Source organism: Lentzea terrae, from assembly GCF_003265345.1.
Lineage (GTDB): Bacteria > Actinomycetota > Actinomycetes > Mycobacteriales > Pseudonocardiaceae > Lentzea > Lentzea terrae.
Map to the genome: position 1 here is coordinate 57,672 of NZ_QFWW01000023.1, position 114,029 is coordinate 171,700.

The window sequence follows — 114,029 nt, forward strand, 5'->3', positions numbered from 1 at the left end:
AGCCACCTGTCGAGGGCGACCGACCATTCCGCCGCACGTGCGATCTCGTGCACCTGATAACAGGTGCCGATCGCGGCGCAGTACATGACGCTGGTGGCCCGCGGCGAGGTCGTCCTGGTGAGAATCCGGACCATCGCCTCGTCGAGCAGCGCCAACCCGCGCTCCAACGACCCGAGCATGAGGGTCGCCCGGCCACGCATCGTCGTCGCGATGGTGACCAGGTCGGTGTCGCCACGACTCAGGCCCAGTTCGGCCGCCCGGTGCAGGAGTGCCTCGGCGGCGTCGTAATTGCCGGCTCCGATGCACCGGTAGGCCTCGGGGATCAGCAGCCAGCCGTACTCGTCCGGCTGCCGTGCCACACCGCGGGCCCGCTCGACCCATCCGGCCGCGATGGCGAACTCGGCGCGAGTGAAGACGTGCACGCTCCACAGCCAGTACGCCGTGCGGGTAGCCTCGTGGACCTCGCGTGCCTGAGCCCGCAGTTCGAAGCACCGGGACAGCACCTCGACCGCTTCGTCGACCCGCCCGATGATCTGCGCGGCCTCGGCCCAGCACTCGAGGTCCTCGATGCCCAGGGGTGCTGCCCGATCGGCCGCGGTGTACTCCGCGCAGGTCTCCACCCACCGTGCCGCGCGATGGTGCTCGCGGGCGGCCGCACCGTGGTCGGAGCGCTCGTTCATCACCACCTGCCCTGGGTAGGAATGCCCACGATCCCACTGGTCAGGTCGGCCCGCTCTGCGGAAGCGCAGCCGACCCGGTGGCGCAGATCCTGGGCGGGACAACCCACCGATCCCGGGAGCACACGATGTCCACACCGTTCATCTTCATCGGCACCCACAAGATCAAGCCCGGCAAGCGTGAGGCGTTCAAGGCGCACTTCGCGAAGTTCTGTTCCGAAGTCGTGGAGCCGCAGGAGCCCAGGCTGCACTCCTTCTACGGCTACTCGGCCCCGGACTCCGACCTGGTGACCGTCGTCCAGGTCCACCCGGACGCCGATTCGATGGCCACCCACATGAAGGTCGGGGTGGAGCACTTCAGCGAGGCCTACGCCGAATACCTCGAACCGGAAAGCACCCTGCAGATCTACGGCACCCTCACCCCGGAGCTGATTCAGACGATCTCGGCTGCCGCGCAGACCGAGGAGAACGACCGGAGCGTGACAATTCGCGAGCCCTTCACCGGATTCGATCGGCTGCCTCAGCGGTGAGGCCGCGGATACGATCTCGGGGTGCTCAGGACGCGTCTTGATCTCGACCGGATCCACGCGGCTCGCAGCGTGATCGATCCCGTGTACCTGAACACCCCGATGTACCGGTGCGACGCACTGGGACGCCAGCTCGGCTGCACCGTGAGCATCAAGCTGGAAACGGCGAACCCGGTGCGCAGCTTCAAGGCCAGGGGGACCGAACTCGTCACCAGCCTGCTGACCGAGCAGGGCCGCACGGCGGTGGTGTGCGCCAGCGCCGGCAATCTTGGGCAAGCGCTCGCCTGGTCGGGTGGCCGCCGCGGCCTCGACGTGACGGTCGTGGCGTCTGTGCGGGCCCCCGTCGCCAAGCTCGATCGGATCCGCGCGCTGGGCGCCGACCTGGAGCTGGTGGACGGCGACTTCGAAATGGCCCGCGCGCGAGCTGTGCACATCGCGCAGCAGCGCGGCATCCGGCTGCTCGAGGACAGCCTGGACATCGAGACGTGCGAGGGCGCCGCGACGATCGGCCTCGAACTGGCGGAATCCACGTTCGACGCCGTGTTGATCGCCTTGGGCGGCGGTGCGCTGGCCACCGGCGTGGGCTACGTCGTGAAGACCTCGGCCCCCGGAGCCGAGGTGATCTGCGTGCAGCCCGCGGGTGCGCCGGCGTTGACCCGCTCGTGGCGCGAACGTCGCGTCGTCACCACCGAGTCGACCGACACCATCGCCGACGGCGTCGCCGGACGCTTCCCCATCCCCGAGGTGCTGGACGACCTCCTCGTGGTGGCCGACGACGCCGTCCTCGTCCGCGAATCGTCGATCATCACGGGCATGCGGCTGCTCCTGGAGCACACGGGGCTGGTCGTCGAACCCTCTGCCGCTCTTGGCGTCGCCGCCGTGCTGGAGGATCGCGAGCGGTTCGCGGGCCGGCACGTCGTCACCGTGATCTGCGGCAGCAACGTCAACCCGGACGCCTATCAGCGTTGGGTTCATCGGTGACTGTGGCGCAGTTCTCAAGAAAAGCGAAGCGCTTGCCGAACCAGTCCTGCTAAGTTCTGGCGGATTTCTCATTCAGCAAAGAAGCGAGCGTGCATGTCTGCATTTCTTCGTCGCGCCCTGGTGCTTTCCGCCAGTCTCGTGACGCTCCTCGGTCTGGTGTCCGTTCCGGCGCAGGCCGCGGTCTCGTGTTCCGGCACGGTCACCGCCCGCAAGTACATCGGCTACGCCGAGCTGGTCATCTACTACAACTCCAGCAACGGTGGCACGAACAGCGCTTGCCTGAACCACCTCGGCGACTCCTACGGCGTGTCCCGGCCGACCTCGGTGCAGATCTTCCGGTGTGCCGAGCGGAGCGGACAGGGGCAGGATTGCACCGTCACGGCCAGTTCGCGGCGGGACTCCGACTCCTATGCCTATTACGCTGGTCCGGTCGGCGTGACCGGAACCGCGAATTACTGCGTTGCGGCGTCGGGGTCGATTCTTTGGAATGGCGACACGCAGTACATCAACACGGGCCGCCAGGGGTGCCCGAACTGATTTGCAGCCGGACCGGCCGGCGCGCGGCGATCAGGCCGGCCCCGACCGCGACGAACTGAAGAGCGGCGATCACCAGCAGCGCTGTCGCGGGTGTGCGTGACGACAGGAGCACGCCCGCGAGCAGCGAGCCGAGTGCGAACGCGCCGATCTTCAGGCTCGCGCCGGTGGTGGACACCTGGCCGAGCAGTTCGGGTGGGCTGTAGCGCTGGCGTGCGGTGATCAGCGCGGCCAGGGTCGGACCGGATGCGAAGCCGGCGAGCAGGGCCAGGAGCGTCAGCACGACCAGGTTTCCGGCCAACGTCCACAGCGCGAACGACACGCCGTAGAGGGCGACCGTCACGAACAGGACGCGTTCCGGCAGCCATCGCGAGAGGTATGGGCGCACCGCCAAGACGGCCAGCACGGCGCCCAGGTCGAACGCGGCCAACACGAGGCCGCTGAGGTCGCTGTGGGCGTGCAGCAACGGCAACAACACCGGCAGCGTCACCACCAGCATGCCGAACCCGACGAAGCTGATCACTGACGTCAGCGTCGCCGCGCGGAGAGGTGGGGTGCGCACCAGCGTGCGTGCCCCAGCCCGCAGCGCCGGGAGCAGCGACGAGTGCGGTGACGGCGGTGCGGGCGCGAGCACCAGGCGCAACGTGACGAGCCCGCCCGCGAACGCCAGCGCCGACACCACGGCCATCGCGCCCGCGGGTGACCATACGACCGCGACGATGCTCGCCAGCGCCAAGCCCGCGATCGCCGTGCCGCTGTAGAGCATCGAGTCGTACGCGGTCACCCGCGGCAGGTCCACGCCGAGGCGCGGGAGCATGCTGGTGAAGCCGCCGCTCGTCATCGGCAACGTCAGGCCGGCGACGAACGCCAGAACCGGCAGGAGAGGCGCGGGCACGACGATCAGTCCCACCGCCATCGCGGCCAACAGGAACTGGTTGCCTGCCAACGCCACCAGTGGATGGCGGGTGCGGTCCAGCCACGCGCCGAGCAGCGGTCCCGTCACCACGGCGGGCAACGCGTAGGCGGCGGTGGTCACGCCGGTCAGCAGTTCGTCGCCCGTCCGGCTCCACGCGAGCAGGGCCAGCGTGATCACGACCATCTCGTCGGCCAGCCGAGCCAGTCCGGCGGAGGTCAGGTAACGCCACATGCCGCCCTGCCTAGCAGCTGCCAGTCTGCACAGTCGATCGATTTGCGATGTCCACCGTGACCTCGGCCAGCGGCGAGCTGGTGCACGTGAGGACGTGGCCGGACGCTTTCTGTTGCGCGGTAAGGCAGTTCGGCTCCTGCTGAGAGATCTCACCGCTGCGGAGCCGCACGACGCACTCCCCGCAGCTGCCGACGGTGCAGGAGTACGGCATCGGCAGACCCGCCGAGAGCCCGGCGTCGAGCAGCGTCTGCCCCGGCTCCACCACCGCGGCACCGACCGGGAGCCCGTCGTTCTCGACGAGCATTCGCTGCGGCGCGGTGGAAGTGGCCGCGGCACGTGCGGTGGCGTAGTGCTCGGCGAGCACCTGACCGTCCGGGATGCCGAGCTCCGCCAACGCCTGCCGCGCGGTGGCCATGAGAGGTTCCGGGCCGCAGACGTAGAACCGCGCACCGGAGGACGCCCTGAGGCCGGTGACCCACCGCCGAACCCCTGGCACGTCGAGCCTGCCGGCGCGGGAAGTCAGCACGTGCGTGATCGACAGCCGATCGGGGTGTTCCCGCGCCAGCCGGCCGAGCTCGGTGGCGAAGATGGTCTCTTCCGCGCTGCGGTTGCTGTACAGCAGTGCGATCCGGGGTCCGGCAGACGCGGCCAGCAGGGTGCGGATCATGCTCATCATCGGTGTCACGCCGCTGCCCGCCGCGATCAGCACCACCTCGTGTTCGGGATCCACGTGGAAGGAACCCGACGGGCCGCGCACGAACAGCCGGTCTCCCACTGCGAGGTCGCGATGGACGTGCGTGGAGAACTGACCGCCCTCGACGTGTTTGACCGTCAGTTCCAACCGGAGTGAGCCGGGCACCGACGAAGCCGAGTAAGGCCTGCGCACGCCGAGGTCAGTCACCAACGTGAAGAACTGGCCCGGCCGGAAGGCGAACGGTTCGCCGTCCTCCAGCACCACGGTGACGGCACTGGGCGTCTCCCGCCGCACCTCGACGACGCGCACCTCGCGCAACGGGTGCTCCGGCGCGGTCTCAGCGGTGCGTTGGAAGGAAGTCGTGACCTCGTATCCCTCCTGGCGCAGGCCCAACCGGTAGGCGAGGTTCATCGCCGCCCGCAACCACCGCACCGGCACCAGCTTGAGCAGGACGGACGTTCCGCTCGCCGAGTTCGCGGCCAGGTGTGCGCTCGCCAGGCCCATCAGGTCGGGCAGGTCGGTGTGCGCGGCCGGGGTCCACAGCCTCGCCCGTGCCACCGCGTCGTTCGAGGTCAGCTCGGCGGCTTCGACGTCGACGAGCAGCGCGGCGTGCGGTGGTGTCCCGCGCAGCGACAGCGGTTCCAGCACGGCGGGGTCCACGGTGATCGTCCCCCGGCCTCGGACGTGCAGCACACCGGTGCGCCCCGGGACGAGCGCGGCGAACGAGAGCCGGTCGTCCTGGAGCAGGTTGTGGAGGGTGTCCGCGCGTCGGTTGCCCTTCCGGTCCGCGATCACGAGCGTGCGGCCGTCCAGGATCCGCGCGACCGCTTGCCGTTCCCCGCGTGGACTCGTGTCGCTGCCGCCCGCCGAGTCCCAGGTGGACAGTGCCAGGAATGGTGCGGCAGCGAGGAAGTCCGCGACACCGGGCGGGGAGAGAGGACCGTCATCGATCGGTGCAGCAGGCTCGGCCGGTGCGGGCGACTGCCAGAGACCCGACCGCAGCACGGCCTGGGCGCAGTGCACATACGCCTCCGCGACGTCGAAGACAACCTCGCCATCTCGTCCCGCGGAGGCAGAACCGTTGACTCGCAACGTCTCCCCCACCCCCGGCAGGAGGAAGACCAGCGACGCGGGACCGGCGGTGAGGCCCGAGCTCAACGGGAAGGAGATGCGGGCAGGCGAACGCACTCGCACGAAACCCGGTGTGCCGCCGACGAACGTCGTTCTGGGCAGGCCTCGCGCGTCCCGGTGGCCGAAGCCCGCGATCGGACAGCGGGCGAGCACGGTCACGCAGCCCTCGTCGAGTGTGCTGAGCTGCTTCAGCATGATCATCGGGGCGGGCCGGCCGACGACTGACTCGACCTCTTCCACCGTGTTGAGCCGATCGAGGGAGACATTGTTTTCCCAGCTCATGGCACTATTATGAGCTTTTGCTCAGCTCTTGGATACTCGCTTTCGAGCGCCTGGGGAAGGACCACCGTGCCGTCGGCCAAACGCCCCGTCGAACCACGTCGCAAGCCCCGGCAGGTCCGGGCGGAGCTCACCCGCGACCGCATCCTCACCGCGGCTGCTCACATTTTCGCCGAGCACGGGTACGCCGCCGGCACCACCAACCGCATCGCCGAACGGGCCCGCGTCTCGATCGGCTCGCTGTACCAGTACTTCCCCAACAAGGACGCGATCCTGGCCGAGCTGGTGATCCGGCACATCGACCGCGGCGTCTGGACCCAGGCCGATCGGCTCGACCTGTCACCAGGAACCCTGGAGGCGGCGGTGCGCGCGCTCGTCCGCGACGCGATCGACAACCACCGCGACGACCCCCAGCTGCTCCAGATCATGGTCCAGGAGGCGCAGTTCTCCCAGGAGCTGCTCGACACGATCGCGCGGCACGGTGAGCAGCGCATCGCCCAGGTGCGCGATCTGCTCGCCCGGCACCCCGACGTCCGCGTGCGCGACCTGGACAGCTCATCGTGTTCACCGTGGAGCTGAACACCCACCGGATCATGGCTTCCCCGCAGGCCACCGGTGTCGAGAGGTTCGAGCACGAGCTGGTGGGCATGGTGACCCGGTACCTGGCCGGCCACCAGGAGTCGCCTGAACCGCTTGCGGCTCGTCGGGAACGCCCTTCACCTCGGTGAGCCGGGCCAGCTCAGCCGGTCAGCGCGCGGACCGCCGTTTCCGCCATCGTCCGAGCCTGCTCAGCGGTCCCGTTCCTCAACTCGACCTGCGCCCCGGCCCAGAAGTCGTTGTCCCGGACCGCGCTCACGGCGGCGCGGGCACCGAACGCGTCCGAAGTCGCGCACTCGGTCGACGTACCGCCACAGAACATCTTGACGTAGTCACGGGCGTTGCGGCGCAGCTCCTGCAAGCGCGGACGCCACCGGAACGCGTCCACGGGCGGCCGGGCGAAGGTCACCTGCAGCCGGGTGTCGCCTTCGGACAGCATGCAGGTGCCAGACGCGCCGTCCTTGATCGACGGGAACGCGGACCGCACCTTCTCGCACGAGAACGGCACGTCCGAGGTGGGCAGCGGTGGCGACATCTCGGCGCTCACGAAGTACCAGGGCTCGGCGCAGGCGAGCGCGACGACCGAGCCGGAGATGCCAGGCCCCTGGTACTCCAGGGAGAACCGGCCGTCGGAGCCGGAACTGTTGCTGCCCACCCGCCAGCCTCGCGAGCTGACCAGCTGCTCGACCGAGGAGCGCAGGCCGGACAGCGACGACACCTTGCCCGCCGCCACGATCCGGTCGACATCGGGATCCGGCATGGCCAGGGTCGACTGACCGGCGGGCACCTCGACCCCGGAGGCCGCGGGCAGCACCGAACCGGAAACGCCGGTCACCTCGCCAGGCACCACGAGGTCGGCACCCAGCGAGGACACGGGCTTGCCGGAGGACGCGATCGACGAGACCTTTGCGCAGTCAGCGGAGTTCGCCGCGGAACCCGACTGTCCACAGGAGACCACGAAGAGCAGCAGCGCCACCACGGCCAGCCTCACGAGATGCTTCCCTCCGCCGTCGACGAGCAGTACCGCACGCCGTTCAGCTTGTCGAGGTTGTCGAAGGTGACCTTGTAGCCGTTCAGCGTCGCACCGGGGTAGTCCAAAGCAGGCTTGCCGCCCTCCACCGCGTGCCTGGCCACGCCGTCGGAGCCGCTGGTGGCTTGGGCGATCAGGCGGCCTTCCTCGCCACCGTTGGGTCCGGTGGCGCGGGTGTAGAACGCCACGCGGCCAGCCGAGACGGGCGAACCGTCCGACGTCAGCACGGCCTCGAAGACCAGGGGCGTGCCGGAGGCCGGGCGGGCTTCGAGAGCGGTGTCAGTGCAGAAGGCACCGCAAGCCGTCGCCACCGTGGAGGTGGCGACGGCCAGCAACACGAGCAAGAGATTCCTGATCAACACGAACCGACATTCCAGTCGCTGATACCGAGTTGGGCGTCGGCGAACGGCGATGCGAAGTGCGCCAGCAGGTCGATCAGGTAGTCCGGAGCGGCATCACCGGGGTCCAGAAACATGATCATCTGCTGTCCGTCCGCGCCGCGCACGACGATACCGTTCGCGCCGGTCGCGACCTTGCCGGGCTTCGTCGACAGCTGCAGGCAGCCGATGTCGACGCCCAGCGCCGCCAGCTGCAGCTTGGAGCTGATCGGCCGGTACTGCTGGTCGTAGCGGTGGAACTGGATCGTGGTGGTGTTGCCCAGCACCAGGCTCTCGTCGTAGGCGTCGGGCAGCCCGAGCGGCCGTTCGATGCGGAACCTCAGGTTGACGTCGGCCTTGATGTCGACGCCGCTCGTCCCCACCTCGACCCGGTCGTAGTCGCCCCGGTCGAACGCGGGCATCACGTACCCCGCGAAGGCCGGCACGCCCTCGATGTTGAACGGGATCTTGGCCGGGCGGATCGTGACCGACGCGATGTCGTGCATCGCGAACCCGATGTCGGAGATCTTCGACGGCTTTACGCCGTAGTGCCCGCGCAGGGTCCCGGTGAAGAAGTTCACCGGGTCGGAGAAGAGCTCCTTGTCCACGTTGGTGTTCGGGATCTCCGAGGCCAGGATCAGTCCGGTGTGGAACTCGATCCGCGGCGTGCGCGGTGCCGAGGTGAACGTGACCGACGAGTCCTGCCCCAGCGCCGCCTTCGTGTCGCCGCCGAGGTTGTCGAACTCGAACGACACCCCGCTGATGCCCACCTTCAGCGCGTCCGGCTCGTCGCTGGTCGCCTTGATGATCGCGGCTTCCAGCGCGAACAGGCCGTCGAGCGTGCTGGCCGGCGAGCTGTAGGTGAAGTTCGGCGCGGTGATGCCCACGGCCTTCGCGTCCGTGGTGATGCCGAACTTCGCCGGCACGTCCGTCAGCTGCGCGATGGCGCTGGCCGGGTTGCCCTCGTAGGTGCCGGACGCCTTCAGCATCAGCTTGTTGATCGCCGTCGAGTTCTCGACGTTGATGTTCGTCGCCTTGCCGAACTCGGCCTTGACGTCCACCTTGCCGGGGATGGGGTCGAGCTGGGCCAACGCCCGCGCGGTGCCGAGCTTCGGCACGTTGTAGGCCTCGGCGTGCACCTCGATCGACCCGGCGTTCACCACACCGGCGTCGTACTTGAACTCCAGCCCGTCCTTCATGGAGATCGGCCCGAGCTTGAAGTCGATCGCCGCCGGCAAGTTCGTCAGCGTCACCTTGGCCTTCGCCCCGGTCAACGGCTCCGGTGTGAACACCGAGTCCGCGACGTAGAGCTCCAGCCGGTCGACCACCGGGCGGTAGTTGCTGAACGAGAACGAGCTCGTGGCCAGGTCGGCGGTCACCTCGGTCGGCAGCCCCGAGATGTTGATGATGCCGACCACGCCGTAGCAACCGCGGTCCGTGCAGAACGGGCCGTCGTCGGTCGGGCAGCCGTCGCCCGAGCACTTGCGGTCCACCACCGCGATGCCGTTGGCGAACTTCGGCGCGCCCAGGCCGTTCAGCGCGCCCTCCTTGCCCAGCCACGCCTGCAGTTCCAGCGCGAGCTGCCGGTCGGCGCGGTAGGTCAGCACGCCCTTGTTCGAGCCGATGGTCAGCGTCGAGGGCACCGGACCGAGCCGGCCCAGAGCAGCCAGCCGCACCGCACCGGCGAGACGAACGTCGGCGTCCAGGGCGATCGTCTGCGATGCGATGTTGAACTTCGTGGTGAAGTCGCCGCCCGTGTGCGTGTACTCGGCACGCGAGAACCCGCTCAGCGCCGCGCTGGCGTCGACGTCCTCAGTGGACTGGTTGTAGTGCACCGCCAGGTGTGAACCCGTTGGCGCCTGCGCACCTCCGTGGTTGGTCACCGCGAACGCGGCCGAACCCAGCGGTGCCGACTCGGCCGCGAGCAGGTACCTGCCCTCCGCCCAGTCCGCGGTGAACTTCGACGGGATGTTCCGCAGATCCCCGTAGGCGGACCAGGTGCGGCCGTTCACCGGGATGTCGCGGACCAGCGCCGTGACCGCACCGATCGGCGCGGACATCGTGACTTCCGCGTGCTTGGCCGGTGCGTCGACCAGCACGTCGGCCGAGGCCGGCACGTCGAAGACACCCGCGCGCAGGTAGCCGGACCGGTCGCTGGTCACGGTCAACGAGATCTCGTCGACCGGCGCGGAGTTGCGCATGCTCACCGACGTCCGGTCGCCGAGCGTGCCGACCACGTGCATCGACGCGGGCAGCTTGCCGACGACCGCCTTGGCCCGCAGCACCGGGAACCGCGCGTCGGTCGTGCGGGCGTCGGCTTCCAGGGTCAGCGTGCCCAGTGGCGCGGACGCGGTGTACCCGACGTCGATCTTGCCGTCCGCCACGTCCAGCGGGCCGACGGTGAGGTCCACCGGCGACGCGAGGCCGGACAACGTGGCGAGCGCCTTGAAGTCCGGCAGGCGCTCGACCAGCCCGTGCACGCCCACGTAGGCCTGCAGCGGCGCGGTCGGCCGGTAGTCGTCCAGCACGACCTTGCGCGCGTTCAGGTCGATGGTGATCCCGGTCGGCAGGCCCGGCAGGTTCACCGTGCCGACGACACCGAAGCACCGCGGGAACACCTGGCAGAACGGGCTTTCGTCCTTCGCACAGCCCGCACCCTCCGCACAGCCGCGGGCGACAGCGGCGACACCGTTGGCGAACAACGGCGCACCCAGCCCGTTCAACGCGGAGATCTTGCCGAACGCCACGTTCAACGCCAGCCCGACGTTGCGGTCGGCCGCGTAAGTGATCTTGCCGTCACCGACGTCGACGCGGATCGTGCTCGGCAGGTTGTCGATCCTGCCCAGCACCGAGTACCTGGTGTCGTCGACGTTGTTCGCGGCGAGCACCACGTCCGCGTCCACGAACACCGGATCGCCACCCGTGTCGGTGTCCAGCCGGAACGTCTGGTTGCCGGTCGACGCGCGTGAGTACTCGATGTGCGAAAGCTTCCGCACCGAGACGCTCGCGTCGAGGTCACCCGTCGTCTGTCGATGGTGGACAGCCGCGTGCAGACCCGCAGGCGCCGAAGTGTCCCTGTGGTTGGTCACCGCCAGCTTCGCGACACCCAGTGGCGCACTCAACGCGCGGAACCGCAGGTTGCCGTCCGCCCAGTCGGCGTCGAAGTCGGCGGGAACCGCTTCGAGATGTGTCATCGCGGTCCAGTCGCGGCCGGCGACCGGGAACCGCGCCACGACGTCCACGAGGTCGAGTTGCTGGGCGAGCTTGCCCTGCATGTGCTTCGCGACGAGGTCGACCAGCACCTCGACGCTCGTCGGCACCCCCGTCGTCAACGCGGAGAGGTACTTGTCGTCCTCCGGCCGCAGCTGCTCGACGTGGTCGGGGCTCGCGAACACCTCGATCCGCGAGATCCGGCTGGACGCCGTGTACTTGACCCGCGGCTTGTCACCGAGGTCGTACTCGACGTCCACAGTGGACGGTACGTCGAGCACGGTGCCGAACAACGTGGGACCGCTCTTGGTGTTCGTGTACGCGACGTGCACCCGGTCGATGACCTCACTGGCCCGGTAGGCGATCTTGCGCGCCGCCGTGTCCGCGTCGATCGACGCGGTCTTCGGCAGGTTCGAGATCTCCATCCGCGCCTTGTGCTCGGCGTCGATGTCAGCGGCGCCGACGAACGCCTGGCCGCCCGGCGAGAACTCGGTCTTCAGCCTCGTGCGACCGTCGAAGAACGCGTCAACCAGCTTGAGACCGCTGACCTGCGCGCTGGCACCGATCGCCTGGTCCCGCGTGATCACCGTCGCGTGGTCGCCCTCGAGCGGCGCATAAGCGCCGAGGTTCTTCGAGAACGCCAGGGTGGCCGAACCCAGCGGCTGGTCCGCGGTGAAGTTCGCGTGCTTGGCACCCCGGTCGACCTCGAAGTCGACCTTCGACGGCAGCTTCCGCAGCGCACCTCGGCCGACGATCGCCGGATCGCGGTCGTAGAAGTTGACGTCCAGCGACTCCAGCGCGCCGGAAGCCGTGTAGTGCGCGGAGATCTTGTCCTGCTCGGTCTTCAGCTGCGCGTCCCACCGGGCGGGCACGGCCTTCGCACCGGCCTGGACGGCCCAGTCGAGCCGGTCCTGACCGCTGTAGACGTAGTCGGCGAACAGCACGTCGGAGATCGCCGACGAAGCCAGGTAGTTGATGGTCGTCTCGCCACCGCTCACCGGCCGTGTCATCGCCGCGGACACCTCCGACGGCAACGTGTCGATCTTCAGCTGGTCGAACCGGTTCTTCCCGCCCTGGTTGGTCAGCACCTGGGCGTCGAGGTGCGTTTCGACGTCGCTGCGCGCATCGACGGTGGCCTTCTGCGGCCGATCCTGTGCGCCCATGTCGATGAACGCGTGCGCGTTGAACAACCGCGGCACCGGCGAGAACCGAGCACTGGCAACGGTTGGGTCGTACGCGTCGCCCTTGTCGTCGTCACGCACGGACGCGATGCCCGCGGTGATCGCGAACGCGTCACCCGCGCCGAGCTGCAGCAGCGACGCCTTGACGTCGAACACACCGCGCGCGATCTCGAACGGGTTCAGCGTGAAGATGCCGATCGTCGCCGTGGAAAGACTGGCGCCGCGGCGGAATCCGTCGTAGCCGAGCGAAACCCGCTTGTGGCCGGGCAGGTCGTAGACGCCCCACACGTGCGCGGGCAGGTCGCGGCCGGCGAACTCGCTGGTGGGCAGCCGCAACGTGACCATGGCGAGGCCCACGTTGATGATCCGCAGCAGCGCCTGGAGCTTCTCCTCCAGCGTGATCCTCAGGTTGTCCAGCAACGACTCCAGCTGCAGCTTCTCGATCAGCAGCTCGGGGTGCAGGATGATGTTCAGCGGATCCTTCAGCAGCTCCAGCACCACGTTGAGGCGCTTGGTCGCGTCATCGATCTGCCGCTGCACGTTGAGCAGGTCGCGGACCGGGCCGACGATCTCGCCGACCGCGACGGCGGGCAGCACGTCCGCGAGCACGTCGGGCGTGCGGTCACCCGTGACGTCGACGATCGCGGGCACGCCCAGCGGCAGGGTGAGCGAGCACGACACCTGCTTGGTCGCGGACTCCGAGCAGACCCGGTAGGTGATCCTCGGGATGCCGTCGGGCAGCTCGTTCAGCAACGCCAGCGGGTCGACCGGTAGCGGCGGCGGGATGTTGCCCGACGCGAGGGCGTCGATCAGCTCCTGCAGCGTCGCTCGCCTGGTCGGGTCGATGAACTGCGCCGACGACACCTGCGGCTGCAGCTTCGTGGCGTCGAGGTCGGGGGTGCCCTGCGGCGTGACCCGGCCGGCGTTCTTGAGCGTGGTCAGGGCGTCCGCAGCGGTCAGGTCGACCAGCTTCTGCCCCGGCTGCTCGGGCAGCGTCAGCTGGTACGGGCGCACCTGCGGATTCGGCACGACCGGTGCCTTCTCGACCGGCACCGTGCCGGGAGCGGGATTCAACCCGGGCAGCGCCGGAATGTCCTGCAGTGCTTTGGAACGCTCTCGCGGAACCTCCACGGATCCGTTCGGCCCCGGATCAACGGGCTGGACCTCCGGAATCGCCTGCAGCTGCGGTGCCACCTGAGCGTCTTGCTGCTGCACTTTTCCGGTCGGAATGTCTTTGTTGCTCACCTGCGCCTGTTGCGCTGGTGGCGGCGGTGGAGGTGGCTCTGGGTCAGCCACCGCGACTCTCGCGCCGAGACCGACCTGAGCCAACACAATTAATGCCACAAAGGCGCGCGAAAACGACCGTCTCAGCATCAGACCCCCTAGGTCTCCCCAAACCTGAGCCGGAGTCTTACAGATCGGCGGGCAATGCACTAGCAATATCAACCAAAGTGAGTATTGCTCCTTTTAATTGTGTCAAGCATTGTCGACAGCAGCACGTAGCCGCCAGGTAGCCCAACGGTGATTCACCCGGATGTCAGAAGACCACAGAAGCTAACGGCGAGCAACGTGCGACGACTTCGTTCGTACCGCGGCGGCACGGTGCACAGAACGGAATGATCATGGCAACGAAGAAGACAACACCGGACCCGCTGCCCAAAGTCGTGTACGCACAGGCTTCACCGAAGTCCATCGGCGGATCCTCCCTGTTCGACGCGACGCGCTCGATCGACCACCGCAACGTCGAGGCGTACATGTCCGAGGAACCGGTGGCCGCGACGCGGTGGCGCGGCTGCAGGCCGCCGGTTTCCAGGTGCTGCAGGTCTCGCCCTGCCAGGTCCGATCCCGCCTGGCCCGTTGGACGGGGTGTCGATCGAGGAGGCAGCGACGCTGTCGGCCTATCTGGCCGACCACGAGTAGCAGGAGGAGCATGGGGGTGTGAAGGCGGAAGCGAACGAACCGTTGTCGGCCGAGGTGGTCCTGCGCGATGTCGCGGGCGCCTCGGCCGTGCGGCAGTGGTTCGCCGGCCGCGGCTTCACGACGAGCGCCCCCGCGGGCGTCAGCTTCAGCGTCACGGGACCGCGCTCGCTGTTCGAGAGGACGTTCCACGTCGACTTCGACGAGGACAACCGGCCGGGCCGCGACGTCCTCGAACTCCCCCCGCCCGCCACCATTCCCGACGCGGTGGACGTCGTGACGTTCTCCGCGCCGCCGGACTTCGGCTCTGCCTCCTACTGAGGGGTGCCGGCCGCGATGTCCTGCACGACCTGACAGGTGTTCTCGACCGGGTCTGCGGCGTTGGCGTGCACGGCGAGCTTGCGGAGCAACGCCTTCAGGCTCGCCTGATCTTCGCGGGACAGTCCGGCCAGCACGTGCGCCTCGGCGTGCTGGAGTCGTCGATCGAGATCCGCCAGCCGAGTGCGACCGGTGTCCGTGGCGACGACGAGACGCGTGCGGCGGTCGGTGGGTGCATGCTGCCGGGTCACCAGAGAGGCGCGTTCGAGGTCGTCGAGCAGGTAGGTCATCACCGTGCGGTCGATGCCGAGCTGCTGGCAGAGCGCGGACTGGCTTTCCGGCTGGTCACGGGTGGCAGCAGTGAGGATCTGATAGCCGCGGTGGCCGCCCGGCAGGTCGCCCACCGCCAAGTTCGTCGCCTTGACGTAGGCGCGGAACACCACGCCGAGGGTCCAGCCGAAGTCTTCGTCGAGGGCGGTCACCGACCAATAATAGCGCGAGCAGAACGTCTGTAGAACAGAACATCTGTGTGGCATACTTTCGGCATGTCAGATTACGGCCACTCGCTCGAGTTCGGTGTGTTCCTGCCGCCCGCCGCCGACCGGTTCGACGACGCGCTGCGGCTCGCGCAGGCCGCCGACGTGCTCGGACTGGAGCTCGTGAGCATCCAGGACCACCCGTACAACGCCGCGTTCCTCGACACCTGGACGTCGTTGTCGGTCATCGCCGCGGCCACGTCCAACGTCCGCGTCTTCCCCAACGTCGCCAACCTGCCGTTGCGCCCGCCCGCGATGCTCGCGCGCGCCGCCGCGAGTCTCGACGTCATCACCGGTGGCCGGGTCGAGCTCGGCCTCGGCGCCGGGGCGTTCTGGGACGCCATCGCCGCCATGGATGGGCCGCACCGGACCGCGGCCGAGTCGGTCGAGGCGCTGGAAGAAGCCATCTCGGTGATCCGGACACTGTGGAGACCGGGGAGAGGAATCCGGTTGCAGGGCAAGCACTACTCGCTCAACGGTGCACGGCCCGGCCCGTTCCCCGCGCACGACATCGGCATCTGGCTCGGCGCGTACAAGCCGCGGATGCTGAAGCTGACCGGACGCATGGCGGACGGGTGGCTGCCGTCGGCCGCGTACGCGCCGCCGAACCAGCTGGCCGGGATGAACGCGATCATCGACGAGGCCGCGGAGGAAGCCGGGCGATCGCCGAAGGACGTCCGCAGGCTCTACAACGTCGACGGCAGCTTCACCGCCGAGCAGCTCGCCGAGCTCGCGCTGAACGAGGGCGTCAGCGGGTTCATCCTCATGGTCAACGGCGACGACGAGGTGCGCCGGTTCGCGGAGGACGTCGCACCGGCCGTGCGCGAGATCGTTGCGGGAGAACGGACTTCAGGCCCAAAAGCAGGTGACCGGCTCGGGGTCGTCCCGACGCCGGACGACGGCACCCGGCTGTCCGACGAACGCCTGTGGGACGAGACGAAGCGCCCGACCGGCCCGGCGCCGAAGGCCGACGCCGTCTACACGCCGTCCGGCAAAGCGCTCGGCAGGCAGCTGATCGACGTGCACGACCACCTGCGGCAGGAACTGGCCAAGGTCCGGTCGCTGGTCAAGCAGGTCGCGGAGGGCGCGCTCGACGTGGGCGCCGCCCGGTCCGAGATCAACACGATGACCATGCGCCAGAACAACTGGACCATGGGCGCGTACTGCGAGAGCTACTGCCGGCTGGTCACGATGCACCACACGCACGAGGACCGGTCGTTGTACCCGCAACTGCGGCGCGGTGACGAGCGGCTCGGCCCGGTGCTCGACCGGCTGACCGAGGAGCACCGGGTCATCCACGACGTGCTCGAACGCGTCGACGCCGCGCTGGTGGCGGTGGTCGGCGACCAGAAGCGGATCGTGGACCTGCAGGACGCCGTGGACGTGCTGACCGACACGCTGCTCTCGCATCTGTCCTATGAGGAGCGCGAGCTGGTCGAACCGATGGCACGAATTCCGTACCACTACTGAGTGCACCTCGGCGTGTGCGGGACCGAGTTGCAACCGAACGCCCAGAGACTGGAGGCGTGAACACCAGGAAGCGAGTTGATCCAGTCCGACGTGGACGTACGATTCTGGGTGCCACCTCGGTGCTCACGGCAGTCGCCGCGGGCACACGCGCCGCCGTGGGGTTCACCCACGAGGCCGAAACCGAGCTCGCGATCCGCGCGAAGAAGGGCCTCGACATCACGGTCGCGCTCCACACCGGACTGACCTGGGGCTGGCTCGTGTTCGCGGTGCTGGCCGCCGTGGCCGCGGTTCCGTTGCTCCTCAACGGTTCGGGCCGGGTGTTCGCGGCCGGGGTCTGCTACGCGCTGGGCATGCCGTTGCTGCTGCTCGGCATCGGTGTGCCCGCACCGGTTTCGGCGGTCAGGACGTGGACGTGGGTGGCGTGCGGCGTCATCGTGCTGCTCGCCGGCCTGGTCATGCTGACGTCCGGACCCGTGCCGCAGCAACGTCGTCGATCTGTGCGAACTCGCTGAAAATCGCGGCGAGGCCTGGCATGGTGTCGGCCATGATCGAGACAGCCCGCCTGGCGGGGTTCTTCGCCGCCCACGGAGTCTGGTGCGTTTCCGAAGGAGAGACGCTGGTCCCGTTGATCGGGTACCTGCACCCCGACGGCGAGTACGGCATGGACAGGCTGATGTACGACGACTACGCCGAGGGCGCCCGCGTCGGCCGGGACGCGCTGGCGGACGGCGATCCCAGCTGGGTCGGCGCCGTGCTGGTAGCCGACGGCTACATCCACCTGGAACAAGGCAAGACCGACGCGTTGATCATCGAGGCCGTCCAGTACGGCCCGTACCGGCAGAGCATGCAGGTCGCGCTGCCGTACCGGCCTGCCGACACCCCGCACGGGTTCGCGGTGCACAGGCCCAAGTTCATGGACGCGGACTGCAACGACCCGGCGTTCGACGCGATCGGTGAGGCGTTCTTCGTCGGTGCCGCTTCCCACACGGAAGCCAACGCCGTGTGGGAAGCGCACCTCGACGAGTCCGTCTAGCGCCGCGACCGCCAGCCTTCGCCGCGTCTTCGGCGCTCAGCAGGGCGCCTCGCGGCACGGCCCCACGACCACATACAACCAGTATGAGGACGCGGGGCCGGCACCACGATGCACCCGTCTGACCACCGAACACGGGGCAAAGGCTGACGGCCACGGCACTAACGCGCGGACACGACGGTGCAGGTGGCGCTCGCCTGCTTGTTCGGGTTGCTCTCCGAAACGGCCGTCAGCGTCACCTTCGACGTCATCGAGCCGCCGTTGCGCTGAGCGTGCACCGGCACCTCCACCCTGCCACCGAACTTGGCCGTGGCGAGGGCGTTGGGCACCGAGACGGTCCACCCGTTCGCAGCCGTGGCCGAGACCCGGTACACGTCACCGTCGATGTACTGCGTGACGGGCTCCGGATGCTGGGAGGTGGGCGGCGCGGAACGGCCGGTGTTGACCACCGGGAACCGGCAGGTCGCCACGCCGTCCTGGGTGCGCGCCTGGCCCGGCAGCACCTGCACACCGCGCTGCTGCGGACCGGCGCCGTCCAACGACCGGATCGCCACGGTGTAGGACAGGATGCCGCGCCCGTCGCGGTGCACGTCCAGGATGTAGAAGTGCAGGCGGTTGGCCGTGTCGACGAACTCGTACTCGCTGCCCGAGTTGGTGCCCGCGTGGAACAGCGCGTCCGACAGCTGCCGGTAGTCGCCGACCGTGATGGGCACCTTGGTGCCGTCGGGCAGGACGTAGTCGGTCATGCCGATGTCCTGCGGGTTCGAGTCGATGACCCACGTGAACGGGGCCGTGTCCTGGTTCTTCGTCTTGGCCAGCAACACACCCGCGTCCGGCGTGAACGAGTCGGCGCCCATCCGGTCGACGACTTCGAGCGTGTAGTTGTTGTAGCCGCCGCCGTCGCAGAACGGGTTGGTGTTCACGTTGCACGACGGCGTCTTGTCGCCGGTGCCGAGTGCGAGGTTGATTCCGGTCAGGCCGTTCGCACCGGGATTGACCTCGCGGGCGGTGATCTTCGCGATGACCGTGCCGGAACCGGAGAGCGCTTCCCTGGACAGCCGCAGCACGTTGCGCTCGTCGATGATGCCGAGCTTGATCTTGTTGCGCAGCGTTTGCTGTGCGCCGAGTGACCCGCCCGCGGTCGCGGGGATGGTCCAGCGCGAGTGCGGGCCACCGGGACCGTTGAACGCGCCGCGCGACAGCATGTCCCACGGGCCGCTGTAGTCGCGGCGCGGCGGGCTGCCGTACGGGTTGTTGTAGTTGTCGCCGATGCCGAGGATGTGGCTCAGCTCGTGCGCGTACACGCCCTGGCCGGAGCTTTCCGCCTGCGTCGACGAGCCGCCGCCCGCGTTGGGCCAGATGCTCGACCCTGCTGCCCACGACGTCCAGTCGACGTACCGCGTGCGCGACCAGTTCGGCAGCGCGGGGTCCGGCGGGCCGAAGTCGTCGGTGACGTCCTCCTTGGTGCGGAACTTCATCATCCCGAACTCCTGCCAGGTGCCGGACTCGTCCTGGCCCGCGGACAGGTAGTAGATGAAGTCGTAGCCGGCCGGCACCTCGCCGCCGACGTCCGCGACCCACGCGGCTCGGCCGTCCGTGCGGATGTTGCGGTTGCACGAGTCGCCGGCCGGGCATGCGGTGCCGCCCTGGAACTCCATGGCGTACTCGTGGTCCTTGCCCGGCATCGTGTACGGGCCGAACGCCTTCAGCTCGACGCCGTAGCGCCCGCCGGAGGTCTCCATCCAGTACTCGTGCACGGTGTGGCCGCGGTTGAGGCCGTTCGGCTTGTTGAGGAAGTCCTGGTAGAACTGCGCGACCTCGTTGCGCGGCACGCCGTTGGCCTCGGCGCTCGGGTTGCCGAACACGGTCGAGTTCTTCGGTTGCGTGACGACGAACGGCTGGTTCGGGTAGTCCAGGAGGACCAGCGCGCCCTTGAAGTTGCGCACCGAACCACGCACCGACGGGTCGGCCCAGTTGGTGCCGGGGATCTTCTTGTAGTCCCGTTCCCACGTCATGTGGTCGGGGTTGACCCAGTTCTGCGGGTCGACGGGGCCGGGGAAACCGGCGAGGGAGGCCACGCGGGCGGCGTCTCTGGACTGCTGCCAGGGCTGCTGCTGGGGCCAGTGGTCGTACTGCCACGGATGCGTTGGCTGGTCAGGGGATGCGGCCGAGTTGCCGGCCGTGACCATCGCGACCGAGAGGAGCGCGGTGATCAGCAGGGCAGGGCGCCGTTTTGAGCGATCCATGCCTCCACCGTGGTGCAGACCAGCCTCGGCCAACCACGGCCGATCGTCGGTTGACCACTACGTCTCGCATGGCAGCTTGAGACGAACGGACGCACCCCGGCCGTTGGGCACGAACCTGACGGAACCTCCGTGCACCGCAACGATGTCCGCCACGATCGCCAGACCGAGGCCGGAACCGGGCAGGCCGCGGGCGGCAGGCGCGCGCCAGAACCGCTCGAACGCCGATTCCCGGTGCTCGGCGGGCAGTCCGGGGCCCTCGTCGGTGACGGTGAGCCAGCCGGGCCGGGAGCGGACCGTGATGGTGGAGCCGGCCGGGCCGAACTTCACCGCGTTGTCCAGCAGGTTCAGCACGCTGCGTTCGAGCGCGGCCGCGTCCCCGACTGTCTGCCACGGCGAGCGGTCGACGTCGAAGACGTGGTCGTGGGCACGGCTGCGGGCGCGGTTGACGGCGCGGTCGATCACCTCGGCGACCTCGACCGGTTCGCGGGCCAGCTCGCGGTCGTCGCGGGCCAGCACGACGAGCTCGGTGACCAGGTCGCTGAACTCCTGGCTCTGGGCCTGCAGCCGGTCGAGCACCTCGTCGCGCTGGGGCAACGGGCGGCCGGTGCGTTCGCTGCGCACCAGCAGATCGATGTTGGTGCGCAACGAGGTCAGCGGCGTGCGCAGCTCGTGAGCGGCATCGTTGACGAGATCCCGTTGGCGGCGGCGGGATTCCGCGAGGGCGGCGGTCATCGACGTGAAAGCGCGGCCGAGTCTGCCGACCTCGTCCTGGCCCGAGACGGTGACCGGCGTGGTCAGGTCCTCGGTGCGGGCGATGTGCTCGACGGTCTCGGTGAGGCGTTCCATCTGGGCGAGCGCGCGTCTGGTCAGCCACTGGCCGAGCCCGGCCACGAGCAACGTGCCGAAGATCGACACGCTCAGCAGGACACCGCCGAGCGCCGTCAGCGTGTCGTCGATCTCCTCGAGGCTGCGGCTGAGGATCAGGACCTCGCCGTTGTCCAGCGGTACCAGCAGAACCCGCACCGACGTGCCGGACGCGGTCAGGCCGTCGCGGAACGTCGTGGTGCTCGTCTGCTGGTCGCCGGCGACGTCGACGACCGGGTCGACGCCGGGTGGTGCGCAGGTGCTGCCGTCCAGCTTGAGCAGCTGGATGCCCTGGAGGACCTGTTGCAGCCCTTCGCCCGGCACGGCCGCGTCGCAGCGCAGCTTGAACTCCCGCCGCATCCCCGGCTCCGGCGGCCGGGTGACGGGCGGTGGCAGGCTCGCCAGCAACGACTTGTCGAGCTGGGTGCTCAGGTTGTGCTCGGTGACGAGCCAGGTGACGACGCTGATGCCCGCGATCGCGACGGCCACCACGCAGGCGGTGATCAACGCGAGTTTGCTGCGCAGCAACACCGGAGCTTTCACGGTGCCGACTCGCGCAGGATGAACCCCATGCCGCGCACGGTGTGCAGCAGGCGGGGGCGGCCGCCGATCTCGGTCTTGCGGCGCAGATAGCCGATGTACACGTCGAGGTTGTTGGTGCCGTGGTCGCGTCCCCACACGGCGTGCTTGAGGTGTTGCTTGGTCAGCAACCGTTCCGGGTCGCCGAGGAACACGGCCAGCAGGTCGAACTCGGTCGGTGTCAGGTCGAGCCGCTCGTCCCCGCGCACCACCTCGCGGGCCTGCGGATCCATGCGCAGATCGGCGAAGTGCAGCAGCCGCGGGATGGTCTTCTGCCGGTTCTGCTTCAGGAGTGCGCGGACGCGGGCCAGCAGCTCTTCCAGTGCGAACGGCTTGACCAGGTAGTCGTCGGCGCCGGCGTCCAGGCCGGTCACCCGGTCGCCCAGCGCGTCCCTGGCGGTGAGCATCAGCACGGGCAGACGCTCCCCTGCCGCACGCAACCGCCGGCACGCCTCCGAACCGTCGACGTTCGGCATCATCAGGTCGAGAATCGCCAGGTCGACGCCCCTGAGCGAGCGCAGGGCCTCGGCACCGTCCGCGGCCGTGGTGACCTCGTAGCCCTCGAACTCGAGGCTGCGCCGCAGACTGTCCCGCACGTCCGGGTCGTCGTCCACCACGAGCAGTCGCATGGGGCGACGGTAGAGCCGAAGTCTGTGAGCCAGCTGTGCATCGCCGTCCTCACGATTCTCTCAGCAAAAGCCAAGGACGTTCTCACGACCGCGTCAGCAGGCTCGGTTTCACAACGGTCACCACGGTGTCCACAGTGGAACGGAGAACCAATGGCGGTGAGCACCGCGCAGGCCACGGGGACGGTCGACATCATGATCCCCGTCTACAACGAGGAACGTGCCCTTCCCGGCTGCGTGGAGGTGCTGCACGAGTTTCTCGAGTCGCAGTTTCCGTTCGACTGGTCGATCGTCGTCGTGGACAACGCCAGCACCGACGGGACGTTGACGGTGGCTCGGCAGTTGGCCGAACGGTACGAACGGGTGCGCGTGCACCACCTCGACCGCAAGGGCCGCGGCCTGGCGTTGCGGGAGTCGTGGGGCTCGAGCGTCGCAGCCGTCGTCGTGTACATGGACGTCGATCTCTCCACCGGGCTGGACGGGCTGCTGCCGTTGGTCGCGCCGCTGCTCAACGGGCACTCGGACCTCGCGATCGGCTCGCGGCTCGCGCCGGGTTCACGAACCGTGCGCGGCCCTCGGCGCGAGCTGGTTTCGCGCGCCTACAACGCGTTGATCCGGCTGACGCACGGCGCCCGGTTCAGCGATGCCCAGTGCGGCTTCAAGGCCGCGCGGACCGACGTCATCCGGCCGTTGCTGGGCCAGGCGCGGGACGAGGCGTGGTTCTTCGACACCGAACTGCTGCTTCTGGCCGAGCACAACGGTTTGCGCGTGCACGAGGTGCCGGTCGACTGGGTCGAGGACGTGGACAGCCGGGTCGACGTCGTCGGCACCGCGATCGACGACATCAAGGGCCTGATCCGAGTGGCACGTGCGAAGGCCAACGGTACGGCGCTCGTGCGCGGACTGCCGCAACGACCGCAACCACGTGCCATCCACCCGGACGCCGTGCTGAGCCGCAGCGAGGGCGGGCTTTCCTGGCAGATGCTGTCGTTCGCGGTCATCGGAGTGATCTCCACGCTCGCGAACCTGGCTCTGTACGGCGTCTTCCGGCTGTGGTGGCCGGTGCTCGCGGCCAACCTGGCCGCGCTGGTGATCACGACCATCTTCAACACGGAGGCCAACCGCCGCTTCACCTTCACGGCCCGCAACACCACTCGCGGCAAGACGCACCTGCAAGGCTTCGTGGTGTTCGGCCTCTACTACGCCTTCACCTCGGCCGCGCTGCTGGTGTTGCACGCGGCCACTGCCAACCCGCCCCGCCTGCTGGAACTGGCGGTGCTGCTCGGCTCGTCGGCCATCGGCACGGTGGGGCGCTTCTTCCTGTTGCGGAGCTGGGTGTTCCGCCGGGACGACCGAAAGGACCCCGCATGACCGCCGCTGCCGCAGTGGCCGCTCCGGCCGACTCACCGGCCGAGGCAACCTCGTCTTCCCGTTGGCACGTTTGGGCGCTTCTTGGAATCTGTGTGGTGGCAGGGGGTTTGTACGTCTGGGCGATCGGCGCCGGCCAGATCGGCAACGCGTACTACTCGGCCGCCGCGAAGTCGATGTCCACGTCGTTCACCAACTTCCTGTTCGGCTCGTTCGACCCGGCCGGCGTGGTGACCGTCGACAAGCCGCCGATGGCGTTGTGGCCGCAGGCGATCGCTGTGTCCGTGTTCGGCTTCCACGGCTGGGCCGTGCTGCTGCCGCAGGTGATCGAAGGTGTGGCGGCGGTGTTCCTGTTGCACCGCACGGTTCGGTTGTGGGCGGACGAGAAGGTGGCGTTGCTCGCCGCGTTGATCCTCGCTTTGACGCCGATCACCGTGGCGATCAACCGGGACAACAACCCGGACACCCTGCTGGTGTTGCTGCTCGTGGCTGCTGCTTATGCGTCTACGCGGTCGGTGCAGTCGGCTGAGGGACGGGCGCGGACGCGGTGGCTGCTGTGGTGCGCGTTCTTCATCGGGTGCGGGTTCCTGACGAAGATGCTGCAGGCGTGGATCGTGGTGCCGGGGTTTGCGCTCGCCTATCTGGTCGGTTCTGGCGCGCCGGTTCGGCGGCGGGTTCTCGACCTGTTGGCGGCGGGTGGCGTGCTGGTCGCGTCGTCGTTCTGGTGGGTGGGGCTGCACGCTTTTTGGCCAGGGTCCAAGCCGTACATCGGGGGTAGCACCGACGGTGGCGCCTGGGACCTGATCATCGGCTACAACGGGTTGGGCCGGGTGTTCGGTGGCAGCGGGAACCGGGGTGGGGGTTCCTCTGGCCAGGTCATCGGCCAGATGCCTCCCGGACAGGTGCCGTCCGGTCAGGTGCCGACTGGTCAGGGGCCGATGGAGTTCGGCGGGCCCGGCGGTGGCGCGATGTTCGGCGGACAACCCGGCATCACCCGCATGTTCGACGCCTCGGTCGGCGGCCAGATCTCCTGGCTGTTGCCGTTGTGCCTGCTGATCCTGGTCGCGGTGTCCGTCGCGGGCGTGCTGCGGTGGCGCCGCAAGGTTCCGGGCAACCCGGCCGAACGCGCGGGCTGGTTCATGTGGGGAGGCTGGCTGCTGGTCACGGCGGCGGTGTTCAGCTTCGCGCAGGGCATCTTCCACCCGTACTACACGACGATGCTCGCGCCGGCCGTCGCCGCCATCAGCGCCGCCGGGCTCGTGATGTTCTGGCGTGCCAGGAGCTTCGTGCGGTTCCTGCTGCCGCTCGGGATCGCAATCACGGCGGCATGGGCGTTCGTGTTGGTGTCCCGAGACACGGCGTTCCACGGGTGGACCCGCTGGGCCGTGCTCGGACTCGCGGCGGTGGCGATCGTCGTGCTGCTGGTGGGACTGCGCCGGGCCGGGCTGGTGGCCGGTCTGGTCGCGATGCTGCTGGTGCCGGCGGTGTGGTCCACCGCCGTTGCCGCATCAGCCGGTAGCGGTGGAGTGATGCCCGCGGCCGGACCGGCGGTGCGAGGTGGTGGCGGCTTCGAGATCTTCGCGGACGGGCAGCAGCCGCCGAACGGCATGCAGCCACCCAACGGCCAAACCCCTCAACGCGGCAACCGCGGACAGATGATGGGCGGTCCCGGCGGCGGTCGTGCCGAGCTCACCGACGAGCAGAAGCGGATCCTCGCCTACGCCGAGGAACACGGGAACGGCGCCGAGATCACCCTCGCCATCGCGGGCTCGGCGCAGGCAGCCTCGCCGTACATCATGAGCACCGACGAGGTGGTGATCGGCATGGGCGGGTTCTCCGGCTCGGACAACGCGCCGTCAGTCGAGCAGCTGCAGCAGTGGGTGAGCGAGGGCAAGCTGAAGTTCGTGCTCAGCGGCGGTGACCGCGGGCCCGGTGGCGGCCGGAACGACCACGGCCGCCAGGCGTGGATCCAGCAGCATTGCTCCACAGTGGACCCGAGCGCTTACGGCGGTGGCACCCAAACCCTGATGGAGTGCCACGCGTGAGAGCGGTGCGCCCAGGCCGAACGGCCCTGGGCGCACCGGGTTCAGCAGCTCTGGTGGCGGACGTGCGCGTCCTCGATGGTGAGGATCTTCATGGCCCACCCGGCGGACAGGGTGAAGTCCTTCCACGCCCAGTAGCCCGGCGGCAGCCAGGCCGCGAGCCGGCCGGATGCGTTGCACGGCACCCAGAAGCCGTCCCAGTCCTGGTCACGCGGTGTCTCCTGACCAGGAGCCAGGTACCGCCACTCGGTGCCGGGCGCCGGGCCGTCATCGCCCCAGTCCTTGATGGCGTAGATGTAGACGCTGCTCTCGTTCATGACCGAGCCGCAGATGTTGACTTTGCAGCCGCCCTGGATCTCGACGTCGCCGGCCGGGGCGGCGTTCGCCATCCCTGCGGACGCCATGAGCGCGGCGGCACTGAGTCCAAGTGCCGCAAGAGCTCGTTTCATTGCGTTCCTCCCCTTTGTCAGGGCACGAGTGCCCACGCCTGCTGTGCACTGGCTTGGCAGAACGCGAGCCAGCGGCTCTGAGTGGTGATCACGCCGTCGGACCCGGCGCGCACGAGCGCGGCCGACGAGTCGCGCTGGGTCTGCGGCCCCCAGTCGCCGTCGATTCCCGTGCCGTAACCCCAGATGTACTGGCACGCGGCCTGGACGAAGTACGTCTGCGTGACGGAACCGGTGTGGTAGCTGGAGTCGCCGCTGCCCGAGACGGCGTTGTCGATGTGCACGTGGTTGTGGTGCTCGGCGTTGTCCAGGTACGAGATCACGTGCCGGAAGTGGTAGTGCAGCGACGCGACCGTGCCCCAGTAACGGATGCGGGCGGTGCGCAGGGCGTCACCGGTGTCGTTCTTCCACTTGTCGTAGCGGGCGTTGAAGGCCGGGAACATCGCACCGGTGTCGCGGTTGGTGATGAGCATGCGCGCGAGGTCGAACGCGCGGCCCTCGCCGTGCATGCCGGGCTTGTTCACGTAGACGCCGTAGGAGTAGATCTTGTGCGGCGCGGTCCAGTGGTAGGGCGTCCAGTTGCGCCAGTGCACGTGCCACGTCTCGAGGCGCGAGTAGAAGCCGGGGTCGTAACGGAACGACGTCGCGGCGCCGTTCACCTCGTAGAAGGTCGGCTGCGAGTTGATCTCGCTCTGGGTGACGAGGGTCGCCGCGGAGGCGCGGCCGGTGCCGAGCAGAACCGCCGCTGAGCCCGCCGCTGCCGCGGTGAGGATGCTCCGGCGGGACATCGATCCGTTCATGCCCAGCAGTCAACTGCCGGGCATGAACCGGATCCCTAGTCCTGCGACCAGTCTTCGGCCGCAGGAACCAGCACCTCTTCCTCCTCCTCGCGCTTGGGCTCGTCGAGGAGACCGAGCATCCGATGCACGTGTTCCTTGCTGGCTCCGAACATGAAGCACATGCGGTCGACGCTAGGCGCGCGCATGCTTGGACGGCTTCTCGATTCCTGCCCAGTTCGTTCGAAATTTGCACGCGCACGTGTGCTCGCACGCGTCCTCGTGCTGGGATTTGCGTCTTCGAGTAGGAGGAGGCACCCAATGACCGATCGCGGTGACCGCATTGTGAGCGTGCTCGAGGACGCCTTCACCGACCTGATGACGGCCGACCCGGCCGCGTTCCGGCACAAGTTCCGCAAGATGGCGGCCGAGCCGTTCGCGTTCTACCGAGGCAGCGCCTGCCTGTTCTACGCCGACATGGCCGAACTGCCCGACGAGTGGACCGACGAGCGCACCAGCCGCATCTGGATCCAGGGCGACCTGCACGCGCAGAACTTCGGCACCTACATGGACTCCGCGGGCACGCTCGTCTTCGACGTCAACGACTTCGACGAGGCCTACCTCGGCTCCTTCACGTGGGACCTCCGCCGCTTCGCCGCGTCGATGGCGCTGCTCGGCTGGCGCAAGGCACTGCCGGACAGCGTGATCACCGACCTGATCCGCACCTACGTCGCCGCCTACGTGGCCCAGGTCCGCTCGTTCGTCGAACACCCGAACGACGAGCTCTTCAGCCTGCGCCTGGACAGCACCGACGGCGCCCTGCACCGCGTCCTGCAACGCGCCCGGCTCTCCACCCGCATCGGTCTGCTGGAGGAGAAGACCGTCGTCGTCGACTACGACCGCGTGTTCCGCCGCGACCGCGATGGCATCCACGAGCTGTCGGCACCGGTGCGGGCCGCCGTCGAGGAGGCCTTCGCGACCTACCTGGACACCATCCCCACCGGCAAACGCGCGTCGAGCCGCACCTACACCGTCAAGGACGTCGTCGGCCGCAGCGGCTTCGGCATCGGCTCAGCAGGCCTGCACGCCTACAACATCCTGGTCGAGGGCCGCACCCAGGCCCTGGAGAACGACGTCGTGCTCTCCATGAAGCAGGCCAACGTCGCCGCGCCCAGCCGGATCGTGCCGGACTCCGCAATCCGCGAGTACTTCACCGACCACGGCCACCGCACCGCCGTCTCGCAGCGAGCCCTGCAGGCCCACGCCGACCCGTGGCTCGGCCACACCCAGATCGACGGCACCGGCTACGTCGTCGCCGAGCTCTCCCCTTACGAGGCCGACCTGGACTGGTCCGACCTGACCGAGCCGGCCGACCTGCTGCCGGTCCTCGGTTACCTGGGCCGTGCCACCGCGAAGATGCACTGCGTGGCCGACGAGGACTCGGCCCAGACGCTCGTCGCCTTCCAGTGCGAGGAGGCCATCGCCGGGGTGATCGGTGACCGCGAGGCCGCGTTCACCGAGTCGATCGTGGCGTTCGCGCTCGACTACGCGCGGCAGACCCGCGAAGACCACCGCCTGTTCGTGGACGCCTTCCGGGAGGGCCGGATCAAGGAAGTCGGCTCGACCGCCTGAGCATATTCATTAGATGCGTACTCTGATCAATATGCGCATCCTCTTCTCAAGTGTTCCGCAGCACGGCCACCTGCTGCCACTGCTCCCCCTCGCCCGCGCATTCAAGGACCGCGGGCACGAGGTGGCTGTGCTGACCGCTGCCGGGATGGCGCCGGTTGTCGCAGCTCAGGGGCTTGACCTGCGGCCCGCCGGGCCGTTGCCGGACGCGTTGTTCGCCGAGGTCGCGCGGCGGACCGGCGCCGATCCGGCGGGTGCGCCCACGCCGGACTCGGTGGCCGAGTTCTTCGCCGGCACCCGGATCGACCTGACGGCGGACGAGGCGCTCGCGGCGACGGCCGGGTTCAAGGCGGATCTCGTCGTGGCCGAGCTGTGCGACTACGTGGGGCCGTTGGTGGCGGCCGCGCAGGGCACGCCGGTCGCGACCCTGGCCTTCGGGCCCCCGTTGCCGCCGGTGTTTACTGAGGCCATGGACGGTATGGCGCGCACGCGGCACGACGCGCGCGGCCTGCCGTGGCAGCCGCGGCAGTGGTTGCTCGACACGTGGCCCGCGTCGATGCGCGCCGACGAGTGGCAGCAGCCGGAGGGGTGGTTGCCGCTGCGGCCGGAGGCGTTCCGGGTGCCGGGGCAGGAGCGGGTCGCGCTGCCGGTGTCGGGCAGGCCGCGGGTGCTGGTGACGTTCGGGACGTGGTTCAGCGACCCGGCGAAGCTCAGCCCGCTGTTGCGTGCGCTGTCCACCTTGGACGTGGATGTCGTGGTCACGTTGGGGCTCGCCGCGAAGCCGGAGGAGTTCGACGTCGACCGCGAGCGAGTCGCGTTCGTCGGGTTCACGCCGATGGAAGATCTGCTGGACGGTGTGGACGTCGTGGTGACGCACGGCGGCGCGGGCACGACGGCGGCCGCGCTCATGAAGGGCGTGCCGCTGGTGGTGTTGCCGCAGGGGGCCGACCAGTTCTTCCAGGCCGAGCGGGTGGCGGCCGCAGACGCGGGCATTGCGCTTGATCCGCCCGCGCAGACGCCCGAAAACCTGCTGACGGCGGTCCGGACGGTGCTGGAGGACGTGCGCTTCCGGGAGAACGTCACGACGATCGCCAAGGAGATCGCCGCCATGCCTGATGCGAATGAGGTGGCAGCAGTGTTGGAAGCTGCTCCATGACGAGGTCGTACCACTCTCCGCGCCGCGCCCAGGATGCCGCCAACACCCGGCGGGACATCCTGGGCGCGGCCGTGGAGTTGTTCTCCGCCAACGGGTATGCGCGCGTGACGGTCGCGGACATCGCCAAGCAGGCCGGTGTCGCGCCGCAGACCGTCTACTCCAGTGCGGGCAGCAAGTCGGAGATCCTGCACAAGATCGTCAGTGCGGCGATCGCGCGCAGTGACTCGGCTTCGACCGTAGCAGCGATCCGGCAGACCGAAGGGCTGGCCACCGCACTCACGTTGCTGGCCAAGGGAACCCGCCGGGGCAACGAAGGCGGGCAGCAGGTCATCGAGGTGCTCTACGCGGCGCTCCCCGTGCACGAGGACGGGGCCGCGCTGTGGGAGCTGAGCACGACTTCGTACCGGCAGGCGCTCCGCGAGGTCGCAGAGCACCTGCAGGACAAGGGACTCCTGAACGTGGACGTCGAGCAGGCCACGGACGCGCTGTGGTTCTGCTTCGGGTTCGGGGCGTGGCGGACGCTCGTCAAGGAGTGCGGCTGGTCCTGGGACGACGCCGAGCGGTGGCTGGCCAGGCAGGCCATCACGATCTTCAGCCACTGAAGTGAAGCAACACACAGCAGGAAAAACCTGACGGGTCAGCTACTTTGTAGTCATCGTGAACCTCGTCTACGTCTTCGACGCCTACTGCGGCTGGTCGCACGCCTTCTCCGGCACGCTGGAGGAGGTCATCGCCCGCCACCCGGACCTGCCGGTCGAGGTGGTGTCCGGCGGGCTGTTCACCGGGCAACGGCGGGTGCCGATCCGCGAGTTCGCGTTCCTCAAGGGCGCCAACGCCCAGATCACCGCGCAGACCGGGGCCCGGTTCGGCGAGGCCTTCGACGCGCTGTTCGCCGACGGGTCGTTCGTCATGGACTCCGAGGCCGCCGCGCGAGGGCTGATCGCGCTGCGCCAGTTCGCGCCGGACCGGGCCGCCGAGCTCGCGATCGCCGTGCAGAAGGCGTACTTCCACGACGGGCTGAGCCTGTCCAACGCGAAGACCTACCGGACGGTCGCCGACGCGTTCGGCCTCGACTCCGACGCGGTCGTGGGCGCCTTCAAGACCGCGGTGCCCCAAGACGACTTCCAACGCGCAGCGCGGCTCGGGGTGAGCAGCTTCCCGACGTTGATCGCCGTGCGCGGCAACGACGCGTTCGTACTCGCGCGCGGACACGCCTCAGTCGAGCAGATCGAACAGCGACTCGCCTCGCTGGGCTGAGCTCAGTGCGCGTGGTGGCGGTTCGTCCACGCGGCCACGGCGGGCAGCACGTCGGTGATCCATTCGCGAGCCGCGGTGGTGAGCTCGTAGCGCGACGCTCGGCGATGCACGAAGCCGTTGTCCTGCAGCCTCTCCAACGTACGGTGCACCTTCGGGCCGACGGCCGACACGAGTTCATCGAGCGCCTTGGCACCGTCGGACAGCGCGCACAGGACGTGCGGCAGCTGGTCGCTGCTCATCAAGTCCTGCAACGCGAGCAGGTGGTGCAGCGCCGAGACGTCGGTGTTGCGCTCGGCCGCGAACGCGCTCGGGTCGTGCACCTGGACGCGGGCCCTGCCCTTGCGCTTCGCCCGTTGCAACGCCGCGTCGGTGTCGCGCACGAGGTCGATGAGCGCGTCGTCGCTGCTCGGCACGTGCGCCGCGACGCCGATGGACGCGGTCTGGCCGTACAACGTCATGCCGTAGCCGTCGTTCGTGGTGATCTCGGTCTGCAGTGCCCGGATCCCGCGCAGCATCCGTTCCGCCACAACGGTTGCCTCACCGGGCGTGGTGCGCGGTAGCAGCACGAGGAACTCATCGCCGCCGTACCGGCACACGAGATCCGACGAGCGGGTGTGGGCCTTCAGCACGTCGGCGACATCGCTCAGCACGACGTCGCCGGCGGGGTGGCCGTAGTCGTCGTTGATCTTCTTGAAGCGGTCGAGGTCGATCATGAGCAGCGCCACCTGCTCCCACCGGCGCTGGGCGCGGCGGTACAGCGCGGGCGCCTGGTCGTCCCAGCCCCACCGTCCCAGCAGGCCGGTCAGGCGGTCTGTTGCCCACGCGCCAACCGGTTGTGCGCACGCACCGCAGCGCGAGGGAGCGCTCTCGTCGTGCAGGCGCAGAGAACCGTGGTCCACCGGAAGCCCCATCCGCGCAGTCGTCATGAGTCCCCCCAGACTTCAGCTCTGACTGGCTCCAACTGCCCCTTTCAACTCAGGTGACGTCGTTCGGATCAAACGCGACACAACAGTTGAAGCGGCGGAGTGTGATCATAGGGCTACGGACAGGTGGATTCAACCCCTGTGATGCCATATGCTCGCTGGGTTCCACAACAGTGGAATGATCGCTGGCCAGGGGTCGCTCCAGCGGAGGTGTGGCGTGAGGCCGTTCGCCGAGGTGCTCAACGAGCTGTGCAACAACCCGCCCAACGGCGAAGGCAAGGTGACCAACGTAGCCCTCGCCGCCGCGGTGAAGGCACGGGGTGGGGACATCGGGCACGGCTACATCTCGCAGCTGCGCCTGGGCGTGAAGGACAACCCGACCTGCCAGGCCATCGTCGACCTCGCCGGCGCGCTCGGCGTGCATCCCGCCGTTTTCCTGGGCGGCCGCGGTGAGCTGCACCCGCGCGAGCAGCCCGGCTGGCGCGGCACCGCGTTGAGCACGCTCTTCGGAGCCGTGCACCCGCCGGACCGCGGGCCGTGGTCGCCGGAGGAGGTCGCGGCCTCGATCAGCGCGTCCGGTCAGTTCGGCAGCATCTCCGCGAGCTACATCCGCGAACTGCTGAGCAACACCAGCGACAACCCGCGGCTCAAGCACATCCTCGGCCTGGCCGACCACTTCGGCGCCGACCCCGCGTACTTCTTCGACGACGACCTCGCGGCGCGCGTCGACTCGGAGCTGACCGACTTCCTGGCGCTGCGCGAGCTCGGCGTCGTCGAGTTCGTCACCCGTCTGGCCGAACGTACGGGCGAACTGTCCCCGCAGGCCAGGGCTGCTGCGGTAGAAGGGTTCCGGCAGGCGCTCGAAGTCGGAGAGGGCTGGTCGTTCCCGCTGAACAGCCGCCGTACATCCGAGGACCACACTTGATGACGACAACAGCGTGAAGATCTCTGCTTGGATCGCTGCAGACGACATCGAGAGGAGGCGACGGGTGAACCGCAGGAAACTGCGCAAGCTGGTCGACGAGGTCGCCCGTGACCTCGACCTGCCGCCCGACGCCACGCACCGGGACGCGAGCCGGCGGGTCTGCGAGCTGATGAGCGAACGGCTCGGGCGCCCGGTCGACGTCCGCTTCGCCGCGATCACGAACGCCGTCTGCCTGAGCGGCGCGACCGCGTTGCTCGAGAACGGCACGTACCTGGTGATCTGTGCGGACTCCCCGTCCTGGTACCACCGCCTGCACGTGCTGCTGCACGAGTTCGCGCACGTGTTGCTGGAGCACCAGCCCGTGGCGCTCAGCCGCAGCGAGGGCATGCGCAAGCTCGCGCCGCACCTGCTGCCGCGGATGGCGCAGATCATCGCGGGCCGCACGACGTTGACCGAGGACGAGGAACGTGAGGCGGAGAACCTCGCCGACCACCTGCTGGAGCGCCTGACGGAACACCGCGTGTGGGCCGACACGGCCGCCACCGAGGAGCCCGCGCACGTGCGCCGGGTGGCCGAGTCTCTCGAAGGGCGATCTCGCTGGGTGCGTCGTGGCGATCTTTAACCTGATCTACCTCTCGTGCGGCATCGTCGGTCTGCTCCTGCTCGCGTACAAGATCCGTGCACTGCGGTCGAGCTGGGGCAGCCCGCGGGTCGTGGCGTTGATCTCCACCTGCTTCTTCTCCGCGTTCGCCGTGCTGTTCGCCGCGCCCGCGAACATCACGTGGATCAACTGGTCGAGCGGCGTGCCGAACTTCGCGGCGCTGCTCGTCTACGGCCTGGTGGTCTGCTTCGCCGGTTCGGCGTTCGCGCTGGTGCTGTACTGGCGCTACCCGGCAGTCCAGGCGTGGCAACGGGTCCGGCTGATCATCGTCAGCTACACCTCGATCGTCGCGGCGATGATCGTGCTGTTCTTCAAGTCCGAGGTCGACGAAGAACGCCAGGTCGACTTCGACACGTACTACGCCACCCAGCCGACGGTGGCGGTGTTCCTGTTCATCTACTTCGTCGCCACCGGCGTCGGTTGCGGCGGTCAGGCCTACCACTGCTGGCAGGGCTCGCGGGACAAGGCGATCTCCGCCCGGCCGTGGCTCGCGCTCGGGCTGCGCTGGTACTGCGCCGCCGCGCTGTTCCCGATGGCGTTCGCGGTCATCAAGCTGTTCGTGCTGCTGATGAACTGGGCCGGTGAGCGCAGTTTCGACGTGCTGAGCACGACCGCGCCGCTGATGGCGTCGCTGTCGATGATCCCGCTGGTGATCGCGATGGCGCTGCCGGTGTTCGGCCCGCGCCGCCCGTCGCCCTCGCTGTGGCTGCGGCGCTGGCGGACGTACTTCGCGCTGCGGCCGTTGCACCGCGCGCTGGTGCACGTGAACCCCGCCATCGTGCTGGTGGCGCCGGGCAAGTTCCTCAACCCGCACCACCGCGTGCGGCGGCAGATCATCGAGCTGAACGACTGGCGCTGGGCGTTGACGCCGTACTTCGACCTGAGCGTCGGCGAGGCCGCGACAACGCTTGCCCGTGCGGCTTCACTGCCGTCCGACGAGGTCGTCGCCGTCGTGGAGGCCGCCCAGCTGCGCGCAGCTGGTTCGTCGCGGCGTTCGAGCCCCGCGAAGCGCCGTCCCGCCTCGGAGATCGTCGACGGCACGGATCTCGCCGCCGAGCACGACCGTTGGGTGCGCATCTCACGGGCGTTCCAGCATTCGCCGATAGTGGACGCCGCGGTCTCCGATGCCGCACGCGTAGGGGGAAATGAGTAGATGGCACCCACACACGCCGTTGTCCTCGGAGGAGGGCTCGCGGGCATGCTCGCGGCGTCCGTCCTCGTCAGACACTTCGACGAGGTCACCGTGGTGGAGCGGGACAAGTTGCCGGACGGGCCTGGTCCTCGTTCCGGTGTGCCCCAGGCTCGGCACGCGCACCTGCTGATGTCCGGTGGTGCTCGTGCGATCGAGTCGTTGCTGCCTGGGACTTTGGACTCGTTGTTCGCTGCGGGCGCGCACCGGATCGGGGTGCCGAACGACCTGGTGTCGTTGAGCGCTCAGGGCTGGGTGCCGCGGTTTCCGGAGATGCAGTTCATCGTGTCCTGCAGCCGCGGGCTGGTGGACTGGGTGGTCCGCAGACAGGTGTTGCGGGACAACAAGATTTCCGTGCTGACCGGTACCGAGCCGGTTGCGCTGCTCGGTGATCGTGCCGCGGTTTCCGGTGTGCTGGTGGAGGATCGGATCTCGCGGTCGCAGATCTCGCTGGAGGCTCAGCTGGTCGTGGACGCGACCGGGCGGGGCTCTCGGTTGCCTGCCTGGTTGACCGCGCTTGGGTTGCCCGCCGTGCACTCGGAGAGCGTTGACTCCGGACTTGCTTATGCCACGCGGATTTTCCGTGCTCCTGAGTCTGCTTCTGACGGTTTCCCGATCGTCAACGTGCAGGCCAATCCTCGTGATCCGCATCCCGGGTGCACGGCTACGTTGCTGCCGATCGAGGACGGCCGGTGGCTGGTGACGCTGTCCGGGACTCGGGGCGGGGAGCCTTCCACCGACGAGTCGTCGTTCGTTTCGTTTGCGCGGTCGGTGCGGAATCCGGTGGTGGGTGAGCTGATCGCGGACGCCGAGCCGTTGTCGCCCGTGTACGGGTCGCACAGCACTGCGAACCGGCGGAACTTCTTCGAGCGAATCCGGTCGTGGCCTGCCGGGTTGCTGGCGCTGGGCGACTCGGTGGCGACCTACAACCCCGTTTACGGGCACGGGATGTCCATTGCGGCGCAGAGTGCTCAGGCTCTGGACGCCGGGTTGTCGGCCGGTCGTGGTGCGCGGCAGATCCAGCGCGGCATCGGCAAGGTGGTCGACGGGGCCTGGGCGATGGCCACCAACCAGGACATTCTGTATCCGGGCGCAGTTGGGAAGCCGTTGTCGTTGGCCGGACGGGTTTTGCAGCGGTACACGGAGCGGTTGGTGCGCACGGCCACCACCGAAGCGGCGGTTACTCGGGTCTTCTTGGACGCGTTCACGTTGTCCGGGCCGATGGCGAAGCTGATGAGTCCCAAGGTGGTGTGGGCGACCATGCGCGGGCCCCGGCGATCCGTGTCCGCGGAGCCCACGCTGACCGCGGACGAGCGGGAGCGGGTCACCGGCTGATGTACCGCATGCGGTGATCGCGCCCGTCGTGGTCTGCGCGCGGTGCTCGGACCGCTGGTGCTGGAGGAAGAGGCTCGCACTACGACGAGTTCGACGCCGTCGGGCTCGGCCGGCACCGGTCCACCTCGAAGTGGGTCACCTCTGCGGAGTGAAGTCCGCGCTCTGCACGTACTCCATGGCCTTGTTGAACGCCGGGTCCTGCATCCTGGCGGTCAGCTCCTCCTCGCTCGGTTCCGCGACCCGCTGGTGCAGCCACCACAGGTTGCCGAACGGGTCGGCGAACCTGCTGACCCGGTCCCCCCAGAACAGTTCGGTCGGCTCGGTGACGACGGTGGCTCCCCTGGCTTCGGCTCGCTTGAGCGTTTCCGCGTCGTCCTCGACGTAGAGGCGGAGGAACGCCGGGGTGGGCGGCCAGTTCGGCTTGTCGAACAGCATCACCACCGAGTCGCCGATGCGGACCTCGGCGTGGCCGATGTTCGGGGCCTCGCCGACGCGGCCCAGTTCGGTCGCGTCGAACACCTCCGCGATGAAGTCGATCAGCTCGGCGGTGTGGCCTCGCGTGATGATCCACGGCGTGACGGTGTGGTAGCCCTCGGGCACGACGTTCATTCCTTGTCCCTTTCCTCGCTTGTTGGAACGACCGTATGACCCATGTAGGACGACTTCGGTCCTAGTTCTGGCATAGATTTGCCGGCATGAGTGATGCGGCTCGGTTGTTGCGTCTGCTGTCGCTGCTGCAGACCCCGCGCGAGTGGCCAGGCAGCGAGCTGGCCGACCGGTTGGGCGTCACGTCGCGGACCGTGCGGCGGGACATCGACCGGCTGCGCGACCTCGGGTATCCCGTCGAGGCGTCGATGGGTGTGCTCGGCGGGTACCGGCTGGTCGCGGGCAAGGCGATGCCGCCGTTGTTGCTCGACGACGAGGAAGCCGTTGCCATCGCGGTCGGGTTGCGGACGGCGGCTCGGCAACCGGTGGCGGGCATTGCCGATGCGTCGTTGCGGGCGCTGGCCAAGCTGCAGCAGGTTTTGCCGCCGCGGCTTGCGCGTCGGGTGTCGTCGCTGACTTCGGCCACCGCGCCGGCCGCGTCGTCGTTTGCCTCGTTGGTCGACCCTGCGCAGCTCACCGTGATCGCCGGGGCGGCGCATGCTCGTGAGCGGGTGCGGTTCGGGTACGTGGCGCACGAGAACGTGGTGTCGAAACGGCACGTCGAGCCTGTTCAGTTGGTGGCGCTGGGGCGGCGCTGGTATCTCCTCGCCTTTGACGTGGAACGGGACGACTGGCGGATCTTCCGGCTGGACCGCATCTCCGACGCTGTGGCCACCGGGGCCCGGTTCGCGGCTCGGGTGCCGCCGGGTGGGGACGCGACGGAGTACGTCACGCAGAAGATGTACGAGTCAGCGCCGACTTACCGGGCGCGGGCGACGCTGCGGCTGCCCGTGGAACTGGCGCGGGCTCGGCTGGCGGACTTCGCCGGCGACCTGGCGGCTGTCGACGACGGCACGTGCACCTGGCACAGCGTCGAGGACACGATCGACTACCTCGCGTTCCGCCTCACCTTGCTGGGGTGCGACTTCACCTTGCACGGCCCGCCCGAACTCGTGGAGCACCTGCGCGGACTCGGCGAACGCATCAACCGCTCCGTGGAACCGACCTGACATCTCCGGGCACTGACTGCGCGAGATCAACCGCTCGGTGGGCTCGCTCTGACCCCCAGCACCGGCTGTCCGCCCAGCACTCCGGCGTAGGACCGGTCCCAAGGCCACCGACCAGACTCGTCGGCGTGCACGAGCTGCAAGGCGGCGATGCCTTCCCCGTACAGGCGAGCGGACACCAGCAGGTGTGCCCACGGCCGGGCCACCCGGACCACCTCCAGCAGCGGGCCGCCGGGCAACGAGAAGCGCTGGCCCGGCGAGGGAACGCAGCTGTGCGAGAAGTGTTCGGCCGTGTCGTCGAGCAGGCGGCCGGCGGCCAGGACCGGCAGGCCCGTCACGACGAGCTCTGGCAGGCCTCGCACGGTCAGGCCGACGGTGTAGGCCCAGGGCGGGTGGGCCCTGTCCCGTTCCACCGCCTGGACGGCCCAGCCGCGGGCGTCGATGCAGCGGCGCAGGGTGGCCAGGTGTTGTTCCATGCGGCTGGCGGGGTGGTCGCAGTCCCAGCACATCGGGGGCTCCTCGGGTTGGGTGAGTGGGCGAGGTCCAGTGTGCCGAGGAGCACCGACAAGATCGTTTGGGCAGTTCGTGGACAGAAAGTGGACAAACGATCTGTCGGCCGTCTGGATCGTTAATCTGCGACGCACGGAGGATCGTCCATGCGCCAACGAACGCTTCTCATCGCGTTGGCCGCCAGCGCAATCGTTGCGGTGGCGGGCATTGTGATCGTGCTTCAACCTGGTGACAAGACTCAACGACAGCAGCAGGGTTTCACCGTCTCCTTCGCGGCGGCGGAGAACGCGCTCGGGGAAGACCGCGAGAACCAGCTCCGGGACTGGGCTCGCATCGGGCTCGCCGCGCACCTCGGCCTGGACACGCAGGCGATGCGGGATGCGTTCTACGACGCGCTTCCCATCAGGGACAACGGGTTCGCGGACCTCGCCAGGCAACCGACAGGACCGGGCCGGGCACTGAGCCACCACGACACCCTGCACCTGCTGATTCCACGCGACGACGTCAACGACAAGCGCACGGCCGGCCTGCTCCTCGACCAGCACCGCACGGACACGGGCAGCGACCCACAACAAGTACAAGTCCACCGCTACGAGATCCGCGACAGCACGATCGAGATCATCGACGAGGACCGCAAGAGCACCAACGACTTCCGCACGAGCAACGGATACGTCAGCGAACGCGTCGACGACGGGCTCGGCAAATTCCTCGCCAAGGCGAAACACCTGTCCACACTGGAGGTTCGCGGGAACGAGATCTGGGCGGGCGGCTGGAACTGGCCCGGCCCCGAGGTCACCGAAGCAGACATCTCCGTGCTGCAACGCGCGTACGCCAAGAAAGAGCAGCCGGCGTTCTCGCTGGACCCGCCGGGCGAACCCCCGACCCTGGAAGACGTCCGGGCAGTGCTCAAGAACGTCCCCCAGCAGACCATCGATCAGCTCCTCGGCGGCCAGCTCGACGAGCAACTGATCCAGGCCGGTCTGTTCGACCGAGCCACGCCAGCACAACTGCAGGCCGGCGGCCTCCCCACCGACCGCACGGACCTGTGGACCATGCTCAACGTCCTGCAGAACCGCCCGCTCTACAACGAAGCGCGCTACGAGGGCGGCATCCAGGGCACCGAAGTCGGCATGACGCTGTTCTACACCGACCTGATCGCCAAGCAGTGGGTCGACGGCGTGGGCAACGGCGTCCCGAAGATCACCGGGTTCGTGCCGGACAGCGAGGCCGAGACGCCACCAGCCCACTGCGCGACCAGTTCGAAAGCAGAAAGCGGCCGGCTCTGGTTCGGCCAGAACGACAAGGCGTTCAGCTTCACCGGCGACAAGGCCTCGCTGGGTGCGCAGTCCACCAGGCTGTTCTCCCGCTCGGACGGCGCGGTAGGCGAGGTCGAGCCCAGCTTCGCGTTCGGCAGAGGGCTGCGGTGGTGGGACGAGCACTACCAGGAGGTCGCCGACCACGAGGCCCAGTACGCGCGGCTCGACCAGATCATGCGCTGGAGCGGCGCACTGGAATGGTTGCAGAGCAAGGGAAAGCACCTCCCCGCGACCGAACCGAAGAACACCCTCAAGTTCGCGGAGTGGTACCAGAGCCGCACGGATCTCAAGGAACGCGACGACGTCCGACCGGTCCAGCCGCCGTCGGCGAAGCAGGAAGCGGTGCTGACCAAGCCGTCGAAGGCCTACCAGGACTGCGGCTTCTACGGCGTGCGCGGCGGCGTCTCGCTCGGCGACCGGATCGCGCGCATCGGCGACGGTTACCAGGCCGACCTGCCGGAACCGGTTCGGCGGGCCGGAGCGACGGAAACAAGCTCAACGCTGAACAACGGCAACGGCAAGATCACCGAGGTCACGGTCGACATCAGGGACGGCCAACCCCAAATCGTCGACCGCGTCGAGCGCACCATCACCACCGCCAACAACACCGCGAAAACCGACACGAAGGCGACCGGCCGCGAGGTCATCCCGCTGGGCGAACTGAAGGTCATGCAGCCGGCCACCAACGTGCGGCAGCTCGCCACCACGCTCAAGGCCGAGCAGGGAAAGATCGACTACCGCGTCGACTACCAGGGCAACCACCTCGGCACGCTCACCACGGACAAGACCCGAAGCTTCATCTCCCTCAGCTGGACCAAGGGCCTGGTGCACCGCATGATCCAGGCGCTGCAACCGATCCAGCGCGGCAAGAGCATCAACGACAACGTCTTCTACAGCCAGCGCGACGCGAACGGCCAGACTCAGCACCGCATCGGTGGCAAGGACGAGCCGTGGCTCACGGTCGGCCCCGATGGCCCAGCACAAGGATTCGCCCTCCGCGTCGGCGTCGAGAACCCTCAGGGCCCCACCACCCACCTGCTGGCCACGCTGAACCCGCGCGCGCCGCCCGCCGGCGACTACATGACGCTGACCACGACCCCGGACGGTCCGCCGACAGCCCAGTTCAGCAACACCCCGCCGACCGGAACCCCGATCCAGGTCCGCACCCCGGACGGCCAGTCGGCACCGCTGTACGTCGACAAGAACCAGGTGACGGTGCCGAGCGCCGATCCCCTGTTGGGCCACAACGGCGCGACCGAAGGCGCGGCCATGCTGCGCGACATCGCCGACGTGCTGGCCAGGCACGGCGAGACGGACGGACTGCTGCAGGCGGTCCGGCTCGGCGACGTAGGAGCCATGATCGGCAAGCAGGAGATCTTCCTGAGCCCACCAGGACACCAGTGGTCGACCAAGGCTCTCGAAGCGATCAACGGCACCATGCGCATCACCGACGGCAAGGCGATCCACGTCGACAAGTCACCGCTGCGCCAGGTCAGCAAGAGCAAAGCCACGCTCGCAGAGGTGCTCAACTCCCCCAACACCACGGCTTACCTGAACGAGAGCTTCCGCGCGACACTGGGCACAAAGGACGGTCCCGTGGTGGCGGACGCGTTGCAGCAGGACATGACGGTCACGGTCCGGGAAGTCACCGCAGAGCAGCACCAGCAGAGAATCCCGGCGGACGTCCTGGTCCACCGCAACGCCGAGTGGTCGCGGGCCGACACCCCGCCGAGGTTCGGCGTGTCCACCAGCCTCAACATCGTGATCACGCTGACCTCCCCCGTCCCGACCGGCGCCAGCCCCGGCCCGGCGAAGCCGGCCGGTCCGGCCGCGCGGATCCTGCTGATCTGCCCGGAGGACGACACCGCGAACGGCTGCGGGGACTGAATGGAACTCCTCGAACCCGGTACACCCCTCGCCAACGCGATCATGGCCGCGCAGGCCGCCGCCCGCCGCGGTGACGTGCACGGGGTCGACCACGCCTACGCGGAAGCCGCCAAGAGCAGGCGGATCATCGCCCACGACCACTGCGCGACCTTGCTCAACCTGGGCGCGATCGCACTGGCCGGGCAACGCTGCGACGAGTACCTCAAGACCGGAGACGAAACCGAGCTGAGAGTCCTCCGCGCCCAGATCCACAGCGCCGCGACGGATCACGCCAGGGCCGCGCAGCAGGTGCGCGACCTGCGCAAGCGAGACCTCACCGAACTGCAGCAGGCGATGCTCGCCCGCGTCGCCGCACTGGCCGCCGCCGACCGCTACGACTACCCCACCGCGGAAAGCGAGCTCGACGCCGCCGAACGCCACTTCCGTCGCGCAGAACGCCCGGAATACCTGGAGGCCATCGGCAACGACCGGCTCATCCTCGACGTGCGCCGGGGCTCCCACGTCCCCAAGATCGACGACCAGACCCCGCGCACCCCGGCCGAGTGCCTGCAACAGTCCACGATCCTCAGGCGCAACCTCAGGTACGAAGATGCCCTCGCGCTGATGACCAGGTGCGTCACCAGTTACGAGATCGATCCCGCACTGCGGTTCGCCGTCCTCTACGAGCTGACCGTGCTCCTCGTCCTGACCAGGCAGGCTGGTGCGGCCCGACGGCTCTTCCCGTTGCTGGTCGCCGCAGCAGGGCCGGAAGTGCTCGCGAAGCTCCCCGACGCCACCCAGACCCTCAGCCCGGAACGCCGCCTGGACCACGTCCGCCGCCTGATCGCGGAGGACGAGCTGGCCACGGCGGAAGAAATGCTGGGCGAAGGAACTTCGGCGCTCTGGCATCTGACCACGGCGGAACTCGCCTACGCCAAGGGGCGACTGGACCAGGCCGCCCAGCACTTCCACCAGGCCGCCACGCGCACCGAGCACGCCGAGCTCAAAGCGTTGGCACTGCGCAAACTCGGCGACACGTGCGCCGACGCCGGCGACGAGGACCAGGCGGCGAAGTGCTGGAGCGAGTCCCACCACATCGAAGAGGACATCGCCGACCACCAGAACACCCCGAGCATCAAGCTCCAGATGCTGCGCGCCGCACGGGACGAGCACGACGGCCGCGTCCTGGCCGCGGTCCGCCGTGTGCACCGGGACGGCGCGAAAGCGTTGGCAGGACTGGCTGTGGCCGTCGAGGCAGCCAGGGGCGCCACCATCCTCACCGAGCCGCGCAACCTGCCCGGGTTCACCGACCTGCGCTCAGCCAAACGCTGGCTGCACAGGACAACCAGGCATCTTCCCCGTGACCAGGTCGTGTGGATGATGCACGCGACACCGGAGCAGCTGCACCACCTGATCATCGGCCGCCGGATCACGCACCTGACCACCGACGTCCACGTCAGCGAGCTCACCGAGACGATCCGCCGGCTCAAGGCGTGGAACCCGAGCTACAACCCGGCGATCCTCGGCTCGCTGCTCACCGAGCTGACCGCGCTGATCGCCCTGGACGACGTGCTCAAGGCCCTCCCGAAGCACACCACCAGGATCGCGGTGGTGGCAGGCGACGTCCTCGCCGACATCCCGCTGGCCGGACTCCCCGTCCCCGGCACCAAGCACTACCTCGGCCTCACGCACGCCCTGTCCAGCCTGCCCTGCCTGTCCGCTCTCTCACCGCTGCACCGCCGCTCCCGCAAGCAGAGAGGCGACGAGACAGCGATCTTCAGCCCGGACCCGAAACTGCGCAGAGCCACGGCCGAAGGCAAGAAGTTCAAGGAAGCCGCGGAACTCGAACACACCCTCAAGGAACACCGCTTCCACCGCATCCGGATCGACGCGCACGGCACGCACGACCGCCAGGACCCGGACCAGTCGTGGCTGACCTTTGGCACCGAGAGGGTGTCCGCGAAAGCGTTGGGCAGCATGGACTTCAGTGCGTGCGGCACGGTCGTGCTCGGCGCCTGCGAGTCCGGTATGGCCCAGCAGCGCGGCCGCGACGAGAAGGTCGGCTTCGTCCGTTCGGCCATCACCGCGGGCGCCGGTGCCGTGGTCGCAGCGCGGTGGAAGGCCGAGGACGAGGCCGCGCAGAAGGTGCTCGACGCGTTCGACCGGAACCTGGCCAAGCTCCCTCGTGACCGCGCCCTGCAGCACGCTCTGCGGGAGGTCGCCGACCGGCACCCCGCCGACTGGGCGTGCTGGTCGCTCTACGGCGACGCGGGTGTTCAGACCAAAGCGGGCCCGCTCCGCAGAAAACTCAGGAAGAACGGAGATCCCGTGCCGCTCGAGACCCGACCCAAGGTGTTCCTGTCGTTCGCCGGCAAGGACCGTCCGCACGCCGAGCAGCTGCGCGCCGAACTGGAGGAGCGCAACGTCAACGCCTATCTCGACGAGAACGAGATAGCGCCCGGCGACAACGTGGTCAGCGCCATCAACGACGCCCTGGCCACCTCCGACTACTACGTCCTGCTGTGGTCGGCGAACACGCCGCAACGCGACTGGGTCACCAAGGAGTGGACCGCGGCGTTCAACCTCGAGATGACACGCCGCCGCGCCTTCCTGTTCATCGTGCGGCTCGACGAGGAACCACTGCCGCCGCTGCTCGCGCCCCGCAAGCACATCGACCTGGTGGAGGCAGCCGACCGCCTGGTCGCGACCTGGCGCGCGGACCGCAAGTCGGAGCTTCCCGTGTTCCCGCAACCGGTACCGCCGGCGCCGGACGGCCCGACCGTCGCGATCTCGGTGCGCAGCCACGACCTCGGCGTCACGCACGTCGTCATGACACCGCTGCACCTGACCGGCGCCGAGCTGTACCGGACGGTGTTCAAGGCGATGCAGCTGCCGACCGAGCAGGCGACGTTCGACGGCGCGATCGGGATGCGGTTCTCCTACGAGCTGTTCCAGCAGAACGAGTCGATCCCGGACGACCAGTCCACTGTGGAGCTGGTGTCCGACCTGGTCGACATCGCGGTCCGCGTCGAGTCGTTCGGTCCGCGCGGCCCCTACAGCAACAAGGAGTTCCGCCCGGACGACGAGCTCGACGAAGGACTGGACGTCGACCAGCAACGCATGCTGCTGGTCGCGGCGTTCCGGCACCTCCTTCCGTAGCAGGGCACCTGCCCCCGGAGGCGAAGTCCGGGGGCAGGTGCGCTCACATCAGGACTTGCGTCGACGTGCCATCAGCGTGACGAAGGCACCGGCGATCAGCAGGGCCAGACCGGACCCGAGCAGGCCCCAGACCGCAGCGCCCGTGGCGGCGAGCGACGGCTTGGGCAGCAGACCGGCGTCGAGCGTCAGGTCCACCCGCTTGTCCTTGCCCAGCTTGACGACGTGGGTGCACCCGGTCGCCGGGTCGGCGTCCGAGTCGTGCAGATCAGACATTGGCCCGACGTCACCGACGTGCGGCTTGGTCAACGTGCGACCAGCCACCAGACCGGTTTGCGGATCGGCGTTGAAGCAGACCTCGTACTCGCCGTCCGGCAGGTCGGTGAACAGGTACCTGCCGTCGGAGTCGGTCTTGCTCTGCGCCACCGGCTTGCCGGTGCCGTCCTGCAGGAACACCGGAAGGTCCGGCGCACCGGGTTCACCGGCGTCCTGCACGCCGTTGGAGTTGTTGTCGTACCAGACGAAGTCACCAACTCGGTTGGTCGGTGAGACGAGGCCGAGGTCGAGGGTCAGGTTCTCCCTCTTGCCCACGCCCACGGTCACCGGTGGCGTGCAACCACTGGCCGGCTCGACATCGGAGTCCTTCCCGTCGTCGCCCACGTTCGGCTTCGTCGCGAGGTATCCGGCGTAGGCACCGGGCAGAGCACCCATCTCGAAGCAGACCTTGTAGGTGCCGTCCGGGACGTTCGGGAACTCGTACTTGCCCTTGGGATCCGTCTTCACCGGCTCGCCGACCGGCTTGCCGTCCTTGTCCACCAGCTTGACGGTCACGCCGGGCACGCCGGGCTCGCCCGGATCCTGCACGCCGTTGCGGTTGGTGTCGGACCACACCAGGTCGCCGATCTTGTTCGGCGGTGCGACCAGACCCGCGTCGAGCGTGTAGTCCCGGCGCTTGCCCACGCCGACCGTGGTGGTCAACGTGCACCCGGTCGTCGGGTCGGCATCGGAGTCCTTCGTGTCGTCCCCTGCGTTGTTCTTGGTGAGCGCGTAGTCCGCCACCGCGGCAGGCAGGTTCTTGATGTCGAAGCACACCTGGTACGTGCCGTCCGGCAGACCGTCGGTGAAGTAGTACTTGCCGTCCGGACTCGTCTTCTTCGTGCCGAGTTCCTTGCCCTGAGCGTCCTTCAGCACGGCGGTGACACCCTCGACGGGCTTCTCGCCGACGTCCTGCAGGCCGTTCTTGTTGGCGTCGATCCACACGAAGTCGCCGACACCGTTGGCCGGCGGGTGGATGCCGGCGTCCAGCGTCAGGTTCTCGCGCTTGCCGACACCGAGCTCCACCTCGGGGGTGCAGCCCTTGTCCGGGTCGGCGTCCGAGTCCTCGGCATCGTCCGCGCCGGCATTCGGCGTGGTGAACTGGAAGTCCTTCACCGCATCCGGCATCGGACCGAAGCACACCGTGTACTTGCCGTCCGGCAGGTTGTCGAACGAGTACTTCCCGTCCGGCCCCGTCGTCGTGGACTGACCCGTCGACAGCTTGACCGGCACGTTCGGCACGCCGGGTTCGCCGTCGTCCTGGATGCCGTTCTTGTTGTCGTCACGCCAAACCAGGTCGCCGAGCTTGTTCGGCGGCGAGACCAGACCCATGTCGAGCGTCAGGTCAGCGCGCTTCCCCGTGCCCAGCGTGGTTTCCGCCGTGCAACCGTCGGCACCCGCGTCAGAGTCCTTCGCGTCGTCGGAGCCCGTGTCAGCCGTGGTGACCTTGTAGTCCTTCACCGCGGCAGGAAGGTTCGCCACGTCGAAGCAGACCTTGTAGGTGCCGTCGGCCAGGTTGTCGAAGAGGTACTTGCCCTCGGCGTTGGTCGTCGTGGTCGCACCGTTGCTCAACGTCGCCTTGACACCCTCGAGCGGGATGTCCGTGGCGTCCTGCAGACCGTCCTTGTTGACGTCGATCCACACGTGGTCGCCGAGACGGTTCACCGGCGGGACCAGACCGAGGTCGATGGTCAGGTCTTCCGGCTTGTCGACGTTCAGCTCGACCTCAGGCGCACAACCCGTTGCGGGGTCGGCGTCGGAGTCGCGAGCGTCGTCCGAACCAGCGTTCGGCGTCGTCGGCACGTAGTCCTTGACCGCGTCCGGCATCGGGCCGAAGCACACGACGTACTTGCCGTCCGGCAGATCCGGGAACTCGTAGCGGCCCTGCTCGTTGGTGGTCGTCGTCTTGTCGCCCACCTTCACGGTCACACCGGGCACCGGCTTCTCGCCGTCGTCCTGGAGACCGTTCTTGTTCGCGTCGATCCACACGTGGTCGCCGAGCTTGTTCGGCGGCCTGATGCCGGCGTCGAGCGTGAGGTCCTCACGCTTCTGCGGGCCGACAGTGGTGGTGTGCGAGCACTTCGACGTCGGATCGGCGTCGGAGTCCTTCAGATCGTCGCCGGCGTTCGGCTTCGTCAGCAGGTAGCCCGCGTACTCGGCCGGTGCCGTGCCGATGTCGAAGCACACCTGGTAGGTGCCGTCGGCCAGGTTGTCGAACAGGTACTTGCCGTCGGCACCGGTCGGCTTCGACTGGCCCACCGGCACGCCCGTGCCGTCCTTCAACGACACGGTGACACCGGGAACGCCCGGCTCGTCGGCGTCCTGCAGGCCGTTGCGGTTGGTGTCGACCCAGACCAGGTCGCCGAGCTTGTTGGTGACCTTGGCGTTGATGCCCGCGTCGATCGTGTGATCGGCGGTACCGGACTTGCCCGTGGTCACCTGTGCCTTGCCGTCGGAGTCCACATTGGAGTCAATGGCGCGGTCCGGCCCGGCCTCCTTGGTCGTCCACTTGAGGTTCGCCGCGGCCGGCGCGTTCGGCAGTCCGCCCGCGTTCACCGCACTGCGGTCGAACGTCAGGTTGTAGCAGGTTTCCGGCTTCAGGCCGTCGGCCGCGCCGAAGTAGTACTCGCCCTTGGCGTTCGTGACCTTGGTTCCGAGCGGCGCGCCACCGGCGCACGGCGTCGCGGTCACCTTGACACCCGGTACCGGAGGCTCGTCACCGTCCTGCACGCCGTCACCGTCGGTGTCGAACCAGACGCGGTTGCCGAGCTGGACCGGTGCCAGGTCGCACAGCGCTTCCAGGTCACCCAGGCCGTTGGCCTTGCCCCAGCCCTCGGTGTTGACGTCGCTGATCTGGTAGGCGTTCGGAAAGCCGTCGGCTGCCATGGTGCCCTTGGCCCGGTCGAACCAACCGGCACCGCCGGTGTTCAGTGCCGTGGGGTCCATGACCGTCGAAGGCATCCGGCTCTCGCCATACACGACGACGAGCGCTCCCTGCGCGGTCTCGTTGTGCGGAGCGCCATTGGCGTCCTTGTAGTACTCACCGGGGTAGTACTCGACCACGTCACCGGCCTCACCGCCGCCGTTGTTGGCTGCGGTGTTGTTGTTCGGGCAGGTGGAGGTCCCTTCCCAGACATAGCTGCCGTCCGCCTGGCGGCAGGCCCGGTTGAGGTCACCACCGCTGACGGTGTCCCACTGTCCTGCCGACCCGTCGGCAGGAGACAGGCTCTTGCCACCCTGATCGCCGAAGCGGTCGCGGAACGCCAGCACGAGGTCACCGTTCGCCTCGACACCGACGTCGGTGAGCAGCGGCTCCGGGTGCTCCACGAGGCCGCCGGTCGGGGTCGGCTGCGTGTAGGTGGTCTTCCAGGGCAGCCAGCGGTCGGTGTTGGTGCCCTGCCACAGGACGGTGCCCCGCTTGAAGTTCAGCGGCTGGCTCACCACCGGCGCGCCGAACGCGCCTGCGGTGAAAGGCCGGACCACGGCTCGCATGTCGGCGGCGTTCTGGGTCGTCTCCCCCGAGCAGACACCACCCACGTAGACCAGGCCGTCGCGGACGCCAAGGGCGCCCGGCCGCCAGTCGTTCGCGTTGGGGCACGGCGACGGGATCGCGTAGGAGGCCTTCGGCGCGCTCGCCGTCGCCGCCGTGGCGTCGTAGACGTAGAGCTTCTTGTCGCCGAGGTTCACGACGTAGAGCTCGCTGCCGTCCTCGGAGATGTCGATGTCGCCCAGCGCCTCCTTGCCGACCACGTTGGCGAAGCCGCCGTCGAAGTTGTTCGCGTGGTTGTGCTTGGTCGTGCCCGCGCCGGGCACGGTGGCGAAGAGGGTCGTCGCACCGCCGGCGGAGGGCGTGACGTAGATACCACCGGCGTTGCCGCTGCCGTAGTCGGTGAGCCGCTTCGCGAACGCGCCGGAGAAGATCCGCTTGTCCTGCTTGCGGTACGCGATGCCGTACACCGAGCCGGTGGTGCCCTGGTTCGCGATCTGCGCCGGAGCGGCGCCCGTACCACGCGCGGTGAACGGGAAGGTCACCAACGACCGCGCGGAGGCGACGACGTTGCTGCTGCCGTCCTGCTTGCGAGTCGCCCTCTGGCAGGCGGTGACGAGCGCCGGGCTCGACTGGCAGTAGTCGGCCGGGTTCCACAGACCCGTGGTGACGGTGGCGGCCTTGCCACCCGTCACGTCGACGAACGCCGTGTTGCTCTCCAGCGTGCCGCCCGCAGGTGCCGGCTGCAGCACGCTGCCCGCCGGCGGGTTCACCTGCACGCGGTACTTGCCGCCGCTCACCGGGCCGAGGCCGACGGTGACGCTGCCGGTCGCGTCGGTCGTGCCGGTCGCGGTCGCGCCCTTGGGGTCGGTGACGAGCACAGAAGCACCCTGCACGCCCACTTCGACGGCGGCGTCGTAGTTGCCGTTGCCGTTGACGTCACGGACGACCTTGACGGTCAGCGTGCCGTCACCTGGACCGGCGTGGGCCGGCGGTATCACCACGGCGAACGAGGCGGCCAGCAATGCGGCCGTCAACGCGGCGAGCGGACGTTTCACGGAATCGCTCCTAGGCAGCAGGGGTCGGGGGAACACACTGCGGAACCTGGAAAGTGCCATTGTTTGCCCAGGTCCGCGCGTTTTCTGCCACTTACACGCACTCGCTTGTCGCACTTTCTGGTGAATTTGACTCGCGAGGTTGGCCGCTTGATGTCGCTTTCGGGCTGCGTTCCGTGAAACGCCGTTCCCGCTTCAGGTGAATCAGATTCCACCTTTGATGAATCGGGTTTAGAGCCGACCATTGCAGCGGGCAACTGTCCACATGGGAGGTTCGCTCGACCGGGTCATTCGTGTGTGTGGATGTCACAGCTTGACCACACGGCCGATGAGGCTGAACGGGTGAACATGCACGTCGGACTCAGCCTTTCCTGGCTTCAGCGCCTGTAACCGGTGAAGGTCGCCTGCGGGCGGTGAACGACCCGAGTGGACGCTGAAGGGAAGGCCGTTGAGCACACCGGAGCCGGATCAGGGCTTCGCGGAGTTCTTCCGCACCTGCCTGCCCGTGGTGACCAGGACGCTGACGGCGCTGACCGGCGACACCCGCGCCGTCGAGGACATCGCGCAGGACGCGTTGGTGATCGCACGGCACCGTTGGCACGACATCCGCGCGTACGACAAGCCCGAGGCGTGGGTGCTGAAGGTCGCGATCAGGCTGATGCGGCGGTGGCAGCAGCGGAACCAGTACGAAACACCGCTGGTCGCCGTCGTGGACGTGGTCGAGCAGGTTCCCGAGGTCGAGGCGGTGCACTCGGCGTTGCGCGAGCTCTCGCCCAGGCACCGCGAGGTCGTGGCGTTGCACCACCTGCTCGGCTACCCGGTCAGCGAGATCGCCTCGGTGCTGGTGGTCAGCGAGTCGACCGTGCGGACGCATCTCACCCGCGGCAGGGCCGAGCTGCGGCGGATTCTCGGAGGTTGAAGATGACTGAGCGGCTGCTGCGCGAGTTCGAGCTGGACGAGGCGGTCGAGCGGCTCTACCGGGCGGGCGAGGCCGCGGAACGGGCCGGGAACCTGCGTGAGGCCGCCGCGCACTTCCGCGTCGCCGCCGACCAGCGGCTGGGAGACGCGGCCGTGCGGGCCGCCCAGGTGCTGTTCCTGCTCGGCGAGGACGCCGAAGCTCAGCGCTGGTACGAGGTTGCGCTGGCCGACGGGTTCGACTCGTCGCTGGTGCAGACGGATGTCGCTGCGCGGCAGGGTTTTTTGGAACACGCGGCCCGGATCTCCGTTGGTGCGCCGACGTTCGACTGGTTGCCCGGCGCGGTGCCGGTCGGCTCGCTCGACCCGGCTGACGTGCGGGCGCGGACGTCGGCGTTGCGGGCGTTGGACCGGCGGTACGGCGGAATCGTCTGCCACGCCTCGGTGTTGGCGCACCTGGAGCAGGTCGAGCCGTTCATCGTGGTCGGCGATGCGCCGATGTGGACGGCGGTCGCGGAGGTGCACGAACTGGCGGGGTGGACCGCGTTCGACAGCGGCATGCCGGGTGTTGCCCTGCCGCACTTCTCGCGCGCGCTGACGTTGGCGAGGCAGGCGGAGAACGAGGCACTGATCGCCTCGGTGCTGACCCGCGCGGGCCGGATGTTCCTGCACCACAACGCACCCGACGACGCGTTGAAGGCGTTCCAGCTCGGGTTCGTGGCGGCGCACAACTCGTGGGCCGACCGGCAAGAGCTGAGCGATCCTCGGCAAGCGATCACATCACTCACAACCAAGACATATGGCGCAGAACGCGTCCGTTCCCACGTGCTGACGTTGACGGCACTGGCCCGCAACCATCTCGCGCTCGGCGAGACGGCCACAGCCACCGAGCTCGCCTCGAAAGCCGTGGCAGCAGCGACGAACCTGCGGTCAGCGCGTGCCGACGACCAACTGCGGTGGCTGGATCGGGAAGCCAGGGCCGCCGGCGCATCCGTGCTGGTGGAGCAGATTTCGGCCCGTTTCGCACGCTGTAGTTGACGTGTTCATCCGATCCGGGCCGATACACGCGTGCGCGCAAACAGGTAGGTTCTGCGCCATGGCCGAGCCTTTCTCGTGGGTGCCCGCAGGAATCAACACGGACGTGCCCAGCGCGGCACGCGTCTACGACTTCCTGTTGGGAGGTGGCCACAACTTCGCCTCGGACCGCATGGTCGGCGAGAAGGTGCTGCAGGTGCTGCGCGACGGCCGCGCCATCGCGTCCTCGAACCGCTCGTTCATGCGCCGCGCCGTCCTGCTGATGATGGAGCAGGGCATCGACCAGTTCCTCGACCTCGGCTCCGGCATCCCGACGGTCGGCAACGTCCACGAGATCGTGCAGGCCGAAAACCCCGACGCCCGCGTGGTCTACGTGGACTACGACGAGGTCGCGGTCTCGCACAGCCAGCTCATCCTGGAGGGCAACGCCAACGCGGGCGTCGTCCAGGCGGACATGTGCAGGCCGGACGACGTCCTCTCCGACCCGGTCGTGAAGGACCTGATCGACTTCTCCAAGCCCGTCGGCCTGCTCATGGTCGCCGTGCTGCACTTCGTGTCGGACGAGAAGGGCCCCGCCGAGATCGTCGCCCGCTACCGCGACGCCATGCCGTCCGGCAGCCTGGTCGCGCTCTCACACCTGACCGCCGACTTCAAGCCGAACGAGATGGGCGCGGTCGTCGAGGCCATGAAGCACAGCCGCGACCCGATGTACTTCCGTTCCCTGTCCGCGTTCGAGCCGATGTTCGCGGGCATGGAGGTGCTCCAGCCGGGCGTCGTGCCGGCGCCGTCGTGGCACCCGGAACTCGGCCCGGCCGGAGAAGGTGGCCCGGAGGACGTCTACGTGGGCGTCGCCCGCAAGGCCTAGCGGAACTTCCACACCTGGGCTGCGGAACCGCTGCACGTCCAGATGTTCAGGCGCGTGCCGGGAGTCGTCGACGCACCGGGGTTGTCCAGGCACAGCCCCGACTGCGGGTTCTGCACCGTGCCGTCGGACCGCACGCGCCACTGCTGCGCGCCGGTGCCGTTGCACTCCCACAGCTGCACGGTGGTGCCGTTGGTGGTGCCGCTGCCGTTCACGTCGAGGCACTTGCCGGAAATCGCGATGGTGCCGTCGGCGATGACGCGCCACTTCTGGGCGTAGGAGTTGTTGCACGTCCAGATCTGCACCGGGTTGCCGTTGACGGTGCCGCCGGCGTTGTTGTCCAGGCACAGGGTCGGGGCCGCTTTGAGCTCAACGGAACCGGCGCCGGACGGGTGGCGTTCGGTCGGCAGGGCCGGGGTGTTCAGGTGGTAGAAGTCGACGGCCAGGTAGTTGGCGGTCTTGCGGGCGGCGGGCTCGCAGAAGCGGCGGGCGCGGTCTGCGGCCTTCGAGTTGTCGGTCGAGACGGTGCCCTGCACTGGGACGTCGCGGAAGTGGTTCATCACGAAGAGCGGGCGGAAGTTGGGTTCCGTCGCGGTGAGCGGCTTGCTCCAGCGGCTGTAGCAGGACCAGTCGGACGTGCCGGTGCCCGAGCCCATCGACCAGTAGTTCTCGACGGTCCAGTCGCGCTGGTAGAGGACGCCGGAGTTCTCGCGGCCGTCCGGGCTGTGGTCGGTGAAGATGAGCAAACGCTTGCCGCCGGCCCTCATCTGGGACAACGTGGGCCAGCCGTGTTCGCGTACGCCCTCGGCGCGGAACAACACGTCGTTCAGGCCGGGGACCTTCGCGAACTCGGCGCGCAGCACGTCGGCAGAGACGTAGTCCTCGAGGAACACCGTGACGATTTCGGTGGGGCGTGCCTTCAGGAAGTCGACGATGCGCTTGATGTCGACGTTCAGCGCGACCGGGTTGCTGACGAAGGTGCAGCTGTTGTGGCAGAGGATCGCGCCGTCGGAGGTCTGGTGGATGTCGAGCATGAAGCCGCGGACGCCGTCGTTGAGCTGCTGCACGATGCCGCGGGACTGGTTCGGCGCGATGTTGCCGAAGGTGAAGCCGCCGTCGACGCCGTTCGCATAGGCGTTGTGGGAGCTCAGGAACGTCATCTCGTCCAGGCGCGGGTCGCTCGGCGGCTGGTAGCGGACCGGGGTGACCGGGGTCAGGAACCACGTGTCGGTGCCGGTGCCGACGCGGATCTGGTCGGTGCCGGACGCGATCAGGTAGCGGTCGGCGCCGGGGTCCTTGAAGCGGTAGCGGTCCTGGTCGTCCAGCACCGCGGTCCACTTCGCGTCCGTGCTGGTGCAGCTGACCATCTGGGCAGTGTCGCCGGAGCGGCCGAGGCACTGGCCGCCCTCGGCGAGCGTGCTGCCGTTCCAGGTGAACTGCTGGCGGTCCTCGTTGCCCTTGGGGCGGTGCTGGACCACGGATGAGCCGGACACGGCCGCGTTCTGGCCGGTCACGGCGCTTTGCAGGTAGTACGAGCCGTTGGGTGCCGCGACAGCGTCGACGGGGACGAGCAGCAGCGACAACAGCGCGAGTGCAGGGATGATGCGCATGGGGTGCAGGCTTGTCCACGGACGTGAACGTGAAAAGACTTCACACCGAAATCCGTCCGAACCGAGACATCTGTGGTCCGGACCACAAAACGTGATGCAGCGGACGACGGCAGCTAGGGGGTTTCCCAGGCCGCAAGAGACCACCGACAACGAAGGGGGCGGCGTGGGGTTCGACCAGTTCGTCGCCGAGCGGCTGGACCGGCTGCTCGGGTATGCCACCGCGATCACCTGCGACAAACACCTGGCGCAGGACATCGTGCAGAACGTGCTCATGCGCGCGCAGAACAAGTGGGAGCGCATCGGAGCGATGGACGCCCCCTATCTCTACGTGAAGCGCATGGTGACCAACGACTACCTGTCGTGGCGGCACCGCAAGGCCGCACGGGAGATCGCGGTGGAACGCAGCGAGCTCGCCAAGCACGTGCCGTCGATGGCTGATCCGGCCGATGCGCACGCCGAACGGGAGGCCATGCGCGCGCGGATCGCCGTGTTGCCGCGCAAGCAACGTGCGGCGTTGGTGATGCGGTTCTACGAAGACTGCTCCGACGCGGAGATCGCACAGGTGCTCGGCTGCGCGGAATCCACCGTGCGCAGCCAACTCTCTCGCGCACTGCAGACGTTGCGCGCCCACGAACTCGCCCGGTCCGCCACCCTGGGGGTGCACTCATGAACGACCTGATCCGCTCGGCCATCGCCGCAGAGGCCGAGGAGCGCGTCGACTCCCGGACCGTGCTGGCGGAACTGCACAAGCGCAAGGCCCGCAAGCCGTTCGGCCTGATCATCGGCGTCGCGACGCTGACCGTGGCCGCTGCCGCCGCGGCCGTCATCATCCCGACGGCGGCCAAGAAGACCGACGCCTCGCCGGCGGAGCTGCAACCTCCCAAAGCGGAGAACGTGCTGCTCATCGGCACCGACGATGCCAACCACGCCGACGCGCTGGTGTTCGCGCGCTTCGAACCCGACGGATCGGCCTCGGTCATCTCGTTGCCGCGGGACATCTTCGCGGAGTCGAGCGCCGACAAGATCAACAGCCTGTACCTCGGGGGTCCACGCATGCTGACCAACGAGATCCAGCACCTGACCGGCGCGCCGGTCGACCACTTCGCCGCCGTCAAGATGTCCGAGTTCGGCAAGATCGCCACTGCCGTGGGCGGGGTCGAGGTGTGCCTGAACAAGGCGATGAAGGAGCCGTACAGCGGCGTCGACCTGCCAGCCGGCCGACAGACGCTCGCGGGCGACCAGGCGCTCGCGTTCCTGCGGCAGCGGCACGGCCTGCTGAACGGCGACCTGGACCGGACCAAGCGGCACCAGGCGTTCCTGGCCGGGCTCGCGGCGAAGATCACCAAGGACAACGCGCCGGCCCTCGCCCGCGTGATCGGCGGGTCGATCGAGGTCGACGAGGGCTGGGACGTGCTGGCGTTCGCCTCGCGGTTCCAGGGGCCGGTGAAGATCAAGACGGCGACGTTGCCGGTCGGCGAGATGATCACCCGCGCCAGCGTGTTCGGGTTCGCACCGGATCCGGCGCAGGCGAAGCAGTTCGTCGAGAAGCAGTTCGGCGGCGGCGAAGCGACCCAGAGCGGATGCGTGAACTGATGTTCACACCAATGGAGCATCAAGTCGCCCGGATGCGGTGTCGATGACCAGCATGTAGCCCGCCGAATGGCCGCTACGATCAATTCGTGCGCGAACCACTTGAACGAGACTCCGAGATCGCGCACATCCGTGAAGCTCTCGACGCAGCCACCCGTGGTGAGGGTCGCGTCGTCGTCATCGAGGGCCGTGCGGGCATCGGCAAGACCAGGCTCGTGCACGAGTGCCGCGAGCTGGCCAAAGAGCGCGGTTTCGGGCGACTCCAGGCTGTCGGTGACGCCCTGGAGAGCGCCATGGCGTGGGGCGTCGTCCGGCAGATGGTCGAGCGGTCGGTGTCGCGGTACTCGGGCGAGATCCGGGAGAAGATCCTGGCCGGGCCGTCCGGTGCGGCGCTGAAGGCGCTGGACGACGCGGCGCTCGACCCGAGCGAGGCCGAGCTGGCCCGCACGTTGCACTCGTTGTGGTGGGTCGCGGTCGACCTCTCGTCCACCCGCCCGCTGCTGATCACGGTCGACGACGCGCACTGGGCCGACCTGTCGTCGCTGCAGTTCCTGGTCTACCTGTCGCGCCGGATCGCGGACCTGCCGATCGCGCTGGTCGTCGCGACCAGGCCGCCCGCGGACAACTTCGGGCCGCTCGCGGCGCTCAGCGTGTCGGCGGACCGGCTGCTGCCCCGCCCGCTCACCACGAACGCCCTCGGGGAGCTGGTCGGCGGCCACGCCGAGGTGATCAAGGCACTGCACGCGGCCAGCGGCGGGAACCCGTTCCTGTCCGGGGTGCTGGTCGACGAGCTGGCCGCGCTCGGGCTGCCGCTGGACGACGCCGCCACGGCGGCGAAGATCGGCGGGCTCGGGCCGAGCACGGTCTTCCGGGCCACGCTCGGCCGGTTGCCCGCAGACGCCGTGGCGCTCGCGGGTGCCGTCGCCGTGCTCGGGTCGCACGCCGATCCGTGGCAGGCGGCGGCACTCGCGGACGTCGAGGACCTCCCCGCCGCGGTCGAGGCGCTGGTCGCCGCGAACGTGATCGTCACCGGGGAGCACCTGGAGTACGTGCATCCCGTGGTGCGCGAGGCGGTGTTGACCGGTCTCGGCCCGATCGCGCGCGCCTCACTGCACGCGCGCGCTGCGACGGCGTTGTGGGAGGCCCACGCGCCGGCGGACCGGGTCGCGGCGCACCTCATCCACGCTCCTAAAGGGACGCTCCCGAACGCAGCCGACGTGTTGCGCAAGGCCGCCTCGCAACTCATGGCCGCCGGTGATCCGCGGACTGCTGCCGCGCACCTGCACCGAGCCGTGAGCGAACGACCGAAGGACGCCGCGCTGAGAGCCGAGCTGGGCCGGGCGTTGCTGCGGACCGGCGACGCGGTGAAGGCGCACCACCACCTGAAGGCCGCGGCGGCCGGACTGCCGGACGCGGAACTGGTGGCGGCAGCGGCTTCGGCGACCGCCGTGCTGCACGGCCCGGCAGCCGCGATCGACGAGCTGACCGAGGCCATCGCGGCGCGGCCCGACGGTGAGTCGCGGTTGCACCTGGAGGCACGGCTGGCGGTGTTCCGGTCGTTCCTGCCGGACCAACGGCAGACCGCGTCGGCCCACCTCAGCGACTATGCGACCCTCGCGGGCGGCACGCCGGACGAACGCACGTTGCTCGGTCTGCTCGCGCAGATGGGGCGCTACGAGGTGTGGCCGCACGACGAGGTGGCGGCGACGGCGACGCGTGCGTTGGCCAACGGCGCGTACTTCGACGACGCGACGGGCAGCACCGACGCGATGGTGGCGTGGCTCGTGGCGTTGCTCGCGCTGATGGCCGCGGACGGCGTGGACGTCGCACGGCGCGAGATCGAGCGGGCACGGCTGAAGGTGCGGGCGCACGGGTCACCGGTCGAGTTCGCGATGGTCACCAACGCCTCGCAGTTCCTGAACTGGCGCTGCGGCAACATGCAGGTCGTCGAGGCCGAGGCGGAGGGCGCGCTCGCGGCCATCGCGCAGGAGGACCCGGTCTCCCAGGTGGTCGGGCTCAGGGCCACCTCGACGCACTTCGCGGCCTACGCGGCGCTCGAACGCGGTGACGTCGACGCGGCCCAGTCCGTGATGGACGCGTTCGACGCTTCTGGTGCACCGCCGATGATGCCCACGATCTGGCTGCACGAGGTGCGTGGCCTGATCGCACTGGCTCGCAACGACGCGGCGCGTGCCCTCGACGAGGCGTACCGGCAACGGGACGCGATGGCAGCGGTGCAGGTGGATCCGCCGACGATCCCGTGGCGCGGGGTCGCCGTGCGCGCGTTGCTGCAGCTCGGCGAACCGGCCGCGGAACTGGCCTCCGAACAGCTGGGCGTCGCGCGGAAGTGGGGTGCCGCGACCGAGGTCGGCGCGGCTCTGCGCCTGCTCGCGCACGCCGCCGCCGACTCGCGGCTGGAGCTGCTGACCGAGTCCGTGACCACGCTGGAAGCCTCACCGTCCCGGCTGGAGCTGGCCCGCTCGCTGGTCGACCTGGGCGAGACGCTGCGGGTGGCACGTCGGCGGTCGGACGCGCGGGAGCACCTGCACCGGGCGGTCGACCTGGCGAGCGAATGCGGCTCCGCGGTGCTGCGCGCACGGGCCGTCGAGGCGTTGGAAGCTCTGGGCGACCGGCCGCGCAGGCAGGTGGCGCTGGGGGCGGAAGGCCTGACGGCGTCCGAGCGGCGGGTGGCTGATCTGGCCGCCGCGGGCCGGGCGAACCGGGAGATCGCGCAGGAGTTGTTCGTGACGCCGAAGACGGTCGAGAACCACCTCGGCCGGATCTACACGAAGCTCGGAATCGCAGGTCGCAGGGACCTCGCCCGCGTTCTCGCCTGATCCGGAGCGACGTGGGGGTCCCCCTGATACACCCAACTTTCCCGCTGGAGGGTTGAGGGATCTCCCCTCATGCCTTTGGGAGTCCGCTGCGGCGAATCTTGTGTCACCACAGGGAAGCACCTCGAAGGGGACACCGAAATGATCCGCAACGCTCTGATCGCCGCAGCCGCCACCGCCACCCTCGCCACCGCGTTCGCCCCGATGGCCTCCGCCGACCTCATCGGCACCCCGGCGCCGTGCGTGACCGCCTCCGACCTCGTCGGCCCGGACTTCAGCGTCCGCAAGTGCGGCGTGAGCGATGTGGACCAGTTCCGCGTCAACCTGCAGAACAACGGCAACGCCCACTGCGGCCCGGCGTCGCTGTACAACGTCCTGCACTACTGGGGGCACGTGAAGGGCGCGCCGGTCGGCTGGGGGCCCACGCGGGTCAGTGACATCGACCCGCAGGACCAGAGCGACTACGACCTCAACACCGCCGCGATCGGGAAGATCGGCTTCGACGCCAAGTACAACGGCGGCACCAGCCTGACGAACCTGCGCACCGCGTGGGACATCGCCACGCAGCCCGCCCGTGACGCCGGCTGGCAGACCTCCCGGGGTGTCGTCAGCACGCTCGAGAACCCGGACTTCGCCGGTGAGCTCGCCCGCAAGCTGAACGAGGGTCCGCTGCAGCTCGTGTACGGCCGCTACAAGGACGCTCCCGGCGCCTACGCGTTGCAGCGCAGCGGTGGCCACATCGTCACGGTCGTGTCCGCCACCGGCTCGTTCGGCGGCAACACCATCCAGCTGAAGCTGGCCGACCCGGGCCGCGCGTGGGACCACAACAAGACCGACGACTACCTGCTCACCCAGTCCGACTACGAGGCGCTCGACGTCACGCTGACCAGGCGTGCGTTCCAGCAGTACACGCCGGTCGCGGACGACGAGAACACCGCAGAGGACGAGTCGATGGAGCCGGGCACCTACAAGTGGGTGACGCGCTGGGAGCTCACCGGCCCTCGCTACGTCAGCGACACGACCCGTCAGATGGTCGAGGGCTTCAACTGGTTCGACATGGCGAAGTAGTTCGAGTTCCGGTCAAGGGCCGCACTCTTCAAGGGTGCGGCCCTTCGCCATAGCCTGACCTTCATGGGGAACCGCGATCGGGAGCAGACCCGCCGCCGGTTGTTGGACGCCGCGTCCGTCGAGTTCGCGGCTTACGGAATCGCCGGCGCGCGGATGGAACGCATCGCCAGGATCGCCGGGTGTAGTGCCGGTCTCGCCTACACCTACTACGGCGGCAAGGACGAGCTGTTCGACGCCGTGCAGTCCGAGGTGGTGGACGCTGCGGCGGTGGAGTTCGACGCGTCCGACCTGCCGGGGTACGCGGGCCGGTTGTACGACCTGCAGCACCAGCACCCCGAGTTCGCGCGGCTCTCGATCTGGCTGTGGCTGGAGCGGCGGGGGTGCGTGGATCGGGTGGCCGACGTCGAGGCCATCAGAGAGGCGCAAGGACAAGGACTCGTCTCGGCCAGGTTCGAGGCGGAACAGGTGCTGCGGCTGGTGCTGGCGATCGCGTGGATGTGGTCGGACGCGCCGGCGCACAGCTCGGACCACGTGGGGCGGAGGCGGACCGTCGAGGACGCCGTGCGGCGGCTGATCGAGACGTAACCTGGTCTTATGCGTGTTCTCGTGGTTGCCGCACCGTTGCTGGGTCACGTCTTCCCGTTGATGCCGCTCGCGCACGCCCTGCACGACGCCGGGCACGACGTGGTGGTCGCGACCGGCGGCGAGGCGCTCCGAGTCCGCGACTCCGGACTGCACGTCGAGGACGTGGTGCCCGCGAACGTCCGGTTCGGACCGATCGCGCTGCGCATCATGCTCACGCATCCGTTGGTGGCGAAGAGGGAGATGCAGGGCAGCGGCCGGCTGGACTTCGTGTCGCGGATGTTCGGCCGGGTCGGCGACGCGATGACGGAACCCCTGCAAAGGCTTGCCAGGAACTGGCAACCGGACGTCGTGGTGCACGAACCGCTGGCCGTCGCGGGATCGGCGCTCGGCGTTCCCTCGATCGTGCACGACGTGTCGGTGTTCGACGGGCTCGAGCTGACGAGAGCGGTCGGCGCTCGGATGAAGGCCGAAGTGCGGTCTCCCGCAACGGTTCTGCGCACCGCACCGCAGAGTCTGAAAGAGCTCCCCGCCGGGCAGCCGATGAGGTTCGTCGCCTACAGCGGTGACGGCGAGGTGCCGCAGTGGCTCGCCGAACCCGCCGGCCGGCCGCGCATCCTGGTCAGCCGCAGCACCGCACCCGGTCCTGGTTCCGGCCGGATGATGGCGGCGGTCGCCAAGGCCGCCGAGCACGTCGACGCCGAGTTCGTGCTCGTGCGGCCGGAACGTGCGGAAGGCTTGCCGGACAACGTCAGGACGGTCGGCTGGGTGCCGATCCCGCGCGTGCTGCCGTTCTGCGACGGCATCGTGCACCACGGTGGCGCAGGAACCCTGCTGGGCGCGCTCGCGGCCGGTGTGCCGCAGCTGGTCGAGCCGGGACCGGGCGATCGGACGGTGCACGCGAACGCGATCACCGCACGCGGCGCCGGGCTCAGAGCAAGCCCGCGCGACGTCACCCCGCAGCTGCTCACCCAGCTCATCGAGGACGCCAGGTTGCAGCGGGCGGCCGGTGAGGTGCGGGACGAGATCGCCGCGATGCCGGCCCCGTCCGAGGTGGCGGCGAAGTGGGAAGATCTCACACCGCGGAAATAAAAGAACACCTATCGTGGGCGAGTGCGCATTCTCTTCTCGAGCTTAGGCTCGCACGGACATACGTACCCATTACTCCCGCTCGCGATCGCCGCCCGCGAGCAGGGACACGACGTCCTCTACGCCGTCGACCCAGGATTTCACCCGACCGTGGAAAAGTTGGGTTTCACCGTCGTCAACGCCGGCCTGAGCATCTGGGACGCGTTCCGCCAGGCCAACGAACTGCACGGCACACCGGCGTTCAAGCGCGAGATGCTGCGGCAGACCGCCGTGGACGCGTTCGGCTCGGTGCTGCCGAGGGCCTACCTGGCCGATCTCGAACCGGTGCTGCAGCGGGACAAGCCCGACCTGGTCGTTTTCGAGATCATCAACCCCGGTGCCGGGCTCGCCGCCATGCGCGCCGGGATCCCTGCCGTGTGCCACGGCTTCGGCAAGATGGACGGCACGCTCGTCCCGGAGGCCATGAGCGACCTCCTTCTGGAGTACATCACGGAGCTCGGCATCACATTGCCTGATGGGCAGCATTACGGACTCGGATCGCCCTATCTCGACGTCTTCCCGCCGTCAATGCAGGATTTGGCGTATCTCGCGGACGTGCAGCGGATTCCGATGCGTCCCATTCCGTTCGCCGAACCAGGTGAATTGCCCGCATGGGTGCTCGAACACGAGCGGCCGCTGATGTACCTGACGTTCGGCACCGCATTCGCCAACCCCGACCTGCTGCGGACCGCGGCCGCCGGGCTGTCCCGGCTGGACGCCGAGGTGCTGGTCGCGACCGGACCCGAGGTCGACCCGTCCGCTGTGGGCGACATGCCGGGCAACGTGCACGTGCTGCCGTGGGTGCCGCAGGCCGATCTGCTCGCGCACGCAGATCTCGTACTGCACCACGGCGGCGCGGGCACCACGGTGGCCGCGATGGGGAACGGCCTGCCGCAACTCGTGGTGCCGCAGGGCGCCGACCAGTTCCGCAACGCCGAGATCGTCGCGACCGCAGGACTCGGCGCACAGCTCGTCGGCGAGCAGTTCACCGCGGACGCCGTGCACGAGGTGGCCCGGAAGCTCTTGCAGGACAACGAGGTGCACGCCGCCGCGACCGGCGTCGCCGCGGAGATCGCCGCGATGCCGCACCCGGACGAGGTCGTGCCGGAACTGGTCGAGATCGCCGGCTGAAACCCGTGGAAAACCGGTGCCTACTCGCTGGGCACCGGTTTCAGCTCGGACAGCGCCTCGCCGACGGAGTCGTGCAACAACAGGACGTCGGCGACGCCCGTGACCTGCAACGGTCTCTTCACCGCGCGATGAGGTGCCACGACGTGGAGCTTCGTGCAGTGCTCCTCGGCGAGCTCGTGCGCCGTGATCAAGGTGGAGATGCCCGTGGAGCCGAAGAAGCTGACCTCGGTGAGATCCGCGACAACCGCGGGGCCTCCCGAGGAGAAGCCGAGCCGCAAGGCGTCCAGCACGACGTCCGCCGTGTCCACGTCGATCTCACCTTCGACCGCGACGACCATCACTCCCGCGATGTCGGTGGCACGCACCGTGAGCAGCGGTGACTCCCTGAACAAATCTTCGTTCACCAGCACTCCCCGGTGGCCGAAGCACGTAGATACCGGTCCGAGCACGCTGCTGAACCCGGCTGAGTCTCCGACGTTACGGGTGTTCCTCCCGCACCACAACCTGTTGCTCTGGGCAACCTAACGATCGCCCAACCGGCGGACCGCGGCGACCAGCTCGGTGTTGCGGACGCCTTTGGCCACGTAGTCGGTGACGCCGGCGCGGCGCATCTCGTCGACCGCGCCGGGGTCGGTGTAGGCGGAGAACGCGAGGATGCGCGTGCCGGGCGCGCGCTGCAGGATCTCCGTCGCCGCGTGCACACCACCGCCGTACGGCATCCGGACATCGAGCAGGACCACCGCCGGCAGGTGGCGTTCGGCCAGCTCCACGGCCTCACGCGCGTCGGAGGCGACCGCGACGACCTCCATGTCCGGCTCGTCGTCGAGCACGTCCCGCAGGACGTCTCTGATCAGGGGATCGTCGTCGGCGATCAGCACGCGGAGGATCACGGCCGCACGTCCGGGAGCCAGAACTCGACCACCGTGCCACCGTGTTCACCTGCGGTCACCGTGCACCAGCCGCCGGCGCCCTCCGCGCGTTCCCGCATCTCGATCAGGCCGAAGTGCCCGGAGTTCGGGTCCAGATCGGGGATTCCCACGCCGTCGTCCACCACCTGCACGCAGAACCCGCGATCCACAGTGGACAGTGTGATCGTGACGGAGGAGGCACGCGCGTGCTTGCGGACGTTGGTCAGCGCCTCCTGGCAGATGCGGAAGATGGTGATGGCCGCGTCGTCACCGGGCTCTCGTTCGAGCTCGTTGCGGATCTCCCCCACCATGGCGGTGTCGGCGAGGTACACGGCCAGCGCGTTCCGCAGGCCGTGCCGCTCGATGCCGGGCGGGCGGACGCGGTACACCAGGTTGCGCAGCCTGCTGATGGCCGAGCGGACCGCGCCGTCGAGCTGGTCGATGGTGTCGCGGTGTTCCGCCGGCAGCTTGCGGGCGAGCAGCTGCAGCCGCATGTCGACCGCGACCATGGCCTGGATCGTGTCGTCGTGGACGTCCCACGCGATGCGCTGCCGCTCCTGCTCCTGCGCCTCGACCAGGTGGGCGAGCAGCCGACGCCGCTCGGTGAGCTGCTGCTCGGCCCGCCGCCGTTCGGTCATGTCCCTGGTGACCTTGCCGAACCCGCGCAGCTCGCCGGTGTCGTCGTAGAGCGCGGTGATGATCACGTTCGCCCAGAACCGGCTGCCGTCCTTGCGCACCCGCCAACCCTCGTCCTCGAGCGCGCCCTCGGCCCGTGCGACCCGCAGCTCCCAGTCGGGCTTGCCGGAACGGATGTCCTCCGGCGGGTAGAACGTGGAGAAGTGCCGCCCGATGATCTCCTCGGCGGTGTAGCCCTTGATGCGCTCGGCACCGGCGTTCCAGCTCACGATGTGCCCACCGGGGTCGAGCATGAAGATTCCGTAGTCGCGCACACCGAGCACGAGCAGCCTGAAGAGATCGCTGTCCCGCCAATCCTCCGGTTGCACGGCCACATGATGGCCCCTACGCCGTCAGCTCACACCAGACGACCTTGTGACCAGCACGTTCTTTGACGCCCCAGCTCTCGCTGACCTGAACGACGAGCTGGAGTCCCCAGCCGCCGTCCCGCAGCTCCGGCTGGTCCCCGCTGTAGTCGACGACCTCGACCCGAAGCTGGTCCTGACCACCGTTGATCCGCACGAACGGGCGACCGCCGCCGTGGCAGACGGCGTTGGTGGCGAGCTCGTTGACGACCAGCACGACGTCGTCGTGGTTGCCGCGGAACCCGCAGTTGCGGGCGGCACGGCGAGCGAACGCGCGGGCGAGGGCCACGCCGCCGCGCTGGTCCTCCTCCGGAAGGGAGAACACCGTCTCGGTGAGCGAGCTCGTGGCCATCAGAGCACAGTGCCTCACCCGTGCCGGTGGGTGCAGACGCAGGCGAACCAGCTCGTCTGGTGCAGCTGCATCAGTCGAGCAGGCCCTCGCGGCGGGCGATGGACACCGCCTCCAGCTTCGAACTGGCCCCGAGCTTGTCGAGCACGCGCTGGACGTGGTTGCGCGCGGTGTTGCGGGCGACGCCCAGCCTGGTGGAGATCTGGTCGGTGCCCGCACCGTCCGCGAGCAGCAACAACGTCTCCTGCTCGCGTGCGGTGAGCGTGGCGCCGGCGACCTTCACCCGGCCCGTCAGCCGGTCGAGCACACCCGCGAGCAGCTTCGGGTCGAACACCACCTCGCCGTCCGCGACCTTGCGGACCGCCTCGACCAGCTCGTCGAGCCGCGCCGACTTGAGGATCAGGCCGGCACCACCGGCCTCGGCGACGCGGGCGGCCACGGACGCGGTGGCCTCCCCGGTCAGCACCAGCACCTTCGCGCCGCTCTTCACGAGCTCGGGGATCAGCGCGGTGCCGTCGCCGTCGGGCAGTCTGCGGTCGAGGAGGACGATGTCGGGCCTGCCGCGGCGGGTCTCCGCGAGCGCGGCCGCGACGGTGGTCGCGCGGGCGATCACCTCGATCCCGGCGCGTTCCAGCGCCAGTCCGATCGCCTCCGCGACCATGTCGTGGTCCTCCACGAGAACCACTTCGGTCATATCGGTCAGCCTACGGCGTACCGGAAGTTCCGCGCGCTGCCGAGCACGAACTGCCGCACCTCGTCGAACACCGCCGCGTGCTGCGCCTCGACGCCGAGCTGGGGCGAGATCAGCTTGAGCAGGTGACCAGCGTCGAGGGCACCTCCCAGCGGCATGACGCTGAGGAAGATCGGCACGTCCGAGTTGGCCGCTTTCTCGCGGACTCGGTGGAGGGCGTCCAACGGGAGGTCGCTGAGCAGGACGTTGTCGCCCTGGTAGGTGTGCGGCGGGAGTGGTTTGCCGGCGGCTTCCGCGAACGGTTTCCGGCCGAACTCCTCGGTGAGGTTCGGGGCCACGCGGAGGTGGTCGATGTCGAACGGTTTCGTGCTGGCGAACGTCACGCGCACCACGTCACCAAGAGTCGCCAGGGTCGATGTGACGTGATCCGGCAGGTCCCACTTGTGGAAAGCCTCGAACACGGTTGCCGCGTGCTGGGAGTCGAAGAACATCTCGCCTGCGTGGACCTGGTCGATGTCGAGGAGCTCGAACTCCAGCGCGGTGACGACCTCCCCGACCTTCTCGGTCTTGCGGACGCGGTCGCTCGCGAAGCCGAATTCCCTGGCCAGCACGCTGTAGCCGCCGCCGAGGGTGTAGCCGATGACGCCGACATCGCCGGCGTCACCGCTGAGCGGTGCGAGGCCGTGCGGGGCGGCCTGCTCGATGACCTGCTGCCAGATCGCGCCTGCCTCGACCTTCGCGGTTTTCGTGTTGGGATCGATCTCGACCCCGTTCATGCGCTTGGTCGAGATGAGGACGCCGCTGGTGGTCGTGGTGAGGCCGTGGCCGGTGGTTTGGACGGCATGCTCAAGGCCGTGCTCATCGGCGTACCGAACGGCTTCCTCGACGTCGCGGGCGTTCTCCACGGCGAAGATGACCTGAGGCTCGTGGCGCAGTCCGGTCTGGAATCCGCTGCGTTCGTCGTCGTAGCCGGTGTCGCCGGGACGGAAGATCTCCATATCTCCAGTGTGGTTTTGATGCAGTTATAAGTCCAAGATCTAGTCATGCTGGTCTCTATAATCAAGCGTTATGGAGCTTCGGCAGCTTGAGTACTTCGTGGCGGTCGTCGAGGAGGCCTCGTTCACGCGAGCCGCGGAACGGGTGCACGTCGCGCAGCCGGGGGTGAGCGCGCAGATCCGGCGGCTGGAGCGGGAGCTCGGGCACGACCTGCTGGACCGGTCCGGGCGCACGGTCACGTTGACCGACGTCGGCGCGGCGGTGCTGCCGTTGGCGCGGGCGGCCCTGCGGTCGGTGGAGTCGGCGCGGCGGACCGTCGAGGAGATGGCCGGGCTGGTCCGCGGGGTGGTGCGGGTCGGGATGGTCGTGTCGTGCGGGATCATGGACCTGCCGGAGCTGCTGTCGTCGTTCCACTCGTTGCACCCCGACGTCGAGATCACGTTGGTGGAGGCCAACTCCGACGCGTTGATCGAGTCGCTTTTGGACGGTCGGCTGGACTTCGCGTTGGTCGGGTACGCGGGTTCCACGCCCGAGGGCCTGTCGGTCCGGGTGCTCGCCGATGAACCGCTGGTGGCCGCTGTTGCCGCGGACGATCCTTGGTACGGCAGGGAATCCGTGTCGTTGGACGAGCTGTTGTCGCGCGGGTTGATCTGCCTGCCGCCGGGCACCGGGCTGCGCGGCGCGTTGGACGCGGCCTGCGGCGGACGGCAGCCGCGGATCGCGTTCGAGGCCTCCGCGCCGCCGATGGTGATCACGCTGGCGCAGCGCGGGCTCGGCCCGGCGATCCTGGCGTTGTCGATGACATCGGACCTGCACGCGATCCGGATCACCGATCCGTCGCCGTGGAGCCGGTTGTCGTTCGCGTGGCGGTCGTCCGGCCCGCACAGCCCTGCTGCCCGTGCGCTGATCCGGCTGGCGGAAAACCAGGTGACAGCGGATCTTTAGGGCTGTCATGATCGACGCATGTTCCTGACGGCTGAGCACAACACGTTCGCAGGTGTTCCTGCGGGCGCGCTCGCCGTTGCCTCGGCACAGCTGGCCGGCGCCCGAATCTGACCCTTCTCCAGTCCTCTCCTTCAGGACCACTGGGGGAGGGTCGTAGCGGTCCATCGGTTCTGAAAACCCAGCTACGCCTTTGAGGACAAGGGAAATGAAGCAGGAGTTCGTGCGCGCCAAGCCGCACCTCAACATCGGCACCATGGGTCACGTCGACCACGGCAAGACCACGCTGACGGCGGCCATCACCAAGGTGCTGTCCGAGCGGGACCCGTCGGGCACGACCTTCACCGCGTTCGACCGCATCGACCGCGCGCCGGAGGAGCTGGCCCGCGGCATCACGATCAACATCGCGCACGTCGAGTACGAGACGCCCACGCGTCACTACGCGCACGTCGACATGCCCGGCCACGCCGACTACGTGAAGAACATGATCACGGGTGCGGCGCAGCTGGACGGCGCGATCCTGGTCGTGTCCGCCGAGGACGGCACGATGCCGCAGACGCGTGAGCACGTGGTGCTGGCGCGGCGGGTCGGCGTGCCGCACGTCGTGGTGGCGCTGAACAAGGCCGACGCGGTGAGCGACCCGGAGCTGCTCGACCTGGTGGAGCTGGAGATCCGCGACCTGTTGTCCCGCTACGGCTTCGACGGCGACGCCACACCGGTGGTCCGCGTGTCGGGCCTGCGCGCACTCCAGGGCGACCCGGAGTGGACGCAATCGATCGTGCGGCTGCTCGAGGCCGTGGACGAGCATGTACCTGTGCCTGACCGCGACCTGTCCGGGCCGTTCCTGATGCCGATCGAGAACGTCCTGACGATCACCGGTCGCGGCACCGTCGTGACCGGTGCGGTGGAGCGCGGTGTGCTCGGCCTCGGTGACGCGGTCGAGGTGATCGGTCTCGGCGCCGCGGTGACGTCGGTCGCCACGGGCATCGAGACGTTCGGCAAGCCGATGCAGCAGGCCCAGGCGGGAGACAACGCCGCGATCCTGCTGCGCGGCGTGAAGCGCGGCGAGGTCAGGCGCGGGCAGGTGCTGGCCCTGCCCGGCAGCGTCGCGCCGCACACCCGGTTCCGCGCGTCCGTGTACCTGCTCTCGCACGCCGAGGGCGGCAGGCACACGGGTATCGCCTCGAACTACCGCCCGCAGTTCCACTTCCGCACCGGCGACGTCGTCGGCGTGGTGGAGCTCGACAGGACGCCGGCCCTGCCAGGTGACACCGTCGAGGTCGTGGTGGAGCTGGGCAAGGCGGTGGCGATGGACACCGGGCTGGGCTTCGCGATTCGCGAGGGCGGCAAGACCGTGGGTGCCGGCACGGTCGGCGAGATCCTCGCCTAGGGCGGCGGTGACGACCCGAGAAGGTGGTCGCGCTGCCTTGTGCGGCGCGGCGGAGCAGACTCCGTGGATGAACCACGTCCTGGAGCTGTTCCGCCGCGCCGTCGCGCACGACGACGCCGAAGCGATGCGCGAAGGCGTCGAGCTGATGTTCGGCGACCTCGACGCGCGGTCCGAGTACGGGCTGCGATCGCCGGACTACGTGATGGAGATGCCGCAGTCCGGCGAAACCGTCCGGGGCCGGGACAACATGCTCGCGATGCAGCAGGCGTTCCCGAAGCCGCCGACGATCACCCTCGGGCGGGTGGCCGGTGCCGGCAGGTTCTGGGTCGTCGAAGGCGTCAACGACTACGGCGACGAGGTGTGGCACGTCGTCGTCGTGTGGGAGCTGGCCGACGACGGACGGATCGTGCGCGACACCCGCTACTACTCGCAGAAGTTCGATCCGCCCGCGTGGCGGGCCCAGTGGGTCGAACTAGCCTGACTCGTCGCTCACCGAGTGCGCCGTACCGACTGGCTTCGACTCGGGCGAGCCGCGTTGCCGCAGGTAGACGCTCAGAATCGCCATCGACGCGATCGCGAGGAACTCGGACTGCCAGTTCTGCAGCGACCGGCTCCAGAAGTCCGCGCTGAAGAAGTAGTCGAACAGACCCATCTGCTCGGCCAGCGGGTCGGAGTTGTTGGCGTACCAGCCGGCAACCCACTGCATCGACCAGGAGAACAGGAACAGGACCAGCATCGCGAGTCCGAGCGACTTCGAGAACACCGCGGTGCGCCAACCGCCCGCACGTGCCCACGTCGGTGACGACTCGGTCGCGTACCGGCCGATCTGCTGCTCCTTGTCGCTCTCGTGGCCGACCTTGCCCGCAGGCTTGGACTCGGGCGAGCCCTTCTGGATCAGCCACACGGTGGCGGTGACGTACAGGAAGAACTGCAGGTACTCGGACTGCCAGTTCTCCACGACGTCGACCAGGAAGTCGGCGGAGAACAGGTACGACCCCAGGGACAGCACCGGCTGACCCAACGCGGCCTGACGCTCGTTGTATTCGGCCTGCCCGGCGAACAGCTGGCCCACCAGAGCCGCGAGGAAGAGCCCGGCGAATACGAGCGTCAGGCTGTGCTCGCGCAGGAATCTCCTCATAGGACCGGGTGCCCTGCGCACCTGCTGTCAAACATCGATCAACGGCTTCACTTCCTTGGCCCAGAACTCGAAGAACTCCTGCTGGTTGGACCCGATCTGCTGCACGTAGACCTCGTCGAAACCGGCCTCGGCGAACTCCTTGATCTTCTCCGCGTACTGCTCGGGGTCCGGGCCGCACGGGATCGCCGAGCGGATCATCTCGGGCGTGACGAGTTCGGACGCCTGTTCGAAGTGCTTCGGTGTCGGCAGCACCTGGGCCAGTTCGCCGGGCAGGCCATCGTTGGGCCACAAGCGGTGCGCGGTCTTGACCGCGTCCTCTTCGGACTGTCCGTAGCAGACCTTGAGCCCGCTCTGGGCCGGCCCGCGCCCGCCAGCGGAACGGTAATGCTTCACCAGGTCACCGGACGGCCCGACGCAGACGTAGCCGTCACCGCACCTGGCCGCGAGCTGGACCGCCTTGGGACCGAACGCGGAGACGTAGATCGGCACCGGGCGTTCCGGCACGGTGTAAATGCGGGCGTTCTCGACGGTGTAGTGCTTGCCGTGGTGGGTGACCTCGTCGCCCTGGTGCAGCGTGCGGATGAGGGCGATGGCCTCCTCCAGCATCTCCAGCCGAACGTCGGCGGACGGCCAGTGGTCGCCCAGCACGTGCTCGTTCAACGCCTCGCCGCTGCCCACGCCGAGCACGAAGCGGCCCTCGCACTGCACCGCCGCCGTGGCCGCGGCCTGGGCGATGACCGCCGGGTGGATGCGGACGGTCGGGCAGGTGACGGCCGTCGTGATCGGCAGGGTCACGGCCTCGGACAGCGCGCCGATCGTGCCCCAGACGAACGGCGACTGGCCCTGCTCGTCGTTCCACGGGTGGTAGTGGTCGGAGATCCACAGCGCTTCGAAGCCGTGCTCCTGCGCCAGTTTCGCGTGCCGGACCAGGTCACGCGGGCCGTGTTCTTCCGAGGAAAGGAAATAGCCGAGCTTCACGGGAGCAACTCCTGGATCTTGGTCTGCAGGCCGCGGCGCAGCACGTCCCAGGCGTCGGGATCGCCGCGCAACACCGCCTCGGTCATGTCCTTGATCTGGTCGAACGTCGCGTGCGGCGGGATCGGCGGCACGTTCGGATCGCAGCGCACGTCGAGCACGACGGTGCCGTCCGACGCCAGCGCGGTCTCCCAAGCCGGGCCGAGCTGGTCCGGCGAGTCGACCTCGATGCCCTGCAGGCCGATCGAGCGCGCATAGGCCGCGTACGAGATGTCCGGAAGCGTCTGCGACTCCTCGAACTTCGGCGCACCGCCCATCGCGCGCAGCTCCCACGTGACCTGGTTGAGGTCGTTGTTGTGGAACACGCACACGACGCACCGGATGCCGTAACGCTTGAGCGTCAACAGTTCCGCCATGCCGTTCATCTGCATCGCGCCATCACCGACCAGAGCGATCAACGGCCGTCGAGGTTGGGCGTAGGCCGCGCCCAACGCGTACGGGACAGCGCAACCCATCGTGGCCAGCGTGCCGGACAACGAAGACCGCACGTTGCCGTGGATCCGCAGCAGGCGCGCGTACCAGTTCGTGGCGGAACCGGAGTCCGCGGTGACGATCGCGTTGGCGGGCAGGCGTTTCGACAGCTCAGAGACGATCAGCATCGGGTTGACGGGATCGGCGGGCACGGCCGCCTGCCGTTCCACGACCTCCCACCAGCGCTTGACGTTCGCCTCGATCGTGTGCCGCCACGAGCGGTCGGTCTTGCGCTCCAGCAACGGGATCAGCGAGCGCAGCGTCTCCCGCGCGTCGCCGACGAGGTTGACCTCGGTCGGGTAGCGCATGCCGATCGCCCGGCCGTCCACGTCGATCTGCACGCCGCGGGCTTTGCCGTACTGCGGCAGGAACTGCGAGTACGGGAAGTTCGAGCCGACGATCAGCAGCCGGTCGCAGTCGCGCATCAGCTCGTACGACGGCCGCGTGCCGAGCAGTCCGATCGACCCCGTCACGTACGGCAGGTCGTCGGGCAGCACGTCCTTGCCCAGCAACGCTTTCGCGACCCCGGCACCGAGCGTCTCGGCGACCTCGCGGACTTCCGCAGCCGCCCCGCGAGCGCCCTGGCCGATCAGGATCGCGACCTTCGAGCCGGTGTTCAGCACGTCCGCGGCGCGCCGGACCTCGTCGTTCGCCGGTACGACACAGGAGGACGGGCGTGACGGCGGACTCGACGGGATGTACTTGAACTCGTGCTTCGGCGCCGCGTACTCCTGCTCCTGCACGTCGTTCGGGATGATCACAACGGCCGGCGCGCGGTCGGCCGCCGCCGTGCGCATCGCCCGGTCCAGCGCGTTCGGCAGCTGCTCCGGCACGGTGACGTCGACCAGGAACGAGGCGACGTCGCGGAACAACGAGTGCAGGTCGACTTCCTGCTGGTAGCTGCCGCCCTGCGCGGTGCGGGCGGTCTGGCCGACGATCGCGACGACCGGCACGTGGTCGAGCTTCGCGTCGTACAGGCCGTTCAGCAGGTGGATCGCACCCGGCCCGGACGTCGCCAGGCACACGCCGACGTCGTCGCTGAACTTCGCGTAGCCGACTGCGGCGAACGCGGCCATTTCCTCGTGCCGGGTCTGGATGAACGCCGGGTCGTTGTCCGCCTTCCCGAACGCGGCGACGATCCCGTTGATGCCGTCGCCGGGATATGCGAACACCTGCTTGACTCCCCAGTCGCGCAGGCGTTGCACGATGAAGTCGCCGACGGTCATGCGTGTGCACCTTCCATCACGTAGACGGTGTAGGCGGACCGGATGATCGGCTGCGCGACGTTGCGCACCCGCACCCCGCCCGGTGTCATGCCCTGTTCGGTGCCGAAGTGCGCGTGGCCGTGAATGGCGAGATGCGTGCCGGTGGCGTCGATGGCCTCGCCGAGCAGGTACGAGCCGAGGAACGGGTAGATCTCCGGCGGCTCACCGCGCAACGTGTCCGGCACCGGCGCGTAGTGGGTCAACGCCACCTTGATGTCGGTGTCCAGTTCGGACAGTGCGCCTTCCAGCGTTTCCGCGATGTCGCAGGTGTGCTGGATGAACGCCTTCATCTCGCGCTCGCCGAACGCGCTCCCGCACTTGCCGGCGAACCCGCCGCCGAACCCCTTCACACCCGCGACACCGAGCGTGCAGCCGTTGATCCGCGTCTCGAAGCTCGTGCCCTCGAGGACGTGGATACCCTTGTCCTGCAACGTCTTGGTGACCTCGAGCGGCTTGTCGTCCTGGTGGTCGTGGTTGCCCAGCACGGCGACGACGGGCACCGGCAGGTCCGCGAACTCGTCCGCGACGACCTGTGCCTCGGAGACCGTGCCGTGCCGGGTCAGGTCACCGGCCAGCAGCAGCACGTCCGCGTGCGCACCGACCTTCTCGAGCGCGGGCCTCAGCCTGCCGCGCATGTCCTCGCCGAGGTGCACGTCCCCGACTGCGGCGATCCGGATCATCGCAGGTCCTCCTCACCCTCCGGTTCACCCGCCGGCGTCACGCGCACGTCGTTGAAGATCGTGAGCTGGGGCGCGACCTCGTGCAGCACCTCTTCGAGGGCCTTGCGCCGGTCCGCGCACGCCACGTCGCCGGAGAGCATCACGTGGTCACCGCGAACGGTGACCCGCACACCGAGCTCGGCCGTTCTGGGGTCCTCCGCGACCGCCCTACGCAGGTTTGCCGCGAGGTACTGCTCGGATTCCATTGCCCCTCCCGATGATCTCCAGGCGTTCGATGAGCACCAGGAACGCTTCGGCGTACGGCGAGTGCTTGGTCTCCTCGCGCACCTGTTCCCAGTCGATCTGCTCTCTGAGGGCACGCGCGAACGGCAGCAGCTCGCTGAAGTCGCAGCGGTGCCCGTCCAGCACGAGCAGCTTGCTGCTCAGCACGAACGTCGCGGGCATCACCGGCAGCATCACGGACCCGACCGGCATCTCCTCGGCCATCGCCAGGATCTCGTCGGTGACGGGCCGTTCGTTGGGCCGGAACAACAGATCGACCAGCGAGTCGCCGTCGTAGACCTTGAGCAGCCAGTCCTCCGGCGGTTCCGCGGCCCTCAGTCCGCGTTGCACGAGGACGCGAACGGCCTCGCCCGCATCCTGCTCGCGCACGAGCAGGTCCACGTCGTGTTCACTCGCCGGGCCACCACGCGCGTAGCCTGCACATCCGCCCGTGAGGGCGAACGGTATCTGCGCGCTGCGCAAGGCGTTCGCGACTTTGGTCAGCGTCCGCAGCAGCTCGTCCTGCACGTCGCTCATGCACTGCCGGTTACCCGGCTGGTCGGAGGGCGAACCTCAGACCTGATCGGTGGCGAGCCGTGCGTGGGTCTCGGTGTCGTAGCGGACGCCGTCGTAGAGCAACTTGGCCCGCTCGACGCCTTCCCGCCGGAACCCGGCGGCCACCGCCACCCGGCAGGACGCGGGGTTGTCCAACCGGTGCGCCAGCTCCAGCCGGAACAGCCCGAGCTCCGCGAACGCGAACTCGCTGACCGCCCGGCACGCCTTGGTGGCGAGTCCTTTACCGCGCGCCTCTGCTCGCATCCAGTACGACACCCACCCGGTCAGATGCCGGCGTTCCACCTGCGACACCGCCATGTTCCCCACGGGCACGCCGTCGGCCAACACGGCAAAGGCGTACGCGGTGTCGTCGTCTCTGCGTTCCTCGATCACCGCGATCCACGCCTGAGCAGCGGAGAGCGAATCGACCGGGGTGGTGAACTGACGTTCCATCTCCGGCTCGGCGGCAGCGGCCAGCACGATCGGAGCGTCGGAGGGGAGCCAGGGTCGCAGCAGGTTGTCCACCTGTGAACCTTCTGAAGATGCCAGGCTCATCGCAACTCAAATGGGACGTCAGACGTCAAAGGGACAGCCAACCCAGGGAGCACAGATGGTCATTTTCGGCTGGCGAACCACGATCGAGCAGCTGCGGATGCTGACGCTGGTGTGCGGGCACTGCCACCACCAGGCGGCGCACAACCTGTTCCGGCGCTACACGAAGCCGACCATCTTCTTCATCCCGCTGTTCAAGATCAGCAGCAGGTACGGGCTGCAATGCACGTTCTGCGGCGTCTCGTACGACATCAACCGGGTGCACGCCCGTCAACTCGGCGCACACGTCTGACATCCGGGCGCGTCCTCGTCGGTGGTGACGCGCCCGCACTCGGGGCAGATCAGCTCGAGCAGGCAGGCCGGTTCAGCTTCAGGGACACGGCCGAGGTCCACAGCCAGCCGATCGTGGCCACCACGTACAACAGCACCGTGCCGCCGGGGTTGCCCAGGAACGCCATCGGCACCATCAGGAGCACGCCCGTCAGGCCGCTCACCACTGCCAGCCATCCTCCGAGCCTACGCGCGAAGACGAAGCACGCACCGATCCAGCCGATCATGGCCAGGCCGAACGCCACCGCGTGCAGCGCGCCGTGCCACGACATCGACGCGGGCGGTCCTTCCGGCGCGCCGAGCGGGAAGCCGAGCGCCGGGTCGGCGACGAACACCCCGCCGAGGATCATCCCCGCGCCCATCAGGCCGATGAGCCGGGCGCCCCACTTCGAGAACCGCGCCATGCCGGTGGCGGCGACGATGAACAACGCGCCGCTCACGATGAAGTTCGCGATCTGGATCCAGCCGAGCGAGCCCAGGCTGAGCATGCTGAACGGGTGCCGCGACAGGTCGAAGCCCTCGCGGGTGAAGGCTTGGGCGTACCCGACGACCAGGTAGAGCGGACCGGCGACGACACCACAGGCGATGCGGGACATGGCTTCCTCCTCAGCAACGTTGACGGGGAGAACGGAACCACCGACAATTTTTTTTGTCAAGACCAGAACCACTGTCTTGACGAATGGATTAGTCGGAGCCAGGATGGGAGCATCCACGAACCAGGAGGAGAGAGCTGATGGGCCACGAGTTCGAAGGCGTCGACGAGATCGAGGTGCCCGCCTCCGTCGAGGAGGTCTGGGACGCCATCGCGACCGGGCCCGGCATCGACTCGTGGTTCATGGGTCGCAACGAGGTGGCGAACGGCCAGGTCAAGATGGCGTTCGGTGGCTACGAGCCGACGCACGAGATCACCGCGTGGGATCCGCTGCACCGCTTCAAGCAGGACAGCGGCAAGGCGCCCGACGGCCGGTTCATCGCCTACGAGTTCCTGATCGAAGGGCGTGAGCACAGCAGCACGGTGCTGCGGATGGTCACGAGCGGCTTCCTGCCCGGCGACGACTGGGCCGACGAGTTCGAGGCCATGCAGCTCGGCGGCGCGCTGTTCGTCAGCACGCTGCGGGAGTACCTGCACCACTTCGCCGGCCGCACGGCTCGGCCGCTCACGGTGTTCGGGCCGATGGTCAGCGACTGGGACGAGGCCTGGAAGAAGCTCGACGAGGCGATCGCGGTCAGGCTGCCGGACGCCGTCGAGTACCACCGCAACGCGCACACCCTCGGCCTGCGCACCGACAAGGCCATGTACCGCTTCATGCGCGGGTTCTTCGGCCCGATGATCGCCGCGCACCACGTCTTCGAGGGCGACGAGTCCGAGCAGGACTGGCAGAGCTTCCTCGACACCACCCTGGGAGAGCAGCGATGACGCGCTTCACGACCTCCGCGGACGGCACCGAGATCGCGTACTCGATCACCGGCTCCGGACCGGCGCTGATCCTCGTGGACGGCGCCATGTGCCACCGGATGTTCGGCCCGTCCACCGAGCTGGCGTCCGTGCTGGACAAGAACTTCACCGTCTACACCTACGACCGCCGCGGGCGTGGCGAGACCGGCGACGGCGCGACGCCGTGGTCGCTGCAGAACGAGATCGACGACCTCGACGCGCTGATCAAGGAAGCCGGCGGGAGCGCGTTCGTGTTCGGCACGTCGTCCGGCGCGGTGCTGGCGGTGGAGGCGGCGATGAGGCTGCCGTCCATCACTCGGCTTGCCATCTACGAGTTCCCGATGGTCGTCGACGACACGTACACGCCGCGGCCTGCCGACATCGTCGAGCAGATGAACGACATGCTCGCGCGCGGCGACCGTTCCGGCATGCTCTCGAAGTTCATGAAGATGGTCGGTGTGCCCGGTTTCGGCCTCGCGATCATGAAGCTGACCCCGGTCTGGAAGAAGCTGAAGCTGGTCGCGCACACGCTGCCGTGGGACCTGCGCATCCTCGGCGACGACGGCCGCGGCCGGCCGTTGCCGGCGGACCGCTGGAAGATCAAGGTGCCGACGCTGGTCATGAACGGCGGCAAGAGCCCCGAGTACCTCCGCAACACGATGAAGAACGTCGCGGAGGTGCTCGGGGACGTGGAGTACCAGGAGCTGCCCGGTCAGACGCACATGCTCAAGTCGTCGGCCGCGGCGCCGGTGCTGGTGGAGTTCTTCTCGCGAGCCCAGCGCACTGCTGGTCCCATCGCGTAGCCGGCGACGACGAACAGCCCGCCGACCACGAGCCAGCCGATCGTGCCCCAGCCGAGCACGACGGTGGTGAGCAGCGCGGGGCCGACCATCCTGGCCACGGCCGTTCCGGTCGCGAAGAAGCCCTGGTACTGACCCTGTCGGTCGGCGGGCGCGAGGGAGAAGCTGATCTCCCACGCCCCGGAGGCGAGCATCATCTCGCCGAGCACCTGCAGCGCGGCGGCCACGATCAGCAAGGCCGCCGCGGGCCAGGCGTCGAAGCTGAACGCCGTCACCGCGAAGACCGCGCAGGACGCGAGCATGATCAGTCCGGCGTGCTTGACGAGCGTCGACGCCTCGCTCAAACCGTTGGCGCGTCGAGCGATCCGCACCTGGAACAGCACGACGGCAGCGGTGTTGAGCACCAGCAGCGCGGCGGCGAGCCAGGTCGGCGCCTCGGTCCGCTGCACGATCCACAGCGGGATGATCAGGCTGAGCAGCGGCATGTAGAGCAGCATCACCGCGTTGATCAACGTGATCAGCGCGTACGGGCGGTCCTTCAGCACGTCGAACTTGCCCTTGGCGCGGGTCATCACGGTCTCCGGCAGCGTGCTCAGGATCGCCGCGGCGGCGAGGAAGCTGAGCGCGTCGAGCACGAACACGGCGGTGTAGGCGGCTTCGGTGCCGAGGTGCAGGGCCAGCCCGCCCATCGCCGCGCCGATCGCGATGCCCGCGTTGGCCGTCGACTGGATCCGCGCTCGCGCTCGCGTGCGCTCCTCGGGCGTCGTGAGGCCGGCGAGCAGCGCCTGCCTGGACGCCTGCAGTCCGCTCTGGAAGCTCGCGTACAGGCACATGACCAGCACGAACGCCGCGAAGTTCCGGGTGAACAACAAGATCCCGATGCTCACGGCCGTCGCTGCGGCCAGGACGACCGCGGTGGTGCGCGGGCCGAGCCGGTCGGCGACGTGTCCCAGCGCGACACCCGCGACGGCTCCGACGCCCCACGCGAGGGTCAGCGCGAGGCCCACCCGCGCCGCGCTCAGGCCGACGATCTGGGTGAAGTACAACGCCGAAACGACGAGGAAGCCGCCGTCACCGATGGAGTTCGTCAGCTGTGCGTACGCGAGTCGCCTGGTCATGCCCTAGACCGTATGGCGACGATTGGCCCTAGTTGTGGGACAAGACAGCACTGCTTCTTTGGGCCAATTTCGTGCCCGTCCACGAGACGAAGACCGCGAGCGCACCCAGGATCACAGCTACGGAAACGCAGGTCAGCGCCACGTCGCCGTATCCGTGCGCACGCGGGTCGAGGAACGGGTACGGATACCAGCCGACGATCGGCCCGCGAACCAACGTGTAGATCAGATAGGCGAGCAGGAACGACAGCCAAATCCAGGCGCGGGTGGTCCGTTCCGGGGCCAGCAACCACTCAACGATGACCAAGATCGGGACGATGACGTGCAGCACCCAGTTCGCGTAAGCCGGTGTCTGCACGTCAACTCCCCTCAGCAAGATCGCGTACACGATGCCCGTCGTGGTCATGTAGAGCACGGCCGCGCCCCTGATCTGCGGCGACACCGGCCGGAACACCCCGAGCAACGCCACGCACGCCGCGAAGAGGTTCGACAGCACGGTGAAATAGCTCAGGTGGTTGGCCAGGCGGAACCGGTCCCCCAGCACCACGACCAGGTACACCTCTGCCGAAAGAACCAGCAGGAACACGGCCATCCGGAGCAGCTTGATCACGATCAGGATTGAAGCGCGTTTTCGGAAACCGCGCTGGTCTTGGTGATGCGCCGGCGGCGAGTCGGGAGCATCAGGGTCGGGTGCGAGACGCTCCAGGCCGCGGTCTTGCAGATCAGCTCCTTGAGGCGGACGACCGCTTTTCCGCCGTGAGCGGACGGCTTCGGCCGGTCGTCAGGAGTCACCCACTGCACGACGGCGTCTTTGCGGCCGAGGCTGATGCACTGGCCGTTGTAGCCGATCTTGTTTTGCGGCAGCCCACCGCCCGTGAGGCGCGCAACGATGGCGTCGGCTGCCAGGTGAGCCGTCGGCACGCCGGAAGCGCAGGACATCCGCAACGGCGTACCGCTCCCGCCGTGTGCGAACGCGGCATCACCGACGGCGTACACGTCCGGGTGGGAAACCGACCGCATCGTGTCATCGACGACGATCTGGCCCGCCGCGGTCACCTCCAGCGTGGAGGCGGCAGCGATCGGGTGGACCGCGAACCCGGTGGTCCACACCGTCACGTCAGCTGGAACCTCACGACCGTCGACGCCCTCGTGCACGGTGATGCCGAGCCGGTCGAACGCCTTGCGCAGGTGCTGCTGGGCCTTGTCGCTCAGCCAGTCGCCGAGCTCACCGCGGGTGGCGAGCGAGACGTCGAGATCCGGCCTGGCCTCGGCGATCTCGGTGACCGCTTCGATGCCGGTCAGGCCACCACCGACGACGAGCACGGTCGCGCCCGCGCCGAGATCGGCCAGCCGAGCCCGCAGGCGCAGCGCGGACTGCTTCCCTGCGACGTCGTAGGCGTGCTCGGGAACACCGGTGGCAGCACTGCCGAGGGCGTAGACGAGGGTGTCGTAAGCGATGTCGCCGCCGTCGGTGTCCACGATCTTGCGTTCGGCGTCAACGGCGGTGACCCGCGCGATGCGCACCTGCACGCCCGTGTTCGCGAAGAGGTCGGTCAGCTTGCGGACCTTCAGGTCCTGGCCGGCCGCCAGCTGGTGCAGGCGCACGCGCTCGACGAACTCGGGATCGGCGTTGACGAGGGTGATCTCGGCGCCGTGCAGCCGCCTGGCGAGGCGGCCGGCCGCGTTGGCTCCGGCGTATCCGGCTCCGAGAACGACGATGCGGTGGGTCATGGTTGCGCTCCTGTCTGGTTGGCGTCGCTCCCTGAACCGGGCAGCGGCGCGAAACCTGACAGCAGCCGACTGTGACCTGCGTCACCAGCCTTCTGCGAGGGGTTCGCCGTGGTCGATCGCCGCCCACTGGCGCGTGGCGTGGTCGAGCTTGGCGGGGTTGGCCTGGGTGTGGACGGCCGTGATGCCGTCGGTGGTCACTTCGAGCGAGATGACACCGAAGACCCGGTCGCCGACCACGAGCACCAGCGCGGGAACGCCGTTGACGATCGAGGCGAAGAACTCGAGCCGGCCGCCGACCAGCTCCTGCTTGGCGGCGTCGGGGGTGAACAGCCGCCGCAGGAACCGCGCCACCTTGAGCGCGCCGGTGATCGGCTTCGGCACGCTGAAGTACACGCCGCCGGCGTCGCCCGCGGTGATCGTGTCGTCGGCGAGCAACTGCACCAGCGAGTCGGTGTTGCCGCTGAGCGCCGCGGCCAGGAACTCCTCGACGATCTTGCGCGCACCGGCCGCGTCGACTTCCACGCGGGTCCGGCCGGTGGCGAGGTGTTGCTTGGCGCGCCGGTAGATCTGCTGGCAGTTCGCCTCGGTCAGGTCGAGGATCTCGGCGATCTCCGCGTGCGGATAGCCGAACGCCTCCCGCAGCACGTAGACGGTCCGTTCGTTGGCCGAGAGCCGCTCCATCAGGGTGAGCATCGCGATCGAGACCGACTCGCGCTGCTCGGCGGTCTCCGCAGGGCCGAGCATCCGGTCACCGGCGAAGACCGGTTCCGGCAGCCACTGGCCGACGTAGGTCTCGCGCTTGGCCCGCGCCGACGTGAGCCGGTTGAGGCAGATGTTGGTGAGCACCTTCGTCAGCCACGCCTCTGGCGTCTCGACGAACGCGTGATCGGCGTCCTGCCAGCGCAGATACGTGTCCTGCACGGCGTCTTCCGCATCGCTCGCCGACCCCAGGAGGCGGTACGCGATCGCCTCCAGCCGCGGCCTGGCCTTCTCGAACAGCTCGACCTCACGCACCCCCAGCGACATGGTTCGAGTCAATCACGGATGCATGCGGGCACCCTTGAAGATCTTGTCGACTGCGTTCTTCTGGCCGTGCACCGCGATCCCGACCAGGTCGAGGTCCTGCGTGTGCACCTTCCGCACCGCTGCCCGGTTGTCCTCGTCGTTGCCGGTCGCGAACAGGTCGGCCGTGAAGATCGCCATGGACTGGTTGCGGCTGAGGGCGCGCTCGTGGGCCTTCTTGAGCAGCGCCTGGTCGCCCTGCAGGACCACGACGGGCTGGCGGAACATCGGTAGGTAGTTGACGTCGTCGGCGTCCACGTACGGCTCGCCGCGCAGCTCGTCGGGCAGCCCGCTGACGAGGAAGGCGGTGACGTTCAGCGCCTGCCAGCCGGCCAGGTCGTCCCGCAGCAGCACAGCGATCTTGGTGTCGAACATGAATCCACGATCGCTGCGACTCGGGCCTGGCGTCTTGTACGTTTTTGACATGTCCGTCGCGGCCTGGAAGCCGGCGGTGGAAGGCATCAAGGAGGTCTTCCACGCCTCCTTCACCACGCACGTCTACCCAGCCCACACGCACGACGCGTGGACGTTGATGCTGCTCGACACGGGTGCCGTGCGCTACGAGCTGGACCGTCACGAGCGCGGCGCTCTCGTGGACGGCGTCACGCTGTTGCCGCCGCACGTGCCGCACGACGGCCGGTCCGCGTACCCAACCGGGTTCCACAAGCGCGTGCTGTACCTGGACGACTCGGTGCTGCCGGCCGACCTGATCGGCAAGGCCGTGGACACACCGATGCTCGTCGATCCGCTGTTGCGACAGCGGGTGCACCAACTGCACCTGGCGCTGGAGGACCCGTTCGAGGCGTCCAGCCGGCTGGCGTTGATCACCGAACGGCTCACGCACCACTTCGCGGGCACGTCGCCGGTCGTGCACGCGGATCCGACGCTGGCCGACCGGTTGCGGCAGCTGCTCGACGCCTCGTTGCCCGACGGGATCTCGCTGGCCGACGCCGCCGCCGAGCTGCAGACCAGTCCGACGCACCTGGTCAGGGCGTTCAGCAGGCGGTTCGGGCTGCCCCCGCACCGGTACCTGACCGGGCGCCGGGTCGATCTTGCCCGCGGGCATCTGCTGGAGGGACGACCGGCGGCCGAGGCGGCCGTGCTGGCCGGGTTCCACGACCAGTCGCACCTGACCCGCCACTTTCGCCGTGTGCTGGGTACGAGTCCCGGCCGGTTCGTACGCTGACACCCGTGCACGTCGGCATTCTCGGCCCTGTTGAGGCGCATTCCCCGGACGGCAAGGTCTCGGTGGGTGGGCCGCGGCCGCGCACCCTGCTGGCGGTGCTGGCGCTGCGGGTGGGCGACATCGTCCCGCTGGACCGGTTGATCGACGAGCTCTACGGCGCGGAGCCGCCGTCGGACGCCGCCAACGCGTTGCAGGGCCAGGTGTCGCGACTGCGCCGGGCGCTCGGGGACGCCTCGCTGATCGAGTTCCACCCGGCCGGTTACCGGTTGGCGCTGGCACCGGACCAGGTTGACGCCCACCGGTTCGCCTCGTTGGCCGCGGAGGGCCGGCAGGCGTTGGAACACGGTGATCCACAGACCGCGGAATCCCTGTTGTCCGAAGCACTTCAGCTGTGGCGCGGCCCGGCGCTGGCCGATGTCGACGCTCCGGACCACGCGACGCGGCTGGAACAGCAACGGTCAGCCGCCACGAGCGCGTTGATCGCCGCACGGATCCGGCTCGGCAAGGCCGACGTGCAGGAGATCTCGAACTTGGTGCAGCAACACCCGTTGGACGAGCGCCTGCGCGGCTACCTGATGCAGGCGTTGCACCAGCAGGGCCGCCAAGCCGAGGCGCTGCAGGCGTTCGAGGACGCACGGTCGTTGCTGGCCGACGAGCTCGGCACCGACCCGTCGCCGGAGCTGCGGGCCATTCACCTGCAGATCCTGCGCGGTCAGACCCATCGCGAGCTCCCCGCGCAGCTCACCAGTTTCATCGGCCGGCAAGAGGAACTGGACCGGATCGCCGCGTTGAACTCGCGGCTGATCACGCTGACCGGACCTGGCGGGGCCGGCAAGACGCGGCTCGCGTTGCAGAGCGCCGGTCCGGGGGCGATCTTCGTCGACCTGGCGCCGGTGAAGGACGTCCCGGCGGCCACGCTGCAGGCGTTGGGGCTCAAGGAAACCGTGCTTGCGCCGGAAGACCGGCTCACGCTGGCGCTGCGCGAGCGCGACACGTTGCTGATCCTCGACAACTGCGAGCACGTGATCGTCCAAGCTGCCCAGCTGGCGCAGCACCTGCTCAGCACGTGTCCGTCGCTGCGCATCCTGGCCACCAGCCGCGAACCGCTGGGCATCACCGGCGAGACGTTGTGCCCGGTGCCGCCGTTGCAGCCCGAACAGAGCGTGGCGCTGTTCGTCGACCGCGCCCGCCTGGTCAACCCCGGATTCGTGCGGGACGAGCACACTCTTGACATCTGCCGCGAGCTGGACGGTCTGCCACTCGCCATCGAGCTCGCCGCGGCCCGCACGCGAACGTTGACGACCGCGGAGATCTCGTCGCGGTTGGGTGACCGCTTCCGCTTGCTCATCAAGGGAAACCGCGCTGCCGCACCGCGGCACCAGACGTTGCGCGCGGTCGTGGAGTGGAGCTGGGACCTGCTCGACGCGGACGAACGCGACCTGGCGGCGTCATTGGCCACGTTCAGCGGTGGTGCGACGGTGGAGGCCGTGGAACAGGTCTGCCGGCACGACATCGAGGTGCTGGCGGCGTTGGTGGACAAGTCCTTGGTGGAGGCTCTGGACGGGCGCTACCGGATGCTGGAGACCATCCGCGAGTTCTGCGCGCAGCACAAGCGCGTCGACGCCGAGCACGCCGCGTACTTCCTCGCCCTCGCCCGGCGCGCGGATCCCGAACTGCGGCAACGGAACCAGGTGCAGTGGTTCGCCCGCCTGGCCGCAGAGCACGCGAACCTTCTGCAGGCCGTCGAGTGGGCCACCGAGCACGACCCGGACCTGGCGCTGCAGCTGGTTTCCGCGCTGTCGTGGTACTGGTACGTGAAGGGCAGCCGCACGGAAGTTCACGGCGTGGCGCAGAAACTCCTCGCGCTGGTGCCGGAACAGTCCACAGAGGAGTACGCGATCCTGCTCGCCCTGGCCGCACCGGAACGCGTGCAGGACAAGCTGGCGGAGCTGCGCGGCCCGGTCAGGCAACCGTTCGTGCTCGTCGCGTGGGCCATGTACGCGGGCCCGCCGGAGCCCGACGCTCCCCGCACCGAGCTGCAGAACGAGGTCGAGCGCAGCGACGACCCGTGGATCCAGGGCCTCATGGGGTTCAGCAGTTCCTACACCGGCTGGGTGGCGAACGGCGACCGGGCGGCGGCGATCGAGAACTGCCGCTCGGCGCTCCGGCAGTTCCAGGACCTGGGCGAACGCTGGGGCGCGGCACAGATCCTGGACCTGCTGGCCAACCTCACCGAGGACCCGCACGAGGCCCTCGCACTGACCGACGAGGCGCTGCTGGCCGTGGGTGAGCTGGGTGCCAAGGAGGAGCTCGCCGAACTGCGGGGGCGGCGGGCGGACCGGTTGCTCGACCTCGATCCGGCCCAGGCCGAACGCGACTACCTGGAGGCGTTGGAGCTGGCGACGCAGGCCGGGCTGGCCGCGACTCGGGCGCTCGCGAACGCCGGCCTGGCCGAGATCGCCCGGCGCGCGGGAGATCCGGCCAGGGCCGAACGGCTGTTGCGAGAGGCGCAGCAGGAGCTGGGGTTCGGGTGGATGCACGCGGCGGCCAAGCAGCACGTGGAAGAGCGGCTCAGCGAACTGGTGCGTAGTCGGGAAGCTTGATCGCGGTCGCGGCCCTCATGTCCGTCCGCGCGACCATCGGCAGCTTCGGCAGCAGCCCGAACAACCGGTCGCGCGCCCACATGCCCAGCCGGGTGGCGGGCGCGAGGAACGGCCCGGGATTGCCCTGACAGCCTCGCGCGTAGGGCCCGATCAAGGCTTCGTACCTGGCGAACGCGTCCCCTCCCGCCGCCATCTCGCCCGCCAGCACGTAGGACGACACGACCGCGAGCCCGGTGCCCATGCCTCCCAGCGTGCAGCCGAACCCGGCGTCACCGATCAACGTGACCCGGCCCGAGCTCACCGTCGGCATCCTGACCTGGCTGATCGAACCGAAGTAGACGTCCGGCGAGATCACCTCGTACGGCATGAGCTCCGGCGGCACCGACGACTTGTACATGAGCCATCCGGGCGCGGTCAGCGCTCCTGGTGAGCAGATCAGGTTCCGGTCGTCGCCGTCCGCGTCCCAGATCGCGAAGTAGTAGCCCAGGAACTTCGGCCGGTACTCCGGGAAGACCAGCCGCCGCACTTCGGACCGCATCCCGTCGGCGCCGATCACGAAGTCGAACCTGCGCGTGGGCCCGTGCGCGAACGTCACGTCGACCCCGGAGCCGTCGTCGTGCAGCGAGGTGATCCAGTCGCCGAACACGTACTCGGCGTCGTCCGCACTCGCCTCGTACAGCAACCTCGACAGGTCGCCGCGGCGGATCTCCACGTCCCCGCCGCTGAACGACGCGAGGAACCGCGACCGTTCGCGCCCGTCGGGGTCGCGGAACACCATGTCGCGCGGCGTGGTCTGCGCGGCCATGACAGCGTCGAGCACGCCCATCTGGCGCAGCACGGACAGGTGCACCTCGCCGCGGAAGTCCACGGCCTGACCGCCGGAGCGCAACGACGGCGCGCGTTCCACGACCGTGGGCGAGCAGCCGAAGCGTGCCAACCAGTGGGCGAGCGCGGGCCCGGCAATGCCCGCTCCCGAGATCAATACGTCCATGACCGGGAAGGGAACGCCAGGTCGCTGACCAAACGCCTACGGTTCGCTGATGACCTTCAGCAGCTGCGAGACCTGACCCTGCCGGATGCTGATCACGCGCTCCGCGTAGGCCGTGGTCTCCGGGTTCATGCCGTCCTTCTTCTCCGCAAGGGCCATCTCCACGGCGGCCCCCTGGTGGCCGGCCATCAGGTTGAGGAAGGTGAGGTCGAACTCGGCCCCGCTCTTCTCCTTGGTCCCGTCGATGACCTCGTCGTCGAGCAACGGCTGACCGCCGTGCTTGGCGTGCAGGTCCGCGCCTCCGCCCTCGGGCTTGCCCCAGAGCTTCAACCACGACTTCAGCATGGAGAGCTCCTCGCGTTGCGTCGTGTTGATCGCGCCCGCGAGGTCCTTCGCCTCCTGCTTGGTCGCCTTCACCAGCGCCACCTGCGAGAGGCTGATGCCGAGCTGCAGGTGGTCGACCATCATCTGCACGAACATCACGTCCGCGTCGTTGAACCGCGCGCTGGCAGCCGGAACGGGTGGTGCGGCGGAGTTGGCACCGTGACCGTGGGCTCCCTGGCCCTCCGGCACGATCGCCTCTCCGCCGCACCCCGCCAGCGCCAGGACCGCGGCCGCAATCGCGATCGCCAGGCGCCTCATCGGATCAGAGCTTCTGCCACAACGAGGCCGCGTTCGGCGGTTCCCAGCCGGTCAGCGAGGTGTGGGCCTGCAGACACTTGTAGCCGGCCCCGCCGTAGGTCACCTGTGCGCCGACCGCGTAGGCCGTGTTCGCCGCCCAAGTGCCGCCGGCGGGAGGCTGCGTCGTCGGTGGGTTCGTGGTGGGCGGGGGCTGGGTGCCGCCGCCACCGATGTTGATGTCGATGCACGAGTAGAAGGCCATCGCGGTGTCCTCGATGTTCCAGATCGCGTAGAGCTTCTGGCGACCGGAGAACCCGCTCAGGTTGATCGTGTGCTGCACCGGGTCGACCGGGGCCAGCTTGTTCCCGTTCACGTAACCGACGCGTGTGCCGTTGATGTAGTACTCGTAGTCGCGCGTCCGGTGCCGAGCGGTGAACGTCCAGGTCATGGTCAGGCTGGTGCCGGTGCCGGTCACCTGCCAGCCCCTGTTGTCCTCGTTCAGCACGGCGAAGTCGCCGCGATCGCCGCTGCAGTTCATCTGGCCCTTGACGCCTTCAGCGCTCTGCGGTTCCCACTGTGGAGCGCCGCAGCCTTGCACGATCCCCCGCGCGCACTGCGCCGAACGACTCGGCGGCGACGACACGTAGCCGTGCGCGCTGGCCGTGCCGACCGGCGTGATGAACACGATTGCAGGGACCGCGGCCATGACCAGCGCCGCTTTTCGGGTGAGTTTCATCGTCCGAACTCCTTGGATCGTTCCCAGAGGCAGGGGGCGGGAACCGGGAGCGCCTAGATCGCTCGCCGATCCAGTTTCGGTGTGGTCTAGACCATAAACCTGGGTTCGGAAAGTGGTCAAGCAATCACCGGCCGTGGGCCTGAAGTCGGTGGCTGTCAACAAGTCCACTGCTCTCGGTGGTCTTACCCGCGACCGTGCGGACCACTTGCCCCACTGGTACTGGGTGCAAAGCCGCCTCGGGCTGGGTAGTCCCAGGCATGCGCGATTTCAGCCAGCCCGCCAGGGCGACCGGCCCCGGCGTCGTAGCCGACGGCCCCGCCGGAGCGGCAACGGTGCTCGTGATCGATCCAGCCGGCGAAGCCCTGCACGACGAGATCCCCGCGACCTGGCGCGCGCTGGCGGACCAGATGCGCATCGTGTGGCTCCGCGTCCCAGCCGCCCCGTCCTGGCAGTCCACTGTGGACAAAGTGCTGAGCATGCACCGCGACGACACCCGCACCGTCATCGACGTGGTGACCAGCGGCCCGATCGCAGCCGACGTGCTCGACCTGGTCCGCGGCCACTCCGACCTGGTGCGCTCGGTCCTCCTGGTCGACCCCGAATGCGACGTCGACCCTTCGGCGGCACGCGTCATCGTCCGCAGCCACGACGCCCCGGACGACCGAATCGAGGCCCCGCTCCCCCTGGGCCACCCCGACGTCGTGTCCGGCGTGGTCAAAGCGTTGAACGAGCGAACCGCTTAGGTTCCGGAAGTTTCACTGAACCGGACACAACGGCCACCCGTATCCCCACACAGGGAACCGAGACGGGAGGCTTCATGCGTGCGCGTCTGCTCATCATCGTGCTAGGCCTGCTAGCGCTGACGGGCTGCTCAACGTTCGGCGGCGGCAGCAACAGTTCAGGCGAACCGGCGGCGAACGAGGCGGATGCGACATTCTCGCTGAGGATGATCCCCCACCACCGGCAGACCATCGACGTGGCCAAGATCGCCGCAGAGCGCTCGAAGGACCAGTTCGTCGTCGACGTGGCCGACAAGATCGCCACCGTGGAAGCGGGCGAGATCGAGCAGATGGCCACCTACCTCCGTTCCTGGAACATCCCGGTCCCAGGCGACGACGCCGCCGCGACCCACAAAATGGCGGGCATGATGACCGCCAAGGACGTCGAAAACCTGAAAGCCGCCCAAGGCAAGCAGTTCGACGACCTCTTCCTGGCCGCACTCTCCCGCCACCTCCGCAGCGGCGTGGACATGGCGAAGGACGCCCAGGCCCAAGGCGTGCACGTGGGCTCGAAGGCCCTGGCCGGAAAGATCATCGTCTCGCAGACCGAGGTCATCGACCAGATCGCCGCGAAGAAGAAGGCCTGACGCCCCAACAAGCTGAGCCCGCACCAAGCACACGCCCTCCGCGCCGCGCGGTGGGCGTGTCGGCGTACCGGGGAGGCGCGGGCAGCCCGCATGGTGAGCCATGGTGCGGTGATGGCGTACCGGCGAGGTCGCGAACTGGTGTTGGCGCGGTGACCCGAAGCAAGCTCAGACGTTGGCGCGGTGACCCGCAGTCAGCTCAATTGTTGGCGGTACCAGTTGACGCCATTCCGGGAGCGAGCCACGAGGATTCCTTCTATATCTCGCGAAGCCGAAGGCAAGCAGCGATGGCGAAGCCGAGCCGATGTTCCTATGGCAACGCGGGCCGAAGGCGCCCCGTGTGGCGATGCGGAGCGAGCCGGACAGGGCTCTGCGTCATCGGGTAAGCGGTAATGACCGCAGCCCGACCACCCGAACGCAACCACGCACGCCTGCGATTGGGGCTTGACTTGGGATCGAGGTGCTACCGTTTCGTGGATCGGACGGCTGCGAAGCATCCGTCCTTTTCCGCCCGACGCAGCGCCTCGAAAGGGCCCCGAAGTCAAGCCCCAATCGCGATCGTCGCGAAGCGGCGATGACGCAACCAAGCCCGTCCGGCGCAGCCAAAGCAAGCCCCCCAAAAACCGATCGGCACCCCAACCCACCCCAAAATAAGCTCCGCGCCATGTACCCACAGCCGGAGCCCTACGCCCAAGGCATGCTCGATGTAGGCGACAACCAGCAAATCCACTGGGAAGCAAGCGGCAACCCGTCCGGCAAACCGGCCGTGATCTTCCACGGCGGCCCAGGCTCAGGCTTCACCCCCCGCTGGCGCCGGTACTTCGACCCGGCCCACTGGAACCTGATCCTCTGGGACCAGCGCGGCTGCGGCAAGAGCACCCCGCCGGCCAGCGACCCGAACACCAGCATGGAGCACAACACCACCCAGCACCTGATCGACGACGCCGAGAAACTCCGCGAACACCTCGGCATCGAAAAGTGGCTGCTGGAAGGCGGCTCCTGGGGCTCCACCCTGATCCTCGCGTATGCCATCCAACACCCGACCAGGGTCAGTGAGATCGTCATCCCCGCCGTGACCACCGGCCGGCCAGCGGAAATCGAGTGGATCACCCGCGGCCTGGGCATGTTCTTCCCCGACTACTTCGAAGCCTTCGAGAACGGCGTCCCGGAAGAAGACCGCAAGGGCAACCTGGCCGAAGCCTACAACAAGCTCCTCAACTCATCGGACGCGAAAACGCGCGAAAAGGCCGCGTGGGACTGGAACAAGTGGGACCTCGCCACGATCACCGGCGGCGACAACGATTTCGCCGGCACCGAGTACGAGGATCCGCAAACCAGATACCAGATGGCACGAGTCGTCACCCACTACTGGGGCAACAACTGCTTCCTGGAACCCGACTACATCATGGACAACCTCGACAAGCTCAGGGGCATCCCTGGCGTGCTCATCCACGGCCGCAACGACTTCGGCGGCCCGCTGCACACCGCGTGGGAGATCGCCAAGCGGTGGCCCGACGCCGAACTGGTCATCCTGAACGACGCGGGCCACCAGGCGAACACAAGCATGAGTCAGGCGATCATCGCTGCCGTCGAGAAGTTCCGTTAAGGCGCAACGGGTCCGGGCCGGTGATACAGGTCCTCACCGGCCCACCGGATCCGATCAACAAAACCGAACCCAGGCGCCGCAACGAAGTTGGCAGCGTCGTCCACCGAACCCGAGCCGTCGTACTGAGCACGCAACGGATACGGGAACACCGGACGCGTGCGCGGGCCGTCGGCGGAACGGCCCGACGCGATCACCTTCGACGGTGCCGCACCGCCCTCCACCCACTTGACCAGTTCGGGGAGCGGGTCGAACGTCGTCAACGTGTCGCCGCCCGCGCAGTGGGAGATCGACGGCACGATGAACAGCCGTGCCCAGTCGGGCTGCTTGCCGCCGGTGAGCCGGTGCCAGTAGTCGATCGTGCCCTCGGCCGGGATGGCCTGGTCGGCGGCGCCGTGCCAGATGATCAGTTTGCCGCCCGAGCGGCGGAACTCGCTCAGGTCCAGGGACAGCGCGTTGCCTTTCACCGTTTCCGGCACCAGGCGGCGGAACTCGCGGACGGTGAACTGGAACTCCGCCAGGGACGAGTGCGGCTTGCCGATCGGGTAGACGAGGTGCTTGAGGCCGTTGTCGGCCAACGGGGCGGCCAGGCCGGTGGGGAAGTCCGGCGACGGGTTCATCCAGAACTTCCAGCCCTGCTCCGAACCGTACGGCTGGCCGCCGGGGTAGAGCCGCACGCCGTCCGAGGCCGGTCCCGCGTAGAGCCGCTTGGCGCGCGCGATCTCGTCGTCCGTCAGCGAACCCCTCAGCGTTGCCGGGTCGAACCTGCACCGGCGCGGCTCGTCGAGCTGCTGGTCCACCAGGCCGTCCAGGCCGTCGCACGCCTTGAGCACGGCCGCGTGCAGGACGTCCACGGCCTCGTTGGGGATCGTGTTGCGAGCGATCCACGCCTGGTACCCGATCAGGCCGGTGTAGTAGGCCGCGGGTGCCGCCGCGATGATGCCGTCGAAGTCGTGCGGGTAGCGCTGAGCGAGGAGCAACGCCTCGCGGCCGCCGTTGGAGCAGCCGGTGAAGTACGACTTCTTCGGTCCCTTGCCGTAGAACGAGCCGATGATGTGCTTCGACACCTTCGACAGCACGTGTGGGGCGCGGAAGAACAGGTCGTCGCGCGCCTTCTGGTCGTTCTTCGCCCACGTGGTGTCGAACGGGTCCATGTTCGACCACTGGTGGCCGTCGTCAGTCGCCGCCACGGCCGCGTCGCCGAACGCGGGCCCGCACTGCGGGAAGGCCGGATCGCTGATGAAACCGCAGAATCCGCCACATCCGTACTGGACGTAGCGGCCGCGATAGGTCTGGGTCGGCAGCTTGAGCTGGAATCCGACGTTCGGTTCGATCTTGCCCTGGACGTTGCAGAACTCCGGCGTGGTACCGGAAGCAGGCACCACCGCGGCCGAGGTGACCTGGGTTCGAGCGTCCGGAACGGCGAACTCGCGGACCAGTTCGGCGCACGAACGCACTGGCCGGATGGTCGACTCCGCGGCGATCGCGGGTGCCGCACCCACTGCTACCAGAGCAAATGAGACGCAGCCGATCAAGAGCTTGCGCAACATGGCGTCCTTCCCCCTGTAGTCGGACGTACAGGGGAAAGTCTTGCAGCTATCCGACGTGCACGCGCGGCCGTCGAGCAGGATCATCCTCGGCCGCACGGATGATCTCGCGCACGACCGGAGGCGTGTCGCCGCGGCCGAGGATCAGGTAGCGGAAGAGGTGGCCCAAAGGATTCCCTTCCGACCACTCGAAGTGCGCGTGCGGGATCACGCCGGTCGAGTCGCGCAACGCCAGCAGGATCGCCGCGATCGCGTTCGGCGCGGCAGGGGCGGATGCGCGCAGCACGCGGTGTCCGTCGATCTCGACGCCCTGCACGCACAGCACGTCGCTGAACGACGACGGGTCGACGATGTCGATCTCCAGGAACATCACGTCCGCCGTGCCGGGCACCGGGTTGATGCCGCGCTGCTCGTTCTCCTTCTCGTCGTACTCCGCCTTGTCACCGGCTTGCCGGCGGTTCGCGATCAACGTGATCCGGTTGTCGTGGGCGATCGTGTCGGTCACAAAACGGCGCGCTGTCTCGTCGAACTTGATCTTGTCGACGCGCAGCTCGGTGGTGCGGGAAACGCGCGACACCAACGAGATCACGATGATGCCGAGGATGAAGAAGAAGGAGATCGTGATGCCGTCCGGCTTCTCGATCACGTTCTCCACCAACGCGTACACCAGCACCAGCGTCAGCACGGTGAAGCCGATCGTCGCGCCGCGCTGCTTCTTGCGCCACGCCGAGACCGTGACCGCGAAGGAGCCGGACACCATCATCGCCAGGATTCCGGTGGCGTACGCACCGGCCTGCGCGTTCACGTCGGCCTTGAAGATGATCGTGATGATGATGCAGATGACCGTGTAGACGATCACCACGGGACGGACCGCGCGGCCCCATTCCGGTGCCATGCCGTAGGACGGCAGGTAGCGCGGCACGATGTTGATCAGGCCGGCCATCGCGGACGCGCCCGCGAACCACAGGATCAGGATGCTGGAGATGTCGTAGGCGGTGCCGAACGCCTCGCCGAGCAGCTCGTGCGCGAGGTAGGCCAGCGCACGGCCGTTCGCCGGGCCGCCGGCAGCGAACTTGTCCTGCGACACCAGCACAGTCGTGATGAACGACGTCGCGATCAGATACACCGACATGATCAACGCGGCGGTGGTCAGCAGCTTGCGGGTGTTGCGCACCCGGCTCGCCAGCTGCTCCTCCGGCGTCTTACCGGAAGCAGCGACCAGCGGCATCATGCTGACGCCGGTCTCGAACCCGGACAATCCGAGCACCAGCAACGGAAACGCCAGAAACGCCGGGCCGACCACGCCAAAGAAACCGTCGCCGTGCGCACCCAGCGCGGAAATCCAGCGGTCGAGAGCGTCAGGCGTCGCAAAGACCTCCACCATGCCCACCACGGCCACGACGGCGTTCAGCGCGAGGAACACCACCACGAGCGGGATCGCGACGCCCACGGCCTCGCTGAAGCCCAGCAGGAACACGCCGCCGAGGATCAGCAGCAGGACGATCGTCAGCGCCATCTCGTAGCCGTGCAGCGACTGGGGCACGTACGGGTTCTCCAGCGCGTGCACCGAGGCGTCGGCCGCGGACAGCGTGATCGTGATGATCCACGACGTCGCCACGAACCCGAGCAGCACCAGCACGAAGATCTTGCCTCGCCAGAACGGCAGCAGGTCCTCGAGCATCGCAACGGAGCCCTGACCGTGCGGGCTCTCGTGAGCCACCCGCCGGTACATCGGCAGCATGCCGAGCAGGGTCAGCGCCACGATGAGCAAAGTCGCCAGGGGCGACAACGCACCGGCCGCCAGCGCCGCGATACCGGGCAGGTACGACAGCGTGGAGAAGTAGTCGACGCCGGTCAGCGTCATGACCTTCCACCACGCGTGCGGCTTCGCGTGCGACTCGGCGCTCTCCGGTCCGGACGGCGCCACGCGGTCCGCGAGCAGCCACCTCCCCACCGGCCCACCCGGTGGCGCCGGACGTTCCGGGCTCGGCACCTCTGCGGGGATGGCGTACTCCGTGCTCATGGCGAAGAGCATGCCACCACCGGATGATCAAGGCCTGAAGTCGGCGGGAAAACCAGCCTCCTGAACGGACAAACCGGACGGACGGAGCGTTCCGATGCTGCCCTGGGTGTGCAGGTCCAGGAACAGGTCCACCACATCGGGGTCGAACTGCTCGCCGCGACCGGCCCACAGCTCGCGCCGCGCCCGGTTCTCGTCCAGCGCCGTCTGATGTGGACGGTTTGACCGCATCGCCGCCCAAGCCACGCAAACGGACAGGATGCGAGCTTCGGCCCGGATGTCCGCACCGCGCAGTCCGTCCGGGTAGCCGTCGCCGTCGTAGCGCTCGTGCTGCTGCCTGATCACGTGCGCCACGCCCGCGAACCCCGGCACCATCCGCGCGAGCCGGTAGCCGAAGTCGGGGTGCTGGCGCAACAACCGCCACTCCTCTTCGGACAGTGCGCCCGGCTTGGTCAGCACCACCTCGGGAATTATGATCTTGCCGATGTCGTGCAGGCGGCCGGCGAGCTGCGCCACCCTGATCGTCGGCGCGTCGAGCCCGAACTCCCCTGCCGCCACGCCGGCCCAGCGCGACACCGAACGGCTGTGGTCGTAGCGGTGCAGCCACCCGTCCACCCGGTCGGCAACCTGGCACAGGAACTCCGCCATCGCGCCGTCGGTGTCCGGGTCGACCGCGGGCAACGGCTCGGGGCCGACCGCGATCCGGTTGCGCCCGGCCGCCTTGGCCGCGTACAGCGCCCGGTCTGCGATCACCACGATGTCGTCGGGGCCGTCGCCGTGCGTCGGGAAGCTGGCCGAGCCGACGGACACCGTGACGGACAACGGGATGTCGTCATTGCCCGCGTTGACCGGAATGGGCTTTTCCGCCACCCGTTCGCGCAACCGGTTCGCGATCACGGACAGCCGACCGGGACCGGCGTCGGGCACCAGCAGCGCGAACTCCTCGCCGCCGTACCGCGCGAGCACTTCACCTGATCGAGAAGCCGCGCGCAGTCGTGCCGCGACCTCCATCAGCACGTCGTCGCCCGCCGGGTGGCCGTAGTTGTCGTTGATCGACTTGAAGCGGTCCACGTCGATGATGAACACCGCGACCGAGCCCTCGCTGCGGCGTGCGCGGGCGATCTCCAACGGCAGCTGGGCTTCGAAGAACCGCCGGGTGTGCAGGCCGGTGAGGCTGTCGGTGATCGCGAGCTTGCGCTGGTCCGCCACGAGCCCGGCGAGCCTGGCGATGATCAGCAACGACAGCAGCGCGCCGCCCGTCGCGAGCACCAGGACGTCCTGGGTCGACTGGCCGACGTCGTGGATCAGCATCAGCACCGGCGCGGCGAGCGCGGCCGAGGACAGCGCGATGATCCGGCCGCGGGACAGGCCCACGTCCTTGACGTGCGCGCGGTCGACGAGCCGCGTCATCGTCGGGTGCAGTGCCGCCGCACCGATGCACAGGTTGGCGGACAACCAGATGGCGTCGAGGAAGTTGCCCGCGTGGTAGCTGCCGTCGAGGCGCTGCAACACGTAGATGGTGTCCGCGGTCAGGATGCCCAGCAGGTTCGCCGTCAGCAGGACGAACGCCTTCGGGCGCGGACCGGCGCCGAAGATCAAACGGAGTGCCACCACGAAGAGGGCGAGATCCATCATCGGGTAGCCGAGCGACGCGATCTTCACCAGCACCGGTGACGTGAGCCGTGCCTGCGGGCCGATCACGTAGAGCCAGGACGCCATGCCCGCGACGACCGCGAGGACGGCGGCGTCGAGCAGGCTCGGCAGGTCGAGCCCCGGCGTGCGGCGGCGGATCAGCAGGATCACGCCCGCCACCATCAACGGGTAATGCCCCAGGTAGAAGATGTCGGCCCAGGACGGGTAAACCGTGTACTTGAAGACGTAGTGCGATGTGTAGAACGTGAGGTCGGCGACCGCGTAAACGACCTGGCTGAGTGCGAGGAACACCCACGGCCGCCTCCATTGGGGACGGTTGTGCTTGACACCCGTGAATGTGGCGATCGCGGCCGAGGCGCTGATCGTGCAGTAGAGCACCACGCGCACCGTTTGTCCCGTTGTCCCCGCAGGGCTGACCGGAATCAGGTAGTAGAGACCCAGCAGCAGGTGACCTGCCACCAGGTACATCCACCACGCTCCGGTCCGGCCGGCACGGAAGATGGTCACACGAGACCCCTCGTTCTACGACTTGGTCGAGCCAGGTGATGATGCCCGACTTGGGATGATCGCGGCACCGCCGTTACTCCAATGAGGTGACCTAATACGGACGCTACCGCAAATCCCTGTTCTGTTTTCAGCGTGAAAGAAAACCGAGTGCCGCTGCGGCAGCCGGGTACGCCAGCTCACCCAATCCGCCCACGGGCGCGTCCGACGCCACCACGACGACGTTGATCTCGGGTGTGTCGCCGATGCGCGCCCACGGGTAGTCCCCGAACGATTTTTGCACGACTTTTCCCTGCTTGACGGTGATTCGCGCACCTTGTGCCACCGAGACGGCGTCCATGATCGCGCCTTCGACCTGTTGGCGGACACCCGAGGGGTGCAAAGGAGTACCGACGTCCACCGCCGCGGTGATTTTCGTGCGACCGGCGCGTCTCGTTTCGGCGATCACCGCAACGACCGAACCGTAGTCGCGATGGCAGGCAACGGCTTCCGGTTCTCCGTCATGTGCTTCCGCGGCCGCCTCCAGCACATTTCTGAGCCGTTGATCAGGCAACAGCTTCAACCGGCGTTCCAGCTGGTTGTGCGCCGTGTCCAGGCCACTCAGGAACAGCTCGTCCACATAAACCAACTGACCTGCGTAGACACTGCGCCAGAAGCCGGTTCTGATGGGCGGTCGCACCATGGAGAAGTGGACCTCACCCTCCACGTCGTACGGATACTTGTTACCCGACATCATCTTCATGATCTGCGGGTTGCTGGTGACATCGAGCAGTGATGAGAGAGGCCACGTGGAAACGGCGTGATCCCGCCAGACGGGTAGTCCTTCGTCGTTGACCGTTGCTCGGATGCGATGGACCGACAATGGACGGTAGGAGTCGTGCTGCATGTCGTCGTCTCTCGTCCACAGCACTTTCACCCTCTTGCCGGTGTGCCGTGCGAGTTGGACTGCCTCCAACACGAAGTCGGTCTCGAACTTCCGCCCGAACGCGCCACCCGCTCGGGTCGGGATCACCCTGACAGTCGCGAACTCCTGCTCGAGAAGTTTGCGCACCTGATCAGGCGCCTGGGTCGGCGCCCACAACGTGAGCTGGTCGCCGGTGACTTCCGCCGTCGCCGTCGGCGGTTCCATCGGTGCGTGCGCAAGCATCGGTGTGACGAAGATCTTCTCGATGAACTCGCCCGGTGGCGTGTTTCCTTCCGGCAGAGCAGCTTTGAGCTCCGCTTCCCACACATCGCTGTCCGCGTCCGGAAAACCGCCCTGCCAGGACGTCTCGAGATTTTCCCGCGCTTTGATCGCGGTGTAGGTGTCCGCGGCCACCAGCGCGAATCCGTGGTCCAGTCGGACGACCTCGGCGTTGCGGACGTTCGCCGCGTCGAAACGCGTTGGGGTGGCGCCGATCCACGGTGGCCTGGCGATCACCGCGACCAGGTCCGCCTGCTGGTCGACGGCGTAGGCGAGCTTGCCGGTGACGATCTCGTGCCGATCCACCCGTTTGATCGACGGGTTGCCGAGGATCCGCCATTCGTCCTGCGGGGTCAGCTCGACGTCGCCTGGGGTGAGCGCGGCAGCCGCCCCGGCCAGCTCCTGATAGCTGAGCCGGGAATCTCCGTGCAGGACGAAGCCGTCAGCGGCACGGCACTGGTCCTCGGCCACCTGCCAGTGTTGGGCGGCAGCCTTGACCAGCAGGTGGCGGACGGTCGCCGCAGCGGTGCGGATCGGCTCGTGGAGGCGTTGCATCGAGTTGGAGTTGGCGGTGAGCTGCGAGCCGTACGTGTCCGCGTCGCCGTCGGCCTGCTCGATCACGAGGCTCTCGACGGAGACCTTCAGCTCTTCCGCGACCATCATGGCGACGGCGGTGCGCACGCCCTGTCCCGTGTCCGGAACCGGGACGGTGACCGTGATTCGGCCGGACTCGGCGTCGATGCGCACGAACGGGTTCACCGGGCCCTCATCCGCGCCACGGCGTTCCGGATCGCCTTGCGGATCCGCGGATACGTGCCACACCGGCAGACGTTGTCCCGCAACGCCTCGTCGATGTCCTCGTCAGTGGGGTCGGGGTGCTTGGCCAGCAACGCGATGGTCGCCATGATCTGGCCGGGCTGGCAGTACCCGCACTGCGCGACGTCCTCGTCCAGCCACGCGAGCTGCACCGGGTGATCTTCGACGCCCTCGATCGTGCGCACGTCCTGTTCGGTCATGCTCGCCACGGAGTGCTGGCACGGGCGGAAGGCCTGGCCGTCCACTATGGACGTGCAGACGCCGCACGCACCGACGCCGCAGCCGTACTTCGTGCCGGTGAGCCCCAGGTGATCGCGCAGGACCCACAGCAAGGGGGTGTCCGGGTCGGCTTCGACGTCGCGGACCTCCCCGTTGATCCGCAGCCGATGCATCGTCACTTCGCCGAGCGTAGCGGCCGCAGCAGATATCGTGACCCCCGTGGACGGCGTTCGGTTCGGAGTGCTTGGGCCGCTGCTCGTCACGCACGGGCAGCGGGATGTGCGCATTGCCGCAGGTCAACCGAGCCAGGTCCTGGTGCTCCTGCTCCTGCACGCCGGGCAGACCGTCAGCGTCGACCACCTCATGTCGATCTTGTGGGACGGTGATCCGCCCGCCAGCGCGCGCAAGGCCGTGCAGGTGCACGTGTCGCAGCTGCGCAGGGCGCTCAAGGACCTGCCGGGCGTGTCGCTCGAGTGGTCGCGGCAGGGCTACCGGCTCGACATCCCGGACCGGTCGCTCGACCTGCAACTGTTCCGGGACGCGGAGGACCCGGACGAGGCGCTCGGCTACTGGCGCGGTCCGGCGCTGGCGGAGCTGACCACGAACACGCAGCTCGCGAACCAGCTGGAGGAAGAGCGGCTCTCCGCGATCGAGCGACGTGTCGACAAAGCGATCAAGGACGGCCGTCACCACGAGGTCATCAGCGAGCTGACCGGGTACGTCACCGAACACCCGACCAGGGAACGGCTGCGCGGCGCACTGATGATCGCGCTGCACCGCAGCGGACGGCAGGCGGACGCGCTGCGGGTGTACGACGAGGGCCGGCGGCACCTGGCCGACGAGCTCGGGCTCGATCCCGGGCAGGAGCTCAAGGACCTGCACGCGGCGATCCTGCAGGGCGACATCCCCGCCGTGCCGCGGGAGCTGCCCGCACGGCCGGAGCCGTTCGTCGGGCGCCGCGACGAGATCGCCCTGATCACGGGCGCCGCGGACACGGTGATCGCCGTGCACGGGCCGGGCGGACAGGGCAAGAGCGCTCTTGCCACGGCGGCCGCGCACGCGATGGCCGACCGTTTCCCGGACGGTCAGCTGTACGTGGACCTGCACGGTGCCACGCCAGGACGTTCGCCGCTGTCGTCCGCCGAGGTGCTCAGGAGGTTCCTGCGCGCGCTCGGCACACCGCCGCTCGCGGTGCCCACGGACACGTCCGAGGCCGCCGCGCTCTGCCGGTCGACGCTGGCCCGGCGCAAAGTGCTGATCCTGCTGGACAACGCGGTGGACGCCGCCCAGGTCGGCCCGTTGCTGCCGGGCGAGGCGGGTTCCACGGTGCTGATCACCAGCCGCCGGATGCTCGCGACGCTCAGCGCGCGGCACGTCCGGCTCGACCCGTTGCCCGAGGACGACGCGGTGCGGTTGCTGGGCGACTCCAACGAGGACAGCGAAGAGGCGAAGCAGGTCGCGAAGGCCTGCGACTACCTGCCGCTGGCGTTGACGATCGCGGCGGCACGGCTGCGGTCACGGCCGGACTGGACGACCGCGACGTTGGCGCGACGGCTCGCGGACCAGCGGCATCGGCTGGACGAGCTGAACTTCGACGACCTCGGCGTGCGAACGAGCTTCCAGCTGAGCTTCGAGGGGCTCGACGAGCGGTCCACCAGGGCGTTCATCCTGTTGTGCTGCCTCAACGTGCCGACCGTGAGCGAGTCGACCGCGCAGGCGTTGCTCGGCCAGGACGACGTCGACCGCGTGCTGGATCCGTTGGTGGACGCCAAGCTCGTGGAACCGTGCGGGCCGGAGCGCTACCGGGTGCACGACCTTCTGCGGTTGTTCGGCGCCGAGCACCCCAACGACGAGAAGCACGCCGCGTTGAGCCGCGCTTTGCTCCACTACCGCGAGACCCTCACCGCCGCGTTGAAGAAGCTGCGGCCGCACGCCTACGGCGCGTTGACGAACTCCGCCACCCAGCAGGACCTCGACGAGCCGTTGCGGTGGCTGACGGACGAGGCGGAGAACCTGCTGGCGGCCGCGCGGTCCACGATGACCGAGCCCGCGCTGGCAGAACACGCGTTGGCCATCGCGCACATGCTCTACCCGCACCTGTTCAAACAGGACAGAGTCGCGGATCTCATCGAGCTCGGCCAGATCGCTCTGCAGGCAGCGCGCACGATCGGCACCTCGGCCGCGTTGCAGACCGCGCTGCTCGTGCAGTCCGCGGCAAACCGCCGGATCGGTTCGTTCGAGACCGCCCGCGTCCAGCTCGAAGAAGTGCTGGAAGCGCGGGCGGACGACCCGTTCGGGCAGGGTCGCGCGCTTTCCGGCATCGGCACGATCCAACGCGAGCTGGGCGAGCTCGACCAGGCGTCGGCCACCCTCGCGCAGGCCGTGCAGCTCATCGAGGAGCACGGACCTGCTGGTGCGCAACGGGTTCCGCTCTCCGCGTTGGCCCAGGTGCACCAGGTCGCCGGTCGCTACGAGCAGGCGCTCGCCGCTGCGGTGGAAAGTCTGCGGTACGCCCGTGCGGATCAGGACGCCGCCGGCACGGCATACGCGTTGGCGTCGCAGGGTCAGGCGCTGTTCAAGCTCGGCAGGTTGGCCGAGGCGTCGACCGCGCTGGACGAGTGCATCGAGCTGTGCCGGGCCACGGGCGAGCACAACGACGAGTGGCAGGCTCTGCTGTGCCGGGCGGAAGTGCTGCTGGCGTCCGGAAAGCCCGAAGAGGCCACAAAGGACGCTCGACGCTGTCTGGAGATCACCAGCGCTCGGGGCGACCGGTACGGCGAGGGCGTGGCCCACCTCGTGCTCGCCAAGGCGGGACACGAGGAACACGGAGACCGGGCGGCCGAACTGCTCGGCACACCCGGTCTGCGCAGGGACAACCTGTTGGACAGCCTGGTCAGCTGACTTCGTGCAGCAGGCCGATCAGCTCAACCACGCCGAGGCCACCGACCTGAACGCCGCGACGTCCGGCTCGCCGCTGATCATCAACGACGGTTTGCCGCCGGCGAAGACCAGGCGCAGCGGCCGGCCGTCGTGGTCGAACACGGCGACAGGCCAGGTGACCGTCATGATCGCCGTGGTAGAACGGCGCGGACCGGGCGGCCTTGATCGGCACACCCGGTCCGCGTCAACGCGACGAAATCAGCCGCAGTGCTCGAAACCACTGGTGTAGCTGGAGGAGCCGACCATGCCGCCCCACTTCACGCACTTGCCGGGCGCCTTCTTCTTGATCGGGCCGGCGTAGTAGCCGTACTCGTCCCGGTCGGTGGTCCTGGCCGCGCCCTGGACCTCGAGGAACGCGCCGACGTCGGTGGCCGTGCCGATCTTGGTGGTCTTGATGGCGACCACGCAGTTGTAGCCGTTGGACGCGTTGTAGAGCAGGGAGACGCGGGCACCGACCACGTTCGCGCCGTCGATCACCTTGTAACCTTCGCCGCACGCCTCTTCCGGCGTGTACGGGTTGGTGGAGCCACCGCCGCCGCTGCAGTTGTTGCTCTTGTAGTTCTTCTCACCGTAGTACAGCGCCGCCTGCCCGTTCATGACGATGCGCTTCGGGTCGCCGTTGTGCAGCTGCTCGAAGTGCAGGTGCGGGCCGGTCGAACCGCCGGTGCTGCCGACGTTGCCGATCTTCTGGCCCTGCGAGACGCTCTGGCCGACCGAGACGCTCTGCACGGACAGGTGGGCGTAGCGGGTGGCCCAGCCGCCACCGTGGTTGATCTCGATCCACTTGCCGTAGCCCTCGTTGCCGCGGTTCTCCACGCGGGAGACCTTGCCGGCAGCGGACGCGACGACCACGTCGCCCTGGGCGTTGGCGCGGCTGAAGTCGATGGCCTCCAACGGGTTGTGCGGGTACTGGTGGTTCGGGCCGCGGGTCTGGCCCTCCCAGGTCTGGCCGCACGGGAACGGCATCTGCCAGTTGGTGGCGGCCGACGCCTGCGGGGCGCCGATCGCCAGCATTCCCAGACCGATCGCAAGGCCCGCCACCGCGGACAGCATTCTCTTGACGTACATCGATTTCCCCTCAGTTATCCGAAGATCCGGCGGACCTTGGAGTACGGCGTGCCGTGGCTGTTGAGATCACTGATCCGGATGCTCCTGCCGTCACGCGGCGGCGCGGCTTCCAGAATCTTGTTGTCGCCCAGGTAAAGAGCGACGTGCGTGGTGACGTCCGAGTCGTTGTCGGCACGGCCCCAGAAGACGAGGTCGCCCGGCTTGCGGTCCGCGATCGCCACCGCGCGGCCCTTGCTGTTCTGCGCACCGGTCCACGCGCCGATGTCCATGCCGGCGCCCTTCCAGAACGCGTACAGCGTCAGGCCGGAGCAGTCGAAGCCGAGCCGGTTGTAGTCGTCACCCTGTGACGGGTCGTTGTCCGGGTAGTGGTGGACGCCGTACGACGCACCGCCCTTGCCACCCGCGCCCCACGAGTAGAGATAACCCTTGCCGATCTGGGCCTTCGCGGTGTCGATCACGCGCTGGATCTTCTCCGCGTTGGTGCCCGTCGTCGGGCCGGCCGGGCCGTTGCTGCGGCCGTGAACGGCGTTGCCGGGCGGCTGTTCGCCGGCATCGATGCCGTCCGTGTCGCAACGCGGCAGACCCTGCACGTACCCGTCGGTGCCGGTCTTGACGTAGTGGTCGGGCACCCACAGGTTGTCCGTGGTGAGGTCCCAGACCGTGCCGTTCTCGGCCTGCGCCTGGCACTTGACCGGAACCTGCTGGCCCGCCTTGTACTTGTCGACGACCGAACCGGGAGCCGTTGCGGCGTCGCCCTTGTTCTTGCGGCCGTTGAGGTCGACCTTGGCGGGGAAGGACTTCGAGGTGGCGCACTTCGGCAGCACCATCGTGTCCGACGGGTTGCTGGTGTAGCCGTCCGGGATCCACAAGCCCTCGGTGGTGAGGTCCCAGATCTTCTTGCCGCCGTACTCGGGACCGGTGTCCTGGCAGACGACGTTGACCTTCTGTCCCTTGAGGTACATGTCGGCGACGCGCTTCTTGCCGACGGGCACGGTGGGGTCCTTGACGGTGCGGCCGTCGAGGGCGGTCGTGGCGGTGAACTGGCGGACCTCAGCCTGGGCCGTGCCGGTGCTCAGGAAGGGCACCAGCACGGACAGGGCCGCAACCGCGGTGAGAACTGTCTTCTTCATGTTCAGCAACGGGTGCTCGACTTGCCCTGGCGCTCGTTCGAGCCCCACTGGATCACGCCGGCGGCGTGCGTGCAGGACGACAGCGTGCTGGCACCGGAGGACCAGACCTCGGCCTTGTTGAGCTGGCACTGGCTGTCCATCAGCGTGGGCCGGCCGCCGTCCTCCTTCGCCACGGAGGCGCAGAAGTACCACTGCGAGTGCGAGCTGCGGAAGCTCTCCCACACGTAGGTGTAGGCGTAGTTCTTGTTGCAGCCCTTGTACTGCTTCACCGACGCGATCTGCGTGCCCGCGGAGTTGGTGATGTAGCCCGTGGAACCGATCTGCGTCACCGACGAGCACCCCGGCGCCGCCTGCGCCTGCGCGGTGAACCCGAGCATCGCGGCGGCGACCACGGCCGCGGCACCGAGCGTGCTGGCGATCTTGCTGAACATGCTTCTCCCTCAATGGTTTCTTGCGAAGGCTTGTGGCCGGGGTGAACTCAGTCGGTGATGTAGCCGGTCATGGCGCGCCCCCTCAGCAGGCGCTCGACTTGAGCCGGGCGGTGTGGTGGGAGCCGTCCTTGTCGACGTACACCACCTCGCCGCGGGCGCAGCCGGGCGCGTAAACCATGTTTCCCCAGTGGTTTCCGGGTGTTCCCGGTGCGACGAAGCCGACGCGTTCGCCACCCGTCCACACGGTGATGCGCAGTGCCGAGTCGCCGCCCGCGTAGTTCGAGACCCGCACCCAGTTGGTCTTGCAGGTGGGCGACCACCGCAGCTCGGCCGTGCCGGACGTGAACATCCGGTCGGTGTCCGCGATCGTGGAACCGGCGCTGCACCCGGTGACGGACGGGTCCATGCCGTTGCAGCCACGTCCGCTGCAGGACGCCGCCTGTGCGTCCGGCGCCGCGAGGCAGCTCAGGACCGTCAGGGCCGCCGCGGCGATCAGGCTTGTCGACTTCATGGCGCTGACACTGCTGACCGGCGCTCACAGCGACCTGACAGCTACACCCGGTCAGGTGTCAGCGACGTGTCAGGACCGCAGCGCACGCTACGTTCCTGTTCGTGCCGAACTACCCGGTCGACGCGTCCAGCAACTTCTCGCTGCCGGAGCCAGGCGCCGGCTCGCGCCGACGCCTCGGTCCCGACCCCGTGGTGCACGGGCGTGCGGACGAGCTGACGGCGTTGCGCGAGGCCTTGGAGCAGGACGGCGTGGCGTTGCTGTGCGGTCCGCCCGGCACCGGCAAGTCCACGCTGGCACTTCGGCTCGCGCACTCGGTCGTGGACCGGTTCCCGGACGGTCAGCTGTGGGCTGACCTCGCCAGTCACCCGTTTGACGACGTGCTGGCCGAGTTCATCCGGGCGCTCACGCACGACGACGTCCGGTTGTGGGTCGACCGGCGTGCGCAGCTGCGCGAGGTGCTCGGTACCCGGCGGGTGCTCTTCGTGCTGGACAACGTCGGCAAGGGCCACGACCTGACGGTGTTCCGGAACGTGATCGCGACCAGCCGCGAACGGCTCGGCGGACTGGTGCTGGGGCCGATGAGCCCCGAGGACTCGCTGACGTTGCTGCGCGCACGCCTCGGGTCGCGCGTCGACTTCGAACCCGATGCGACACGGGCGTTCGCGCGGGCGTGCCGTGGTCTGCCGCTGGCGCTGGTGGTCGCCGCCGAGTTCGCCTGCCTGCGCACGACCGCCACGCTGGCGGCGCTGGTCGAGGAGATTCCAGCCGAACGCGGCGAGGTGCACGGGGCGTTCAAGTGGGCGTACGACCAGCTCTCCCCCGCCGACGCTCGGGTGTTCCGGTTGCTCGGGGACGGGTTCGAGCGCGAGTTCTCGATCACCGCGCTCAACGCGTTGGCCGGCGGTGACGTGCGCCCGTCCCGCAACCGGTTGTTGGCCTTGCACCTGCTGGAGAACGCGCCGGGCGACCGGATCGCGATGCACTCGCTGCTCCGGGAGTACGCGCGGACGCTGGAACCGCGCGAACCTTCAGCGCTCGGCCGGTTGCTCGACCACTACGTGACGGTGGCTTCCGTGGAGACGGAGAACGCCGTCGCAGCTGTGTTCGTCGCTGACGACCGGCGGCGGCTCACGTTGGCCTCGTTGCTCGTCGACGAGATGTCGGTCGAGGTGCAGACGGCCGCGGTGGCGGCGGCACGATCGTTGGAGGATCGGGCGGGGGAGGCGTTGGCGCTCGCGCATCTCGGGCACGCCTGGTTCGACCGCGGCAACCTCGACGAGGCGGAGGGGTGCCACGCGGAGGCGATGGACATCTGTCGCGAGCCGAGTGCGTTGACGGGGATGGGCAACCTGTGCCTGACCGGCGGTGATGTGGAGTCTGCTGTCAAGCTCTTCGAGGAGGTGCTGGCGGTTCGAGTGGCTGCCGGTGACTTGCGGGGTGAGGCGCGGGCGCTGTTGAGCTTGGGGCGCGCCACCGGAGAAATGGCGTACTACGTTCGGGCGCGGGACATCTGCTCGCAGATCGGTGACGTGGTGCGACTCAGCCGGGCGTACAACGGCATGGGCAACCTCCACGCGGATGCCGAGGCGTACGAGGAAGCGATCCGCTGCTACGCGTCGGCACTGGAGGCCTTTGTGGACGGTACCTGCCTGTTGAACATGGGTCTGGCTCACCAGGCTCTGGCCTCGCCGGAGGCCTTCTCCTGGTTCGAACGGGCCGCTGAGCACGCGTTGCGGTTGCGGGACAAGGAGCTGCTCGCCGACGCCGCGCGCTGCCTGGCCGACGCCGGGTTCGTCGAGCAGGCGTTGCGGCGGATGCGGCAGGCCGAGTCGCTCTATCTCACTGCAGCGGACGAGTCACCGTGACGACCGTGACCCCACCTTCGGTGTCCAGCGTCAACGCGTCGTGCTTGAGGACGATGGATCCGTTGTCCTGCAGCGTGAAGTGGGCGTCGCTGACCTTGTTTCCGACCTGCAGCCAGTGGTTCGCGGTCGGCAGCAGGTAGAGCGTTTGCTCCTTGGTGTAGGTCATCGCGACGCCGGACACGAAGTGAACCAGCAGACCGTGGCCTCCCGATCGGCGTGCGTCGACGTGCACCAGGTGGCCGAGGAACTCCAAAGTGGACGATCCGTTGCCTCGGACGTATTTCAGATTCGGGTCGAACAGCAACCGGCCGTCGCGGGTGACCTCGAAGGACATGTTCACGACGTGACCGCTGCCCTGCTGCACGTAGTAGTGCTTGGACGGGACCATGCGCAGCCTCTTGCACAGGATCCAGTCCCGGTTGTCCGGTGGGATGTGCGAGATCAGGACACCCGCGCCGCCGAGCCTGCGCGCGTCGAGCGTGACGATCACGCCGTCGACCCTGAGCGTGCGGGATCCCTTGCCGGACAGGAACACTTCGAGCTCGTCCGGGTAGCTGATCGTGCCGTCCTGCTCGACCTTGAAGGCGAACGCGACCGGCGCGCCCACCTGGAACGGGTAGCTGCCCGGCGCGAGTTGCAGGGTCTGGACGGTGCGGGCGTCGAGCCAGCCGGTCTTGTTCGTCAGCACGAAGTGACGGCCGGACAGCGGTCTGGCGTCGATGTTGATGCTGCCGGGTGCGGGATCAGGTGGCGAAGGGTCCAGGCGGCCGGTGTCATCGACGCACGGCGCCGTGCTCGGGGCCGGTGGCTTGATGTTGTACCTGGCCGTTCGCGCGCCCTGTTCTCCCTGCGGCGCAGCGGGGTTGGCCGGATCGCCGGGAGCCGTGGGATCGGCCTGGCTGGTGCCAGGTGTGCTCGATCCCGGCGCGTTCGAACTGCTCGCCGGCGGTTGGCCGGACGTCACGGGGTCGGCGTTCGTCGGCTCGGTCGTGCTGGTGACCGGTGCACCGGCCACGGCGATGTCCGGGGTGCTGCTCGCGGGCACGGGTTGCGAGCTGACGAGCACGATCGCGCTGGCGAGCAGCAGCCCGACCACGCCTCCGACGGCCTTGACCACGTTCGGATCGGTGAGGGCGGGGTTGATCCGGTTCAGCGTGTCGGTGACCTTGCGCAGCGCCATCGGCACCGGGCCACTGCTCGGCGCGTTCAGCCAGGCGAGCCAGCGCCGGTCGTCGTCCTGCGGAACGACCAGGCCTGGGGCCAGGTACTCGACGCGCTCGCGCAGCTTGCGCGAGTCCTTCGGTTTGCAGGTGAGGCAGGCGGGCACGTGGTCGTGCAACGCTCGCCAGTCCTGCCCGTCGATGGCCTTGAGCTGCGCGCAGGCGGACTTGGCCCGGGCGGCGAGCACCGCGACGCGTTCAGCGAGGAGCTCGAAGGTCTCCTCCGTGGCCACACCGTCGGCGATGGCCTGCCGTTGCTCCGGCATGGTGTCGAGGGCGACGCCCAGCGACTTGCGTATCACCACACCATCCTGGAGCCGTTCGGGTGCGTGCGGATACGGCCAATCAGTGGACAAATCATGGACTTCGGAGGTACGCGAGCGCGAACGAGGAGTCGGCCGCCGCGCCCGCGAGGTCGTAGCAGTAGACCTGCACGAGCACCTTCGGCGGGTACGAGTAGCCGTTCCAGGCCCAGATCCGGCAGTACCTCGGCTCCGGCCCGCTCGCGCTGACCAGCACGGCCTCGCCCGGCCAGACCTTCGGGTTGCCGATGGCCTGGTACTGCACGTCGTACCGTCCGACCGCCGTTCTGGTCACCGCGGGCGTCTCACCGTTGCTGGCCCACGACCTGTTGCTGCCCGTCTCGAGGTAGGCGGCCGGTGCGGACGGGTCGTGGTGGACCGCGCTGTCGGTGTAGGTGAGGTTCCAGTCGGTGTCGGTGTTGCACGCGACCTTCGTGCTCTTCGCTTCGACGGTCGTCCGGCACAGCGCCCGGTTCTGCCCGACCGGCGAGACCATCGCGAACCCGCCCATCGTGGTCACCTCGTACTGCCCTGGACCGGTCTTCGTCACGCCGCTTTGACCGCGGTACTGGACCGCGGGGCCGTCGCTGACGAAGACGACGGTGAACGGCAGGTTCTTGCGCGTGCCGTTGGGGTTGAAGCAGGCGACGTCGACGAGCAGGTCGTTGCCCTCGCTGCGGGTTCCCTCGGTCTGGCAGGAGAACGGCTGGTAGTAACCCCAGCCGACGCTGAGCTCGGCGTGCACCGTGCCGCCTGTCACCTCCGGCAGCCGCACCACGTAGTCGCCTTCTCCTTGCCGGACCAGCGTGACGTAGCGCTCGATGCCGTTGCGGCGCCAGGTTCCCCACTGCCACCTGCGGTCCATCTCGACCTGTTGGCCGACGGGCTGGTCGTACTGACCGAACGTCGTGGTCGCGTAGGCCCACGAGCCCTGTGATCTGTCCTGTGTGGACGTCCCGGCGTTCTGCTGGGTCTTCGTGGTGCCAGGCGGGGCCGGGGCGATGATGGTCTGCCCCGACGTGGAACCGGATGTGGGACCGGCGGTGGGCGGCGGTGCCGATGGACCGGCGGCCGGTGGCGTGTTGGCCGGCGGGTCCACCTGCGGGTCCACCGGAGGGCCTGGCAGCAACGGCTCTGCCACGACGCGGTCGGCCGGCTCGATCCGTTCCGAGCTCTGCACCGTCAGCAGGAACACGGCCACGCCCACGATGCCCGCCGCGGCCTTGAGCACCAACTGCGGGTCGGCGCCGGTCTTCGTGACGAAGTCGGTCAACGCGCGCACCGGCCTGGTGACCACGTCGGACACCGAACGCACCGGACTGCTGCTGAAGAACGCATACCACCGGCGGTCGTCGTCCTCCGGGAGCGCCACAAGTCCCGGCGCCAGGTACTCGACGCGTTCCCTCAACCGCTTCGGATCGGCGGGCTTGCACAGCGCGCACGCCAGCACGTGGCCTTGCAGCGCGGTCCAGTCCTCTTCGGCGATCGTCGCGAGCTCGGCACAGCCCTTGGCCAGCGCTTCGAAGACCGCGACCCGTTGGGCGACGGCCTCGTAGGTGTCCTTGGTGGCCTCGCCGTCGGCGATGGCCTGCCGCTGTTCCGGCATCGTGTCGAGGGCGGCGGCCAACGACTCGGGAGTCATCGCGTCAGTTTGGGGCCGAGCGAGCGTTCGCGAAACGACCAATCAGTTGACAGATCATGGTCAGGCCCGCGGGTCCAATCGGCCTGGAATCTTCGGCGTGTCGACACCGGGAACCGGCCGCTTGGGCACCAGTGGCCCGGCCTCCGCGAGACCCAGCGCGGCCACGACCACGAGCAACAGCGCACTGATCACCACGGTCGCGGTCAGCCCGAACACCACGGGCCAGCCGATCCCGTGTTCGGCTCGATCGCGCAGCCGCCGGTGATCCCCCGGCGCGCACGCGGCACAGCCCGCGACGTGCCGACGCAACGCGGCCCAGTCCCACCGCCCGATCGAGGCGAGGTGCCGGCAGACGGCCTTGTCCAGCGCGTGGAGCACGGCCACCCGTTCGTCCAGGAACAGGTAGGTGTCCTCGCGAATCATCCGGCAAGGATACGACCGTTCGACCCAACGTTCAGGGCCAAATAATGGTCAGAGCGGGCACGTCAGCGAGCGGTGCGCGATCGGTAAGCAGCCTCGGTGATCGTGACGCCATGACCTGGTTGCGCAAGCCTTGGGTGGGCCCGTTGGCCTTCGTGGTGGTGGCGTTCGTGGCATTCTCGCTACCGCCCTATCTGACCGGTGACCGTGCATCGGCGCGTGTGCAGTCGGACTGGGGACCGCACTACCCCCTGCTGGTGGTGCACGTCGTCTTCGCGTCGGTCGCCATCCTCACGTGCGTCGTCCAGATCTGGCCGTGGTTCCGCGGCCGCTTCCCCACGTGGCACCGCCGCATCGGCCGCGTCTATGTGCTGGCCGGCGTGCTCCCAGCCGGGGTGTCCGGCCTGATCATCGGCTGGATGACGCCGTTCGGCCCGGTCGCCATGGTCAGCAACGTGCTGATGGCCTGTTTGTGGCTCCTCTTCACCTGGCTGGCGTGGCGCGCGGCCCGGCAACGGCGGTTCGGCGACCACCGCAAGTGGATGATCCGCAGCTTCACGCTGACCGTCTCGATCATCACCAACCGCATCTGGGGCGTGGTGGCGTTCCTGCTCCTGGCCGACCGGGTGCCGGAAGCCGAGCTGCCGCACGTGCTCGCGGGGATCTCGACGTGGACCGGGTGGGTGGTGCCGCTGCTGATCTCGCAGTGGTGGCTGGAGCGCAAGCCCCGGCGCCGGGCCGCGGTGACGGCGGAGCAGCGCGAGCCGGTCAGCGTGTGAGCCAGGTGGGCTGACAAGGCGTTTTGGCGCGACTACGGTCGGCAGTCATGAGGCTACTGCTCGCTGTCCTGATGATGGTCGCGCTGGCGCCCGCCACGGCCCACGCCGCACCACCCACCGCGAAGTGCGAGTTCATCCCGACGCCGGAGAACCCGGCGGCCCGCCCGGTCCAGCCACCACCGGCAACGGTCCCGGCCAAGGGGAAGGTCAAGGTCACCATCGTGACCAACTACGGCGTGGTGGTCGCGAAACTCGACCGCGCCAACGCGCCGTGCGGGGTGGAGAACTTCGCGCACCTCGCCCGCAGCTGGTTCTACACGATGACCCAGTGCTGGCGGCTGACCGACACCGCGCGGCTCGGTGTGCTGCAGTGCGGCGACATCTACCGCGCTGAGGAGGGCGGGCCCGGCTACCGGTTCGCCGACGAGGTGACCGGCAAGGAGACGTACCCGCGCGGCACCATCGCGTACGGCAACCAGGGGCCCGGCACGAACGGAAGCGAGTTCTTCATCGTCCACTCGTTCGCCAACATCAAGCCCGTCTACACCGTGATGGGTCACGTCACGCACGGCATGGACACGCTGGATCGGATCGTCAAGGCCGGGATCGTGCCGAAGCCGGACGGAACGCTCGACGGCGCGCCGAAGAAGCCCGTCAGGATCCTGCACGTTCTCGCAGGATAGCCAGGATCTTCGACGCCATCCCGAACGGCAGCATGCCGAGGCCGACCAGCAGATCGGGACTGCGCTCGCCGGCCAGGATGCGACGGACCACGCGTGCCAACGGCGCCACGCTCGGGGTTCGGTCCATGCCGGCGAGCTCGGCCTCCACCTCGGCTGCCCATTGCGAACCGCCTTCCGCCAGCATCACCACGGCCGTGATGAAGGGCGACCAGTCCTGCACGCCGGGGATCTCCTCGACCGGGGCGCAGACGTCGTCGTTCAGCGACATGCGTTCGGGGATGCCGAAGGCGAAGGCGAACCTGGCCTGCATCTCGATCTCCTCGCGCAGGGTCGGGGCGTCCGACCTCACCGCAATGGCCGCCGACGCGAAGTAGTGCGCCAGCACGCGCGGGGACGAGTTGTCCACGCGGCCGAGCAACACCGCGTAGTCGTGGTGCTGTTTGCTGATCTCGTGCGGTTCGCCTGCCGCATGAGCAAGTCCCAGCGCCTCGGCCTTGAACGCGATGGCACGGGTGTGGTTCCCCTGCTGGTCCCTCGACTCCCTTTTCTCCCCGTGGTCGGGCACGAAACAGGAGCGCCGAAATAGCCCGGCAGGAAGACTCGGCGTTGACACATGACAGAAAGAAAGAGTGGCCAGAAAACCGGAAAAGCGATCTCGCTCACAGCGTTGATCAAGCATTCAACCAGGCAAGACTCACCCGGAAGGCGCAGCACGAGCATTTAAAATTAAGGCGGACTTGAGAATTCATGTGATCCCGCTCGCCACCAGGAATCAATTTCGCTGCTCGTGCGCTTCCCTCACCTGAACGGCGGTTGTACCAGCCAGTAGCCTGGAAATTGGTCACCCCCTCGCATTAGCTGGAAGTCGATCCCGGAGTCAGCTCCGCGCATCGGCTTGTTTCGTGTGCGCCCGAAACGGAAAAACGAAGGAGGCACGGCAGTGGCACCCGAGTTCGAGCCGGCTCGACTCGACGACATCGACGACCTGCTCAGGCTGTACCGGCGGGCGCACGGCGCGAACTACCCCATCGCGATGGGCACCGATCCCGAGGTCATGGCCGCCGAGATCAAAACGGCCAGCACCACGTGGCTGGTGTGGCGCAACGACAACAGGGTCGTCGCGTCGATCACCGGGCACGTCGGGCACGAGGACCGGATGGGCAAGATCGCCGGACTTGTCGTCGATCCGGACGCGCAGGGTGGCGGCATCGCGCACCACGCCGTCGGGCAGATCACCGGCCGGATGCTCGCTGCCGGCGAGGTCGACTCGGTCTACGGCACGGCCCGAACGGTGCACATCGCGCCGCAAAGGGTGTGTCTGCGCAACGGTTTCCACGCGCTCGGGCTCGTGCCGAACCTCTTCAAGCACGCCAAGCGGGAGACCATGGCGTTGCTGGCCAAGCACCGCGACGGGGTGCTCGACCGCAGGGCCGAGGTGCACAAGGTGCCTGCCGCTCTCGAAAAGCTCGTCACGGCAACGCACCGGACGATCGGCCTGCCGCACCTGCCGGAGTTCGTCGAGGGCACCGGGTTCCCGCAACCGGAGCCGTCACGCCTGGAGATCATCGAGGCACCGCAGTTCGTGCAGCGGCACTTCGAACGCAACATCAACGACCCGGCGCGCCGGTTCTACCCGCTGCACAAGCCGAACGTGCTGCTGGCCGACGAACAGGGCGCGTACCAGCTCTACGGCCACCTCAACCGGCACGACGGCTACTGCACGATCTTCGGCGCCACGCCCGACCCGCAGACGATCATCCCGCATCTCACCGGTGTCGTCGACGCGCTCACCGGCATGGGCGCGCCGCACGTCGAGACGCTGGTGCCGTTGCACGAGTTCGACGAGCTGAGTGCCTTGCTGGCGTTCGGTTTCCTGCCGGTGGCGCTGTACCCGGCGATGCGCAGGGACGGCGACCGCTACCACGACTACGTGGTCATGGTGCACACGCCACAACCGCCCGACTTCCGCGGGCTCACGATCGACGAGGCGTTCCGGCCCTTCACCGAGCAGTACATCGAGCTGTGGACGCAGAAGTTCCTCAACACCAACGGAGTTTTCCGCTCATGAACCCCCATCTCGGACCGGCAACGGTGCCGGATCCCTCGTTGAGCGCCGTCCAGGCCCTGTGCGATGTCGCGGCGCCGTACGACCACAGCGACGAAGACCTGTTCCTGGCAGCCGTGAACGAGTCGAACCGGTGGCACGCCGAGCGCAACGACTTCTTCCGCAGTCTGTGGAACGGCAAGCCCGTCAAGGACATCTCCCAGCAGCCGTACGTGCACGCCAACTTCTTCAAGATGCACGACGTGCTGTCCGTGCCGCGCAACGAGGTCGTCGTGCACGCCACGTCGTCCGGCACGACCGGGCAGAAGTCGCAGATGTTCTGGGACGCCTGGACGTTGCGCGCGGGCCAGCGGATGGTCGCGCGGATCTACGACCACAACGGTTTCATCGACGACACCGAGCCGGTGCACTACCTGATCAACCTCAACCAGCCCACGCCGTCGGTCAAGCTCGGCAGCTCGTTCACCGGGCAGTTCATGACCGACTTCGCGCCCGTCCAGTCGGTGGACTACGGCCTCGCGCACACCGGCACCGGCCACGAGTTCGACGCGTTCGGCAGCATCCGTTCGCTGCAGCGCTTCGCCGACAGCGGTTTGCCGGTGCGGATCTTCGGCTTCCCCGCGTTCCTCAGCTTCGCCATCGACCGCATGCGGGCCATGGGCATCGAGCCGCTCAGGTTGAACGAGCGGTCGCTGGTGTGGTCCGGCGGCGGCTGGAAGGGCAACGCCGACCAGCAGATCTCCAAGTCGGAGCTGCGCTTGAAGGTCACCGAGATGCTCGGCATCCCGGACGAGCGGATCCGCGACAGCTACGGCTCGGTCGAGCACTCGGTGCCGTACGTCGAGTGCGCGCACCACAACCTGCACGTGCCCACCTGGTCGCGTGCACTGGTTCGCGACGTCCGGACGCTGGAACCGTTGCCGTACGGCGAATCCGGCTACATCCAGTTCGTCTCCCCGTACATCACCTCCGCGCCGGCGCAGAGCGTGCTGATGGGTGACCTCGCCGCACTGCACGCACCTGAGGAGTGCGGTTGCGGCAACGAGACCCCGTGGTTCGAGATCCTCGGTCGCGCCGGTGTCTCCCGCAACCGTTCCTGCGCGATCGCCGCGGCAGAGCTTTTGAAAGGCAAGTGATGAGGCACTTCTGGCAGGGCGAGTGGGTCGACGACGACTCGGTCGCACACCGGCTCGACACCCTGGAGGACCGCACCCAGCAGGTCGTCACCGGCCCGCGGCTGAGCCCGCTGGTGGTGCTCGCGGCGGCCGAGCAGCTGGTCCTGGACGACCACCGCGGCGCGCTGGCGGCGTGGGGCCTGGACGAGCTGGAGATCGAGGAGACGCTGGAGGCGTTGCGGCACGCGCTGAGCCGCCCCGAGCTCGAGCGCAAGCTCAAGCGCGAGCTCGGCAACCTCG

General features: G+C 68.5%; 104 protein-coding genes (2 of these 104 cut by a window edge). 50 read left to right on the top strand and 54 right to left on the bottom strand.

The features are described from left to right. Window positions 1-680, bottom strand: partial view of a helix-turn-helix transcriptional regulator gene (locus tag DI276_RS53085; RefSeq protein ID WP_157984998.1) — the 5' end (the start) only. The gene continues 946 nt to the left of window position 1, outside the view; the window shows 680 of its 1,626 coding nt (coding positions 1-680); it begins with the start codon at window positions 678-680; its stop codon lies off the left edge, out of view. A 125-nt stretch (window positions 681-805) separates the two neighbouring features. Between DI276_RS53085 and DI276_RS27995 the strand changes: the two genes are divergently transcribed. From DI276_RS27995 to DI276_RS28005, 3 genes are all read left to right on the top strand, one after another. Then, on the top strand, window positions 806-1,207 hold the full coding sequence (locus tag DI276_RS27995; RefSeq protein WP_112268701.1) for a putative quinol monooxygenase: 402 nt from the start codon (window positions 806-808) through the stop codon (window positions 1,205-1,207). Between the two features lie 21 nt (window positions 1,208-1,228). After that, on the top strand, window positions 1,229-2,185 hold the full coding sequence (locus DI276_RS28000; RefSeq protein ID WP_112268703.1) for a threonine ammonia-lyase: 957 nt from the start codon (window positions 1,229-1,231) through the stop codon (window positions 2,183-2,185). A 93-nt stretch (window positions 2,186-2,278) separates the two neighbouring features. After that, complete coding sequence (locus DI276_RS28005) at window positions 2,279-2,722, top strand: hypothetical protein (RefSeq protein ID WP_112268705.1); 444 nt, start codon at window positions 2,279-2,281, stop codon at window positions 2,720-2,722. Here the strand turns inward: DI276_RS28005 and DI276_RS28010 are convergent. Together DI276_RS28010 and DI276_RS28015 are read right to left on the bottom strand one after the other, a co-directional pair. Further along, window positions 2,691-3,866 (bottom strand): MFS transporter, encoded by a 1,176-nt coding sequence (locus tag DI276_RS28010; RefSeq protein ID WP_112268707.1) that lies wholly within the window; start codon window positions 3,864-3,866, stop codon window positions 2,691-2,693. The two genes, DI276_RS28005 and DI276_RS28010, sit on opposite strands and share 32 nt — an antisense overlap. Before the next feature lie 10 nt (window positions 3,867-3,876). Beyond that, window positions 3,877-5,973, bottom strand: a complete 2,097-nt coding sequence (locus tag DI276_RS28015) for a 2Fe-2S iron-sulfur cluster-binding protein (protein WP_112268709.1) — start codon at window positions 5,971-5,973, stop codon at window positions 3,877-3,879. A 66-nt stretch (window positions 5,974-6,039) separates the two neighbouring features. Here DI276_RS28015 and DI276_RS28020 point away from each other — a divergent pair, with 66 nt between their 5' ends. Continuing rightward, on the top strand, window positions 6,040-6,549 hold the full coding sequence (locus tag DI276_RS28020; protein WP_332874713.1) for a TetR/AcrR family transcriptional regulator: 510 nt from the start codon (window positions 6,040-6,042) through the stop codon (window positions 6,547-6,549). After that, window positions 6,540-6,698: a hypothetical protein gene (locus DI276_RS53285; protein WP_332874714.1), complete on the top strand. Its 159-nt coding sequence runs from the start codon at window positions 6,540-6,542 to the stop codon at window positions 6,696-6,698. The genes DI276_RS28020 and DI276_RS53285 overlap by 10 nt, the downstream gene beginning before the upstream one ends. An 11-nt stretch (window positions 6,699-6,709) precedes the next feature. On the opposite strand, the gene DI276_RS28025 is transcribed toward DI276_RS53285, so the two are convergent. The 3 genes from DI276_RS28025 to DI276_RS28035 are packed head-to-tail and all read right to left on the bottom strand — an operon-like array spanning window position 6,710 to window position 13,610. Continuing rightward, window positions 6,710-7,558 carry a hypothetical protein gene (locus DI276_RS28025; protein WP_112268711.1) on the bottom strand — a complete coding sequence of 283 codons (849 nt, stop codon included), beginning with the start codon at window positions 7,556-7,558 and terminating at the stop codon, window positions 6,710-6,712. Beyond that, entirely contained in the window at window positions 7,555-7,956 is a 402-nt protein-coding gene (locus DI276_RS28030) for a hypothetical protein (protein WP_198680961.1), read from the bottom strand. The genes DI276_RS28025 and DI276_RS28030 overlap by 4 nt, the downstream gene beginning before the upstream one ends. Next, window positions 7,953-13,610 carry a hypothetical protein gene (locus DI276_RS28035; RefSeq protein WP_157984999.1) on the bottom strand — a complete coding sequence of 1,886 codons (5,658 nt, stop codon included), beginning with the start codon at window positions 13,608-13,610 and terminating at the stop codon, window positions 7,953-7,955. Before DI276_RS28035 ends, DI276_RS28030 begins: the two co-directional genes overlap by 4 nt. 693 nt (window positions 13,611-14,303) lie before the next feature. Between DI276_RS28035 and DI276_RS28045 the strand changes: the two genes are divergently transcribed. Then, window positions 14,304-14,603 carry a hypothetical protein gene (locus tag DI276_RS28045; protein ID WP_112268719.1) on the top strand — a complete coding sequence of 100 codons (300 nt, stop codon included), beginning with the start codon at window positions 14,304-14,306 and terminating at the stop codon, window positions 14,601-14,603. On the opposite strand, the gene DI276_RS28050 is transcribed toward DI276_RS28045, so the two are convergent. Beyond that, window positions 14,597-15,082 (bottom strand): MarR family winged helix-turn-helix transcriptional regulator, encoded by a 486-nt coding sequence (locus DI276_RS28050; protein WP_232836970.1) that lies wholly within the window; start codon window positions 15,080-15,082, stop codon window positions 14,597-14,599. The genes DI276_RS28045 and DI276_RS28050 overlap by 7 nt on opposite strands. 63 nt (window positions 15,083-15,145) lie before the next feature. Here DI276_RS28050 and DI276_RS28055 point away from each other — a divergent pair, with 63 nt between their 5' ends. From DI276_RS28055 to DI276_RS28065, 3 genes are all read left to right on the top strand, one after another. Then, complete coding sequence (locus DI276_RS28055) at window positions 15,146-16,606, top strand: LLM class flavin-dependent oxidoreductase (RefSeq protein WP_112268723.1); 1,461 nt, start codon at window positions 15,146-15,148, stop codon at window positions 16,604-16,606. Window positions 16,607-16,725: 119 nt separating this feature from the next. Continuing rightward, complete coding sequence (locus DI276_RS28060; RefSeq protein WP_112268725.1) at window positions 16,726-17,118, top strand: hypothetical protein; 393 nt, start codon at window positions 16,726-16,728, stop codon at window positions 17,116-17,118. Between the two features lie 32 nt (window positions 17,119-17,150). Beyond that, entirely contained in the window at window positions 17,151-17,639 is a 489-nt protein-coding gene (locus tag DI276_RS28065) for a hypothetical protein (RefSeq protein WP_157985000.1), read from the top strand. 158 nt (window positions 17,640-17,797) lie between these two features. Here DI276_RS28065 and DI276_RS28070 read toward each other — a convergent pair whose 3' ends face one another. The 3 genes from DI276_RS28070 to DI276_RS28080 are packed head-to-tail and all read right to left on the bottom strand — an operon-like array spanning window position 17,798 to window position 21,954. Then, window positions 17,798-19,882: a M6 family metalloprotease domain-containing protein gene (locus DI276_RS28070; RefSeq protein ID WP_112268729.1), complete on the bottom strand. Its 2,085-nt coding sequence runs from the start codon at window positions 19,880-19,882 to the stop codon at window positions 17,798-17,800. 57 nt (window positions 19,883-19,939) lie between these two features. Then, window positions 19,940-21,289 carry a sensor histidine kinase gene (locus tag DI276_RS28075; protein WP_232836971.1) on the bottom strand — a complete coding sequence of 450 codons (1,350 nt, stop codon included), beginning with the start codon at window positions 21,287-21,289 and terminating at the stop codon, window positions 19,940-19,942. Further along, entirely contained in the window at window positions 21,286-21,954 is a 669-nt protein-coding gene (locus DI276_RS28080) for a response regulator transcription factor (RefSeq protein ID WP_112268733.1), read from the bottom strand. The genes DI276_RS28075 and DI276_RS28080 overlap by 4 nt, the downstream gene beginning before the upstream one ends. 150 nt (window positions 21,955-22,104) lie before the next feature. Here DI276_RS28080 and DI276_RS28085 point away from each other — a divergent pair, with 150 nt between their 5' ends. Together DI276_RS28085 and DI276_RS28090 are read left to right on the top strand one after the other, a co-directional pair. Further along, window positions 22,105-23,322 (top strand): glycosyltransferase, encoded by a 1,218-nt coding sequence (locus DI276_RS28085; RefSeq protein WP_112268735.1) that lies wholly within the window; start codon window positions 22,105-22,107, stop codon window positions 23,320-23,322. 95 nt (window positions 23,323-23,417) lie between these two features. Beyond that, window positions 23,418-25,364 (top strand): ArnT family glycosyltransferase, encoded by a 1,947-nt coding sequence (locus tag DI276_RS28090; RefSeq protein WP_232836972.1) that lies wholly within the window; start codon window positions 23,418-23,420, stop codon window positions 25,362-25,364. A gap of 41 nt (window positions 25,365-25,405) precedes the next feature. Here the strand turns inward: DI276_RS28090 and DI276_RS28095 are convergent, their stop codons facing one another. From DI276_RS28095 to DI276_RS53090, 3 genes are read right to left on the bottom strand one after another with little or no spacing between them, the layout of a single operon-like run. Beyond that, window positions 25,406-25,810 carry a hypothetical protein gene (locus tag DI276_RS28095; RefSeq protein WP_157985001.1) on the bottom strand — a complete coding sequence of 135 codons (405 nt, stop codon included), beginning with the start codon at window positions 25,808-25,810 and terminating at the stop codon, window positions 25,406-25,408. 17 nt (window positions 25,811-25,827) lie between these two features. Continuing rightward, complete coding sequence (locus DI276_RS28100) at window positions 25,828-26,607, bottom strand: hypothetical protein (RefSeq protein WP_112268741.1); 780 nt, start codon at window positions 26,605-26,607, stop codon at window positions 25,828-25,830. Window positions 26,608-26,642: 35 nt separating this feature from the next. Continuing rightward, a complete protein-coding gene (locus tag DI276_RS53090; RefSeq protein ID WP_269814309.1) occupies window positions 26,643-26,768 on the bottom strand; it encodes a hypothetical protein in 126 nt (41 codons plus the stop codon). 136 nt (window positions 26,769-26,904) lie between these two features. Between DI276_RS53090 and DI276_RS28105 the strand changes: the two genes are divergently transcribed. The 4 genes from DI276_RS28105 to DI276_RS28120 are packed head-to-tail and all read left to right on the top strand — an operon-like array spanning window position 26,905 to window position 30,625. After that, the gene (locus DI276_RS28105) at window positions 26,905-28,215 is read left to right on the top strand and encodes a DUF2252 domain-containing protein (protein ID WP_112268743.1); all 1,311 of its coding nucleotides are present in this window, start codon (window positions 26,905-26,907) and stop codon (window positions 28,213-28,215) included. A 31-nt stretch (window positions 28,216-28,246) separates the two neighbouring features. Next, entirely contained in the window at window positions 28,247-29,368 is a 1,122-nt protein-coding gene (locus tag DI276_RS28110) for a glycosyltransferase (RefSeq protein ID WP_112268745.1), read from the top strand. Beyond that, window positions 29,365-29,970 carry a TetR/AcrR family transcriptional regulator gene (locus DI276_RS28115; protein WP_112268747.1) on the top strand — a complete coding sequence of 202 codons (606 nt, stop codon included), beginning with the start codon at window positions 29,365-29,367 and terminating at the stop codon, window positions 29,968-29,970. Before DI276_RS28110 ends, DI276_RS28115 begins: the two co-directional genes overlap by 4 nt. 55 nt (window positions 29,971-30,025) lie before the next feature. Then, on the top strand, window positions 30,026-30,625 hold the full coding sequence (locus DI276_RS28120; protein WP_112268750.1) for a DsbA family protein: 600 nt from the start codon (window positions 30,026-30,028) through the stop codon (window positions 30,623-30,625). 2 nt (window positions 30,626-30,627) lie between these two features. On the opposite strand, the gene DI276_RS28125 is transcribed toward DI276_RS28120, so the two are convergent. Next, the gene (locus tag DI276_RS28125) at window positions 30,628-31,551 is read right to left on the bottom strand and encodes a diguanylate cyclase (protein WP_112268752.1); all 924 of its coding nucleotides are present in this window, start codon (window positions 31,549-31,551) and stop codon (window positions 30,628-30,630) included. Between the two features lie 214 nt (window positions 31,552-31,765). Between DI276_RS28125 and DI276_RS28130 the strand changes: the two genes are divergently transcribed. From DI276_RS28130 to DI276_RS28145, 4 genes are all read left to right on the top strand, one after another. After that, on the top strand, window positions 31,766-32,473 hold the full coding sequence (locus tag DI276_RS28130; RefSeq protein ID WP_112268754.1) for a hypothetical protein: 708 nt from the start codon (window positions 31,766-31,768) through the stop codon (window positions 32,471-32,473). Between the two features lie 64 nt (window positions 32,474-32,537). Further along, on the top strand, window positions 32,538-33,095 hold the full coding sequence (locus DI276_RS28135) for a hypothetical protein (RefSeq protein ID WP_112268756.1): 558 nt from the start codon (window positions 32,538-32,540) through the stop codon (window positions 33,093-33,095). Further along, window positions 33,082-34,287, top strand: a complete 1,206-nt coding sequence (locus DI276_RS28140) for an MAB_1171c family putative transporter (RefSeq protein WP_112268766.1) — start codon at window positions 33,082-33,084, stop codon at window positions 34,285-34,287. The genes DI276_RS28135 and DI276_RS28140 overlap by 14 nt, the downstream gene beginning before the upstream one ends. Beyond that, window positions 34,288-35,658 carry an NAD(P)/FAD-dependent oxidoreductase gene (locus DI276_RS28145; RefSeq protein ID WP_112268768.1) on the top strand — a complete coding sequence of 457 codons (1,371 nt, stop codon included), beginning with the start codon at window positions 34,288-34,290 and terminating at the stop codon, window positions 35,656-35,658. A gap of 135 nt (window positions 35,659-35,793) precedes the next feature. Here DI276_RS28145 and DI276_RS28150 read toward each other — a convergent pair whose 3' ends face one another. Continuing rightward, window positions 35,794-36,267 (bottom strand): VOC family protein, encoded by a 474-nt coding sequence (locus DI276_RS28150; RefSeq protein WP_112268770.1) that lies wholly within the window; start codon window positions 36,265-36,267, stop codon window positions 35,794-35,796. Between the two features lie 86 nt (window positions 36,268-36,353). Here DI276_RS28150 and DI276_RS28155 point away from each other — a divergent pair, with 86 nt between their 5' ends. Next, the gene (locus DI276_RS28155; RefSeq protein ID WP_112268772.1) at window positions 36,354-37,313 is read left to right on the top strand and encodes a helix-turn-helix transcriptional regulator; all 960 of its coding nucleotides are present in this window, start codon (window positions 36,354-36,356) and stop codon (window positions 37,311-37,313) included. 26 nt (window positions 37,314-37,339) lie between these two features. Here the strand turns inward: DI276_RS28155 and DI276_RS28160 are convergent, their stop codons facing one another. Beyond that, a complete protein-coding gene (locus tag DI276_RS28160; protein WP_112268774.1) occupies window positions 37,340-37,819 on the bottom strand; it encodes a DUF4262 domain-containing protein in 480 nt (159 codons plus the stop codon). 147 nt (window positions 37,820-37,966) lie between these two features. Between DI276_RS28160 and DI276_RS28165 the strand changes: the two genes are divergently transcribed. Together DI276_RS28165 and DI276_RS28170 are read left to right on the top strand one after the other, a co-directional pair. Then, window positions 37,967-41,023, top strand: coding sequence for a hypothetical protein (locus DI276_RS28165; protein ID WP_112268776.1), 3,057 nt, complete (start codon window positions 37,967-37,969; stop codon window positions 41,021-41,023). Next, on the top strand, window positions 41,024-44,161 hold the full coding sequence (locus DI276_RS28170) for a TIR domain-containing protein (RefSeq protein WP_112268778.1): 3,138 nt from the start codon (window positions 41,024-41,026) through the stop codon (window positions 44,159-44,161). It begins immediately after the preceding gene. A gap of 48 nt (window positions 44,162-44,209) precedes the next feature. Here DI276_RS28170 and DI276_RS28175 read toward each other — a convergent pair whose 3' ends face one another. Next, a complete protein-coding gene (locus tag DI276_RS28175) occupies window positions 44,210-49,018 on the bottom strand; it encodes an SdrD B-like domain-containing protein (protein WP_119724488.1) in 4,809 nt (1,602 codons plus the stop codon). Between the two features lie 445 nt (window positions 49,019-49,463). On the opposite strand from DI276_RS28175, the gene DI276_RS28180 reads away from it, so the two are divergent. Genes DI276_RS28180 through DI276_RS28190 form a run of 3 tightly spaced genes read left to right on the top strand, consistent with a single transcriptional unit; the run spans window position 49,464 to window position 51,830 of the window. Then, complete coding sequence (locus DI276_RS28180; RefSeq protein WP_157985002.1) at window positions 49,464-49,934, top strand: RNA polymerase sigma factor; 471 nt, start codon at window positions 49,464-49,466, stop codon at window positions 49,932-49,934. Between the two features lie 2 nt (window positions 49,935-49,936). Next, complete coding sequence (locus DI276_RS28185; RefSeq protein ID WP_112268784.1) at window positions 49,937-50,968, top strand: tetratricopeptide repeat protein; 1,032 nt, start codon at window positions 49,937-49,939, stop codon at window positions 50,966-50,968. Between the two features lie 58 nt (window positions 50,969-51,026). Beyond that, window positions 51,027-51,830: an SAM-dependent methyltransferase gene (locus tag DI276_RS28190; protein WP_112268786.1), complete on the top strand. Its 804-nt coding sequence runs from the start codon at window positions 51,027-51,029 to the stop codon at window positions 51,828-51,830. Here DI276_RS28190 and DI276_RS28195 read toward each other — a convergent pair. Further along, the gene (locus DI276_RS28195) at window positions 51,827-53,437 is read right to left on the bottom strand and encodes an RICIN domain-containing protein (protein WP_112268788.1); all 1,611 of its coding nucleotides are present in this window, start codon (window positions 53,435-53,437) and stop codon (window positions 51,827-51,829) included. The genes DI276_RS28190 and DI276_RS28195 overlap by 4 nt on opposite strands. 163 nt (window positions 53,438-53,600) lie before the next feature. Here DI276_RS28195 and DI276_RS28200 point away from each other — a divergent pair, with 163 nt between their 5' ends. The 7 genes from DI276_RS28200 to DI276_RS28230 all read left to right on the top strand — a co-directional run bounded on the left by DI276_RS28200 (window position 53,601) and on the right by DI276_RS28230 (window position 61,770). Further along, window positions 53,601-54,107 (top strand): SigE family RNA polymerase sigma factor, encoded by a 507-nt coding sequence (locus DI276_RS28200; protein ID WP_232836973.1) that lies wholly within the window; start codon window positions 53,601-53,603, stop codon window positions 54,105-54,107. Beyond that, a complete protein-coding gene (locus tag DI276_RS28205) occupies window positions 54,104-55,030 on the top strand; it encodes an LCP family protein (RefSeq protein ID WP_112268792.1) in 927 nt (308 codons plus the stop codon). The genes DI276_RS28200 and DI276_RS28205 overlap by 4 nt, the downstream gene beginning before the upstream one ends. An 86-nt stretch (window positions 55,031-55,116) precedes the next feature. Next, window positions 55,117-57,864, top strand: coding sequence for an ATP-binding protein (locus tag DI276_RS28210; protein ID WP_112268793.1), 2,748 nt, complete (start codon window positions 55,117-55,119; stop codon window positions 57,862-57,864). 138 nt (window positions 57,865-58,002) lie between these two features. Further along, window positions 58,003-58,929 carry a hypothetical protein gene (locus tag DI276_RS28215; RefSeq protein WP_112268795.1) on the top strand — a complete coding sequence of 309 codons (927 nt, stop codon included), beginning with the start codon at window positions 58,003-58,005 and terminating at the stop codon, window positions 58,927-58,929. A gap of 63 nt (window positions 58,930-58,992) precedes the next feature. Further along, window positions 58,993-59,514, top strand: coding sequence for a TetR family transcriptional regulator (locus DI276_RS28220; protein WP_112268797.1), 522 nt, complete (start codon window positions 58,993-58,995; stop codon window positions 59,512-59,514). Window positions 59,515-59,523: 9 nt separating this feature from the next. After that, entirely contained in the window at window positions 59,524-60,603 is a 1,080-nt protein-coding gene (locus tag DI276_RS28225; RefSeq protein ID WP_112268799.1) for a nucleotide disphospho-sugar-binding domain-containing protein, read from the top strand. Window positions 60,604-60,624: 21 nt separating this feature from the next. Then, window positions 60,625-61,770, top strand: coding sequence for a glycosyltransferase (locus DI276_RS28230; protein ID WP_112268801.1), 1,146 nt, complete (start codon window positions 60,625-60,627; stop codon window positions 61,768-61,770). 20 nt (window positions 61,771-61,790) lie between these two features. Here the strand turns inward: DI276_RS28230 and DI276_RS28235 are convergent, their stop codons facing one another. From DI276_RS28235 to DI276_RS28260, 6 genes are all read right to left on the bottom strand, one after another. Then, entirely contained in the window at window positions 61,791-62,174 is a 384-nt protein-coding gene (locus DI276_RS28235) for an STAS domain-containing protein (RefSeq protein WP_157985003.1), read from the bottom strand. Between the two features lie 117 nt (window positions 62,175-62,291). Then, window positions 62,292-62,660: a response regulator gene (locus tag DI276_RS28240; RefSeq protein WP_232836974.1), complete on the bottom strand. Its 369-nt coding sequence runs from the start codon at window positions 62,658-62,660 to the stop codon at window positions 62,292-62,294. Further along, on the bottom strand, window positions 62,657-63,682 hold the full coding sequence (locus DI276_RS28245) for a PAS domain-containing sensor histidine kinase (protein WP_232836975.1): 1,026 nt from the start codon (window positions 63,680-63,682) through the stop codon (window positions 62,657-62,659). The genes DI276_RS28240 and DI276_RS28245 overlap by 4 nt, the downstream gene beginning before the upstream one ends. 16 nt (window positions 63,683-63,698) lie before the next feature. Then, a complete protein-coding gene (locus DI276_RS28250) occupies window positions 63,699-64,070 on the bottom strand; it encodes an ATP-binding protein (RefSeq protein ID WP_198680962.1) in 372 nt (123 codons plus the stop codon). A 70-nt stretch (window positions 64,071-64,140) separates the two neighbouring features. Continuing rightward, entirely contained in the window at window positions 64,141-64,761 is a 621-nt protein-coding gene (locus DI276_RS28255) for a response regulator transcription factor (protein WP_112268804.1), read from the bottom strand. 5 nt (window positions 64,762-64,766) lie between these two features. Then, the gene (locus DI276_RS28260; protein WP_112268806.1) at window positions 64,767-65,756 is read right to left on the bottom strand and encodes an FAD-binding oxidoreductase; all 990 of its coding nucleotides are present in this window, start codon (window positions 65,754-65,756) and stop codon (window positions 64,767-64,769) included. 70 nt (window positions 65,757-65,826) lie between these two features. On the opposite strand from DI276_RS28260, the gene DI276_RS28265 reads away from it, so the two are divergent. From DI276_RS28265 to DI276_RS28275, 3 genes are all read left to right on the top strand, one after another. Then, the gene (locus tag DI276_RS28265; RefSeq protein WP_112268808.1) at window positions 65,827-66,699 is read left to right on the top strand and encodes a LysR family transcriptional regulator; all 873 of its coding nucleotides are present in this window, start codon (window positions 65,827-65,829) and stop codon (window positions 66,697-66,699) included. A gap of 205 nt (window positions 66,700-66,904) precedes the next feature. Beyond that, window positions 66,905-68,086 (top strand): elongation factor Tu, encoded by a 1,182-nt coding sequence (tuf, locus tag DI276_RS28270; protein ID WP_112268810.1) that lies wholly within the window; start codon window positions 66,905-66,907, stop codon window positions 68,084-68,086. A 67-nt stretch (window positions 68,087-68,153) separates the two neighbouring features. Then, window positions 68,154-68,567, top strand: coding sequence for a hypothetical protein (locus tag DI276_RS28275; protein ID WP_198680963.1), 414 nt, complete (start codon window positions 68,154-68,156; stop codon window positions 68,565-68,567). On the opposite strand, the gene DI276_RS28280 is transcribed toward DI276_RS28275, so the two are convergent. From DI276_RS28280 to DI276_RS28310, 7 genes are read right to left on the bottom strand one after another with little or no spacing between them, the layout of a single operon-like run. Next, on the bottom strand, window positions 68,559-69,224 hold the full coding sequence (locus DI276_RS28280; protein WP_112268812.1) for a DUF6766 family protein: 666 nt from the start codon (window positions 69,222-69,224) through the stop codon (window positions 68,559-68,561). The two genes, DI276_RS28275 and DI276_RS28280, sit on opposite strands and share 9 nt — an antisense overlap. 27 nt (window positions 69,225-69,251) lie before the next feature. Beyond that, window positions 69,252-70,202: a TIGR03557 family F420-dependent LLM class oxidoreductase gene (locus tag DI276_RS28285; protein WP_112268814.1), complete on the bottom strand. Its 951-nt coding sequence runs from the start codon at window positions 70,200-70,202 to the stop codon at window positions 69,252-69,254. Then, window positions 70,199-71,956 (bottom strand): thiamine pyrophosphate-requiring protein, encoded by a 1,758-nt coding sequence (locus DI276_RS28290; RefSeq protein ID WP_112268816.1) that lies wholly within the window; start codon window positions 71,954-71,956, stop codon window positions 70,199-70,201. Before DI276_RS28290 ends, DI276_RS28285 begins: the two co-directional genes overlap by 4 nt. Next, entirely contained in the window at window positions 71,953-72,675 is a 723-nt protein-coding gene (locus tag DI276_RS28295; RefSeq protein WP_112268818.1) for a metallophosphoesterase family protein, read from the bottom strand. The genes DI276_RS28290 and DI276_RS28295 overlap by 4 nt, the downstream gene beginning before the upstream one ends. Next, window positions 72,672-72,920 carry a BON domain-containing protein gene (locus DI276_RS28300; protein ID WP_112268820.1) on the bottom strand — a complete coding sequence of 83 codons (249 nt, stop codon included), beginning with the start codon at window positions 72,918-72,920 and terminating at the stop codon, window positions 72,672-72,674. Before DI276_RS28300 ends, DI276_RS28295 begins: the two co-directional genes overlap by 4 nt. Beyond that, window positions 72,883-73,473, bottom strand: a complete 591-nt coding sequence (locus DI276_RS28305; protein WP_112268822.1) for a nucleotidyltransferase family protein — start codon at window positions 73,471-73,473, stop codon at window positions 72,883-72,885. Before DI276_RS28305 ends, DI276_RS28300 begins: the two co-directional genes overlap by 38 nt. 36 nt (window positions 73,474-73,509) lie before the next feature. Next, window positions 73,510-74,016, bottom strand: a complete 507-nt coding sequence (locus DI276_RS28310; RefSeq protein ID WP_198680964.1) for a GNAT family N-acetyltransferase — start codon at window positions 74,014-74,016, stop codon at window positions 73,510-73,512. An 85-nt stretch (window positions 74,017-74,101) separates the two neighbouring features. Between DI276_RS28310 and DI276_RS28315 the strand changes: the two genes are divergently transcribed. Next, window positions 74,102-74,335, top strand: coding sequence for a zinc-ribbon domain-containing protein (locus DI276_RS28315; protein ID WP_157985004.1), 234 nt, complete (start codon window positions 74,102-74,104; stop codon window positions 74,333-74,335). A 49-nt stretch (window positions 74,336-74,384) separates the two neighbouring features. On the opposite strand, the gene DI276_RS28320 is transcribed toward DI276_RS28315, so the two are convergent. Next, window positions 74,385-74,969, bottom strand: a complete 585-nt coding sequence (locus DI276_RS28320; RefSeq protein WP_112268828.1) for a DUF998 domain-containing protein — start codon at window positions 74,967-74,969, stop codon at window positions 74,385-74,387. A gap of 137 nt (window positions 74,970-75,106) precedes the next feature. Here DI276_RS28320 and DI276_RS28325 point away from each other — a divergent pair, with 137 nt between their 5' ends. Both DI276_RS28325 and DI276_RS28330 read left to right on the top strand, forming a co-directional pair. Beyond that, entirely contained in the window at window positions 75,107-75,790 is a 684-nt protein-coding gene (locus tag DI276_RS28325) for an SRPBCC family protein (RefSeq protein WP_112268830.1), read from the top strand. Beyond that, entirely contained in the window at window positions 75,787-76,611 is an 825-nt protein-coding gene (locus DI276_RS28330; protein ID WP_112268832.1) for an alpha/beta fold hydrolase, read from the top strand. The genes DI276_RS28325 and DI276_RS28330 overlap by 4 nt, the downstream gene beginning before the upstream one ends. Here the strand turns inward: DI276_RS28330 and DI276_RS28335 are convergent. The 5 genes from DI276_RS28335 to DI276_RS28355 form a co-directional block, all read right to left on the bottom strand. After that, complete coding sequence (locus DI276_RS28335; RefSeq protein WP_112268834.1) at window positions 76,521-77,726, bottom strand: MFS transporter; 1,206 nt, start codon at window positions 77,724-77,726, stop codon at window positions 76,521-76,523. The genes DI276_RS28330 and DI276_RS28335 overlap by 91 nt on opposite strands. Window positions 77,727-77,754: 28 nt before the next feature. Next, on the bottom strand, window positions 77,755-78,333 hold the full coding sequence (locus tag DI276_RS28340; RefSeq protein WP_112268836.1) for a Pr6Pr family membrane protein: 579 nt from the start codon (window positions 78,331-78,333) through the stop codon (window positions 77,755-77,757). Between the two features lie 2 nt (window positions 78,334-78,335). Beyond that, window positions 78,336-79,454, bottom strand: a complete 1,119-nt coding sequence (locus DI276_RS28345) for an NAD(P)/FAD-dependent oxidoreductase (RefSeq protein WP_112268838.1) — start codon at window positions 79,452-79,454, stop codon at window positions 78,336-78,338. A gap of 81 nt (window positions 79,455-79,535) precedes the next feature. Continuing rightward, window positions 79,536-80,480: an RNA polymerase sigma factor SigJ gene (gene sigJ / locus DI276_RS28350; protein ID WP_112268840.1), complete on the bottom strand. Its 945-nt coding sequence runs from the start codon at window positions 80,478-80,480 to the stop codon at window positions 79,536-79,538. A 12-nt stretch (window positions 80,481-80,492) separates the two neighbouring features. Next, window positions 80,493-80,891 (bottom strand): DUF2000 family protein, encoded by a 399-nt coding sequence (locus tag DI276_RS28355; RefSeq protein WP_232836976.1) that lies wholly within the window; start codon window positions 80,889-80,891, stop codon window positions 80,493-80,495. A 49-nt stretch (window positions 80,892-80,940) separates the two neighbouring features. On the opposite strand from DI276_RS28355, the gene DI276_RS51300 reads away from it, so the two are divergent. Together DI276_RS51300 and DI276_RS28360 are read left to right on the top strand one after the other, a co-directional pair. Then, window positions 80,941-81,702: an AraC family transcriptional regulator gene (locus tag DI276_RS51300; protein ID WP_198680965.1), complete on the top strand. Its 762-nt coding sequence runs from the start codon at window positions 80,941-80,943 to the stop codon at window positions 81,700-81,702. 5 nt (window positions 81,703-81,707) lie between these two features. Beyond that, window positions 81,708-84,305: a BTAD domain-containing putative transcriptional regulator gene (locus DI276_RS28360; protein WP_198680966.1), complete on the top strand. Its 2,598-nt coding sequence runs from the start codon at window positions 81,708-81,710 to the stop codon at window positions 84,303-84,305. On the opposite strand, the gene DI276_RS28365 is transcribed toward DI276_RS28360, so the two are convergent. The 3 genes from DI276_RS28365 to DI276_RS28375 are packed head-to-tail and all read right to left on the bottom strand — an operon-like array spanning window position 84,274 to window position 86,650. Next, on the bottom strand, window positions 84,274-85,296 hold the full coding sequence (locus tag DI276_RS28365) for an FAD-dependent monooxygenase (RefSeq protein WP_112268844.1): 1,023 nt from the start codon (window positions 85,294-85,296) through the stop codon (window positions 84,274-84,276). The two genes, DI276_RS28360 and DI276_RS28365, sit on opposite strands and share 32 nt — an antisense overlap. A gap of 36 nt (window positions 85,297-85,332) precedes the next feature. Next, entirely contained in the window at window positions 85,333-85,935 is a 603-nt protein-coding gene (locus DI276_RS28370; RefSeq protein ID WP_112268846.1) for a DUF305 domain-containing protein, read from the bottom strand. A 4-nt stretch (window positions 85,936-85,939) separates the two neighbouring features. Continuing rightward, the gene (locus tag DI276_RS28375) at window positions 85,940-86,650 is read right to left on the bottom strand and encodes a lytic polysaccharide monooxygenase (RefSeq protein ID WP_112268848.1); all 711 of its coding nucleotides are present in this window, start codon (window positions 86,648-86,650) and stop codon (window positions 85,940-85,942) included. A 257-nt stretch (window positions 86,651-86,907) separates the two neighbouring features. Here DI276_RS28375 and DI276_RS28380 point away from each other — a divergent pair, with 257 nt between their 5' ends. From DI276_RS28380 to pip, 3 genes are all read left to right on the top strand, one after another. After that, window positions 86,908-87,393 carry a hypothetical protein gene (locus DI276_RS28380; RefSeq protein WP_112268850.1) on the top strand — a complete coding sequence of 162 codons (486 nt, stop codon included), beginning with the start codon at window positions 86,908-86,910 and terminating at the stop codon, window positions 87,391-87,393. A 74-nt stretch (window positions 87,394-87,467) separates the two neighbouring features. Next, entirely contained in the window at window positions 87,468-88,016 is a 549-nt protein-coding gene (locus tag DI276_RS28385; protein WP_112268852.1) for a DUF305 domain-containing protein, read from the top strand. A 571-nt stretch (window positions 88,017-88,587) separates the two neighbouring features. Next, complete coding sequence (pip, locus tag DI276_RS28390) at window positions 88,588-89,619, top strand: prolyl aminopeptidase (protein WP_232836977.1); 1,032 nt, start codon at window positions 88,588-88,590, stop codon at window positions 89,617-89,619. Here pip and DI276_RS28395 read toward each other — a convergent pair. The 5 genes from DI276_RS28395 to DI276_RS28415 all read right to left on the bottom strand — a co-directional run bounded on the left by DI276_RS28395 (window position 89,616) and on the right by DI276_RS28415 (window position 97,737). Continuing rightward, window positions 89,616-91,166, bottom strand: coding sequence for a tannase/feruloyl esterase family alpha/beta hydrolase (locus DI276_RS28395; protein ID WP_112268856.1), 1,551 nt, complete (start codon window positions 91,164-91,166; stop codon window positions 89,616-89,618). The genes pip and DI276_RS28395 overlap by 4 nt on opposite strands. Before the next feature lie 46 nt (window positions 91,167-91,212). After that, window positions 91,213-93,186: an APC family permease gene (locus DI276_RS28400; RefSeq protein ID WP_112269283.1), complete on the bottom strand. Its 1,974-nt coding sequence runs from the start codon at window positions 93,184-93,186 to the stop codon at window positions 91,213-91,215. Window positions 93,187-93,213: 27 nt separating this feature from the next. Beyond that, the gene (locus DI276_RS28405) at window positions 93,214-95,343 is read right to left on the bottom strand and encodes a bifunctional diguanylate cyclase/phosphohydrolase (RefSeq protein ID WP_232836978.1); all 2,130 of its coding nucleotides are present in this window, start codon (window positions 95,341-95,343) and stop codon (window positions 93,214-93,216) included. A gap of 127 nt (window positions 95,344-95,470) precedes the next feature. Beyond that, the gene (locus tag DI276_RS28410; protein ID WP_157985005.1) at window positions 95,471-97,282 is read right to left on the bottom strand and encodes a molybdopterin cofactor-binding domain-containing protein; all 1,812 of its coding nucleotides are present in this window, start codon (window positions 97,280-97,282) and stop codon (window positions 95,471-95,473) included. Then, window positions 97,279-97,737, bottom strand: a complete 459-nt coding sequence (locus DI276_RS28415) for a (2Fe-2S)-binding protein (RefSeq protein WP_456298524.1) — start codon at window positions 97,735-97,737, stop codon at window positions 97,279-97,281. The genes DI276_RS28410 and DI276_RS28415 overlap by 4 nt, the downstream gene beginning before the upstream one ends. A gap of 40 nt (window positions 97,738-97,777) precedes the next feature. On the opposite strand from DI276_RS28415, the gene DI276_RS28420 reads away from it, so the two are divergent. Beyond that, window positions 97,778-100,459 carry an AfsR/SARP family transcriptional regulator gene (locus DI276_RS28420; RefSeq protein WP_198680967.1) on the top strand — a complete coding sequence of 894 codons (2,682 nt, stop codon included), beginning with the start codon at window positions 97,778-97,780 and terminating at the stop codon, window positions 100,457-100,459. Window positions 100,460-100,477: 18 nt separating this feature from the next. Here DI276_RS28420 and DI276_RS50270 read toward each other — a convergent pair whose 3' ends face one another. The 5 genes from DI276_RS50270 to DI276_RS28440 form a co-directional block, all read right to left on the bottom strand. Next, entirely contained in the window at window positions 100,478-100,624 is a 147-nt protein-coding gene (locus DI276_RS50270) for a hypothetical protein (protein ID WP_157985006.1), read from the bottom strand. A 72-nt stretch (window positions 100,625-100,696) separates the two neighbouring features. After that, window positions 100,697-101,566, bottom strand: coding sequence for a M23 family metallopeptidase (locus DI276_RS28425; RefSeq protein WP_112268864.1), 870 nt, complete (start codon window positions 101,564-101,566; stop codon window positions 100,697-100,699). Between the two features lie 14 nt (window positions 101,567-101,580). Then, window positions 101,581-102,696, bottom strand: a complete 1,116-nt coding sequence (locus DI276_RS28430) for a C40 family peptidase (RefSeq protein ID WP_112268866.1) — start codon at window positions 102,694-102,696, stop codon at window positions 101,581-101,583. 2 nt (window positions 102,697-102,698) lie between these two features. Further along, window positions 102,699-103,127 carry a hypothetical protein gene (locus tag DI276_RS28435; protein ID WP_112268868.1) on the bottom strand — a complete coding sequence of 143 codons (429 nt, stop codon included), beginning with the start codon at window positions 103,125-103,127 and terminating at the stop codon, window positions 102,699-102,701. Between the two features lie 82 nt (window positions 103,128-103,209). After that, window positions 103,210-103,638, bottom strand: a complete 429-nt coding sequence (locus DI276_RS28440) for a DUF2690 domain-containing protein (RefSeq protein WP_112268870.1) — start codon at window positions 103,636-103,638, stop codon at window positions 103,210-103,212. Window positions 103,639-103,739: 101 nt separating this feature from the next. On the opposite strand from DI276_RS28440, the gene DI276_RS28445 reads away from it, so the two are divergent. Then, on the top strand, window positions 103,740-105,503 hold the full coding sequence (locus DI276_RS28445; RefSeq protein WP_112268872.1) for an NB-ARC domain-containing protein: 1,764 nt from the start codon (window positions 103,740-103,742) through the stop codon (window positions 105,501-105,503). Here the strand turns inward: DI276_RS28445 and DI276_RS28450 are convergent. Genes DI276_RS28450 through DI276_RS28460 form a run of 3 tightly spaced genes read right to left on the bottom strand, consistent with a single transcriptional unit; the run spans window position 105,478 to window position 109,090 of the window. Next, window positions 105,478-107,025 carry a hypothetical protein gene (locus tag DI276_RS28450; protein WP_157985007.1) on the bottom strand — a complete coding sequence of 516 codons (1,548 nt, stop codon included), beginning with the start codon at window positions 107,023-107,025 and terminating at the stop codon, window positions 105,478-105,480. The genes DI276_RS28445 and DI276_RS28450 overlap by 26 nt on opposite strands. 55 nt (window positions 107,026-107,080) lie before the next feature. Continuing rightward, window positions 107,081-108,667: a hypothetical protein gene (locus DI276_RS28455; RefSeq protein WP_112268876.1), complete on the bottom strand. Its 1,587-nt coding sequence runs from the start codon at window positions 108,665-108,667 to the stop codon at window positions 107,081-107,083. A 60-nt stretch (window positions 108,668-108,727) separates the two neighbouring features. Next, on the bottom strand, window positions 108,728-109,090 hold the full coding sequence (locus tag DI276_RS28460; protein ID WP_112268878.1) for a hypothetical protein: 363 nt from the start codon (window positions 109,088-109,090) through the stop codon (window positions 108,728-108,730). 110 nt (window positions 109,091-109,200) lie between these two features. Here DI276_RS28460 and DI276_RS28465 point away from each other — a divergent pair, with 110 nt between their 5' ends. Together DI276_RS28465 and DI276_RS28470 are read left to right on the top strand one after the other, a co-directional pair. Further along, on the top strand, window positions 109,201-109,866 hold the full coding sequence (locus tag DI276_RS28465; RefSeq protein ID WP_112268880.1) for a DUF2306 domain-containing protein: 666 nt from the start codon (window positions 109,201-109,203) through the stop codon (window positions 109,864-109,866). 47 nt (window positions 109,867-109,913) lie between these two features. Further along, window positions 109,914-110,549, top strand: coding sequence for a peptidylprolyl isomerase (locus tag DI276_RS28470; RefSeq protein ID WP_112268882.1), 636 nt, complete (start codon window positions 109,914-109,916; stop codon window positions 110,547-110,549). On the opposite strand, the gene DI276_RS28475 is transcribed toward DI276_RS28470, so the two are convergent. Beyond that, window positions 110,521-111,114 carry a hypothetical protein gene (locus DI276_RS28475; protein WP_112268884.1) on the bottom strand — a complete coding sequence of 198 codons (594 nt, stop codon included), beginning with the start codon at window positions 111,112-111,114 and terminating at the stop codon, window positions 110,521-110,523. The two genes, DI276_RS28470 and DI276_RS28475, sit on opposite strands and share 29 nt — an antisense overlap. A 375-nt stretch (window positions 111,115-111,489) precedes the next feature. Here DI276_RS28475 and DI276_RS28480 point away from each other — a divergent pair, with 375 nt between their 5' ends. The 3 genes in view from DI276_RS28480 to DI276_RS28490 are tightly spaced (each overlapping or abutting the next) and all read left to right on the top strand, a layout consistent with a single transcriptional unit that may run on beyond the window. Next, window positions 111,490-112,617 carry a GNAT family N-acetyltransferase gene (locus DI276_RS28480; RefSeq protein ID WP_112268886.1) on the top strand — a complete coding sequence of 376 codons (1,128 nt, stop codon included), beginning with the start codon at window positions 111,490-111,492 and terminating at the stop codon, window positions 112,615-112,617. After that, a complete protein-coding gene (locus tag DI276_RS28485) occupies window positions 112,614-113,750 on the top strand; it encodes a LuxE/PaaK family acyltransferase (protein WP_112268888.1) in 1,137 nt (378 codons plus the stop codon). Before DI276_RS28480 ends, DI276_RS28485 begins: the two co-directional genes overlap by 4 nt. Then, window positions 113,750-114,029 carry the beginning of an acyl-CoA reductase gene (locus tag DI276_RS28490; protein WP_112268890.1) on the top strand. The gene runs 2,192 nt beyond the window's last position, so the window shows 280 of its 2,472 coding nt (coding positions 1-280); it begins with the start codon at window positions 113,750-113,752; its stop codon lies off the right edge, out of view. The genes DI276_RS28485 and DI276_RS28490 overlap by 1 nt, the downstream gene beginning before the upstream one ends.

Excerpts from the sequence above, each read along its gene's own strand:
- DI276_RS27995 (WP_112268701.1), top strand. The coding sequence starts at position 806 with ATGTCCACACCGTTCATCTTCATCGGCACCCACAAGATCAAGCCCGGC.
- DI276_RS28005 (WP_112268705.1), top strand. The coding sequence starts at position 2,279 with ATGTCTGCATTTCTTCGTCGCGCCCTGGTGCTTTCCGCCAGTCTCGTG.
- DI276_RS28010 (WP_112268707.1), bottom strand. The coding sequence starts at position 3,866 with ATGTGGCGTTACCTGACCTCCGCCGGACTGGCTCGGCTGGCCGACGAG.
- DI276_RS28015 (WP_112268709.1), bottom strand. The coding sequence starts at position 5,973 with ATGAGCTGGGAAAACAATGTCTCCCTCGATCGGCTCAACACGGTGGAA.
- DI276_RS28055 (WP_112268723.1), top strand. The coding sequence starts at position 15,146 with ATGTCAGATTACGGCCACTCGCTCGAGTTCGGTGTGTTCCTGCCGCCC.
- DI276_RS28065 (WP_157985000.1), top strand. The coding sequence starts at position 17,151 with ATGATCGAGACAGCCCGCCTGGCGGGGTTCTTCGCCGCCCACGGAGTC.
- DI276_RS28070 (WP_112268729.1), bottom strand. The coding sequence starts at position 19,882 with ATGGATCGCTCAAAACGGCGCCCTGCCCTGCTGATCACCGCGCTCCTC.
- DI276_RS28080 (WP_112268733.1), bottom strand. The coding sequence starts at position 21,954 with ATGCGACTGCTCGTGGTGGACGACGACCCGGACGTGCGGGACAGTCTG.
- DI276_RS28085 (WP_112268735.1), top strand. The coding sequence starts at position 22,105 with ATGGCGGTGAGCACCGCGCAGGCCACGGGGACGGTCGACATCATGATC.
- DI276_RS28095 (WP_157985001.1), bottom strand. The coding sequence starts at position 25,810 with ATGAAACGAGCTCTTGCGGCACTTGGACTCAGTGCCGCCGCGCTCATG.
- DI276_RS28100 (WP_112268741.1), bottom strand. The coding sequence starts at position 26,607 with ATGAACGGATCGATGTCCCGCCGGAGCATCCTCACCGCGGCAGCGGCG.
- DI276_RS53090 (WP_269814309.1), bottom strand. The coding sequence starts at position 26,768 with ATGTGCTTCATGTTCGGAGCCAGCAAGGAACACGTGCATCGGATGCTC.
- DI276_RS28105 (WP_112268743.1), top strand. The coding sequence starts at position 26,905 with ATGACCGATCGCGGTGACCGCATTGTGAGCGTGCTCGAGGACGCCTTC.
- DI276_RS28110 (WP_112268745.1), top strand. The coding sequence starts at position 28,247 with ATGCGCATCCTCTTCTCAAGTGTTCCGCAGCACGGCCACCTGCTGCCA.
- DI276_RS28115 (WP_112268747.1), top strand. The coding sequence starts at position 29,365 with ATGACGAGGTCGTACCACTCTCCGCGCCGCGCCCAGGATGCCGCCAAC.
- DI276_RS28125 (WP_112268752.1), bottom strand. The coding sequence starts at position 31,551 with ATGACGACTGCGCGGATGGGGCTTCCGGTGGACCACGGTTCTCTGCGC.
- DI276_RS28145 (WP_112268768.1), top strand. The coding sequence starts at position 34,288 with ATGGCACCCACACACGCCGTTGTCCTCGGAGGAGGGCTCGCGGGCATG.
- DI276_RS28150 (WP_112268770.1), bottom strand. The coding sequence starts at position 36,267 with ATGAACGTCGTGCCCGAGGGCTACCACACCGTCACGCCGTGGATCATC.
- DI276_RS28155 (WP_112268772.1), top strand. The coding sequence starts at position 36,354 with ATGAGTGATGCGGCTCGGTTGTTGCGTCTGCTGTCGCTGCTGCAGACC.
- DI276_RS28160 (WP_112268774.1), bottom strand. The coding sequence starts at position 37,819 with ATGTGCTGGGACTGCGACCACCCCGCCAGCCGCATGGAACAACACCTG.
- DI276_RS28165 (WP_112268776.1), top strand. The coding sequence starts at position 37,967 with ATGCGCCAACGAACGCTTCTCATCGCGTTGGCCGCCAGCGCAATCGTT.
- DI276_RS28170 (WP_112268778.1), top strand. The coding sequence starts at position 41,024 with ATGGAACTCCTCGAACCCGGTACACCCCTCGCCAACGCGATCATGGCC.
- DI276_RS28185 (WP_112268784.1), top strand. The coding sequence starts at position 49,937 with ATGACTGAGCGGCTGCTGCGCGAGTTCGAGCTGGACGAGGCGGTCGAG.
- DI276_RS28190 (WP_112268786.1), top strand. The coding sequence starts at position 51,027 with ATGGCCGAGCCTTTCTCGTGGGTGCCCGCAGGAATCAACACGGACGTG.
- DI276_RS28195 (WP_112268788.1), bottom strand. The coding sequence starts at position 53,437 with ATGCGCATCATCCCTGCACTCGCGCTGTTGTCGCTGCTGCTCGTCCCC.
- DI276_RS28205 (WP_112268792.1), top strand. The coding sequence starts at position 54,104 with ATGAACGACCTGATCCGCTCGGCCATCGCCGCAGAGGCCGAGGAGCGC.
- DI276_RS28215 (WP_112268795.1), top strand. The coding sequence starts at position 58,003 with ATGATCCGCAACGCTCTGATCGCCGCAGCCGCCACCGCCACCCTCGCC.
- DI276_RS28220 (WP_112268797.1), top strand. The coding sequence starts at position 58,993 with ATGGGGAACCGCGATCGGGAGCAGACCCGCCGCCGGTTGTTGGACGCC.
- DI276_RS28225 (WP_112268799.1), top strand. The coding sequence starts at position 59,524 with ATGCGTGTTCTCGTGGTTGCCGCACCGTTGCTGGGTCACGTCTTCCCG.
- DI276_RS28250 (WP_198680962.1), bottom strand. The coding sequence starts at position 64,070 with ATGGCCACGAGCTCGCTCACCGAGACGGTGTTCTCCCTTCCGGAGGAG.
- DI276_RS28255 (WP_112268804.1), bottom strand. The coding sequence starts at position 64,761 with ATGACCGAAGTGGTTCTCGTGGAGGACCACGACATGGTCGCGGAGGCG.
- DI276_RS28260 (WP_112268806.1), bottom strand. The coding sequence starts at position 65,756 with ATGGAGATCTTCCGTCCCGGCGACACCGGCTACGACGACGAACGCAGC.
- DI276_RS28265 (WP_112268808.1), top strand. The coding sequence starts at position 65,827 with ATGGAGCTTCGGCAGCTTGAGTACTTCGTGGCGGTCGTCGAGGAGGCC.
- tuf (WP_112268810.1), top strand. The coding sequence starts at position 66,905 with ATGAAGCAGGAGTTCGTGCGCGCCAAGCCGCACCTCAACATCGGCACC.
- DI276_RS28275 (WP_198680963.1), top strand. The coding sequence starts at position 68,154 with ATGAACCACGTCCTGGAGCTGTTCCGCCGCGCCGTCGCGCACGACGAC.
- DI276_RS28280 (WP_112268812.1), bottom strand. The coding sequence starts at position 69,224 with ATGAGGAGATTCCTGCGCGAGCACAGCCTGACGCTCGTATTCGCCGGG.
- DI276_RS28290 (WP_112268816.1), bottom strand. The coding sequence starts at position 71,956 with ATGACCGTCGGCGACTTCATCGTGCAACGCCTGCGCGACTGGGGAGTC.
- DI276_RS28295 (WP_112268818.1), bottom strand. The coding sequence starts at position 72,675 with ATGATCCGGATCGCCGCAGTCGGGGACGTGCACCTCGGCGAGGACATG.
- DI276_RS28300 (WP_112268820.1), bottom strand. The coding sequence starts at position 72,920 with ATGGAATCCGAGCAGTACCTCGCGGCAAACCTGCGTAGGGCGGTCGCG.
- DI276_RS28305 (WP_112268822.1), bottom strand. The coding sequence starts at position 73,473 with ATGAGCGACGTGCAGGACGAGCTGCTGCGGACGCTGACCAAAGTCGCG.
- DI276_RS28315 (WP_157985004.1), top strand. The coding sequence starts at position 74,102 with ATGGTCATTTTCGGCTGGCGAACCACGATCGAGCAGCTGCGGATGCTG.
- DI276_RS28320 (WP_112268828.1), bottom strand. The coding sequence starts at position 74,969 with ATGTCCCGCATCGCCTGTGGTGTCGTCGCCGGTCCGCTCTACCTGGTC.
- DI276_RS28325 (WP_112268830.1), top strand. The coding sequence starts at position 75,107 with ATGGGCCACGAGTTCGAAGGCGTCGACGAGATCGAGGTGCCCGCCTCC.
- DI276_RS28330 (WP_112268832.1), top strand. The coding sequence starts at position 75,787 with ATGACGCGCTTCACGACCTCCGCGGACGGCACCGAGATCGCGTACTCG.
- DI276_RS28335 (WP_112268834.1), bottom strand. The coding sequence starts at position 77,726 with ATGACCAGGCGACTCGCGTACGCACAGCTGACGAACTCCATCGGTGAC.
- DI276_RS28345 (WP_112268838.1), bottom strand. The coding sequence starts at position 79,454 with ATGACCCACCGCATCGTCGTTCTCGGAGCCGGATACGCCGGAGCCAAC.
- sigJ (WP_112268840.1), bottom strand. The coding sequence starts at position 80,480 with ATGTCGCTGGGGGTGCGTGAGGTCGAGCTGTTCGAGAAGGCCAGGCCG.
- DI276_RS28355 (WP_232836976.1), bottom strand. The coding sequence starts at position 80,891 with ATGTTCGACACCAAGATCGCTGTGCTGCTGCGGGACGACCTGGCCGGC.
- DI276_RS51300 (WP_198680965.1), top strand. The coding sequence starts at position 80,941 with ATGTCCGTCGCGGCCTGGAAGCCGGCGGTGGAAGGCATCAAGGAGGTC.
- DI276_RS28365 (WP_112268844.1), bottom strand. The coding sequence starts at position 85,296 with ATGGACGTATTGATCTCGGGAGCGGGCATTGCCGGGCCCGCGCTCGCC.
- DI276_RS28370 (WP_112268846.1), bottom strand. The coding sequence starts at position 85,935 with ATGAGGCGCCTGGCGATCGCGATTGCGGCCGCGGTCCTGGCGCTGGCG.
- DI276_RS28375 (WP_112268848.1), bottom strand. The coding sequence starts at position 86,650 with ATGAAACTCACCCGAAAAGCGGCGCTGGTCATGGCCGCGGTCCCTGCA.
- DI276_RS28380 (WP_112268850.1), top strand. The coding sequence starts at position 86,908 with ATGCGCGATTTCAGCCAGCCCGCCAGGGCGACCGGCCCCGGCGTCGTA.
- DI276_RS28385 (WP_112268852.1), top strand. The coding sequence starts at position 87,468 with ATGCGTGCGCGTCTGCTCATCATCGTGCTAGGCCTGCTAGCGCTGACG.
- pip (WP_232836977.1), top strand. The coding sequence starts at position 88,588 with ATGACGCAACCAAGCCCGTCCGGCGCAGCCAAAGCAAGCCCCCCAAAA.
- DI276_RS28395 (WP_112268856.1), bottom strand. The coding sequence starts at position 91,166 with ATGTTGCGCAAGCTCTTGATCGGCTGCGTCTCATTTGCTCTGGTAGCA.
- DI276_RS28400 (WP_112269283.1), bottom strand. The coding sequence starts at position 93,186 with ATGAGCACGGAGTACGCCATCCCCGCAGAGGTGCCGAGCCCGGAACGT.
- DI276_RS50270 (WP_157985006.1), bottom strand. The coding sequence starts at position 100,624 with ATGACGGTCACCTGGCCTGTCGCCGTGTTCGACCACGACGGCCGGCCG.
- DI276_RS28425 (WP_112268864.1), bottom strand. The coding sequence starts at position 101,566 with ATGTACGTCAAGAGAATGCTGTCCGCGGTGGCGGGCCTTGCGATCGGT.
- DI276_RS28430 (WP_112268866.1), bottom strand. The coding sequence starts at position 102,696 with ATGAAGAAGACAGTTCTCACCGCGGTTGCGGCCCTGTCCGTGCTGGTG.
- DI276_RS28435 (WP_112268868.1), bottom strand. The coding sequence starts at position 103,127 with ATGTTCAGCAAGATCGCCAGCACGCTCGGTGCCGCGGCCGTGGTCGCC.
- DI276_RS28440 (WP_112268870.1), bottom strand. The coding sequence starts at position 103,638 with ATGAAGTCGACAAGCCTGATCGCCGCGGCGGCCCTGACGGTCCTGAGC.
- DI276_RS28455 (WP_112268876.1), bottom strand. The coding sequence starts at position 108,667 with ATGACTCCCGAGTCGTTGGCCGCCGCCCTCGACACGATGCCGGAACAG.
- DI276_RS28460 (WP_112268878.1), bottom strand. The coding sequence starts at position 109,090 with ATGATTCGCGAGGACACCTACCTGTTCCTGGACGAACGGGTGGCCGTG.
- DI276_RS28465 (WP_112268880.1), top strand. The coding sequence starts at position 109,201 with ATGACCTGGTTGCGCAAGCCTTGGGTGGGCCCGTTGGCCTTCGTGGTG.
- DI276_RS28470 (WP_112268882.1), top strand. The coding sequence starts at position 109,914 with ATGAGGCTACTGCTCGCTGTCCTGATGATGGTCGCGCTGGCGCCCGCC.
- DI276_RS28485 (WP_112268888.1), top strand. The coding sequence starts at position 112,614 with ATGAACCCCCATCTCGGACCGGCAACGGTGCCGGATCCCTCGTTGAGC.